Origin of the sequence: Erythrobacter sp. QSSC1-22B, assembly GCF_001678665.1 — a bacterium.
GTDB lineage: Bacteria > Pseudomonadota > Alphaproteobacteria > Sphingomonadales > Sphingomonadaceae > Qipengyuania.
Genome location: NZ_LZRP01000002.1, coordinates 57672 through 171343, shown reverse-complemented (window position 1 = coordinate 171343; position 113672 = coordinate 57672). Strand labels below are relative to the sequence as shown.

Annotated in this window: 105 protein-coding genes and 4 pseudogenes (2 of these 109 cut by a window edge); 63 read left to right on the top strand and 46 right to left on the bottom strand. The window is 63.5% G+C overall.

The window, feature by feature from the left end:
* Positions 1–173 carry the end of a YqaA family protein gene (locus A9995_RS04620; protein ID WP_067609828.1) on the top strand. Its footprint begins 472 nt before the window's first position, so the window shows 173 of its 645 coding nt (coding positions 473–645); its start codon lies off the left edge, out of view; it ends in the stop codon at positions 171–173.
* A gap of 175 nt (positions 174–348) precedes the next feature.
* Here A9995_RS04620 and A9995_RS04615 read toward each other — a convergent pair whose 3' ends face one another.
* The 6 genes from A9995_RS04615 to A9995_RS04590 all read right to left on the bottom strand — a co-directional run bounded on the left by A9995_RS04615 (position 349) and on the right by A9995_RS04590 (position 5158).
* Complete coding sequence (locus tag A9995_RS04615) at positions 349–780, bottom strand: OsmC family protein (RefSeq protein WP_067609826.1); 432 nt, start codon at positions 778–780, stop codon at positions 349–351.
* 41 nt (positions 781–821) lie between these two features.
* Positions 822–1316, bottom strand: a complete 495-nt coding sequence (locus tag A9995_RS16530) for a hypothetical protein (RefSeq protein WP_145916805.1) — start codon at positions 1314–1316, stop codon at positions 822–824.
* 133 nt (positions 1317–1449) lie between these two features.
* On the bottom strand, positions 1450–3126 hold the full coding sequence (locus A9995_RS04605) for an AIM24 family protein (protein ID WP_067609822.1): 1677 nt from the start codon (positions 3124–3126) through the stop codon (positions 1450–1452).
* A 4-nt stretch (positions 3127–3130) separates the two neighbouring features.
* Positions 3131–4387: an aminotransferase class I/II-fold pyridoxal phosphate-dependent enzyme gene (locus tag A9995_RS04600; protein ID WP_082992483.1), complete on the bottom strand. Its 1257-nt coding sequence runs from the start codon at positions 4385–4387 to the stop codon at positions 3131–3133.
* The gene (locus A9995_RS04595; protein ID WP_067609820.1) at positions 4384–4653 is read right to left on the bottom strand and encodes an acyl carrier protein; all 270 of its coding nucleotides are present in this window, start codon (positions 4651–4653) and stop codon (positions 4384–4386) included. Before A9995_RS04595 ends, A9995_RS04600 begins: the two co-directional genes overlap by 4 nt.
* A gap of 136 nt (positions 4654–4789) precedes the next feature.
* On the bottom strand, positions 4790–5158 hold the full coding sequence (locus A9995_RS04590) for a response regulator (protein ID WP_067609818.1): 369 nt from the start codon (positions 5156–5158) through the stop codon (positions 4790–4792).
* Between the two features lie 120 nt (positions 5159–5278).
* On the opposite strand from A9995_RS04590, the gene A9995_RS04585 reads away from it, so the two are divergent.
* Genes A9995_RS04585 through A9995_RS04565 form a run of 5 tightly spaced genes read left to right on the top strand, consistent with a single transcriptional unit; the run spans position 5279 to position 8492 of the window.
* Positions 5279–5512 (top strand): DUF3572 family protein, encoded by a 234-nt coding sequence (locus tag A9995_RS04585; RefSeq protein WP_067609816.1) that lies wholly within the window; start codon positions 5279–5281, stop codon positions 5510–5512.
* Positions 5509–6141 (top strand): hypothetical protein, encoded by a 633-nt coding sequence (locus tag A9995_RS04580; RefSeq protein WP_067609814.1) that lies wholly within the window; start codon positions 5509–5511, stop codon positions 6139–6141. Before A9995_RS04585 ends, A9995_RS04580 begins: the two co-directional genes overlap by 4 nt.
* Positions 6138–6596, top strand: coding sequence for a RidA family protein (locus tag A9995_RS04575; protein WP_067609812.1), 459 nt, complete (start codon positions 6138–6140; stop codon positions 6594–6596). The genes A9995_RS04580 and A9995_RS04575 overlap by 4 nt, the downstream gene beginning before the upstream one ends.
* Positions 6568–7341: a glycerophosphodiester phosphodiesterase family protein gene (locus A9995_RS04570; protein WP_067609809.1), complete on the top strand. Its 774-nt coding sequence runs from the start codon at positions 6568–6570 to the stop codon at positions 7339–7341. Before A9995_RS04575 ends, A9995_RS04570 begins: the two co-directional genes overlap by 29 nt.
* A complete protein-coding gene (locus tag A9995_RS04565) occupies positions 7338–8492 on the top strand; it encodes a GNAT family N-acetyltransferase (RefSeq protein ID WP_067609807.1) in 1155 nt (384 codons plus the stop codon). Before A9995_RS04570 ends, A9995_RS04565 begins: the two co-directional genes overlap by 4 nt.
* A 7-nt stretch (positions 8493–8499) precedes the next feature.
* Here A9995_RS04565 and A9995_RS04560 read toward each other — a convergent pair whose 3' ends face one another.
* The gene (locus A9995_RS04560) at positions 8500–8829 is read right to left on the bottom strand and encodes a sel1 repeat family protein (protein WP_067609804.1); all 330 of its coding nucleotides are present in this window, start codon (positions 8827–8829) and stop codon (positions 8500–8502) included.
* Between the two features lie 304 nt (positions 8830–9133).
* Here A9995_RS04560 and dksA point away from each other — a divergent pair, with 304 nt between their 5' ends.
* The 8 genes from dksA (at position 9134) to A9995_RS04520 (ending at position 15242) form a co-directional block, all read left to right on the top strand.
* Complete coding sequence (gene dksA / locus A9995_RS04555; protein WP_067609802.1) at positions 9134–9601, top strand: RNA polymerase-binding protein DksA; 468 nt, start codon at positions 9134–9136, stop codon at positions 9599–9601.
* A 172-nt stretch (positions 9602–9773) separates the two neighbouring features.
* The gene (locus A9995_RS04550) at positions 9774–10148 is read left to right on the top strand and encodes a PilZ domain-containing protein (protein WP_067610316.1); all 375 of its coding nucleotides are present in this window, start codon (positions 9774–9776) and stop codon (positions 10146–10148) included.
* Between the two features lie 106 nt (positions 10149–10254).
* Positions 10255–11700, top strand: a complete 1446-nt coding sequence (locus tag A9995_RS04545; RefSeq protein WP_067609800.1) for an ABC transporter substrate-binding protein — start codon at positions 10255–10257, stop codon at positions 11698–11700.
* A 5-nt stretch (positions 11701–11705) separates the two neighbouring features.
* Complete coding sequence (locus A9995_RS04540) at positions 11706–12128, top strand: DUF4112 domain-containing protein (RefSeq protein WP_067609798.1); 423 nt, start codon at positions 11706–11708, stop codon at positions 12126–12128.
* A gap of 36 nt (positions 12129–12164) precedes the next feature.
* On the top strand, positions 12165–12956 hold the full coding sequence (locus A9995_RS04535) for a tryptophan 2,3-dioxygenase (protein ID WP_067609796.1): 792 nt from the start codon (positions 12165–12167) through the stop codon (positions 12954–12956).
* Positions 12953–13594 carry an arylformamidase gene (gene kynB, locus A9995_RS04530; RefSeq protein WP_067609794.1) on the top strand — a complete coding sequence of 214 codons (642 nt, stop codon included), beginning with the start codon at positions 12953–12955 and terminating at the stop codon, positions 13592–13594. The genes A9995_RS04535 and kynB overlap by 4 nt, the downstream gene beginning before the upstream one ends.
* 11 nt (positions 13595–13605) lie before the next feature.
* On the top strand, positions 13606–14823 hold the full coding sequence (gene kynU, locus A9995_RS04525; protein WP_067609792.1) for a kynureninase: 1218 nt from the start codon (positions 13606–13608) through the stop codon (positions 14821–14823).
* 113 nt (positions 14824–14936) lie between these two features.
* Positions 14937–15242: a GIY-YIG nuclease family protein gene (locus A9995_RS04520; protein WP_067609790.1), complete on the top strand. Its 306-nt coding sequence runs from the start codon at positions 14937–14939 to the stop codon at positions 15240–15242.
* Positions 15243–15375: 133 nt separating this feature from the next.
* On the opposite strand, the gene A9995_RS04515 is transcribed toward A9995_RS04520, so the two are convergent.
* Positions 15376–15984 carry an HNH endonuclease gene (locus A9995_RS04515; protein WP_067609788.1) on the bottom strand — a complete coding sequence of 203 codons (609 nt, stop codon included), beginning with the start codon at positions 15982–15984 and terminating at the stop codon, positions 15376–15378.
* Positions 15985–16097: 113 nt separating this feature from the next.
* On the opposite strand from A9995_RS04515, the gene gluQRS reads away from it, so the two are divergent.
* The 5 genes from gluQRS to A9995_RS04490 all read left to right on the top strand — a co-directional run bounded on the left by gluQRS (position 16098) and on the right by A9995_RS04490 (position 19267).
* A complete protein-coding gene (gluQRS, locus tag A9995_RS04510) occupies positions 16098–16955 on the top strand; it encodes a tRNA glutamyl-Q(34) synthetase GluQRS (RefSeq protein WP_067609786.1) in 858 nt (285 codons plus the stop codon).
* Positions 16956–16967: 12 nt separating this feature from the next.
* Positions 16968–17198 (top strand): HIG1 domain-containing protein, encoded by a 231-nt coding sequence (locus tag A9995_RS04505; RefSeq protein ID WP_067609783.1) that lies wholly within the window; start codon positions 16968–16970, stop codon positions 17196–17198.
* Between the two features lie 110 nt (positions 17199–17308).
* Complete coding sequence (locus A9995_RS04500; RefSeq protein ID WP_067609781.1) at positions 17309–17887, top strand: cob(I)yrinic acid a,c-diamide adenosyltransferase; 579 nt, start codon at positions 17309–17311, stop codon at positions 17885–17887.
* A 59-nt stretch (positions 17888–17946) separates the two neighbouring features.
* Complete coding sequence (locus A9995_RS04495; protein WP_082992481.1) at positions 17947–18831, top strand: 3-hydroxyacyl-CoA dehydrogenase NAD-binding domain-containing protein; 885 nt, start codon at positions 17947–17949, stop codon at positions 18829–18831.
* A 61-nt stretch (positions 18832–18892) separates the two neighbouring features.
* Positions 18893–19267 carry a hypothetical protein gene (locus A9995_RS04490; RefSeq protein WP_067609779.1) on the top strand — a complete coding sequence of 125 codons (375 nt, stop codon included), beginning with the start codon at positions 18893–18895 and terminating at the stop codon, positions 19265–19267.
* Here the strand turns inward: A9995_RS04490 and mutS are convergent, their stop codons facing one another.
* A complete protein-coding gene (gene mutS, locus A9995_RS04485) occupies positions 19268–21874 on the bottom strand; it encodes a DNA mismatch repair protein MutS (protein ID WP_199797213.1) in 2607 nt (868 codons plus the stop codon).
* A 115-nt stretch (positions 21875–21989) separates the two neighbouring features.
* Here mutS and A9995_RS04480 point away from each other — a divergent pair, with 115 nt between their 5' ends.
* Positions 21990–24254 (top strand): NADP-dependent malic enzyme, encoded by a 2265-nt coding sequence (locus tag A9995_RS04480; protein WP_067609777.1) that lies wholly within the window; start codon positions 21990–21992, stop codon positions 24252–24254.
* An 831-nt stretch (positions 24255–25085) separates the two neighbouring features.
* On the opposite strand, the gene A9995_RS17305 is transcribed toward A9995_RS04480, so the two are convergent.
* The 3 genes and pseudogenes from A9995_RS17305 to A9995_RS04470 form a co-directional block, all read right to left on the bottom strand.
* Positions 25086–25310 carry a hypothetical protein gene (locus A9995_RS17305; RefSeq protein ID WP_233998083.1) on the bottom strand — a complete coding sequence of 75 codons (225 nt, stop codon included), beginning with the start codon at positions 25308–25310 and terminating at the stop codon, positions 25086–25088.
* A 55-nt stretch (positions 25311–25365) separates the two neighbouring features.
* A pseudogene (locus A9995_RS17610) lies at positions 25366–25530 on the bottom strand (transposase); the annotation flags it as partial.
* Between the two features lie 743 nt (positions 25531–26273).
* Positions 26274–27008, bottom strand: coding sequence for a hypothetical protein (locus tag A9995_RS04470; protein ID WP_145916803.1), 735 nt, complete (start codon positions 27006–27008; stop codon positions 26274–26276).
* Positions 27009–27250: 242 nt separating this feature from the next.
* On the opposite strand from A9995_RS04470, the gene A9995_RS04465 reads away from it, so the two are divergent.
* The 4 genes from A9995_RS04465 to A9995_RS04450 all read left to right on the top strand — a co-directional run bounded on the left by A9995_RS04465 (position 27251) and on the right by A9995_RS04450 (position 31267).
* Entirely contained in the window at positions 27251–28120 is an 870-nt protein-coding gene (locus A9995_RS04465) for an A24 family peptidase (RefSeq protein ID WP_233998082.1), read from the top strand.
* 512 nt (positions 28121–28632) lie between these two features.
* On the top strand, positions 28633–29724 hold the full coding sequence (locus A9995_RS04460; protein ID WP_145916802.1) for a hypothetical protein: 1092 nt from the start codon (positions 28633–28635) through the stop codon (positions 29722–29724).
* Complete coding sequence (locus A9995_RS04455; protein ID WP_067609771.1) at positions 29721–30815, top strand: hypothetical protein; 1095 nt, start codon at positions 29721–29723, stop codon at positions 30813–30815. The genes A9995_RS04460 and A9995_RS04455 overlap by 4 nt, the downstream gene beginning before the upstream one ends.
* A 233-nt stretch (positions 30816–31048) precedes the next feature.
* Positions 31049–31267: a hypothetical protein gene (locus A9995_RS04450; RefSeq protein ID WP_067609769.1), complete on the top strand. Its 219-nt coding sequence runs from the start codon at positions 31049–31051 to the stop codon at positions 31265–31267.
* 4 nt (positions 31268–31271) lie between these two features.
* Here the strand turns inward: A9995_RS04450 and A9995_RS04445 are convergent, their stop codons facing one another.
* Both A9995_RS04445 and A9995_RS04440 read right to left on the bottom strand, forming a co-directional pair.
* Positions 31272–31763, bottom strand: a complete 492-nt coding sequence (locus A9995_RS04445) for a hypothetical protein (protein ID WP_067609767.1) — start codon at positions 31761–31763, stop codon at positions 31272–31274.
* Between the two features lies 1 nt (position 31764).
* Positions 31765–32364 (bottom strand): HupE/UreJ family protein, encoded by a 600-nt coding sequence (locus tag A9995_RS04440; protein ID WP_067609765.1) that lies wholly within the window; start codon positions 32362–32364, stop codon positions 31765–31767.
* Between the two features lie 77 nt (positions 32365–32441).
* On the opposite strand from A9995_RS04440, the gene A9995_RS04435 reads away from it, so the two are divergent.
* Positions 32442–33251, top strand: a complete 810-nt coding sequence (locus A9995_RS04435; protein WP_067609763.1) for a DUF4198 domain-containing protein — start codon at positions 32442–32444, stop codon at positions 33249–33251.
* Positions 33252–33301: 50 nt separating this feature from the next.
* Here A9995_RS04435 and gspD read toward each other — a convergent pair whose 3' ends face one another.
* The 5 genes from gspD to gspG are packed head-to-tail and all read right to left on the bottom strand — an operon-like array spanning position 33302 to position 37749.
* Positions 33302–35377 (bottom strand): type II secretion system secretin GspD, encoded by a 2076-nt coding sequence (gene gspD, locus A9995_RS04430; RefSeq protein ID WP_067609761.1) that lies wholly within the window; start codon positions 35375–35377, stop codon positions 33302–33304.
* A gap of 11 nt (positions 35378–35388) precedes the next feature.
* Complete coding sequence (locus A9995_RS16525; protein WP_145916801.1) at positions 35389–36258, bottom strand: type II secretion system protein N; 870 nt, start codon at positions 36256–36258, stop codon at positions 35389–35391.
* A complete protein-coding gene (gene gspI, locus A9995_RS04420) occupies positions 36255–36632 on the bottom strand; it encodes a type II secretion system minor pseudopilin GspI (protein WP_067609758.1) in 378 nt (125 codons plus the stop codon). Before gspI ends, A9995_RS16525 begins: the two co-directional genes overlap by 4 nt.
* Positions 36629–37198, bottom strand: coding sequence for a prepilin-type N-terminal cleavage/methylation domain-containing protein (locus tag A9995_RS04415; RefSeq protein ID WP_082992479.1), 570 nt, complete (start codon positions 37196–37198; stop codon positions 36629–36631). Before A9995_RS04415 ends, gspI begins: the two co-directional genes overlap by 4 nt.
* Positions 37195–37749: a type II secretion system major pseudopilin GspG gene (gene gspG / locus A9995_RS04410; protein ID WP_304456019.1), complete on the bottom strand. Its 555-nt coding sequence runs from the start codon at positions 37747–37749 to the stop codon at positions 37195–37197. The genes A9995_RS04415 and gspG overlap by 4 nt, the downstream gene beginning before the upstream one ends.
* Positions 37750–37835: 86 nt before the next feature.
* Here gspG and gspL point away from each other — a divergent pair, with 86 nt between their 5' ends.
* From gspL to A9995_RS04385, 4 genes are read left to right on the top strand one after another with little or no spacing between them, the layout of a single operon-like run.
* Positions 37836–38891: a type II secretion system protein GspL gene (gene gspL / locus A9995_RS15915; RefSeq protein ID WP_233998081.1), complete on the top strand. Its 1056-nt coding sequence runs from the start codon at positions 37836–37838 to the stop codon at positions 38889–38891.
* Positions 38888–39385 carry a type II secretion system protein GspM gene (gene gspM / locus A9995_RS04395; protein ID WP_067609750.1) on the top strand — a complete coding sequence of 166 codons (498 nt, stop codon included), beginning with the start codon at positions 38888–38890 and terminating at the stop codon, positions 39383–39385. The genes gspL and gspM overlap by 4 nt, the downstream gene beginning before the upstream one ends.
* Positions 39385–40953, top strand: coding sequence for a GspE/PulE family protein (locus A9995_RS04390; protein ID WP_082992477.1), 1569 nt, complete (start codon positions 39385–39387; stop codon positions 40951–40953). Before gspM ends, A9995_RS04390 begins: the two co-directional genes overlap by 1 nt.
* A gap of 1 nt (position 40954) precedes the next feature.
* Positions 40955–42199 carry a type II secretion system F family protein gene (locus A9995_RS04385; RefSeq protein ID WP_067609748.1) on the top strand — a complete coding sequence of 415 codons (1245 nt, stop codon included), beginning with the start codon at positions 40955–40957 and terminating at the stop codon, positions 42197–42199.
* Between the two features lie 3 nt (positions 42200–42202).
* Here the strand turns inward: A9995_RS04385 and A9995_RS04380 are convergent, their stop codons facing one another.
* Positions 42203–42823 (bottom strand): hypothetical protein, encoded by a 621-nt coding sequence (locus A9995_RS04380; protein WP_067609746.1) that lies wholly within the window; start codon positions 42821–42823, stop codon positions 42203–42205.
* Between the two features lie 92 nt (positions 42824–42915).
* On the opposite strand from A9995_RS04380, the gene A9995_RS04375 reads away from it, so the two are divergent.
* The 3 genes from A9995_RS04375 to A9995_RS04365 are packed head-to-tail and all read left to right on the top strand — an operon-like array spanning position 42916 to position 45440.
* Complete coding sequence (locus tag A9995_RS04375) at positions 42916–43968, top strand: penicillin-binding protein activator (protein ID WP_067609744.1); 1053 nt, start codon at positions 42916–42918, stop codon at positions 43966–43968.
* A 30-nt stretch (positions 43969–43998) separates the two neighbouring features.
* Positions 43999–44529, top strand: a complete 531-nt coding sequence (locus A9995_RS04370) for a prepilin-type N-terminal cleavage/methylation domain-containing protein (RefSeq protein WP_067609742.1) — start codon at positions 43999–44001, stop codon at positions 44527–44529.
* Between the two features lie 56 nt (positions 44530–44585).
* Complete coding sequence (locus A9995_RS04365) at positions 44586–45440, top strand: general secretion pathway protein GspK (RefSeq protein ID WP_168157328.1); 855 nt, start codon at positions 44586–44588, stop codon at positions 45438–45440.
* 31 nt (positions 45441–45471) lie between these two features.
* On the opposite strand, the gene A9995_RS04360 is transcribed toward A9995_RS04365, so the two are convergent.
* Positions 45472–45732, bottom strand: coding sequence for a hypothetical protein (locus A9995_RS04360; protein ID WP_145916799.1), 261 nt, complete (start codon positions 45730–45732; stop codon positions 45472–45474).
* 15 nt (positions 45733–45747) lie between these two features.
* Positions 45748–47355, bottom strand: a complete 1608-nt coding sequence (locus A9995_RS04355) for a DUF4331 domain-containing protein (protein WP_067609736.1) — start codon at positions 47353–47355, stop codon at positions 45748–45750.
* Positions 47356–47847: 492 nt separating this feature from the next.
* Here A9995_RS04355 and A9995_RS04350 point away from each other — a divergent pair, with 492 nt between their 5' ends.
* From A9995_RS04350 to A9995_RS04335, 4 genes are all read left to right on the top strand, one after another.
* A complete protein-coding gene (locus A9995_RS04350; protein ID WP_168157327.1) occupies positions 47848–48378 on the top strand; it encodes an RNA polymerase sigma factor in 531 nt (176 codons plus the stop codon).
* Positions 48371–49153 (top strand): anti-sigma factor domain-containing protein, encoded by a 783-nt coding sequence (locus A9995_RS04345; protein WP_067609731.1) that lies wholly within the window; start codon positions 48371–48373, stop codon positions 49151–49153. Before A9995_RS04350 ends, A9995_RS04345 begins: the two co-directional genes overlap by 8 nt.
* 59 nt (positions 49154–49212) lie before the next feature.
* Positions 49213–49827, top strand: a complete 615-nt coding sequence (locus tag A9995_RS04340; protein ID WP_067609729.1) for a helix-turn-helix domain-containing protein — start codon at positions 49213–49215, stop codon at positions 49825–49827.
* A gap of 436 nt (positions 49828–50263) precedes the next feature.
* Positions 50264–52987, top strand: a complete 2724-nt coding sequence (locus A9995_RS04335; RefSeq protein ID WP_082992476.1) for a TonB-dependent receptor — start codon at positions 50264–50266, stop codon at positions 52985–52987.
* Between the two features lie 98 nt (positions 52988–53085).
* Here the strand turns inward: A9995_RS04335 and A9995_RS04330 are convergent.
* Positions 53086–53453: pseudogene (locus A9995_RS04330) on the bottom strand (alanine racemase); the annotation flags it as partial.
* Positions 53454–53669: 216 nt separating this feature from the next.
* On the opposite strand from A9995_RS04330, the gene A9995_RS04325 reads away from it, so the two are divergent.
* Positions 53670–55631, top strand: a complete 1962-nt coding sequence (locus A9995_RS04325) for a TonB-dependent receptor (RefSeq protein ID WP_067609723.1) — start codon at positions 53670–53672, stop codon at positions 55629–55631.
* A gap of 216 nt (positions 55632–55847) precedes the next feature.
* Here A9995_RS04325 and A9995_RS04320 read toward each other — a convergent pair whose 3' ends face one another.
* Positions 55848–56219 (bottom strand): helix-turn-helix transcriptional regulator, encoded by a 372-nt coding sequence (locus A9995_RS04320; RefSeq protein WP_067609721.1) that lies wholly within the window; start codon positions 56217–56219, stop codon positions 55848–55850.
* Between the two features lie 101 nt (positions 56220–56320).
* Here A9995_RS04320 and A9995_RS04315 point away from each other — a divergent pair, with 101 nt between their 5' ends.
* From A9995_RS04315 to A9995_RS04300, 4 genes are read left to right on the top strand one after another with little or no spacing between them, the layout of a single operon-like run.
* Complete coding sequence (locus A9995_RS04315) at positions 56321–56935, top strand: LuxR family transcriptional regulator (RefSeq protein WP_233998080.1); 615 nt, start codon at positions 56321–56323, stop codon at positions 56933–56935.
* On the top strand, positions 56922–57695 hold the full coding sequence (locus A9995_RS04310; protein ID WP_233998079.1) for an acyl-homoserine-lactone synthase: 774 nt from the start codon (positions 56922–56924) through the stop codon (positions 57693–57695). Before A9995_RS04315 ends, A9995_RS04310 begins: the two co-directional genes overlap by 14 nt.
* Positions 57692–58558, top strand: a complete 867-nt coding sequence (locus A9995_RS04305; RefSeq protein ID WP_067609715.1) for a phytanoyl-CoA dioxygenase family protein — start codon at positions 57692–57694, stop codon at positions 58556–58558. Before A9995_RS04310 ends, A9995_RS04305 begins: the two co-directional genes overlap by 4 nt.
* On the top strand, positions 58555–59148 hold the full coding sequence (locus A9995_RS04300) for a GntR family transcriptional regulator (protein ID WP_067609713.1): 594 nt from the start codon (positions 58555–58557) through the stop codon (positions 59146–59148). Before A9995_RS04305 ends, A9995_RS04300 begins: the two co-directional genes overlap by 4 nt.
* A gap of 132 nt (positions 59149–59280) precedes the next feature.
* Here the strand turns inward: A9995_RS04300 and A9995_RS16520 are convergent, their stop codons facing one another.
* A complete protein-coding gene (locus A9995_RS16520; RefSeq protein ID WP_199797212.1) occupies positions 59281–59436 on the bottom strand; it encodes a hypothetical protein in 156 nt (51 codons plus the stop codon).
* Positions 59437–59596: 160 nt separating this feature from the next.
* Here A9995_RS16520 and A9995_RS04295 point away from each other — a divergent pair, with 160 nt between their 5' ends.
* Both A9995_RS04295 and A9995_RS04290 read left to right on the top strand, forming a co-directional pair.
* Positions 59597–62134 (top strand): TonB-dependent receptor, encoded by a 2538-nt coding sequence (locus tag A9995_RS04295; protein WP_067609711.1) that lies wholly within the window; start codon positions 59597–59599, stop codon positions 62132–62134.
* Between the two features lie 78 nt (positions 62135–62212).
* Complete coding sequence (locus A9995_RS04290) at positions 62213–63721, top strand: MFS transporter (protein ID WP_082992474.1); 1509 nt, start codon at positions 62213–62215, stop codon at positions 63719–63721.
* Positions 63722–63757: 36 nt separating this feature from the next.
* Here the strand turns inward: A9995_RS04290 and A9995_RS04285 are convergent, their stop codons facing one another.
* Entirely contained in the window at positions 63758–64399 is a 642-nt protein-coding gene (locus tag A9995_RS04285) for a TetR/AcrR family transcriptional regulator (RefSeq protein WP_067609709.1), read from the bottom strand.
* 138 nt (positions 64400–64537) lie between these two features.
* Between A9995_RS04285 and A9995_RS04280 the strand changes: the two genes are divergently transcribed.
* The 4 genes and pseudogenes from A9995_RS04280 to A9995_RS04265 form a co-directional block, all read left to right on the top strand.
* Positions 64538–66358, top strand: coding sequence for an NAD(P)/FAD-dependent oxidoreductase (locus A9995_RS04280; RefSeq protein WP_067609706.1), 1821 nt, complete (start codon positions 64538–64540; stop codon positions 66356–66358).
* Entirely contained in the window at positions 66358–67170 is an 813-nt protein-coding gene (locus A9995_RS04275; protein WP_067609704.1) for an SDR family oxidoreductase, read from the top strand. Before A9995_RS04280 ends, A9995_RS04275 begins: the two co-directional genes overlap by 1 nt.
* An 11-nt stretch (positions 67171–67181) precedes the next feature.
* Positions 67182–68654: an aldehyde dehydrogenase family protein gene (locus tag A9995_RS04270; protein WP_067609702.1), complete on the top strand. Its 1473-nt coding sequence runs from the start codon at positions 67182–67184 to the stop codon at positions 68652–68654.
* Between the two features lie 307 nt (positions 68655–68961).
* Positions 68962–69447: pseudogene (locus tag A9995_RS04265) on the top strand (transposase); the annotation flags it as partial.
* A 450-nt stretch (positions 69448–69897) separates the two neighbouring features.
* On the opposite strand, the gene A9995_RS15910 reads toward A9995_RS04265, so the two are convergent.
* From A9995_RS15910 to lptB, 7 genes and pseudogenes are all read right to left on the bottom strand, one after another.
* Positions 69898–70658, bottom strand: a protein-coding gene (locus tag A9995_RS15910; RefSeq protein WP_145916798.1) for an IS5 family transposase whose coding sequence is annotated in 2 segments (ribosomal slippage) — positions 69898–70325 and positions 70325–70658 — 762 coding nt in all. Because the reading frame shifts where the segments join, the coding sequence is not laid out codon by codon here.
* Between the two features lie 74 nt (positions 70659–70732).
* Positions 70733–72024, bottom strand: a pseudogene (locus A9995_RS04250) (IS3 family transposase); the annotation flags it as partial.
* A 119-nt stretch (positions 72025–72143) separates the two neighbouring features.
* Entirely contained in the window at positions 72144–73358 is a 1215-nt protein-coding gene (locus A9995_RS04240) for an integrase family protein (RefSeq protein ID WP_067609692.1), read from the bottom strand.
* A 129-nt stretch (positions 73359–73487) separates the two neighbouring features.
* The gene (locus tag A9995_RS04235; RefSeq protein WP_067609689.1) at positions 73488–74189 is read right to left on the bottom strand and encodes a tRNA (guanosine(46)-N(7))-methyltransferase TrmB; all 702 of its coding nucleotides are present in this window, start codon (positions 74187–74189) and stop codon (positions 73488–73490) included.
* A gap of 96 nt (positions 74190–74285) precedes the next feature.
* Positions 74286–74981, bottom strand: coding sequence for a response regulator transcription factor CtrA (gene ctrA / locus A9995_RS04230; RefSeq protein ID WP_067609687.1), 696 nt, complete (start codon positions 74979–74981; stop codon positions 74286–74288).
* 206 nt (positions 74982–75187) lie between these two features.
* A complete protein-coding gene (gene rpoN, locus A9995_RS04225) occupies positions 75188–76648 on the bottom strand; it encodes an RNA polymerase factor sigma-54 (RefSeq protein ID WP_067609685.1) in 1461 nt (486 codons plus the stop codon).
* Between the two features lie 35 nt (positions 76649–76683).
* The gene (gene lptB, locus A9995_RS04220; protein WP_067609683.1) at positions 76684–77487 is read right to left on the bottom strand and encodes an LPS export ABC transporter ATP-binding protein; all 804 of its coding nucleotides are present in this window, start codon (positions 77485–77487) and stop codon (positions 76684–76686) included.
* 211 nt (positions 77488–77698) lie between these two features.
* On the opposite strand from lptB, the gene A9995_RS04215 reads away from it, so the two are divergent.
* From A9995_RS04215 to A9995_RS04205, 3 genes are all read left to right on the top strand, one after another.
* Complete coding sequence (locus A9995_RS04215; protein WP_082992473.1) at positions 77699–78118, top strand: hypothetical protein; 420 nt, start codon at positions 77699–77701, stop codon at positions 78116–78118.
* Between the two features lie 94 nt (positions 78119–78212).
* Complete coding sequence (locus A9995_RS04210) at positions 78213–79559, top strand: TldD/PmbA family protein (RefSeq protein ID WP_067609681.1); 1347 nt, start codon at positions 78213–78215, stop codon at positions 79557–79559.
* Positions 79556–80959: a mechanosensitive ion channel domain-containing protein gene (locus A9995_RS04205; RefSeq protein ID WP_067609679.1), complete on the top strand. Its 1404-nt coding sequence runs from the start codon at positions 79556–79558 to the stop codon at positions 80957–80959. The genes A9995_RS04210 and A9995_RS04205 overlap by 4 nt, the downstream gene beginning before the upstream one ends.
* A 12-nt stretch (positions 80960–80971) precedes the next feature.
* On the opposite strand, the gene ppa is transcribed toward A9995_RS04205, so the two are convergent.
* Positions 80972–81523, bottom strand: a complete 552-nt coding sequence (gene ppa / locus A9995_RS04200) for an inorganic diphosphatase (RefSeq protein WP_067609677.1) — start codon at positions 81521–81523, stop codon at positions 80972–80974.
* Between the two features lie 190 nt (positions 81524–81713).
* On the opposite strand from ppa, the gene hisS reads away from it, so the two are divergent.
* From hisS to metK, 6 genes are all read left to right on the top strand, one after another.
* A complete protein-coding gene (hisS, locus tag A9995_RS04195; RefSeq protein ID WP_067609675.1) occupies positions 81714–82985 on the top strand; it encodes a histidine--tRNA ligase in 1272 nt (423 codons plus the stop codon).
* A 347-nt stretch (positions 82986–83332) separates the two neighbouring features.
* The gene (gene prfA / locus A9995_RS04190; protein WP_067609673.1) at positions 83333–84400 is read left to right on the top strand and encodes a peptide chain release factor 1; all 1068 of its coding nucleotides are present in this window, start codon (positions 83333–83335) and stop codon (positions 84398–84400) included.
* Positions 84397–85254: a peptide chain release factor N(5)-glutamine methyltransferase gene (gene prmC / locus A9995_RS04185; RefSeq protein ID WP_067609671.1), complete on the top strand. Its 858-nt coding sequence runs from the start codon at positions 84397–84399 to the stop codon at positions 85252–85254. Before prfA ends, prmC begins: the two co-directional genes overlap by 4 nt.
* A 235-nt stretch (positions 85255–85489) precedes the next feature.
* Positions 85490–86395, top strand: a complete 906-nt coding sequence (locus tag A9995_RS04180; protein WP_067609669.1) for a DUF4167 domain-containing protein — start codon at positions 85490–85492, stop codon at positions 86393–86395.
* A 38-nt stretch (positions 86396–86433) separates the two neighbouring features.
* Positions 86434–88014 (top strand): apolipoprotein N-acyltransferase, encoded by a 1581-nt coding sequence (lnt, locus tag A9995_RS04175; RefSeq protein ID WP_199797211.1) that lies wholly within the window; start codon positions 86434–86436, stop codon positions 88012–88014.
* Between the two features lie 42 nt (positions 88015–88056).
* Entirely contained in the window at positions 88057–89268 is a 1212-nt protein-coding gene (gene metK, locus A9995_RS04170; RefSeq protein ID WP_067609667.1) for a methionine adenosyltransferase, read from the top strand.
* Positions 89269–89296: 28 nt separating this feature from the next.
* On the opposite strand, the gene A9995_RS04165 is transcribed toward metK, so the two are convergent.
* From A9995_RS04165 to A9995_RS04145, 5 genes are all read right to left on the bottom strand, one after another.
* Positions 89297–90439, bottom strand: coding sequence for a CaiB/BaiF CoA-transferase family protein (locus A9995_RS04165; protein WP_067609665.1), 1143 nt, complete (start codon positions 90437–90439; stop codon positions 89297–89299).
* A 38-nt stretch (positions 90440–90477) separates the two neighbouring features.
* Positions 90478–91617 carry a nitronate monooxygenase family protein gene (locus A9995_RS04160; protein ID WP_233998078.1) on the bottom strand — a complete coding sequence of 380 codons (1140 nt, stop codon included), beginning with the start codon at positions 91615–91617 and terminating at the stop codon, positions 90478–90480.
* Between the two features lie 127 nt (positions 91618–91744).
* Positions 91745–92395 (bottom strand): CoA transferase subunit B, encoded by a 651-nt coding sequence (locus A9995_RS04155; protein WP_067609662.1) that lies wholly within the window; start codon positions 92393–92395, stop codon positions 91745–91747.
* Positions 92395–93378, bottom strand: coding sequence for a hypothetical protein (locus tag A9995_RS04150; protein WP_067609659.1), 984 nt, complete (start codon positions 93376–93378; stop codon positions 92395–92397). The genes A9995_RS04155 and A9995_RS04150 overlap by 1 nt, the downstream gene beginning before the upstream one ends.
* The gene (locus tag A9995_RS04145; RefSeq protein WP_067609657.1) at positions 93375–94082 is read right to left on the bottom strand and encodes a CoA transferase subunit A; all 708 of its coding nucleotides are present in this window, start codon (positions 94080–94082) and stop codon (positions 93375–93377) included. The genes A9995_RS04150 and A9995_RS04145 overlap by 4 nt, the downstream gene beginning before the upstream one ends.
* Positions 94083–94435: 353 nt before the next feature.
* Here A9995_RS04145 and A9995_RS04140 point away from each other — a divergent pair, with 353 nt between their 5' ends.
* Positions 94436–96742, top strand: a complete 2307-nt coding sequence (locus A9995_RS04140; RefSeq protein ID WP_067609655.1) for a CDC48 family AAA ATPase — start codon at positions 94436–94438, stop codon at positions 96740–96742.
* Between the two features lie 55 nt (positions 96743–96797).
* Here A9995_RS04140 and A9995_RS04135 read toward each other — a convergent pair whose 3' ends face one another.
* Genes A9995_RS04135 through polA form a run of 3 tightly spaced genes read right to left on the bottom strand, consistent with a single transcriptional unit; the run spans position 96798 to position 102036 of the window.
* Positions 96798–97874 carry a mechanosensitive ion channel family protein gene (locus tag A9995_RS04135; protein WP_067609653.1) on the bottom strand — a complete coding sequence of 359 codons (1077 nt, stop codon included), beginning with the start codon at positions 97872–97874 and terminating at the stop codon, positions 96798–96800.
* A 50-nt stretch (positions 97875–97924) separates the two neighbouring features.
* On the bottom strand, positions 97925–99205 hold the full coding sequence (locus tag A9995_RS04130; protein WP_067609651.1) for a CHASE3 domain-containing protein: 1281 nt from the start codon (positions 99203–99205) through the stop codon (positions 97925–97927).
* Positions 99202–102036 (bottom strand): DNA polymerase I, encoded by a 2835-nt coding sequence (gene polA / locus A9995_RS04125; protein WP_067609649.1) that lies wholly within the window; start codon positions 102034–102036, stop codon positions 99202–99204. Before polA ends, A9995_RS04130 begins: the two co-directional genes overlap by 4 nt.
* A gap of 200 nt (positions 102037–102236) precedes the next feature.
* On the opposite strand from polA, the gene A9995_RS04120 reads away from it, so the two are divergent.
* Positions 102237–102488, top strand: a complete 252-nt coding sequence (locus A9995_RS04120; RefSeq protein WP_067609647.1) for a hypothetical protein — start codon at positions 102237–102239, stop codon at positions 102486–102488.
* A gap of 98 nt (positions 102489–102586) precedes the next feature.
* On the opposite strand, the gene A9995_RS04115 is transcribed toward A9995_RS04120, so the two are convergent.
* Together A9995_RS04115 and A9995_RS04110 are read right to left on the bottom strand one after the other, a co-directional pair.
* Positions 102587–103573, bottom strand: coding sequence for a serine hydrolase (locus tag A9995_RS04115; protein ID WP_233998077.1), 987 nt, complete (start codon positions 103571–103573; stop codon positions 102587–102589).
* A gap of 223 nt (positions 103574–103796) precedes the next feature.
* A complete protein-coding gene (locus A9995_RS04110; protein ID WP_067609643.1) occupies positions 103797–104207 on the bottom strand; it encodes a host attachment protein in 411 nt (136 codons plus the stop codon).
* A 118-nt stretch (positions 104208–104325) separates the two neighbouring features.
* On the opposite strand from A9995_RS04110, the gene A9995_RS04105 reads away from it, so the two are divergent.
* The 5 genes from A9995_RS04105 to A9995_RS04085 all read left to right on the top strand — a co-directional run bounded on the left by A9995_RS04105 (position 104326) and on the right by A9995_RS04085 (position 111525).
* Positions 104326–105675, top strand: coding sequence for a phosphotransferase (locus A9995_RS04105; protein ID WP_067609641.1), 1350 nt, complete (start codon positions 104326–104328; stop codon positions 105673–105675).
* A complete protein-coding gene (locus A9995_RS04100) occupies positions 105675–106961 on the top strand; it encodes an acyl-CoA dehydrogenase family protein (protein WP_067610296.1) in 1287 nt (428 codons plus the stop codon). The genes A9995_RS04105 and A9995_RS04100 overlap by 1 nt, the downstream gene beginning before the upstream one ends.
* Positions 106962–107080: 119 nt before the next feature.
* Positions 107081–108091 carry a L,D-transpeptidase gene (locus A9995_RS04095; protein WP_067609639.1) on the top strand — a complete coding sequence of 337 codons (1011 nt, stop codon included), beginning with the start codon at positions 107081–107083 and terminating at the stop codon, positions 108089–108091.
* A 96-nt stretch (positions 108092–108187) separates the two neighbouring features.
* Positions 108188–110458 (top strand): DUF305 domain-containing protein, encoded by a 2271-nt coding sequence (locus tag A9995_RS04090; protein ID WP_067609636.1) that lies wholly within the window; start codon positions 108188–108190, stop codon positions 110456–110458.
* Positions 110459–110484: 26 nt separating this feature from the next.
* Positions 110485–111525, top strand: coding sequence for an endonuclease/exonuclease/phosphatase family protein (locus A9995_RS04085; protein ID WP_168157326.1), 1041 nt, complete (start codon positions 110485–110487; stop codon positions 111523–111525).
* Positions 111526–111806: 281 nt separating this feature from the next.
* On the opposite strand, the gene A9995_RS04080 is transcribed toward A9995_RS04085, so the two are convergent.
* Together A9995_RS04080 and A9995_RS04075 are read right to left on the bottom strand one after the other, a co-directional pair.
* Positions 111807–112769, bottom strand: a complete 963-nt coding sequence (locus tag A9995_RS04080; protein ID WP_067609632.1) for a copper resistance protein B — start codon at positions 112767–112769, stop codon at positions 111807–111809.
* On the bottom strand, positions 112766–113672 hold the end of the coding sequence (locus A9995_RS04075) for a copper resistance system multicopper oxidase (protein WP_067609630.1). Its footprint extends 911 nt past the window's final position; 907 of the gene's 1818 nt are visible here — the last part of the coding sequence; the start codon falls outside the window, past its right edge; its stop codon occupies positions 112766–112768. Before A9995_RS04075 ends, A9995_RS04080 begins: the two co-directional genes overlap by 4 nt.

Here is a 113672-nt window from a genome sequence, read left to right as displayed (position 1 = left end):
TGTTCGGAGCGCCGATCAAGCTGTTCATCGACAAATATCTCGGGCTTCTGACCACGCTGTTCGTGGCGTTGGTGGTCGGCGGGATCCTCGCGCTGACGCTGATCGATACCGGCGGAGAAGGCGGAACGGCCGACGCCTGTTCACAGGCGACGACCGTCAATCCGCTGGTCTGAGCCAGGGGCGGGGCGGGCACCCGCCCCAACCATCGTCATTGCGAGCCGCCGCAGGCGGCGCGGCAATCCAGGGCCCAAACCGTCGGCTGCCAACGCCGGTTGCGGCAGTCAGCGGGCTCAGCCCATGGATTGCATCGTCGCTACACGCCTCGCAATGACGAGGGCGAGGGGCGTCTTAGCCCTCGAACTTGATATCCAGCGTGATCTCGGTGTCGAGCAGCTTCGAGATCGGGCAATTCTGCTTGGCGTCCTGCGCCAGCTCGTCGAATTTATCGCGTGCCAGACCGGAGACCTTGCCCTTGGTCGATAGTGCCGATTTGGTTACCTTGAACCCGGCATCGTCCTTTTCGAGCGTCACTTCCGCGCTGGTGGCGACCGAGCCGTCCTCGAAACCGGCCTCGGCCAGCTTGAACGACAGCGCCATGGTGAAGCACGCCGCATGCGCCGCGGCGATCAATTCCTCGGGATTGGTCCCGGCCTTGTCCTCGAATCGCGTCTGGAAGCCATAGGGCTGCGCCGAAAACGCGCCCGATCCGGTCGAGATATGGCCCTTGCCGTCCTTGCCGAGGCCCTCGTAGCTGGCGCTCGCTGTGTTGGTGGTCTTCATAAATGCGGTCTCCTTTCATCCTGTCAGACGAAAGGCGACGGTCAATGTTCCGAAGCCGTCACGGCGTCACCCCGATGCGGCGCGGCGCAGGCCAGCCGATCATCCGGGCCGGGGCGTGAGTAATCGCGTCCCCGGCGGCGGTCGCGGCGGTATTCGCGCCGGTCCCGACGGATCTCGCGGCGTTCGAAGTCGCGCCATTCGGCACGCGCTGCACGGCGATCCCGGCGGATCTCGCGGCGCGCCTCCCAATAGCGTTGCTGGGAATTGTTCCAGCGGTAGGCGCGCCGGTCGCGATCGTAGACATGGACCCCGGTGCCGGGATAATAATAATCGCCGTTCCAGCCATAATAGGGCTGCTGGTAGCGCCCGCCCGACTGGCCGTGGCCGCCCTTGTAATAGCCGCCGTCGTAATAGCCGCCGTCATAATAGTCCCCGGCGTAGCGGGGGCCGCCGCCATAGCCGCCGTAGGAACTACAGCCGGCCAGCGCGACGACCGCGGTCGCCAGTACTGCGGCGCGCAAGGGGGTCACAAACATGAAATCCGCTCCTGTGTTGTCGGAGTTTCATCATACACGCGCGCTTTGAACCCATACTGAACTCTGGTGGGCGTTGGGATTCAGGCAGGCTTGCCCGGGCTCTCCCTCTTGCCCGGCAGGACCCGGCGCAGGGTCAGATACCAAACGCCTTGAGCACGGTGTCGAAGCCGCCCTCGAGCCCGCCCCGGATCCCGCTGCGGCGACCGGCCATCGGCGCTTCCTCGATCACCAGCACGCCGTTGCTGTGGGCGTTACCGTCGCCGCTGCTGTGGGCGTGGCCATCCTCCACCCGGTCGCGGAACAGCGGCTCGCGGCCGAAGAAATAGGGCAGGAAGGTTTCGGACCTCGTGACCGTGTAGGCAGTCTGCGCGGAAAAACCGATCAGCTGGTCCTGCCCGAAGCGCCGGCCCCCTTGCGCCGGTTCGATCCGGACCCCGCGACCGCCTTTCACCACCAGCGATCCCGGCCCGTGGAAGACCAGATAGCGGAACTGGAAGGTCAGCCAGGCATGGAGACTGAACAACCGCCAGTGGCTGCGCACTTCCATAGGCCGGCCGGTCGGCTGGATGATGGCGGCGAGCGCGCGCGGCTGCATCACCATGGCGCCGCCCGCGGGCAGGTCGATCCGCGCGATCTCGGCAAAGGGATCGTCGCGCGCGGAAACGCCGAAGGCGAGGCCTGCTCCCCGGGCGCGGGTGAGGAAGGCCATCCCGCTCGCCAGGCTGGTGAGCGGGTTGCGCCAGCTCAGCAGCCATCGGGTGCGCATGTCGGCTTTGGCCGGGCTGGACTGGAGATAGCTCTGCCGCACCAGCAACTCGTCGCCGGTGCCGAGCGTGACCGACAGCGTCGGTCGCGAGCCGCCGCTGATAGCCAGCGGGGTGCCTATCCCGCTTGGCATGGCGAGACGTATCGGCGGGCCGCGTTCGACCAGCGGGGCGAGCAGGTAATAGAACAGCACCCGGATCGCGAGCGGCACCAGCAGGATCGCGAGGAGGGCGAGCAGCGCGGAAAGGGCGATGTCGCGCAGCGTGGTGCCGGAGACGTTTGCTACCGGATCTGGCAGCCGGGCGAGGGTGAAATCCTGCGCTGCGGCCAGTCGTTCGCGCGCCGTCGCAAGCGCCTCGGCTGCCGCGAGGCCGCGCGCTCTGCGCTGCGCGCGGCTTTCGGCCGCGGTGCAGATTTCGTCGCGCTGCGTCTGCAGAGTGGCGCGCTGCTGGAGTATGACGTTGCGCGCGGCCCGGTCGAGGTCGGGGCGCCGGTCGAAGGCCCCGAGCGCCTGGTCGGCACGGCTGCAGGCTTGCTGCGAGAGCGCGACGGCGCGCGCGGTCGGGATGCGGCGATAGGGGGCCAGCGCGGCTCCCGCGTCATCGAGGGCCGCGGCGCGCGCGTTCCTTTCCTGCATCGCCGCGTGCGCGGCCAGTTCCGCGTCGATCGCGGCACCGCGCAATTCGAGCCGCTTGCTTGCAAGAATCCGCGAAGGGCGGATCGTATCGAGCAGCCCGGCGCCCTGCGCCAACTCGGCATCCACCGCCTCGCGCTCGCGCTCGAGCGCCGCGCGCCGCTCGTCCAGCGCCTCGCTGCCGAGCGTGTCGGCCTGCTCGACACGAGCCGCCAGCGCTGCCTCGGCGCTGCGCCGGTCGTCGGCCAGCTGCCCGCGGACCGCCTCGACGCTCATCGCGTCCTGCCGCAGGTTCTCTCCCGACATTTGCCCGCCGAGCGATGGCCAGGCGAAAATGAAGAAGGCGATGGCCGCGCACAGCAGGAGGTAGAGCAGGCCCGTCCGCGCGAGCCATGCGAGAACGGGCTTCACTCGCTCACGCGGGGATGATTCCCACTGCCTTGCCCGCGCGTTCGAAGATCTGCAGGATCGTCGCGACTTCCTCTGCGCTGTGTTCGGCGCACAGCGAGCAGCGCAGCAGCGTCATGTTCGCCGGCGTCGCGGGCGGGCGCGCGAGATTGACGTAGAGGCCCTCCTTGAGCAGCGCCTCCCACATCATCGCGCCCTGCTGCAGATCGGGCATTATCACCGCGATGATCGCGCTCTGCGCCTCGGGGGTGCCGAGCTCGAAGCCCAGCCCGCGCAGGCCGGCGTGGAGGGTGCGCGAATTCTCCCACAGATGCGCGCGCTTGTTCGAGCCGTGCATCAGCTTGCGGATGCTGGTGGCGGCGGTCGCGACCACGCTGGGGGGCAGGCTGGCGGTGAAGACATAGGGGCGGCACACCAGCCGCATGATCTCGAACTTGGGGTGGTTGGAGACGCAGAAACCGCCGACCGTGCCGACGCTCTTGGAGAAGGTCCCGACGATGAAATCCACGTCGTCGATGACGCCCTGGTCCTCGCTGACCCCGCGGCCGTGCTCGCCGATGAAGCCCATCGAATGCGCCTCGTCGACCAGCACCATCGCGCCGTTTTCCTTGGCGACGCGGACCATCTCCTTGAGCGGGGCGACATCCCCGAGCATCGAATAGACGCCTTCGAGGATGACCAGCTTGCCAGCGCCCGCCGGGATCCGCTTGAGCCGCTTCTCCAGCGCCTCGACGTCATTGTGCTTGAACGGCACGACCTCGGCATTGCCCAGCGCGCAGCCGTCCCAGATCGAGGCGTGGCTGTCGAGATCGAGCACGATGTAATCGCCCTTGCCCGCAAGCGTCGAGATGATCCCGAGATTGGCCTGGTAGCCGGTCGAGAACACCATCGCGTGATCCATGGCGTAGAATTCGCGCAAGGCTTCCTCGCATTCGCGGTGGCCCTGGTAGGTTCCGTTGAGAACCCGGCTTCCGGTGGTGCCGGTGCCGAAATCCGCCAGCGCCTGCTTGCCGGCCGCGATCACGTCGGGATCGAAGGTCATTCCCATGTAATTGTAGGTACCGAGCAGGATGGTCTCGCGCCCGTTGCAAATGGCGCGGGTGGGCGACAGCACCTGTTCCATCACCAGGTTGTAGGGGTCTTCGATTCCGGTATCGAGCAGCCCCTGGCGCATCGCGATGAGCTCGTCGAACTTGCTGAGCAGATCGGGCGAATCGCCCGTGAGCGACTGCGGACGGTCGGCTTCCATGATGCCCTCGCTCATTCGCCCGTGCCCTTGCCCGCAGCCCTGGCAGCCTCGAGCTTGTGGACCGCATCGATCAGCTGGCTCCAGCGCTCGATTTCGGCCTGCTGGTTCATCGAGATGATGATATCGAAATCGTCCTCGATCGCGGCGACGAAATCCATCACGGTCAGGCTGTCGAACTCCAGATCGTTCTGGAACGAGGTATCCTCCGCGATCGCGATCCCTTTGGTGTTGAAGGGCGCGACCTGCGAACGGATGCGGCTGTCGACTTCGGCTCTGTCCATTATCGGCGGTCCAATTCTGTCTGTCGGCGGCGGGCGTTGCCCGCGCCGGGATGGGTTCGGCCAAAGCGGTTCGACCGGTCGTTTGTCAAGCGTCGCCCCGCTTCGGAGCGAGTGCGGGACGGGGCCTGCGAAACGCTCAATCGCCCAGCAACCCTCTGACCGCCGCCATGAATGGGCCGATCGAGACCGGCTTGGCGAGATAGTCGCTGGCGCCGGCATCGCGGATGCGATCCTCGTCGCCCTTGCCGGCATAGGCGGTGACCGCCAGCACCGGAGTGGCGGCGAAAGCATCGTCCTGTTTGAGCTGCGCGATCAGGTCGATCCCCGAGACATTGGGCAGCTGGATATCCATGATGACGAGCTGGGGCGCGTATTTCTTCGCGGTTTCCAGCACGTTCTGTCCGTCGGCCACCGGCACCACTTCATAGCCATTGGCCTTCAGGACGTCACAAAACAGCTTACGATTGAGGTCGTTGTCCTCGACAACCATGATTCTCTTTGCCACGGACCACGCTCCTGCTCGCTATCGTGCGGGCGTTAGGGCTTTCACGGGAGGCTGACAATTCTTCAGCGCAGACAGACCGGCCCGACGGGCACTGGAGCGGGCTCGGGCGACGCTGAAGCGTTGGCGCTGGCCGCGCTGGTGTGGGTGCTCGAGGACGAGCGCCGCGCCGAACGGCTGCTGACGCTTTCTGGCCTCACCCCCGACCAGTTGCGCGACGGGCTGACCGATACCGCGGTGCTCTCGGCGGTGCTCGATTTCCTCGCCGCGCACGAACCCGACCTGCTCGCCGCCGCCGCGGCGCTTGGCGTCCCACCCGAGCGGATCGTCGCCGCGCAACGGAGTCTTTCCGCATGAACCGCCCGCTGGTAATTTCCGATTGCGACGAGGTGCTGCTGCACATGGTGGCGCATTTCCGCGACTGGCTGGGCGAGGAAACCCCGGTCGATTTCAGGATGGATGGCGCCGACTTCGGCAACGCGATGCGCTGGCGCGACAGCGGCGAACCGCTCGAGCAAAAGGAAATCTGGCGCTATCTCGGCCAGTTCTTCGACACCCAGATGGATCGCCAATTGCCCATCACCGGGGCGATCGAGGGGATCAACACGCTGGCGGAAAAGGCCGATGTGGTGATTCTCACCAATCTCACCGACGAGCGCCAGATGCACCGCGTCGAACAGCTCGCAAAGCACGGCGTTAACGCCAAGGTCTACACCAATCAGGGCCCCAAGGGCCCGGCGCTGAAGCGCATCGTCGCCGAATACGAGCCCAGCCGGGCAATCTTCATCGACGATCTCCCGCAGCATCACCAGTCGGCGCGCGAGACGCTCGCCGCCGAGATCACCACGTTGCACCTGTGCGGCGAACCCGCGCTGGCACCGCATATCGCCTGCGCGCATCAGGCCGGCCACGCCGATGCCCGCATCGACGACTGGGCCAATGCGCTGCCCTGGCTGCTCGACCGTATCGAAGGAAAACCCGCATGAGCATCTCCGCCCGTCTCGAGGAACTTGGCCTCGTCCTGCCCAAACCGGCCGCACCCGTCGCCAGCTATCAACCGCTGGTGGTGCAGGGCGGCTGGTGCTTCGTCTCGGGGCAATTGCCCTTCGTCGATGGCGCGCTGGTGACCGGCAAGCTGGGCGCGGATGTGACGCTCGAACGCGGCCAGCAGGCGGCGCGCGCCTGCGGGTTGATGATCCTGGCGCAGCTCGATGCTGCGGGTCTGCTCGAGCGGGTGACGCAGGTCGTCAAGCTGGGCGGCTTCGTCGCCTCGACGCCTGATTTCACCGACCAGCCCAAGGTCGTCAACGGCGCCTCGGACCTGATGTTCGAAGTGTTCGGCGAGAGCGGCCGCCATGCGCGCAGCGCGGTTGGCGTGCCGGTGCTGCCGCTCGATGCGGCGGTCGAAGTGGATGCCATCCTTGCCGTTCGCGACGCTTGATCGCCTGCTGACCTCGGCCCCCGACCCGGCGCGGGTCGGCTGGCTACGCGACTGGACCTATGCGCATCGCGGGCTCCATTCGCCCGGCGTGCCCGAGAACTCGCTCGCTGCCTTCGCGGGCGCCATGGCGGCGGGCTACGGGATCGAATGCGACATCCAGCGCAGCCGCGACGGCGAGGCGATGCTGCTCCACGACTGGGAGCTCGAGCGGTTGACCGGGATCAGCGGGCCGCTGGCGACACGCAGCGCGCAGGAGCTGGGGCAGATCGCCTTTCTCGATTCCGAACACCGCATCGCACGGCTGGCCGATCTGCTCGATCTGGTGGCGGGGCAGGTGCCGGTGCTGATCGAGATCAAGTCGCGCAGCGGCTACGACGTCAAGCGCTCGTGCCGCGCGGTTGCGCGGGCGCTGGAAGGCTACCAGGGTGCGGTTGCAGTTATGAGTTTCGATCCACGTGTACCGAAATGGTTCGCCAAACACGCCCCTGCGGCGCTCCGAGGGCTGGTGATCAAGGAAACCGCTGACGGGCCGACCCCGCACCGCTGGCAGCGCCACCTGGCGCTGTGGCACGGGCAGCCCGAATTCGTCGCCTACGATATCCGCGCGCTGCCCAATCCGCTGGCGACCAGCCTGCGCGAGCGGGGCTTTCCGCTGCCGAGCTGGACCGTCGACACGCCCGACAAGGCGCGCCACGCTGCCCTGCACGCCGACGCGCCGATCGTCGAAGGCGAGGGCTTCGCATGAGCGACGGCGCACCCGACGCCCCGCTGGTGGCCAAGGTCGGCGGCTCGGTCGGCGCTTTCGCGGCCGCCGACTGGGATGCGCTCAACCCCTCGGGGAATCCCTTCGTCAGCCATGCCTTCCTCACCGCGCTCGAGGATTCGGGCAGCGTCGGTGAAGGCACCGGCTGGCAATCGGCACCGATCGTCATCGAGGACGAGGAGGGGCGCTTGCGCGCCGCATTGCCGTCCTATCTCAAGGGCCACAGCCAGGGCGAATATGTCTTCGACCACGCCTGGGGCGATGCCTATCAGCGCGCGGGCGGGCGGTATTATCCCAAGCTGCAGATCGCCGCGCCCTTCACCCCCGCCACCGGTCCGCGGCTGCTGCTCGCCGACGAGGCGCTCGCCCGCCCGCTGCTCGAAGCCGCACAGCAACTTTGCACGCAGAACGGCTTTTCCTCCGCCCACGCGACTTTCATCGAGACCGGCCAGCAGAAGCGGTTCGAGCAGGCAGGCTGGATGCTGCGCCACGACGTCCAGTTCCACTGGCACAACCGCGATTACGGCGGCTTCGACGATTTTCTCGCCGACCTCTCCTCGCGCAAGCGCAAGGATCTGCGCAAGGAGCGCGCCGCGGCGCAAGCGTCGGTCGCGATCCAGCGGCTGCGCGGCGACGACATTCGTCCCGAGCATTGGGATGCGTTCTGGATTTTCTATCAGGATACCGGCGCGCGCAAATGGGGGACGCCCTACCTCACCCGCGAAGCCTTCGACCTGTTCCAGCAACGGATGGGCGATGCGCTGCTGCTGGTGCTTGCTTTCGAGGATGGCGCGCCGGTGGCGGGCGCGCTCAATTTCATCGGTCGCGACGCGCTCTACGGGCGCTACTGGGGCTGCACGAAGGACATCCGCTTCCTGCATTTCGAACTGTGCTATTATCAGGCGATCGACGCGGCGATCGAGCTTGGCCTGAACCGCGTCGAGGCGGGCGCGCAGGGCGGGCACAAGCTGGCGCGGGGCTACGAACCGGTCACCACCGTCTCGGCGCACTGGATCGCCGATCGCGGCTTTGCCGCCGCGGTGGCGGATTTCCTCGAGCGCGAGCGCGAGGGCGTGGCGCAGGACAGGATGTTTCTGGGCGAGCGGACTCCGTTCCGCAAAAGCCCGGACTGACACGAAATCAGGCGGCGCGGCGGCCTTCCAGCCCCAGCCATTCGCGTGCCCGGCGCTGGGCTTCGGCGATTTCGCGCGCGGTCATCTCGTCCGAGATGTCGGCGCGGCACCAGGCCGCTTCGTCATGACCGCGCGAGGCGGCGATGTTGAACCATTTGTGCGCCTCGACCATGTCGCAGACCACCCCGTGGCTACCGGTCGAAAACGCGACCCCCAGATCGTAGAGCGCATCCACGCTGCCGCCGGTGAAGGCCGCGAGGCATTCCGCGATCAGCGCATCGGCCTGTCGGCCCTGGACGATTTCTCCGCCCCCTCCTTCGATTGCCTTGAATTGCATCGAACTTCCCCTGTTTGCGCCGGCACCCTCTTTAGCCGACGCTCCATGCTTCCCAATTTGTGGTCAAGAAAAGGTTAACGCCCGGCTGGAAAGCTGGCCTGGCCGGGTGGCGAGCCAGGCGAAACCGCACCCTGCGAGGTGCCGGGGCGGGGCGGTACCGGCATTGCTGCTTGTGCCGCACCGGGGCCGAGCCTATAGGCCGCGCCCAAGGGATGCCCATGGTGTTACCGGGAAAACCCGGGGCGAGCGGTTCGGTGGTCTTCTGGTACGATTAAAGGGTTTAAACAACGGGATAGAGGTGTCGATGGTCGGGGCGGCGTCCGCAGAAACAGCAGACAAGGAAGAGCTGGTCCGGATCAGGCAGGCGGTCGGTATCGACTACGTGCCCGGTGACGACGAGCCCTATATGTCCGAACGCCAACTCGACTATTTCCGCATGCTGTTGCTGGAATGGAAGCGATCGATCCGCAGTTCTGCAGAATCGACGCTGCAATCGCTTCAGGACGGTCCGATCCGCGAGCCCGATCTCGCCGATCGCGCATCGAGCGAAACCGACTGGGGCATCGAACTGCGCACCCGCGACCGGCAACGCAAGGTCACCGCCAAGATCGACTCGGCGCTGCGCCGGATCGACGAAGGCGAATATGGCTATTGCGAGGTGACCGGCGATCCGATCGGCCTGAAGCGCCTGATCGCGCGCCCGGTGGCGACGATGACGGTGGAAGCGCAGGAGGCGCACGAGCGCCGCGAGAAGATCTCCCGCGACGATTGAAGCCCGGCCCGCACGCCCGGCTCGGACAAGGCGCTCACACGGCTTGCACAACGGCCCGCAATCGCGCCACCGCTTACTCTTTGTTCAGCCTTTCTTGCTAGCTCGAACCCCGGTCGCACAAATGGCACGGGCATCACTCGCCGGCGCAAGTGCACAAGAGGAATTCACGATCATGTCCGCTGTCGATACGCGAAATCTGGATCGCGACAGCCTGTTCCTGATGGCGCAGATCACCTTCGACGGGAGAGCCGAATCCGCGCGCGGCAAGGTTCGCAATCTGTCGGCCGGGGGCATGATGGTCGAAGGCGAATTCGAGGTCGAACGCGGCACCCGCCTCACCGCCGAATTGCGCAATATCGGCAAGGTAAAGGGCAATGTCGCCTGGGTTCAGGGTTCGCGCATCGGGGTGGCCTTCGACAAGGAAATCGATCCCAAGCTCGCCCGGGCCCCGGTTGGCACCAAGGGCTCCGAGGTCCCCAGCTTCGCCCGCCCGGCGCTCGATGCACCAAAATTCGATGGCTCCGGACACAGCTTCCGACGGATTTGAGCGGCTGTTGGCAGCTTCCTGCTGACGCGTTGCTGCCCACCTGCTAGGCCTTGGCGCGACCATGCGCGCCCTTCCTGCACCACCTTTCCTGCTCGCGCCCCTCCTGATGGCGCCTCTCCTGATGTCGCTGGCTGCCTGCAGCGCGAGCCAGCAGGACGGCGTTACCGATGTCGCGATCATCGGCACCGAACAGGGCATGTTTACCGAGGGTCTGCGTCTCCCCTTCGAAGCCCAGCATCTGCGCGCCGCGACGCGGCAGGGGCTGGTCGCGCTCGACGAACAGGGGCAGGTCGTGCCCGCCATCGCCGAACGCTGGATCGTGACCGACGATGGTCAGAGCTACATCTTCCGGATCCGCGAATTCGATTTTGCCGATGGTACGAGGCTGACCGCGCAATCGGTGCGGGCCTCGCTGAGCCGCACCCTCGGGCTGCTCGAGGACACCACCATGGGGCTCGACCTTGCGAATATCCGCGACGTTCGGGCGATGACCGGGCGGGTCGTGGAAATCCGCCTTCACAGCCCGATGCCCGATCTGCTGCAGCTGCTCGCTCAGCCCGAGATGGGGCTGGCGCTGGGCGAGGCGGAGGTCGGTCCGATGCGCCTCACCCGCGACGGCGCTGCTGCCGAACTGACTCCGCTGCGGCCCGAGCAACGCGGCCTGCCCGAGCAACCCGACTGGGACGAGACGGTGCACCCGTTGCGGATTTACGCGGTCGATGCCCGCAATGCGACCGATGGCTTTTCCTCCGGCCGCTACGATCTGGTGCTCAACGGTCGGCTCGTTGACCTGCCGCTGGCGGATATCGGTGCGCTGGCTCGCGGGACCATCCGGCTCGATGCCACCAAGGGGCTGTTCGGCCTCGATGTTCTGCGCGCCAGCGGCTTTCTGAGCGTTCCGGCCAATCGCGAGGCACTGGCGATGGCGCTCGATCGCGCGGCGTTGATCGAGCCGTTCAACATCGGCGGCTGGATTCCGACCACGCGGGTGGTCGCGCCCGGCCTGGCAAACGATGATGGTTCGGTGCCCGAGCGCTGGATCGCGCTGACGATCGAGGAGCGGCGGGCCGAGGCAATGCAGCGGGTCGCGGCCTGGGAAGCGCAGAACGACGCCGAGGTGTCGCTACGCCTCGCGCTGCCCGAAGGGCCGGGGTCGGACATATTGTTCGATGCACTTGTGGAGCAGTATGGCGAGATCGGGGTCGCGCTCGAGCGGGTCGAGATGGGCGACAAGGCCGATCTGGCATTGCGCGACCGGGTCGCGCGCTATGCCGGTGCGCGCTGGTTCCTCAACCAGTTCAATTGCGCGGTCTCGCGTGCCCTGTGCTCGCCGGATGTCGATTTCGTGGTCGGACTGGCTGCCGAATCGCGCGATCCGGCGGAGCAGGCGAGCTATCTGGCCGAAGCGGAAACCGCGCTCGCCGCGGTCAATGGCTACATCCCCATCGGCGCACCGATCCGCTGGTCGCTGGCGCGCGCCGGGGTCGCCGGCTTTTCCGAAAATCCATGGAACTTCCACCCCTTGTTCCCGCTTTCGCGCGCGCCCATGTAGAACCGATGCAACCGCACGATCCCAAGCGCCCGATCCCGATGGGAATGGACCTGCCCACCGGCAACGACCCGGTCTCGATCCGTCGCCGGGTCGAGGCGCTCGAGCATGTTCTCGAACGCAGCTTCCGGATTCCGGGGGTGAACTATCCGGTCGGTCTCGATGCGATCGTCGGGCTGGTGCCCGTGGTCGGCGATCTGATCACCGCCGCGATGGGCGCCTATATCGTCTGGGAAGGCAAGAACCTCGGCATGCCGAAATGGAAGCTGTGGCGGATGGCGGGCAATGTCGCCTTCGACACCGCGGTGGGCGCGGTGCCGCTGGTGGGCGACGCTTTCGACCTGGTGTTCCGCTCCAACACCCGCAATTTGCGGATCATCCGCAAGCATCTCGACAAGCATCATCCCGCGACGCGGGTGATCGACGGGTAGTTTCGCACCCGCCAGCTTCGCGCTAGGGCAGTCGGCATGACCGCAGACATAACCTACGCCTCCTATCTCGATCTCGACCGCATCCTCGCGGCGCAGCATCCCGCTTCCGATGCGCATGACGAGATGCTGTTCATCATCGTCCACCAGGCGAGCGAGCTGTGGCTCAAGCTGTGCCTGCACGAGCTGCAGGCCGCGCGCGATTGCATCGCTGCGGACAATCTGCGCCCCGCCTTCAAGATGCTATCCCGCGTCGCGCGGGCGCAAGGCCAGCTGATCCAGAGCTGGGACGTGCTCTCGACCATGACCCCGCATGATTATTCGACCCTCCGGCCGCATCTGGGCGGCTCCTCGGGCTTCCAGTCGGCGCAATACCGGATGATGGAATTCCTGCTCGGCGGGCGCAATCCCGACATGATCACCATGCACGAGGCGGTGCCGCAGGTGGCGGAGGAATTGCGCGCCGAGCTCGAACGCCCGAGCATCTATGCCGCGGTGGTGCATCTGCTCGCACGGCGCGGCTTCGACCTTCCCCCCGAAGTGCTGGAGCGCAACCACGGCCTGACCTGGGAACATTCCGATGCACTTGAGGCGGTCTGGGCCGAAATCTACCGCAACCCGGAGGAGTGCTGGGACCTCTATGAACTGGCCGAAAAGCTGGTCGATCTGGAATATCATTTCCAGCGCTGGCGCTTCGGCCATTTGAAGACCGTCGAACGGATCATCGGCTTTAAGAAGGGCACCGGCGGGACTCCCGGTGTGCCCTATCTCGCGGGCGTGCTCAAACAGGCCTTCTTCCCCGAACTCTTGAGCGTCAGGACCGCGCTTTGACCAGCTGGAAATCCGAGCGCCGCCTGTGGGACATCAGCCAGGTGCTGCGCCCCGGGCTCCCGGTCTGGCCGGGGGATACATCGTTCGGCTTTGCCCGGACCTGGCAGATGGAAGAGGGCTCGCCGGTCAATGTCGGGCGGATAACGATGAGCACGCATTCGGGCACCCACGCCGACGCGCCGCTGCATTACGCAGCAGACGGGCTCGATGCCGCACAGATGGAGCTCGACCCCTATATCGGCACTTGCCTGGTGGTGGATGCGCGCGGGGTGCGCGGCGCGGTCGATGTCGCCGACCTGCCCTCGATCGACAGCGTCGATCGCGTGCTGTTCCGGACCTGGGATGCCTTCCCGCACGACCACTGGCGCAGCGACTGGCTGCCGATTTCGCCCGAGGCGGTGGAATGGCTGGCGCTTCAGGGGGTCAAGCTGATCGGCACCGACGCGCCCTCGGTCGACCCGCAGGAGAGCAAGACCATGGCGGCGCACAGAGCGGTGCTGGAGCATGATATGCGCATACTCGAAGGGCTGGTGCTCGATGACGTGTCCGAGGGCCGCTACGAGCTGATCGCGCTGCCGCTCAAGGTTGGCGGTGGCGACGCCGGCCTGTGCCGTGCAGTGCTGAGGGAGCTCGCATGATGCCGACAGACATGCAGGAGCGCGCCCGCGAATTCGATGCCGCCGATCCGCTCGCAGCCTATCGCGACCGCTTCGTCCTGCCCGAGGGGGTGGTCTATCTCGATGGCAATTCACTGGGGTGTCTGCCCAAGGCGACGCCGGCGCGACTGGCCGAAGTGGTGGGCCGCGAATGGGGCGAGGACCTGATCCGCAGCTGGAATACCGCCGACTGGATTTCGATGCCGCAACGCGTCGGCGGCAAGATCGCGCCACTGATCGGCGCGCAGCCACATGAAGTGATCGCCTGCGACAGCGTCTCGGTAAACCTGTTCAAGCTGATCTCCGCCGCGCTGGCGATGCGACCGGAGCGAAAGGTGATCCTCTCCGAACCGGGCAATTTTCCCACCGATCTCTACATGATCGAAGGGCTGGAACAGCAGGGGCTCGCCGAGCGGCGGCTGGCGCCGCGCGAGCGCATCGCCGAAGCGCTGGATGACAATGTCGCGCTGCTCATGCTCACCCACGCGCATTACAAGACCGGCGAATTGTTCGACATCGCCGCGCTGACCCGCGCCGCGCACGAAGCGGGCGCGCTGGTGCTTTGGGACCTGTCGCATTCGGGCGGTGCGCTGCCGCTGGGCCTCGATGCCTGCCAGGCGGATTTCGCGGTCGGCTGCGGTTACAAATATTTCAACGGTGGCCCCGGTGCGCCCGCCTATGCCTATGTGGCAGAGCGCCATCTGGATGCGACCCGGCAGCCTTTGACCGGCTGGTTCGGCCACCGGGCCCCGTTCGCCTTCAGCGACGATTACGAGCCTGCGCCCGGCATCGAGAGGCTGCTGTGCGGCACTCCGCCGATCCTCGGGCTGGCGGCGCTCGAAGTGGGTGTCGATCTCATCGCCGAAATCGGGGTCGAGCGGCTTTACGAAAAGTCCAAGGCGCTCTCCGAATTCTTCCGTGAGTGCCTGTTGGAACGCGGGATCGAACTGGACCTCGTCAGCCCGACCGATCCGGCCAAGCGCGGCAGTCAGCTCTCCTTCCGCCACACGGAGGCCTATGCGCTCAGCCAGGCAATGATCGCCCGCGGCGTGATCGGCGATTTCCGCGACCCCGATATCCTCCGCTTCGGCTTTGCGCCTGCCTATCTGCGCTTCGCCGACATGGCTGAAGCGGCGCGGCATCTGGCCGAGGTGTTTGCGACGGGCGAATGGCAGCGGCCGGAGTTTTCGCAGCGGGCGGCGGTAACCTAGCGGCTCTCGACCCGCCATGGATGGCGTCGTCGCTGCGCTCCTCGCCATGACGAAAGGGTGGTAAGGGACTGCCCAACCCACCTTCGTCATTGCGAGCGAAAGCGAAGCAATCCATGGCCCAACACCGCCATTTCCACCCCGCGGTCTACCTCATGGCCAGCCACCGCAACGGCACGCTCTACTGCGGGGTAACCTCGGACCTGCCCAAGCGTGCCTGGCAGCACCGCGAAGGTCAGGTCGAGGGGTTCTCGAAACGCTACGGCTGCAAACATCTGGTGTGGTTCGAGCTCCACGCGACGATGGATTATGCGATTCTCCGCGAGAAGCAGCTCAAGGCCGGTTCGCGGAAGCGGAAAATCGCGCTGATCGAGGCGGCGAACCCCGAATGGCGCGATCTGTTCTTCGATCTGCAGCGGTAGTCCGTGGATGGCGTCGTCGCTACGCTCCTCGCCATGACGAAGGGGAGGGTGCGTGCAAATGAGCCCCCTCGTCATTGCGAGCGTAGCGAAGCAATCCATCGCCCTGCCTCGCCAAACGTACGAACCTAAGCGGTCAAGCCTCCAGCTCGATGTCCCAGTAGAGCCAGTCGCGCCACGTCTCGTGCAGATAGTTGGGCGGGAACTGCTTGCCGTACTGCTGCAATTGCCAATGCGTCGGGCGGATCGGTTCGGCGTAGAGGTGCATCCCCGCCTGTTTGGGGGTGCGGCCGCCCTTTTTCATGTTGCACGGTGCGCAGGCGGTGGCGATGTTTTCCCAGGTCGTCTTGCCGCCGAGCCTGCGGGGCAGGACGTGGTCGAAGGTCAGATGGCTCTGGCTGCCGCAGAACTGGCAGGAAAACCGGTCGCGCAGGAACAGGTTGAACCGCGTGAAGGCGGGAAACTCGCTCGGCCGGACATATTGCTTGAGCGCGATCACGCTGGGGATCTTCATGTCGAGCGAGGGCGAATGGACGTGGCGCTCGTAGCTCTCGATGACATCGACCCGGTCGAGGAAGATCGCCTTGATCGCGGTCTGCCACGGCCACAGGCTGAGCGGGTAATAGGACAGCGGGGTGTAATCCGCGTTGAGCACCAGCGAGGGGCAGGACTGCAGGTCCCGCGAAGGGTCCTCGTCGCTGGTGCGGAACCTTGCGGCCCGTTCGATCAGTTCGGCTCTCAACACCTCGAGCGTTCCTCCGATGAAAGCCAGAATGCACTTGCAAGAAAAAGCGTCAAGCCTGTTACAGACAGCCTATCCACAAACTTCTCCCCAAAGCCGAACCCCGGACGCCCCGCTTGCCCATCACCCGCTTCGCTCCCAGCCCCAATGGTCCGCTGCATCTCGGGCATGCCTATTCGGCGCTGGTCGCGCATGATCTGGCACATGATCTGGCGCGAGACGCCGGGGGGCGTTTCCTGCTGCGGATCGAGGATATCGATGGCGCTCGCTCGCGGGCCGGGCTGGCGGATATGTTCCGGCGCGATCTGGCTTGGCTGGGGCTGGAATGGGACGAGGTCCCGGCGCAGTCGACGCGGCTGGCGGAGTATGCGCGCGCGGCGGATTGGTTGCGCGACGAGGGCCTGCTCTATCGATGTAGCTGCACCCGCGCGGAAATCGCCGAGGATGCGGCCAGCATTGGATCGGCCAGCACCGCACCCGAAGGGCCGGTCTATGGCGGGCGCTGCCGACGCGATGGGCCGGTGGCGGGGCGCGCTGTGGCCTGGCGGCTGGATACCGCCAGGGCGATCGCGCGCACCGGACCGCTGACCTGGACCGATGCGCTCGCGGGCGAACAACCGGCGCGGCCCGAACTGCTCGGCGATGTCGTGCTGGTCCGCAAGGACGAGCCCGCGAGCTATCACCTCGCCGCCACGCTCGACGATGCTGCCGATGGCGTCACGCTGGTCACCCGCGGGCAGGATCTGTTCACCGCCAGCCATGTCCACCGGCTGCTGCAGGCACTGCTCGGCCTGCCCGAACCGCGCTGGCACCACCACCCGCTGCTGCTCGACGCGGCTGGCAAAAAGCTCGCCAAGCGGCGCAATTCGCCCTCGCTGGAAGACCGGCGCGCAGGCGGCGAAGATGGTCTCTTGCTTGCCGCGCAACTGCGCTTGCAGCGATTTCCTGATGGTATTTCGCTCGGCACCCCCTAGATTGTTTGGGCTATGAACACCTTTCTCATCATCCTCCTCGCCCTCCTGTGTCTTTTCGTCGTGATCTCGCTGGTACGCGGGATTGTGGCCTTCATGAAGACCACCAAAATCGATCTGGAGACGGGCGAGGGAGAAACCGTCACCGAAATGCAGACGATGCAGAACAAGATGATGTTCGCGCGCATCAAGTATCAGGCGCTGGCGGTGTTCGTGGTCGCGGTTATGCTGAGCGTCGCCCGCTAGTTTCCCCGCAGGCGTTCGCGCCCGGTTGCTTTCACGCATCACATGATCGAGGGACGTCCCTGTATTCGCCGATAGGCCGGTAATCCGGTATTCGCAGACAGGGATGGACGATGGTCAAGCTCAACAAGATCTACACGCGCACCGGCGACGATGGTACCACCGGGCTGGTCGACGGCTCGCGGCTGGAAAAACACGCCCTGCGCATGGAAGCGATCGGCGCGGTGGACGAGGCCAATTCCATGCTCGGCTTTGCCGCGCTGGCGCTCGACAAGGGCGAACACGCCGATGCGCTGTTCCGGATCCAGAACGATCTCTTCGATCTCGGCGCCGATATCGCCACCCCGGCCGAGCAAGGCGACGATTTCGCGCCCTCGCAGATGGTGCTGCGGATCGTCGCGGCGCAGGTCGACTGGCTCGAGGCGCGGATCGACGAGGCCAACGCCAGGCTCCAACCGCTGACCAGCTTCGTCCTGCCCGGCGGCAGCGAGGCAGCGGCGCGGCTGCATCTGGCGCGCGCCTCGTCCCGTCGTGCGGAACGGTCGATGACCGCGCTCGCCGGCACCGCGCCGACCAACCCGCAGGCGCTCGCCTATATCAACCGATTGTCGGACTATCTCTTCGTGCTGGCACGCGTCGCCAACGCCGATGGCGCTGATGATGTGAAGTGGGTACCGGGCGCGAACCGCTAGCCAAGACCTTCGAACGTCGATAACAGCCGCTTTTTGCTGCAAGTGCGAAGGAAATTTCGATGACCAAGCCGATGACCGATACCGTGGCCGTGATCGGCGCGGGCCAGATGGGTTCGGGCATCGCCCAGACCGTTGCGATGCATGGCACGCAGGTGCTGCTCGCCGATGTCGACCTCGCCACCGCGCAGGCCTCGGTCGCGGGCATCGATGCCGCGCTGGGCAAGCTCGTGGGCAGGGGCAAGCTGGAAATCGCCGATGCCGAGGCGACGCTCGCGCGGATTACCCCGGTCGGCGATTACGCGCCCATGGCCGAAGCGAAGCTGATCATCGAGGCTGCCACCGAGCGTGAGCAGATCAAGCAGGCGATCTTCGAGAAGGCGGGCAAGGTGCTCGGCGCCGAGGCGATCCTGGCATCCAACACCAGTTCCATCCCGATCACAAGGATGGCCAATTTCTCGCCCGATCCCGAGCGCTTCATCGGGCTGCACTTCTTCAATCCGGTGCCGGTGATGAAGCTGATCGAGGTGATTCCCGGGCTCGCCACCAGCGAGGCGACCACCCAGGCCACGGTGGCTTTCGCCGAGGGGTTGGGCAAGGAAGTGGTGCTGAGCCAGGACGAGCCGGGCTTCGTGGTCAACCGCATCTTGCTTCCGATGATCAACGAGGCGGTGTTCCTGCTCGGCCAGGCGACCGCGGGGATCGCCGATATCGACAAGGGTTGCCGGCTCGGGCTCAACCATCCGATGGGGCCGCTGCAGCTCGCCGATTTCGTCGGGCTCGACACCTGTCTCGATATCCTGATGGTGCTCTACAAGACCACCCGCGATTCCAAATATCGCCCCGCGCCGCTGCTGGTGAAATATGTCGAGGCGGGCTGGCTGGGGCGCAAGACCGGGCGTGGCTTCTACGATTACACCGGCGAGGAGCCGGTGCCGACACGCTAGCCCACGCTAGGCGGAACCGCCCGCCCGCGCCGCTCGTTCACACTCCAAAGGAGTTTATGAAATGAGCGATGCGAAAAACACGAAGCCCGACAGCAAAACCGACGGCGGCGAGAGCAAGGAGGTGCGGATGGCCGATCAGGCCCCCGAGCTGCACAATGACGAGCAGGACGATCACCGCAACCAGGCGCAGCAGGTCGCCACCGAGGCGCAGCAGCTGACGCCCAAGACCGGTTCGCCCACCGAAAGCGTCAAAAGCGACAACAAGTCTGGTCTGATGAACGATTCGACCCAGGATCTGGTCGATCACATGCGCGACATGGAAAGTTCGGGCCGGGTCGATATGGATGCCTTCAAGGGCGAACCCAATCACGACGACAATGTCGACAAGTACGGCAAGGGCCACAAGCCCGATGGCTTGCGCGGCGACGGAACTTGATCAGCCGGGCTCGCCCGCGTCCCGCTTGAGCTCGTAGAGCAATTCGAGCGCTTCTCGCGGGCTGAGCCGGTCGATATCGAGCGCGTCGAGCTGATCGCGTAAGGGGTCGCTTTGTCGTTCCTCGGCCGCCGCGACGCTGGCCGCGAATAACGGTAGTTCGCCGAGGCCTGCGGCCAGTCCGCCGGTTGCGGCGCGGCCCTTTTCGAGTTTGTCGAGGACTGCCTTGGCGCGCTTGAGCACGGGTGGCGGGACCCCCGCCAGCCGCGCTACCGCGAGCCCATAGCTGCGATCCGCAGCGCCCTCGGCAAGCTCGTGGAGCAGCACCAGATCGCCTTTCCATTCGCGCGCGCGGACATGGTGGAGGCTGAGCGAATCGCAGGTCTCCGCCAGCCGCGACAGCTCGTGGTAATGCGTCGCGAACAGGCAGCGACAGCGCAGCGTCTCGTGGACCGCCTCGACCACCGCCCAGGCCAGCGCCATCCCGTCATAGGTCGAGGTCCCGCGCCCGACCTCGTCGAGGATCACAAAGCTGCGCTCGGTTGCCTGCGCGAGGATCGCGGCGGTCTCGACCATCTCGACCATGAAGGTCGAACGCCCGCGCGCCAGATTGTCCGAGGCGCCGACCCGGCTGAACAACCGGTCGGCGATGCCCACCCTCGCGCTGGTGGCGGGGACGAAGCTGCCCGCCTGCGCCAGCAGCAGGATCAGCGCGTTCTGGCGCAGAAACGTCGATTTGCCGCCCATATTGGGCCCGCCGATTAGCCACAGCCGGTCGTCGGGCGAAAGCATGCAGTCGTTGGCGACGAACCGCTCGTTACCGCGCGACAATGCCTGCTCGACCACCGGATGGCGCCCCGCCTCGATCGCGAGACAGGGTTCGTCGACCAGGTCTGGCTTGCACCAGCCACCCTCGACCGCGCGTTCGGCCAGCCCGGCTGCGACATCGATCCGAGCCAGCGCCTCGGCGGTGGCGGCGATCGCTTCGCGCCGCGCGACCACCTCGTCCACCAGCGCCTCGAAATGCGCGTCTTCGGCGGCGAGCGCGTGTCCGCCCGCTTCGGCGATACGGGTCGCCTCTTCGTGGAGCCCCAGCGAATTGAACCGCACCGCGCCCGCCATGGTCTGGCGATGGCTGAACCCGCTGTCAGCCGCCATCAGCCGGTCGGCATGCTTGGCGGGAACCTCGATGAAATAGCCCAGCACCTTGTTGTGCTTGATCTTGAGCGAGGGCGTGCCGGTCTCGTCGCGATATTTCGCCTCGAGCGCGGCGATGGCGCGGCGGGCATTGCCGCTGGTTTCGCGCAGCGCGTCGAGCGCGTGGTCGTAGCCCGCGGCGATGAAACCGCCCTGGCCGCGCTCGGTCGGGGGCGAGGGTACCAACGCGAGATCGAGATGATCGACCAGCTCGGCATGCCCGCCCAGCGCCGCACTGGTCCGCCCGAGCAGTTCGGGGAGGTCCGTGCCGCCCTGCAGCAGGTCGCGGATCCGCCGCGCTTCGGACAATCCGTCGCGCACCTGCCCGAGATCGCGCGGGCTGCCGCGCCCCGCAACCACGCGGCCCAGCGCGCGGCCGATATCGGGCGCCCCGCGCAGCAGGCCGCGCAGATCGGCGCGCAGCAGCGGATCGGACTGGAAATGGCGCACCGCCGCCAGCCGCGCCTCGATCGCGGTACGCTCGGCCAGCGGTGCGGCGAGATCCTCGGCGAGCAGCCGCGCGCCCGCGCCGGTGACGCAGCGATCCAACGTCGCCAGCAGGCTGCCTTCGCGCCCGCCGGCTTGCGCGGCGAGGATCTCGAGGCTCGACCTTGTCGCCGCATCCATCGCCAGATGCGCCGTGGCCCCGCGCGCCCGCGGCGGTAGCAGGAATGGCATCTCGCCGCGCCCGGCATGGTCGAGATAGGCCAGCAACCCGCCCGCCGCCGCCAGCATGGGGCGGGTAAAATCGCCCAGGCCATCGAGCGTGGCGAGCCCGTGAAGCTCTTTCAGCCGCGCCTCGCCCGCCTCGCTGCGGAACTCGCCGCGCGGGCGGGGGGTCGCGTTGTCGGGGGCGGGTTCGAAATCGTCGGGCACCACCAGCTCGCTCGCGCCCAGCCGTGCCAGCGCCGCCTCGAGCGCCTCGGGGGCGCATTCTTCCAGCTCCATCCGCCCGGTCGAGATATCGCAGGCGGCGATCCCGACCGCGTCGCGCAAGGGCGCGATCGCGACCAGCAGATTGGCACGGCGCGGATCGAGCAGCGCATCCTCGGTCAGCGTGCCCGCGGTGACGAAGCGGACGATGTCGCGCGCCACCAGCGCCTTCGAGCCGCCGCGCTGTTTGGCCTCTTCCGGCGTCTCGACCTGTTCGGCGATCGCCACCCGGCAACCGCCGCGGATCAACCGCGCGAGATAGCCTTCCGCGGCATGCACCGGCACCCCGCACATCGGCACCGGCTCGCCATCATGCGCGCCCCGGCTGGTCAGCGCGATGTCGAGAATGCCAGCGGCCACCCTCGCGTCCTCGAAGAACAGCTCGAAAAAATCGCCCATCCGGTAGAACAGCAGCGCATCCCCCGCCTGCTCCTTGAGCGCGTGGTATTGCTGCATCATCGGGGTGTCGCCGCCGGCCATTGCGCCCGAGTGCCAAGTGCCAGCCGATTCGGGAAGCGCGCAGACCCGGCCTTTCCCCTATCGCTTGGCCGGACGGAGGGTTAGGGCGGCCCAGCAAGCGAATGGAGATGCGACGATGGCCGAAGAGAAGCAGACCGGTTTTACCGAGCGCGAGGCCCTGTTCTACCACGAGACGATCCGTCCGGGTAAGATCGAGATCGTCGCTTCCAAGCCGATGGCGACCCAGCGCGACCTCAGCCTCGCCTATTCGCCCGGCGTCGCGCACCCCGTCCAGGCGATCGCCGACGATCCCGCCAACGCCGCGCGCTACACCGCGCGCTCCAACCTCGTTGCGGTCATCACCAACGGCACCGCGATCCTCGGCATGGGCAATCTCGGCGCGCTGGCGGCAAAGCCGGTGATGGAAGGCAAGGCGGTGCTGTTCAAGCGCTTCGCCGATGTCGATGCGATCGATATCGAGCTCGATACCGAGGATCCCGAGGCCTTCATCAACGCAGTCGCGCTGATGGAGCCGACCTTCGGCGGGATCAATCTGGAAGACATCAAGGCGCCCGAATGCTTCATCATCGAGGCCGCGCTGCGCGACAAGATGAACATCCCGGTGATGCATGACGACCAGCACGGCACCGCGATCATCGCGGTCGCGGGGCTGATCAATGCATGCGAGCTGACCGGACGCCCGCTCAAGGACTGCAAGATGGTGGTCGCCGGTGCCGGTGCCGCCGCACTCGCCTGCACCGCGCTGGTCAAGGCGATGGGGATGCCGCACGAAAACGTGATCGTCTGCGACCGCGACGGCCCGATCTATCGCGGCCGCGAGGAAAGCATGGACCAGTGGAAGAGCGCGCATGCGGTCGACACCGACGCGCGCAGCCTCGAAGAGGCGCTGGTCGGCGCGAACATCTTTCTCGGCCTTTCGGCCGCCGGTGCGCTCAAGCCCGAATGGATCGCGCATATGGGCGATCAGCCGATCATCTTCGCGATGGCCAACCCGATCCCCGAGATCATGCCGGAAGAGGCCAAGGCCGTGCGCCCCGATGCGATCATTGCCACCGGGCGCAGCGACTATCCCAACCAGGTCAACAACGTGCTTGGCTTCCCCTTCATTTTCCGCGGCGCGCTGGATGTCCAGGCGACCACGATCAACGAGGAAATGAAGATCGCCGCCGCCGAAGCGATCGCCCGGCTGGCGCGCGAGCGGGTGCCCGAGGAGGTCGCCGCGGCTTACGGCGTCAACCACCAGTTCGGGCGCGACTACATCATCCCCGCGCCGTTCGACCCGCGGCTGATCGAGGTCGTCTCGAGCGCGGTCGCGAAGGCGGCGATGGATTCGGGCGTGGCGCTCAAGCACATCGAGGATTTCGAGGAATACGCGCATCGCCTCAAATCCCGGCTCAACCCGACCACCGCCGCGCTGACCAACATCTACAGCCTCGCCAAGGCCAACCCCAGCCGGATGGTTTTCGCCGAGGCGGAAGAGGAAGTGGCGTTGCGCGCCGCGATCCAGTTCCGCGATTTCGGCTATGGCGAACCGATCCTGGTCGGCCGCACCGAGAAGGTGCGCGAGAAGCTGGTCGAGCTCGCGGTCGACGATCCGGACAGCTACATCATCGAGAATTCGGCGCTGTCGGACAAGGTCCCGGCGATGAACGAATATCTCTACAAGCGGTTGCAGCGGCGCGGCTATACCGAGCGCGATGTCGCCCGGATGGTCAATCAGGAACGCAACGTCTTTGCCGCGCTGCTGGTGGCGCTGGGACATGGCGACGGCATGATCACCGGGCTCACCCGGACCTTCAGCCAGAGCGCGCGCGAAGTGGGCCGGGTGCTCGATCCCAAGCCGGGTGCAACCCCGTTCGGCATCCACATGATGATCGGCAAGAACCACACCACCTTCCTTGCCGACACCACCATCAACGAACGCCCCACCGCCGAAGAGCTGGCGCATATCGCCACCGAGACCGCTTCGGTGGCGCGCCGGATGGGTCACGAACCGCGGGTCGCGTTCCTCTCGTATTCGACCTTCGGCAACCCTTCCGGCCAGTGGCTGGACAATATCCGCGCGGCGGTGGCGCTGCTCGACAAGCAGGAGCCGGGCTTCGAATACGAGGGCGAGATGGCGCCCGACGCCGCGCTCAACCCCAAGGTGATGAAGCTCTATCCCTTCAGCCGCCTCTCGGGCCCAGCCAATGTGCTGATCATGCCCGGGCTGCAGTCGGCCAACCTCTCGGCCAAGCTGCTGCGCGAGCTGGGCGGCGAGGCGACCATCGGCCCGATGATGATCGGGATGGAAAAGCCGGTCCAGATCGCGCCGATGACCGCGATCGCCCCCGACATGCTCACGCTGGCGGTGCTGGCGAGCGCCGGAGTGGTGGGGTAGCGGTCGGCGCGACGCGATTTGCGCGCCGGCGCCTATTTGCGGCGGAAGCGGAAGTACCAGATGTCGTGGATCTTTAGTTCTAAAGAACTGTATTTTATATCGAATTTTGTAATTCGAGGGTGATGGCACTGAATCTGGCAATCACCCGGTAATCACCGAATCTGGTGCTTGAGTTCGCCTGGTTCAGCGAAAGACAGAGCATCCTACTCAGGTAGCATGTGACAAAGTCTCCCATAACAGAGCGGCCTATGAAGCTTGGAGAGATGCAATTACTCAGACGAATGGCCAATAGGAGACGAAGCAATTGCTCCTTGAGCGGCTTGCGCTCGCGGCACAAGCGGCCGTACTAATCGGTCCGCACAACCCTTTGCCTCAAGTCTTCTGCCACTTGCGACTTCTTTCGCGCGGTCACGCCTATCGCGCATTCGATGCCGTTTGTTGACTGGCGGGTTCCGGGCATGGAACTGCGGAATCCGGACCCAGTCAGCCAATCCATTGAATGTCCGCAGTGGCGTTTGGAACGACAAAAGGTGCCAGACAGGTCACGGCCCAGTTTGCGACGTTCGCGACAAAAAGTCCGTTTCCCGAAAGCTGTCATTCAATCAACAACAGCTTAGGAGCGGGAATTGGTCCGTGTGTGGACGGCCCTCCGTTGGCAAGGAATTATTAGAGTTCCGCTCTGCGCTGGTCGAGGCGGCCATGTGTCCGGCCTTTCGATGCGGCATTGTCATACGCCGCTGGCCATGATGCCGTTTGCGCGAACCGGGTCCTGACTTAAAGCACGCGCTCGAAGCGCCACGGCCGAAAATGGGTTTTCTCGATCCGGCGGTTTCAACCGGCTTTGTGCATCAACTCTTCTTTGCCCTTTCCAACATCTTCAGCGCGGTAGCCCGCGCGAAGCTCTGACGCCGCCGTTGGCAGCGGTTCGCGATAGCGCTCGCCGCTGGTCATCAGCGCCCAGACCATCCGCGCGTTCTTGTTGGCCAGCGCCACCGCCAGGGCGACGCGCGAGCAGTTGAACCAGCCAAGGTCGCCTCGTTCCGTTCCGCTGAGCATATCGGATCACCGCCATCGCGCCGACAACGAGCATCTGTCTGAGATATCGGTTCTCTTCGCGCGTTATGCTGCCGATCCGGTCCTTCCCGCCGGACGAGTTCTGCTTGGGTACCCGGCCGATCCGGGCGGCTAGATCGCGCCCGGTCCTGAACACGGTCGGATCGGCGACCGAGGCGACGAAGGCGCTCGCCAGGAGCGGACAGACGCCGGGAATCTCCATGAGCCTGCGCCCGAGTTCCTTTCGCCGCGCGCTGGCGAGCACGCGTCGGTCGTTCTCGAGAATCTGGCGCTTTACGACATCGAGTTGCGCCGCAAGCACCTGCAGGCAGAGGCGTGCACCTTTCGGGATGCGACCGTCACCGGTAGCGGGCCGCATCGGCCGGAGGACATTCAATAAACAAGTGCCTCGCCATTCGTGTTATCGGCTTAATCCTGCAGGCCACAGCCGCGGGAAATGACTGACTGTTTTTGGGCCGGAAGCAGAACGTCTCCTTGTGGGATCGAATGTGCCGGAGCGGTCGCTCGTCAATAGCCCCGGTCCGTGGGGGTTTTGGAGCGTACTGTCAGACTAACCGCACTTTGGTTCGTGGCCGTTCAAATCCTCTAAGTAGAGCTAACTCGAGCGCCTCTCTTTGCGAACCAACGGCAGCCCAGATCAGGAACAAATCGAGCTTCCAAGAGCGCAGGATATCTGTCTACCCTATATGGGAAACAGCGGTGCTTTAGCTCTGACAGTGCTGTTACTGAAGTTCGGCTCCGTCCATGCCGACGTCCAAAACCACTTCTGCTCCGACCGCCACCTGATTGATCGACAGACCTACAAGACCCGCCGCTCGGCCACACTGGCCGAGTGGCGAAACTTTATGACTTAAGCCAGGCTGGGGGAGGGGAGAATTTTTTCAATCGGAGATAAGTTGCGATAAGACTGACAGTACGACAGTACGACAGTACCGTTATTCGGTCTTAGTCGCACTGAAGCTGGCCCGAATTGCGAGGCTTTGGCCACGGCCAAGTAATGCAGGGACCATCGGGCTCCATGTTGGAGCTATCGACAACCTGTTGCCAGGTCCATTCGCCCGAACCCAAGGCCAGCACGGTCGTTCTGTTCCGAATAGGAAGATAGATGAGGCGCGGTCCGCGCTGGACTTGCAAGCGACATGCATCCGAGGCGGCGGCCACCGTCAGGCGAACCGTGTCTTTGATTGAGGCCAGAGCCGGTTCTGGAAATTGGCGGTCCGGTTCGATCCAGACACCGTTCCACAAGGCAAGAGCGTTAGCAACCGAGCGGCGGTCGGGGGCAACCGAGGGCAGTTCCAGATTGACGCGAACGTCCGTCTGCAAGGCGCGCTGGATCGGGTCGGTCAAATCGCATCCGCCTCCCGACGCCTCCGATGCGACCTGCTCCAGCGCAGAAACCGGCAACGGATTATCGGTAGGAAGCACGACTTCCGCTACCGGCACGATCACGGGTTCCGGTGGCAACGGAGGCGTTTCGACCTCTTTGGGTTTTGGCGGTTCCGGAGAAATCGGGCCTGGCTGATCAACGTCGAAGGTTGCCACAGTCGGTACCTCATCCACCGGCTCGCCAGGTGACGTAGCCAGAAGGAATAACACAATCACCAAACCGTGCCCTGCCACGGTTAGCGTTGCTACAAGGCCACGCCTTGCGAGACTTCGATCCTCGTAACGATAGCTCATACCCCTCCCCGATCATCCATCGCTCGACAAGTTGGCCGTTGGATCCGCCGATGGAGGATTGATCTGATCTGCAAAGGGTTAATGACTGCCACTTCAAACCGGCTGTTCAGGGTATCGCTACAATGCCAGTGCGAGAGTAATTGTTCCCACTCCTGCAGCCAACCTCGGCTCCCCGCACATTGGATCAGCGACAAGCTCGCATCATTTCAAACCTAGATTTGGGGAAATGAATTCTTCGATCTATGCAAAAACAGTTACTTAAGAGTCGAGGTGAAAATTTTCTGCAGTGGCAGGTTGGCCCAGCCAGCCATTTCAGCTTGAACCCGTTGATGGTTGATCGTCTCGTCTCTGATCTGTCGTCATTGCCTCCGGGCTTCAGCATGGGTCTGGGGCTTATCCTCGGATTGGTGATCGGGAGCTACTTCGCAACAATTCTGTGGCGCTGGCCGAGGGGGCAAAGCGCCAACCGCGGTCGTTCGCGCTGCGACGGATGTGGACGTCGCTTGAGCTTGTACGAACTGATACCTCTGCTCGGGCCGGTCCTTGCCCGCGGCAGGTGCCGTATTTGCGGCCACCGGATCGGCTGGCGGCACAGCCAGGTCGAACTCATTTGCGGGATATTGGGAGCTTATTGTTTCGGCACTGGGATGGCCTGGCTGGCACCGTTGGCATGGTTGCTGATCCTGCTGGCGTGGTTCGATGCCCGCCATCTTTGGCTTCCCAACCCGCTGCTAGCGGCATTGGCTTGTGTTGCAGTCCTGACCCCCTCGACCGAATTTTTGACGATGGCGCTGCGGTTGCTTGGCGGTGTGATAGGGTTCGCCATACTTTGGCTGGTCGCGGCGACATATCGCCGGGTGCGGAACAAAGATGGGCTTGGTGGTGGCGACCCCAAGTTGTTCGGCGCCATCGGTTTGTGGGTAGGTGCGCTAGATCTTCCTCTGGTCCTTTCAATCGCCTGCGCGATAGGTCTCGTCGATGCCGGTCTGCGCATGCGGGGAGGCGCTGACGCGAGAACTCTAGCGCTACCACTGGGCACGTATCTTTGTATAGCCACACTTGGACTGCTCGTATTCGTGTCGTTTCGCGGAGCAGAACCACCCTTGATCTGAACCGATGGCGAGGGGCGGGAACAGATTCTCCGAGGAAGATCGACAGCAGCGACGTGAGCAGCGCGAGCAAATATCTCTGCATGCTCGATGATTGTGACCGGTGAAATCTCATTACTGCGAGGGTTGAATTGACCTGCGCCGATATGGGGAGCCTTCCGAGCTGTCGCCTAGCCGCTGCGCACAGCGCCTGCACAAGAGCCGGCCCACTACCTTCAAGCGCATGGCGTGAGGCGCCGCGGCGTAGCGTGCCATCCCATGAAACAGCGCATCAATGAGCATTGGTTACGAAAATGGTTGGACGTCACTGCCCTTGAGGCCGAGGCTCCGCTCTGCAAACAAGACTAAACTTTTGCTTCGTGCGATATGTGAATTGGATTATGGCGTCGGATCATATGCTTCCCGTTTGACAAGAGAATGGACAATTGATGTCAGACCCGGGACTCACAGTCTGCGAAGCTGCTGTACGCGTCGGGAGATTGAGCCCGGCATTTCTCCATGCCCGCAGGATTGTGTTGCTAGACCAGACTAGCGATCGGCTTACAGTCGGTTGCACCAGTGTGCTGCCAGACGAACACCGTATTGCGCTGGAGTTCGCCACAGGCCTTCAAATTCAGACTCACCATATGCATGCCGAAGAGATCGACGCGTGTCTGGCGAAATTTGGAAGCCCGACGTTCAGTCTGCACGGTTCGCCAAGGAACTCTCATGGAAAGCCGGAAACTCGCCAGGAGCAGGTTCCACTCCCTCACGACCGGAAAAGCCAACACAGTCTGACCGACTTGGCAGGCGCATTCCTGCAAAGCCTTGCGGCGCCATCCCCTGCAGCTTGGGCGCCACTTTCCGAGTTGCTCGAGGCTGGCTACAGCCCAAAGGAAGCGGGTGATGTACTACTCCGACCCGATCATCTCGCCCCGGCCCTTGATCCTGTCTTGATCGAGCTTGCCGGGCGCCTGGCTGACGGTGTTTCGTTAGGTGAGGCGGTTACAGACAATGACCTGATCCCGCGATGGCTCCGCTTGTCCCTTGCCGCGATCCCCAACGAAGCCGGTCAAGCGGCGGCACTCATTTGCTTTAGCGCCTTTGAAAGGACGATCGTAGCTAGGTCAGGGGAAGCAAGGGCAGTACGCCTCGAAGCGGCGATGCTCTGGTTGCCAGTCGTGCTGGCTTGGTATTCAATAGAAAACGGCGCAGGAATGGCGTTCGCCGCGCTGGCTTCAGCGGGGTTTTTCTGGCTGCGCAGCCTGACTGCTTCAGACCGTCGTTCGGATACGATCCGTGGGCGCATTTTCGGAATGGTTCATTTGGCGTCGGAATTCGAACTGCCTCCATCCGCATCGGTTCGTATCGCCACGGCCAGCCTCGATGCTGCCTATCCAACATGGGGGATGCTGCCGGATACGCGCAAAGGACTGGCCGATGCTCTTGCGCTGCCGCCGGTGTCAAGGGCGGTCCTGATGAAGGGGGGGCTGGCTGCATCATCGGCGCGGCTGGAAACGCTTTACGAGGAGCGCAGAATTGCCCAACTCGACCGAGCCCGCTGGCTGGTGAGAACGACAGCAGCCGGTCTTTTTGGTACCGCATTGGTTCTTTTGGTCGCCCAATGATTGTGTCCGAAGCGCCGTTGTTGATCAGCGAACCCGCACCTGCGGTCGAACTCGATGGGGACGAGTTCGCCCATTTGCTTGGCATCGCGTTGATTCCGGCCTCTAGATGTCTGGAGATCCTATTGCCCCGCATGCCCGCCGGGCGGCGCGATCTGTCTCGCATGCTGGCAGATCACGCGCCTCTCTTACCACGGCATCTGGTCTGGACGAACCCTGTTGCACTCCCTTCGGGTACAGCACGGATTACGGTGGTCCGGCGAGACTGGCTTGATCGGTATGTCGGAGGGTTGGAGCGGGAGCGCGGGTGCATGCTGGAAGCGCGAACCCAGCACGACAGGCTATCGTTCCTGTATGCTTCGCCAGCAACGCGGCGAACGCGTCACGTCACTATGGGGGCGTGGCTTGTCAGCCTCGTCATCAGTGCCGGGATACTGGTCGCTCTGCCCTCGCGCGGCGGCCCGTCTGACAGGCTCACCACAACGCGAACCGATGAAGTCGTAGCGGACCCGGCGTTTTTCCGTGTTGGCGTATTGGAAACGATCGCCGGGCAACCCTTCGCTAACTTGCCGGCCGAGTGGCTCAAAGGCGTAGCGGTCGAACGCGACGGCAGTCTAAGGGTAGAACTGAATGCTCCCGACCCAGATATCTTGCGCGATACCGTCGTCGAACAGAGCCTTCTTTCCGGTTATCGTGAATTCGGCCAGCAACGCGACAGCGCCGGGAATTATCGCGTGACGTATGGTCTGGAACCAGGGAGTTCGCCGCTCGCAATAAATCGGGGCACCGCTCAAATCGCAGTGCTGAGCGCTCGAAATATCGGCGAGGCCATCGCGCAGGCGGAACAAGCGCTCATTGCTTATACCGCGCAACAGGGTCTGCAATTGGGATTGCTTTCCTCTGTTCCAGAGGGCGCGGGATCATTAGAGTTGACCATTGAACTGGTTGGCCCTCAGGACAACGTGTTGGCAGCTGTGCAGATGATCGAAAGCGGTCGCCCTCCCATGCGCTTTGTCGAATGGGAATTCACGCCCGATCCAGCGGGCACTCGGCTGGCGGCGATCTTGACAGTGCCGTGGGCGCAGCCGAAGTGATCCGCCAAGGACATCTTGTCTCGCGATCGCTCGCCGTCGTCCCGATCTTGGCGGCAACTTTTTTTATGTTGTCGCCAATGCCCCTTCTCGGATTTGCCGAGGAACCAAAGATTGCTTCAGAGGTGGCCACGAGTTCAATGCCAGGAAGGGCGACAAGGACGGTCCCGGGAATGTTGAGTGCTGTGGACGTAGAGGAATTGCCGGAGCTCTTCGCTCGAGAAATCCCCGGGACAATGCCGGGGTATGACGAAAGCCAGCCCGAACTCATTGGAATAGCGGGTCGCCTACCCGATGATGTCGAAGTGATGCTGCGAATGTCCGATGGCCAGACCCGCACGATTGGGTTGGGCGAGAATGCAGGCGAATGGCGGCTGGATTCCGCGCAGGCCGACCGGGCAGTGTTTTCGGCCGGTGGCAGGCAGATCATACTGACCTTGGGACCGCTGCCCTAGGCTGTCACATCCGGTGATCGGGAACGTAGCCGGGATGGTCGACCAGATAGGGGATCGCTCCCACCAGCATGGCCACCGACAGCAGCCAACTGGTGAGAATGCGCGGTGCGATGTCCCATCCTCGCCCGATACACAGCATCGCCGGAGCGAGCACCAGCGGAAGTATCGCCAAGACCGTCAATGGATGGCTACCAGCATCCGGTTGCCCCAGAACGAGGCCCGCGCATAGCCCCGCAAATGCGCTGAACAGCAACGATCCTGCCACCAAAAGCTGCGGATATCGTGGCCAAAAAACGCCGAGTGAGGCAATTGCCACGCTGATCCAGCACCCGGCCAAGGCAATATCCGCAGGGACGGGCCCGATGAACAGCGCTGCCGTCAGAGTGCCGGCGGCCGCAATTCCCGCGCCCGCAAACGCGGCGCGCCGACCCAGGAAGGCTAGCGCGCAGGCCAACACCGCCAGCAACAAGCCGGCGGCAATGTCAGTCCCGGCCAAGCTAACGCACGGCCCAATAAAAGAACCAAAAACCCGCCAGCGCTATCAAGCCGCCGGTCCCGCGGAGTAGCCGACTGCCGACGCTGCTACCGCGCAGCAACCCCAGGGCGATGCCACAAATGTGTAGCAAGCCGGTGGAAAGCACGAAGCCCAAGCTGAAACTGATCGGATTGGCCATCGATGGGAGCTCGAGGCCATGAGCATAGCCGTGGAAAAGGCCGAATATGGCCACGATAATAACCGCCAGCCACACCGGTGCGCGATAGGCAAACAGGATTGCCGCGCCAAGGACGAGCACCGACAGCGCGATTCCGATTTCGACCGGCGGCAAGGGAAGCCCGGCCATTGCCGCAACGCCGCCAAGGGCCATCATCACGGGGAACGCCATTGGCAGCAGATAGACCAACGGCCTGCCCAAGAAAGCGCCCCATATCCCCACGGCGACCATCGCCAGAAGATGATCGGCTCCGGCAAGTGGATGCAGGAATCCGCCCACAAACCCAAGCATAAGAGAATCGGATTCATGGGCCATCGCGGGGGAGTGCCAGGCCAGCAGCGCTGCTCCAAGCGCGACCGTTAGCCGGCAATTCGGTAAGCTCATCAAGCGTTCGCCCTTGTATTGTGGCGATGGTGTCCCGTATGGGCAGTGCAACGATCCCTTTAGAAAGGCAAGACAAAATGCGGAAAACCATTGCCGTACTCGCATTGGCGTTGCTGGCCGGCCCCGCCGTCGCGCATGACTTCTGGATCCAACCGGCGCGCTTCGTGATGGCGGAGCCTGGCACTATGCCAATCTCGCTGTTCGTGGGGCACGGCAAGGACCGCAGCAGATGGAACGTGCCGTCCGATTACGTCATGATGTTCAAGACCCGCGGACCTGATGGCTTGATCGACAGACGCCCACTTTTGCAGCTCGACAGCTCCGAATTTGATGCCCGGATCCCGTTGGAAAAGCCGGGCGCCTATGTGTTCGGCTTGCAATCCAAAGCATCGCAAAGCAGCCTGCCCGCTGTCCGGTTCAACGATTATGTGGCTGTCGAGGGAATTACCCCGATCGCCGAATATCGTAAGCGCAACGGGCTGGAGCGCGCGGAGGGGCGGGAGTCCTACAGCCGCCGGGCCAAGGCCATCGTCCAGGTCGGCCCCATCGACGCGGCATCCATCGAACGCGTAACCAGGCCGGTAAATCTCCATCTGGAAATCGTCCCGGCTCGCCATCCGCAGGCGCTGGGAAGCGGCCGGACCTTGCCGGTAAAGGTGTTGTTTCGCGGCCGTCCGCTTGCCGGCGCACTGGTAAAGCTAACCGATCTGGCCAATGACGCCGAGCCGGTGGCAAATCAGCGGACTGGCCGGGGCGGGGAAACGACATTCAAGATCCCCCGCGCTGGCGATTGGCAGTTGAATGTGGTCTGGGCCGAACCATTGCGGGGTAATCCCCTCGCGGATTATCGAACCACTTTTTCCAGCCTAAGTTTCGCTAGCAACTAGGCCGAAGGCACGGCTCGTGCTTGAGGCGCGGGCTATGCCCAGCCTTGCGGTCAGTAGATCCCATCGATCTCGGCCGGGAGGCGTGCCTGAGGCGGTTCCAGCAACAGGCTGCGGTCGATGACCAGCATGCCTTCCGCTTCGCGCACCCGGCCGTATTTTTCCGCCGAAGCCTCGGCGACCGCAGCGGGATCCCGCAGGATAGTGGGCCGTAGAAACACGAACAGCGTCCGCCGGGTTTTTGTGTTTCTGCGGCTTTTGAACAGCTCGCCGAGGATCGGGATGTCGCCCAGCACGGGAACCTGACTGCGGGTTTCGATTTGATCGTCGCTGATCAATCCGCCCAATACGATCGTCTGCCCATCATCAGCGAGCACCGTGGTCTGGATCGACCGGCGATTGGTAATGATATCGGCCGCACCAGCCACGCTTCCGACCAGCGAAGACACCTCTTGGCTCACTTCCAGCCGCACCGTATCGCCATCGTGGATGCGGGGAACCACGCGCAGGGTTATGCCCACATCGGCCCGTTCTATGGTGGTGAAAGGGGTTGTTGTGACACCCTGCGAAACGAAACTACCGGTACGAAAGGGGACATTCTGGCCAACCACGATTTCTGCGGGGCGATTGTCCAGCGTCGTGATGCTGGGGGTGGAAAGAAGATTGGCCTCCGTCGATTGGCTTAGCGCCTGGATCAGGATGGCAAAATCGCCGCGGCTGCCGACAGCACCGCTCAGTCCTTCACCCACAATCGCAGCGGCCGGTGCGCCGATCAAGCCGAGCACTTGGCGTAGGGATACTCCCAGATTGCTGAACGAGCTGCCCCCGCCGTTGACCGGAAAATCTGCCGCGCCGCCAAGTCCCAGTTGGATCCCGAGTTGTTCCGACTGGTCGCCGGTGATTTCGACGATTGCTGCCTCTATCATGACCTGCGGACGGCGGACGTCGAGATCGTTGATCAGCGTTTCGATGGTTGCGACCTCGGACTTGGTGCCGCGAATGACGATCGCGTTAAGTTCCGGCGCAGCCTGGATCGACATCGTTTCGCTGGAGTAACCCGGGGCTTGTTCGTTCGCCGATGCCAAACCCGCTTGCCTGCCGGCTTGTCGGCGCAGGTCATCGACGAATGCGGCACTGTTTCCGAGGGTTGGAAGTCCCCCCGCAGCAGCGGTCGTTTCCAGAACCGGATTGGCCCCGGACACAAGGCGGTTGTCACCGATGGTGCCCCCGGTGCCGCCGCCCAATGTCCGGGCCACGGGATTATTGGCCTGCGCTTCCCCGCCGATCAATCCACCGACGATATCCGTGATCGTTTCCGCATCATTGTAGCGCAGGCGGATAACGCGCACGACTGTCGGTTCCCCGTTGGGTTTGTCGAGCGTGCGGGCAATGCGTCGGGCCTCGGCGATTTCCGCCTTGGTGCCGCGTACCAGCACGATATTGCTCCGTTCGTCTGCGACTGCTCGGGGCCCACCCTCCTCGCCGCCCATGATTGCCTCGATCGCCGCGGCAACATCGGCTGCCGCCCCCTCGCCAAGGGAAATCGATGCGAATCCTGCCACTTCGGTCGCTGCACCGCCACGGTCGAGACTTCTGGCAAGCTCGGCAATGCGGGTGACGTTATCGGCATAATCCGTGATCACTATGGCGTTGGGATTGGTGACCGGTTCCAGGCTGCCGAAAGTCGCCACCAGCGGTCTGAATATGCGCGCTGCGGCTTCAGGAGAAAGGCTGCGAAGCGGGATCAGGCGCGTAACGATGCGTCCTTCTGCCGAACCGTTGGCCGGTTCGCGCGCTGCGGTTGCCTGCGGGACGACGCGCCATGCGCGCCCGTTGCGCACCACGGCGTAGCCCTGGCCCCGCAGCACGGTAACGAATAACTGCCATACCCCGGACGGGCTGAGCGGTGTGGCGGACGTGACGTTGATCGTTCCCTGAACCGCCGGATCAAGGATGATGGTGCGGCCAGTAATACGGGATATCTGTTGCGCGACATCCGCGATGTCCACGTCGCGCATGTTCACCACCACATCCGCGCTTTGCGAACTCGAAGCCTGTTGCGCAGAAAGGGGTTGGGCCAGAGCTACCGCCATGGCGATGGCCAGTATCCAGCGCGATAGGACGTTCATAGACAAGCGCACTAGCGCATGGGTACAGTGAGGGAAACCCGCTTTCCGTCGCGAACCAACTCAATCCGTGCAGAAATTCCAACCATCGCCCGGCCAAGCAGTGCCTGCTGGCTTTCATTCCCGCTAACCGGCGAACCATTGACCGCTCGTATCACATCGCCCGGCCGAATGCCCGCAGCCTGAAGCTGCTCCGGAAGCTGGCTACCGACCCGATATCCTGCTGCCGGCGCGGTACTAAGTGGCGGCGTGCCACTCGCCGGTGGGGGTGGGGCAGGGGGTGGCGCAGCCGTTGCCTGGCCTGTTGGAACGTCCGATTGCGGGATGAGCGACCGGATCGCGTCCACTCCGCGCAGTGGTGTTGGTCGGGTGGCGCTAGCGCCAGCGGCATTGCCCGTTCCTGGATCCATGGTCGGGACGACCGGCGCAAAGCCCGAGCTCGCGACACTGCCCCCCGCTGCGGGATCGAAGCCCAGAATGCGCAACCCAGTGCTGGTGCGCAAGGTCACTTTCTCTGGTTCGATAGCCTCCACGATACCCCCGGGAGTCGCATCGCCGATGCTGACGGGGATCACCTGTCCGTCCGGACCGGCGATCAAGGCGACTGATTCGCTGGCCGGAATTGCGGCGAAGATCGCCCGTAGCGTCAACGCGCTATCGCTCCCCTCGACCGCCATTTCGCTGGCGGTCCCGAATGGCGACAGGGCGATGAGCGGAGCGATATTGCCGGCGCCGGATAACCCCGGCGGCAAGGGTGAGACAACCGGTGCGTCGCTCGCATAACCCATCAGCCGCCAGCTCAGGCTGGCCAGCGCCAGCGCGACCGAAGCGACAACGAGTCCGGTGAAGACGTCGACCCCGAGCCGCGCGTGTCTGGGCGTCATGGCGTAATTCTCCCGCTATCCACGAACCCGCGCAGCGTAATCATCGGGCTGGCTGTTCCTTGCGGAGCAACCTCCACGGTCGCAAGGTTTAGATCAGGATCTTCGCTACCCGACATGCGCGTGGTTACGGTCCACCGATACTGGAGCATCTGCACGTTGCCAACGCCGACAAGCGAGGCGCCCAGCCGCGCCTCGGCCAGGGCGTTCTCGGCAACCCAGAGCGCCGCGGTGCGCTGGTCGAGCTGGCGCAGGCGGTCCACGTGCGCCTCGACCGCCTGGACGATGCCGACCGCCGCTACGCCCAGAATCACCAGCGCGATCATCGATTCGATCAGCGTGAAACCCGCATCAGCCGTTTTCGTGCGCCTGTTCATGTAGCCGGCACAGGCAATGCATTTTCGGATGGGAACCCTTCGGCTCCGGGCACCGATTGGGCCATGCGGGCGGTTATACCATCGAAGGAGATGGTCCAGCTCCAGTCTTTCCAGTCGAGATGGAGCAGGAAGGGCTGACCTGCCCCGTCGGCGCCGAGCGGAAAGACGGTTTCGGCGCCGTCGGTCCGCAGCTGCATGTCGCTCGGCAATTCGAATTCTTCCTCCAACACGCTATCCACCATCGGATCCCATTGCCCTTCTTTAGCATCCCACTGGAGGAAACTGTATGCGCTTTGGGTAACCGAAATGGCGAGCGGCGTGCTCTCGATCATCGTCTGATCTGCGGCAAGTTGGAGCCGCGCCTCGATTCGTTTGGCTTCTGTAATACCACGCAGATTGCTCTCGCCGCCCAGCGCCAGCACAGCAGCCGAGGCCGTCACTGCAATGATCGCGAGCACTACCAAAATCTCCACCAGCGTCATGCCGAGTTCGCGTGTCGGTACCGGCGCGAGTATGCGTGGTGGGTACAACAATGGGGTGCCGATTTCAGCCGCGCGACCGGTCATCGCCCGGCAAGGGCGATGTCGGCATCAACTCCTTCACCGCCTACCGAGCCATCCTTGCCCAGAGTCATCAATGCGAACCGACTCGCTTCAGACGTGTAAGCGTAATCGGCTCCCCAAGGATCCTTCGGGAGCTGACCGAGATAGCCGCTCGGAGACCAGTTGACCGGCGTCGGGCCCGAGGTCGGTCGCTCGACCAGTGCCGCCAATCCCTGACCGGTCGTCGGATAGTCGCCATTGTCGAGCCGGTACATTTTGAGAGCCGCCGAGATCGTCCGCAAATCGGTTTGCGCCACGGTAACGCGCGCCTGATCCGGTCGACCGATGACATTGGGCACGATCAGGTAAGCCATCACCGCAATGATCGCGAGGACAACCAGAATTTCGATCAGGGTCAGTCCGGCCTCTCGCATCGCAATCGGCCGCATCGAGACGGGATGCACGGGAACGAACGCGGCGGAGGCCGCACTTTCCGCTGGTGCGTGCGAATATGGCTTTCGGGTGGGATGCATAATGCCTACTATATCGGCAAGAAATGGAAAACCCACAATCACAAACGACAATTCCGGGCGAGGATCATTGGAAAATCGACCGTAATTCGAGCGGAATATGGAGTCTCGAGGGAGACCGGCTGGCCAGTGTGGTCGATTTCGACGAGGGGCCCGCGGTCGTCCTTGTCCATAGCGAGCATGTGTTGGTCCTGGCGGTGGAACTGCCACCGATCGCCAGCCTTGCAAAACGGCGCGCCGCGCTCCCATTCGCGATCGAGGAGCGGGTCGCCGAACCGCTTGAGCAAGTCCATGTCGCCTTGGGTGAGGAAATCGCACCCAACATATATCTTGCAGGAGTCGTCCGGCACGATTTGATACGGCAATGGGTCGCCCGACTTGAGTCCACCGGCCTCGAGTACGCCTCGTTGGTGCCCGATGCCCTTGCCCTGCCTCGTCCCCGGCTCGGGAGCTGGGCAGTCGATTTGGCAGCTGACCGAGTCAGCGTGCGGACCGCCGACGGTACCGGCTTTGCGATTCCGGTCCACCTCCTTGAACAGGCATGGATTGCAGCGGGCCACCCGGACTGCATCGCATATGGCGACCCGCTGCCGCTACAGATGCATGCTCCGACGCTGGAACTGCCAGATCAACCGCTGGCCGAGCGCCTCATCGTGCCCGCACTCAATTTGCGGCAAGGCCTTTATGCCGCGCCCCGCCGCCCGGTCAGTGCACTTTGGAAACGCGTTGCCATTGTCGCTGCGACCGGCGCGCTTGCCCATGCGGCTATCGCAGGCGCTGAAACGCTGGCGCTGCGCGATATCGCTGACGAGCGCGAGGCCGAGGTGCGATTTCTGGCTGAGAACATGCAACCGCCTTTCCCCCTCGGTCCCGACCTGGCGGTGACGGTTGCCGATATGACACCGGACGGACCGGTAAACCTGCCAGGCCAGTTCGTGCCGCTGTTGGCTCGGGCAGGGACCGCATTGGCCGGCTTGCAGAGCCCGATAACATGGCGCTCCGTCGGTTTCGACCGCGCCGCGCAGACTTTATCGATCGAAGTCGCGGCAGCGGATTTGAACGCGCTGCGGGACGCTTCCACGGCACTTAAGGCGAGTGGGCTTGCGGTAACGCCGGGTCCGGCGAGCAATGGCCAGGGCGCCGGAGCGGGTGAGACAATCGGCAGTTTCGCGGTACGTGCCCAATGATCCGTGACCGCCTCGATCTGGACTACCTTGCCCCTTACTGGCAACGCACCCGCGGGTGGTGGAGCGAGCGCAGTGTCCGCGAACAGATATTGCTCGGCTCGCTGGCAGCGATTGGAATACTGGGGCTGCTGCTGATCGTCCTTGCTCCCATTCGCGAGGCCAGACAGGACTCGTTGGCAGACATTCGGAACGCTGCGATGCTCGATGCCCGTTTGCGCAGCGGCGGCGAATCGATGGCCCGGTTGGGCACGTTTCGCCGCGGCACCCCTTCCGCCATCGTGACCAACAGCTTGGCAGCGGCCCAGTTGGAGGTGGGTCAGATCGACGATCAAGGCGATGCCGTGCGGGTAGTCCTTCAGGATGCGCCGTTCGACACCGTCATCACCTGGATTGCGGATGTCGAAGGCACCAGCAATCTGCGCGTGCGCAGCGCCGATATCGATCGGCAGGGCGCGCCCGGATTCGTCTCGGCGACCTTCGTATTGGGTGAATGATGGACGATTATCGCGCCGATCACGAACCGGGCATTCCCGATCCGCCAGAAGCTTCGGCCTTGGCACTTGTCGAAGTCGATCGGCAACCAGACCGGGCCGATGCGACACCGCCAGCGGAACTTACCTACAGCTTCGCGCGCGAACGCGGCGCTCTGGTCCGCAATGACGAAGACAAGCTCGTTTGCCTCCATCGCGCGACTGCCAGCCTTTCGACGCTCCTAGAAGTGCAGCGGCTCTACGGATCGATCCTGTGGCGGCCCGTTAACGATGACGAATTCTCCGCTGCCCTGCAAGCGGTGTATCGCGAAAGCGCCAGCCTCGTCGCAGATGTGACGGCGGGCGACGAGATCGACCTCGCGACGCTAGCCGACAGCGCTGCCGAAGTGGATGACCTGTTGGACAATCGCGATGATTCGCCGGTGATCCGCCTGATCAATGCATTGCTGCTGCAGGCGATCAAGGAAGGCGCTTCGGACATTCATATCGAAACGCAGGAACGGCGATTGATCGTGCGCTTCCGCATCGATGGAGTGCTGCGCGACATGATCGAGCCCAAGCGGGCGCTCGCCCCGCTGCTGGTCAGCCGGATCAAGGTTATGGCACGGCTCGACATCGCCGAAAAGCGTACGCCGCAGGATGGCCGAGTGACTTTGCGAATCGGCGGGCACGATGTGGATGTGCGCGTATCGACCATTCCAACCCAGCATGGCGAGCGCGTCGTGATGCGGCTGCTTGATCGCGGTTCGGTAGAACTCGATCTGACCACCCTTGGGATGAATGCGCGCAATTCGGAACTGCTCGATCGATTGCTCAAGCGGCCCAACGGCATCATCTTCGTCAGCGGACCGACCGGTTCGGGCAAGACCACAACCCTCTATGCCGCGCTGACCCGCCTCAACGATCGCAACTGCAACATCATGACCGTCGAGGACCCGATCGAATACGAGCTGGAGGGGATTGCCCAGACTCAGGTCAACCACCGCACGGAAATGAGCTTCGCTCGGGGACTGCGCGCGATCCTGCGGCAGGATCCGGACGTGATCATGGTGGGCGAAATCCGCGACGGCGAAACCGCCCAAGTTGCCGTACGCGCCAGCATGACCGGACATTTGGTCATCTCTACCCTGCACACCAATTCGGCCATCGGCAGCATTACCCGACTGATCGATATCGGCGTCGAACGCTATCTGCTCGCGCCGATGGTAATTGGCCTGCTGGCCCAGCGCCTCGTGCGCAAACTGTGCCAACATTGCCGAGACAGGCGCCCGGCCGGTGAAGCCGACGTGGCCCTCTTGGAAGGTGCGATCGAAGCCGGGGAGACGATCTGGTTCCCGGTTGGCTGCGAGCATTGCCACGGCGACGGCTATCGCGGTCGCACCGGTATACACGAGGTTATCCCGGTCGACCGGACACTGGAGGCATTAATTCACGACGGCGCTTCCGAAGCCGTGCTGACTGAACAGGCTCGTCGGCTGAGCCCCTCGCTGCTCGACGACGGTGTGTTGAAAATTCGCGAGGGATTGACCAGCGTTGCCGAAGTGGCGCGGGTAGTGCGCGAAGAGGTCTGACATGCCGGCCTTTTCCTATCAGGCCATCGACCCGGCGGGGCGCACGAAAAGGGGCGTGATCGAGGCGGGTAATCTGACCGCTGCGCGCCATGCCTTGCGAGAACAGGCGTTGCTGCCCGTGTCGGTTTCTCCTAGCCACAAGGCGGAGCGCAATACCGACGAACCCTCGGGCGGTCCGCAACCCTTGCGCGAACGGTTCCGTCGTCGGTCGGTCTCATCCCGCAGTTTGGCCACCTCGACGCGGCAGCTTTCCACTCTCATCGGCAGCGATGTCCGGATCGAGGAAGCCTTGCGGCTGGTCTCGGGACAGGGTGACGCGCCAAACGTGGCCGGAGTGCTGCTCGACGTCCGCAGCAAGGTGATGGAGGGTTCGAGCTTCGCCCAGGCCTTGGCGCGTCACCCCAAGGTATTTCCCAACTACTACGTTGCCTCGATCCATGCGGGGGAGCAGTCGGGACGTTTGCCCGACGTGCTCGCCTATCTGGCTGACTTCGTCGACTCGCGCCATGCGGCCAATCGCAAGCTTAAGCTCGCGCTGCTTTATCCCGCGCTGTTGGCGACAATCTCGGCGCTGATGATGGCCTTGATGATGATCTACGTCGTACCCGACATCGTGCAGGTGTTTGTCTCGCGCGGTGCGGACCTGCCGTTGCTGACTCGCATATTGATCGCAGTGAGTTCGTTGCTCACGAATTACGGTTTGGTCATATTGGTTGCGCTTGTCGGCGGGGCGCTGCTCGCTCGGCGTGAATTTGCCCGGCCCGAACGGCGACTGGCCTTCGACCGGCTGGTCGCGACGCGTGAGCCGCTCGCCCGCTTCAGTCGGCAATTGAACGCTGCGCGTTTCTCAGCAACGCTTGCCACCTTGGTGCAAAGCGCGGTGCCGCTGCTCGATGCGCTCAATGCGGCCGCTGCGGTGATCCCCAATGGCCACATCCGCAAACGCATGGAGGAAGTCGCGCTGCGAGTACGCGAGGGCGACAGCGTTAGCAGATCGATGCGCGAGGCCGATATCCTGCCGGGTATGCTGGTCGCCATCGTGGCCAGCGGCGAGGCGAGCGGGAAGCTGGGCCCCGCGCTGGAACGCGCTGCCGGCGAGCTGGATCGCGAGGTGGATGCCCAACTTCAGGTCATCGTCTCGCTGGTCGAGCCGATGGTGCTATTGGCTATGGGCGGGATGGTGCTGTTGATGGTGATGGCGATTCTGATGCCGATCATCGGTCTCAATGATCTGGCGATTTCCTGACCGCTATTCGATCTTGGTATCGTATCGCTTGCCAGCCAGCATCGGCGTCAATGCAACGGCCATCTGGGTCGGCCACACGCTCAGCATGCCGTCGGAAGAAAGCCGCAGTTCGATCAGATGGGCGCCATTCTCGACGGTCTTCAGCGCTCCCGCGGTTGCGTCACCTGCCGGTGCAAGGTCAGCCTCCATCTGGGGTAAATCCACGGGAAAGGCGGCAAGGTCTTTTGCATTGCAGTTGACGGGCCCGGTGCGCAGGCTCCCGGCGCCGCCCTGACCGCTGCCGCCAAGATGCAGATAGGCCAGCCGGACATCGGCATTGAACCTGCAACTCAGGGGCAGATTTGGAAACAATGCGTCCAACAGCACCCCGTCGACCTGTCCGGATGCGTCGTCCAGATGGAGCTGATCGCCGCGCAGTGATACGCTGCCCGCCAGATCGTTTGCGCTGCCCGTCAAATGCCAGCGGGCGGTAAACGCCAGCTTGGTCAGGCTCGAGATCGGGGAAAAGTCCCAGACGACGCGAACGGTTGAATCAACCACCGCCTCACCGTCCCAGATCGTTCCGCCGACGCTCAGCCGGTCATTTTCGTCCACCACGGCCGCGGCCGGAATCATGGCGATCATGCCGATCAGATATGCTATCGCCGCGGTGAAACCGAAAATCAGTGTGCGGCGCCGGACTTTGTGTGCCGCAACAGGAGTATTCTGTTGTGCCCATGGATCGACGTCAGCTGCTGCAATATTCGCCGTCAATCCTGCTTGCATCGTCTTTTCCCCTGTTGGTCGCGCCGGTCTTCGCCGCCAAGGCTGGCCCAGTGGCTGCATTGCTGGTTCCACAAACTGGACCCCATGCAGAACTTGGCCGCAGCATGGAGCGCGCAGCCATGCTTGCGCAAGCGACAAATGCCAAATTGTCTCTGGCAGTGTACGATACAGGTGGCACACCGGAAGGTGCGGCCGCCGCAGCGCGCCTGGCGCTCAAGAAGCGCGCCGGCGTGATCCTTGGCCCGCTTATGGCTGTGGAGGTGCCAGGAGTGGTCGCTGCCGCCGGCGGAACGGTGCCGGTTATCTCCTTTAGCAACGATGCGAATTTGCGCGAAAGCGGGGCCTTTCTGCTGGGCATTACCGCCCGTCAGAGCGTCAGTGCGATCCTGCAATATGCTTCGGACCGAGGCATCCGCCGCGTGGCTGTGGGCGGGGAGGATCGCGGCTGGGGCGCGCAGGTTCGCGCGGCCGCCGAGGTCGAAGGTGCGGCGCTGGGGCTAACGGTCAACCCGCTTCCCGCGGGCGATCTCTTCACTCTTCCCGGCAATGTTGCAGGCTCTGCGGACGGTCTGCCCGACGCGGTGCTTATGCCCGACATCGCCGGGCTGGCACAATTGGCGCCGCAACTTGCCGCCAAAGGTATCCAACCGCTCGCCGCACTTCCGGAGCTCGACCTGCCCGGTGAAATGTTCCAGCAGTTGGAAGGCACCTGGCTGGCCGCTCCCGATCCGGCCGGCTTTGCGAATTTCGCCAGGCAGTTCGAACAGCGCATGGGCACTCGTCCCGGGATCATCGCGGCGCTTGCCTTCGACGCATCTAGCATCCTCAACCAGATGCGGCAGAGTGGCGGTCTGGACCGGTCTGCCGTGTTGGCGACGAATGGTTTCAGCGGCGTGTGCGGTCATGTGCGGTTTCGTGAGGACGGGAGCGCGGCGCGCAACCTGACGATCCTGGAACTGGCAGCGGGCGGTATTCGCAAGATCGCCGCGCCGCAGCCGGCATGAGCGGGCTGCACCGATAAGCAAGGTACGAGGATGAGCGTTTCGGTCCCTAACCCGACAGACGAGAGCGGCGGGTTCACGCTGGTCGAACTGCTCGTTTCCTTGTTGTTGTTCGCGCTGATTTCGCTCGCTGGAGTCGGCCTCGTGGAAACGGTTATCGGCGTGCAGCAGCGCACCGAAGGACGCAGCGAACGCCTGTCGGAGCTTCAGCGCGTGCTTTATCTCGTGACCGCAGACATCGAACAACTGTCGTCCGGACCGCTAATCGAAGGAGGGACGATGGTGTTCACCCGCAGCAGCGCGGTGGGCGACTACCCGGTGGTCTATCGCTTCGCGGATGGCGCGCTCTACCGGCAGACGGGCGATACAGAGTTGCCGATACTTATGGGAGTGGCCGGGATGGGGTTGCGGTTCTACAAAAATGGCGCCTGGACTGTTACGCCGGTCACGCAAGAGGATCCAGTCCGTCCCGAGGCGGTTGAGCTGATACTGGAGTTGGCACCGCAACCGAGTCAAACCGCAGGTCCGGTACGTCGGTTGATCGAATTGCCGGATGAAATTTGATGGTGGTTCCAAGTCCCGATCGAACGACCAAAAATGCTTCGGACGGGGAGCAGGGAATGGTTTTGATCAACGTGCTCGTCATTGTGATGCTGGCCACGGCGATCTTGGTGATGATGATTGCCAGCGACGACACCGATATCGAACTCAGCTTGCGCCTGCGCAATGCAACCCAAGCCAGCGCGGTTGCCCGCGGTGCGGAGCTTTCTGCTGTTGCCGCGTTGCGGCGTGACCTGGCACGCGGAGCCGACAGCGATTCGCGCAAGGATGAATGGGCAGCGATCGCAGACGATGATGCAGCGATTGATGGCGGACGTTTCAGTTTTGATGTGTCTGACGCCCAAGCCATGTTCAATATCAACAATCTGGTGCGCGGCGATGCCGTCACCAATGACTATTTCGCGGCGCTTGCGGCGGCTGTCGATTTGTCTCCCGAGAAGGCCGGGCAGATCGCGGATCTGGTTCAGACGAGCCGCGGTATTGTGGGGCTCGGCGATCTCCAGGGGGCGGGCCTGACCTTGGCCGAAATACGACGCCTCGCCGTGCTTGCAACGGTGCTGCCTGAACCGACCGATGTGAACCTCAACACGGCACCCGAAATGCTTGCCGCCATTTTGCTGAACAATCCCGGCCAGGCCCGCAAGCTGATGGCTGCCCGGACTGCCGGCGGTGGCAAGGGCGGCGGGCTGACACGCGAGGACCTCGCGCTTAGCGGGATTTTCCCGCCACCGGGCAGCGGCGTCACCTCCAGCTACTATTGGGCTCGCAGCACGGTCGATATTGGGGGCACCAGTCAGCAACTGACCAGTTTGCTATATCGCCGGACAATGGGCGGCGGTCCCCAGGTGCTGGTCCTGAAACGATGGAGAGGGGCGGCTCCAATGCAGGTGCCGCCCCTCCCTAACGCGATATAGTCCCAATCAAACTAGGGACCGAAGCGACGACCTAAAGGTTGTCCTTGGGGTCGTCTGACGGAGCCAGCGGCGGTACGTCGGCCGGCTGCGGATCGACAGGATCTTCAGTCCATGAACGGTCGAAAATCGCCGCGAAGGCAGATCCGAACCGCGATTGGAAGGTTCCACCTGATGGGGGCGGCGGTGCGGGGACTTCAGCGATCGGATCGACCGAATCGTTATCCCCGCAGGCCGCGACCGATCCCAGCATTAGGATCGACGCGCTTGCCCTTAGTATTTGCTTATAGGCCATGTTTCTAATCTCCCCTTATGGCTGCGCAGGTCGCACGGCGCGGGCATCACGGGCGGAGTTGGGCGATCCGGGTATCGGCGAGTTCAGATAGGGGAACTGGCCTTGCAGATCGCGTGCCGAAATCGGCGCACCGTCGGTGAACGCGACTTGTCCGACCGGTGCATCGGCAGGTTTGCAAAGCCCCAAATCGGTTGCTTGGCCATTGATCGGCACCGGATGGCAAAGCCGGCCCATAGCCACGCGCAACACGATGTCGACCACATCGTCACCTGGTCGACGCCCGTTCGGGAAGCCGGCGAGGTCGTCGCCCACTACGCCAAAGCGGCTTTGCGTTGCCCGCGGGGTCGGGGCGATGGCTGTGTTAAGCCGGGTCATTTCCGAAGGTGTGACCGTCGTCTGCTGGTTGAGCGTCTTGATCCCGGTGAGGAACGTCGCCACCAAATCCTGGCGGGGAAAATTGCTCGGCGCCAGATCGGCAATATCTGTCCCGAGCGTGGCGTTTACCGGAGCACGGAAAAGCGCGTTGAGGAGCGCCGGGAAGGTTGGATTTGTCACGAAATCCGCCAATGCGCCATCTTGCGTAGGCTCGGCGTGATTGAAAACGTCCTTCTTGTCGAGCCCGATGACCAATTCATTCACCAGGGGCATACCGAGACGCGACATCTGAACGAAAGCACCGCCGTCGAACGTCGGCTTCTGATACGTCGGGGACGGATCATTGATGCGTGCCTGCGGCAGGCTTGACGTAGCCCACCCGCCAATCACTCCGTTGCCGCCTGCGGTAAGGCATGCAATCGGCACTTCCATCGCGATACTGGTGACGTTGTATTCTCCTACCAGAGAATCGTTCGCACGGCTCTGAGTGATGCCACCGGGAAAGCCGCCGCCGTCACCGGCAAAAGCCGCGCTGTCACCTTCGATTGGGACATAGTTCACCAGATCGAAGGTTTCGCCCAAATTGACCGCGAAAGCCTCTTCACGCTGACCGACGAACACGCGGCCACCGGCTGCACATCCCGGGATGTTCACAGGGTAAATCAGGGAATTGGCGTAGCCATCGTAATTCGGCAGAGTTTTATTGCCGACATTGTCGAGAGGTTTAACGAAGGTCGCTCCCCCATTGTGTGTAATGCTTGACCGGCTGCCACTGCGGCGGTCACCTTTGACGGCCGTGACCTGATAGGTTTCGGTCTCGTTGAGATCCGCATCGTCCGCCCCGGTCACGGGCCCGACGTAGCGCAGGGGAACCGTTACGTTCTTGCCGCCAATGTTCAGTGCGATGCCGCCGTTCCTCAGGGAATTGGTGAACTGGAACGAGAACGTCAGGTCTTCTTTCGCATCACCATTGCTGTCGATGTGAATTTCGTATTTGGCATCCGGGTCCATGGTGAAATAATTGGGTCCACCCCCAGGAAACTGAATCGGCTGGTAGTTGGCGATGATTGTAACAAAGCCTTCGCGACCGGTTTCGTAGCTGCGAAACATGTAAAAGTCGGTGTTATCGATCTTGGGAGTCTCGGTGATATCCGGAGCCTCCCGGTGGCTCGAAGCCGAAGCGGTACCGGACACGACGCAAAGGGCCAACGCAGCCGCGCCTAGCGCAAGTTTGTTCTTGGAAATCATAGATAGCTCTCCTGTTATTCACCAAGTTATTCAAAAAAGGTGTCTGTTATTGACCAAGGTACAAATCTTGCGCTGAGCCTTCGTGTAGCCCGATCCTTGACGCTGTATGAACATGTAGGCGGAACTTATCGTTCCAATCCAGGAAAAAATATCCAGATTGCCGGAATTTGGGCTCTGGACGGCTCTGTCTGAGCAATTCACCTGCTGATAAGGAGTAGCAGGTCAGGGCGGTGGGATGCCTCGCTCGAGTGCTGACGGGGAACAGTATCTTAATTCTAGATTTCACAACGTAATCTCCCCGTGCATTTCATCACAGGCCGAGGGCAAAAAAATCGGTCCTTGTTACATTACGAGTTTGGCTGCGCAGCGGATTTAGAAACGCGAAAATTTTTTTGGTACCTTGCCGCGAAGCACCTTTTGCCTTTAGGCAGAGGCTCCACTTGAAGGGTCGAACCAACCACCAGCATGGCACGCGCGTCTAGCAAATGTAATATGGTGGCAGCGCTCACCGGCATCGCTAATGGGGATGGCGAGGCTATGCGCCAGCTCTATAAAGCTACGGCGAGCGAGCTCTATGCGATCTGCTTTGCGGTGGTTCGAAACCGCGAAGCGACGGAAGACGTATTACAGGAAGTGTATACAAAAGTCTGGAACCGCGCCGCCGGATACGACCCCGAGAAGGGTTCGCCCATCGTCTGGTTGAGCTTTATCGCCCGCAACAGCGCGATCGATCGAGTGCGCGCTCGCGGCAGAAGGCCGACGGTCAACGATTACCCTCTAGTGCTGGTAGCTGATGATGCGGATCTCAGCGACGAGCGGCTTATAAGGGATGAAGAAGCTGAAAATCTTCGGCGCGAAATCGACGGACTGTCTGATCCCGAACAAACCTATATTCGCAGCGCCTATCTGCGCGGACTTAGCTATTCACAGGTTGCCGAAGAAGCCGGTGTTCCCCTCGGAACCGTCAAGACCCGTATCCGCCGGGGCCTGTTGGCATTGCGTGCGCAGGTGACGCGTGACTGAGCGCCTTGAGATCACGGAAGAGACCGATTTGCTCGCTGCCGAGCTCGCGCTCGGCTTTCTCGAGGGTGAGGCACTTGCGGCCGCGCGCCTTCGCCAAGAACAGGACCCTCAGTTTGCTCTTGCAGTCTCGCAGTGGCAGGAAGTGGGCGAAAGCTGGTCCAGAACCGAGTCCGACGCCGAAGCGGATGCCGGTGACTGGCAGCCCCAGGCTTTGTGGGGCCGCGTCGAAGCATCGATTGGTGCATCTGGCGCCTTGATCGAACGTTCCGCAGCAAACGACCGCGGCAGCCCACTGCGTGGGTGGCGGACCGGAACCATCGCCGCCTCGATAGCCGCAATTGCCCTTACTGGTCTGTGGCTGCAGGAACGGCAGGATAACGCCGTGCTTGGTTCGCAAATCGCAGCGCTTTCGGGGGACAGGCCGCTGAACCCAGAAATGCTGCGCGTCGCGCAGGTCAATCGCCCGGATGACGGACCATTGTTGACCGCTGTCTACGATGATACTGTCGGAAAGCTCACGGTTCGCATCAACACTGTGCCGCAGAGCGAACTCGTCCCGGAATTGTGGGTTATCGGACCCGATGATCGACCCAGATCCTTGGGGCAGAGCTCGGCCAACTCCACAATCGTGCTCGAGCTATCCCCCGAGATGCGTGTCGACATTGCCGCGGGTAGCGCGATCGCGCTGTCGCTTGAACCGCAGGCAGATGCACCGCACGAACAGCCGACAGCTACGACAATCCTGGGCGCAGCCTCCTTGGCGCCGTTGAGTTAGGCCGAAGATCGAGGCTTCTCAGTCGTCAGCAATAGAAGCTTTACCATCTACGATCCCCTGTGATCGCGCTCTGGCAAATGGTCGCTCTGCTGCGGACGCCTCTTGCTCGGTTCGACGATTGCTTTTGCTCCACCAGCCACGCGAAAAAGAAGACTGAAAGCTTCACCCCGCAGTCGCAAAGGTCACGAGACTTCTATCGAATTCGTCAGATCCTGCCTGGCTACGCCATGGCCTATCGCCGCCGGATATTTTTCACAGACCAGCAGAAGTCAAAGATCTGGGGTCGTTGGCAGCGCGGAGAGTCGACGAGTTCGATCGGGCGGAGTTTCAATCGGGACTCCTCGTCGATCCATCCGCTGATTGCGCGTACTGGCGGTTTCCGTTCGGCCGAGCGCAAGCGTTCGGGGTTGGCGTTGACCCTGGCCGAGCGTGAAGGGATCTCGCGAGGTCTTGAAATGGGGGTCTCGCTCAGACAGATTTCGCTCGGTCTGAGGCGTGCGCCCTCGACGATCAGCCGGGAAGTTCATCGCAATGGCGGCCGAGATAAGTACTGGGCCGAGATCCGTGACGTTCGTCTGGGAACGTGCCTTGCGGCCCAAGCGATGCAAACTGGCTTGCTATCGAGACCTGTGCCGGACAGTCTCCGGCCTGCTACGTCGTCATTGGTCACCTGAACAGATTGTGGGCTGCCTGAAGAAGCAATTCCCCGGAGATGAGGCGAACCGCGTGGCCCACGAGACCCATCCATCGCTGTCATAGATCACCGGCCCCCGGCTTTCGTCACCGGGTCTTGGCGCGGGCTTGCGATCTGTTGGCTTAAGATTGGTAAGGCAACGCACCTTCAAATGGCCGGGTATCGCATTCGCCCGGCGAGCCGCGACAGCCGGCTTTCAGACCACGCCATCCGGGCGGACCCGTTTCGACGATTCCTACTGGTTTGCCGAGGTCCGGCTAACGCGGCTCAAGGATACCTTGCTCGAAGCGGTCAGTGATGCACTACAGGCACGTTTGGAAGAAGCGTTACGCCAATTTGTCGGGTGACTCTTGTAACTTCCATACGCGTGGTTAGGGATGTGCGTCATAAAAGTTAAACTTGGAGAGAGATGCCCTATGAAGACCCGTTTTGCATCGCTGCGCGTCCTTGCTCTACTCGGGGCTGGCGCCGCACTCGCCCCAGCCACCGCCATGGCGCAGGACCAGACAGGAAACGATCTGGTCGAGAACGCCGATGTCGTGGATCGCAACATCATCATCGTGACCGCGCAAGGGCGTTCGCAGGTGCTTTCCGATGTGCCGGTCGCGGTCTCCGCAATTTCCGCCGATACCCTGGAAAATTCGGGCACCACCGATATCCGCGAACTGACCCAGGTCGCACCCTCGCTGCTAGTGTCCTCGACGGGTAACGAAGCCAATGGTTCGGCGCGTATTCGCGGCATCGGCACGGTTGGCGACAACCCCGGTCTCGAAAGTTCGGTCGCGGTGTTTGTCGACGGCGTCTATCGCTCGCGTTCGGGCAATGCCCTTTCCGAACTGGGCCCGCTCGACCGGGTGGAAATCCTGCGTGGCCCGCAAGGTACGCTGGGCGGTCGCAACGCGTCTGCGGGCGTCATCAGCATCTACACCGCGCCACCCGAATTCACCTTCAGCGGCTATGGTGCCTTGACCTATGGCAATTACGACGCGATCCGCGTCGAAGCAGGCCTTAACGCGCCGCTGACCGATATAATCGCGGCCCGCGTCGATGGCGTCTATTTCAAGCGTGACGGCTTCTATAACGATGTGGTCAACAACACCAACATCAACAATCGCGACCGCTATCTGGTTCGCGCGCAGGTGCTGTTCGAACCGACGGAGGACATCAGCTTCCGCCTGATCGGCGATTATTCGAAGAAGGACGAGGCTTGTTGCGCCGCCACCTTCGTCCAGCCCGACTTCGCGCCGCTGGCGCGCGTCTCGCCCGGCCTCAATCCCTTCGCGCGTCCGGTCGGCAACGCTCCGGCGCTGACCAGCACCGGCAACCCGATCGTCCCGGTCCTGATCGGGCTCGGCCAGAATCGCGGTGCGCTCAACCAGAGCACTTTCAACCGCAATATCTACAATACCGCGGGCCGCAGCTTTGAGGGCGAGACCGAGGATTACGGTGTTTCAGGCGAGTTCAACTGGGATTTCGGCAATGTCTCACTGACCTCGATCACCGGCTACCGCGAATATGACAACTTCCAGGGGTCGGACACCGACTACACCCAAGTCGATATCCTCTATCGCGAAGCCGGGCCCAGTGCCGCCGCCCGCAATTTCAGGACCTTCACCCAGGAACTGCGCCTTGCCGGCACGTTGTTCAGCGACAAGCTCGATTGGCTGGTCGGTGGCTACTACGCCAATGAAAAACTTCGGACGCGCGACAATCTGCGGTTCGGGACGCAGTACGGCACCTTCGTCAGTTGCCGCATCGCCATCGCCATCAACCCGGCGCTGGTGAACCCTAGTGCGCAGAATTGTCTAGGCCCCAACGTCGCTGCGCTCGAGGCAGCAAATCGTGGTACCGGCGCCTTTGGTCCGGCCACGCCGCTGATTGTCGCCGGCATCAACAATCTCTCGCGGGTCAGCGATGTCGGCGGGACGGGCGATGTCTACAACCAGACCAGCGAGAACTTCGCGTTTTTCACGCATAATATTGTACATCTGACCGATACTCTCGATCTCACTTTAGGGCTGCGCTACACTAACGAAACCAAGGATTTTGATGCTACCTTCGGCAATGACAACACGATCTGTCCGCAGAACCGAGCGCTGTTGGGCGGCCTGCTGGGGACTCCGCTGGCCGGTTTAGCGGGCGGAATTATCTCGCTGTCCTGTCAGGGTAATTCGACCTCCGAAATTAACGGCGTGTCGATTTCCGACACCCGCGACGAGGACGAATTCACCGGCACCGCGATCCTGAGCTGGAAACCCAACCCAGACCTTCTGACCTACGTCTCGTATTCGCGCGGCTACAAGGCTGGTGGCTTCAACCTTGACCGTTCGGCGCTGGGCAATCCGGTAACCTTCAGGGTCGCCGCAATCGACCCCTCCTTGCTCCAGTTCGCCGAGGAAACAGTCACCGCCTACGAAATCGGTGCCAAATATGCGACGCGCGAATTCGGCATCAGCCTCGCCGGGTTCCGGCAGGAGTTCAGCAATTTCCAGCTGAACACCTTCAACGGTTCGGTCTTCCTGGTGCAGAACGTCAACGCCTGCAGCGCTTCGCTGGGCGGCGCCGATATGGATGGAAGCGCCACCACCGGTTCCTGCGCTGCCGACAATGTCGTCCCGGGCGTCGTCTCGCAGGGTGTGGAAATGGAAGCCTATATCCAGCCGATCCAGGATCTGAACTTCTCGCTCGGGCTAACCTATACCGACAGCAGCTACGAAAACGATTTGGTCGGCAATGACACCGGAGTCCCGCTCGATCCGGCGCTGCGGCTGCTGCCGGGCGACAATTTGTCCAACGCGCCGGAATTGGTAGCGACCTCCTCCGTCACGTGGACGCCGCCGATGGGCAACAGCGGAATGGAGGGCTTGTTCTTCCTCAACGCGCGCATGACCGGCGACTACAACACCGGATCGGACCTGCTGTTCGGCAAGGAGCAGGACGGCTATGTGATCGTCAACGGCCGCATCGGCCTGACCAACATCGCCGACCGTTTCGCGATCGAGGGCTGGGTGTCGAACCTGTTCGACAAGGATTACACGCAGGTGGCGTTTAACACCCCTTTCGTGGCGCCGCAGCAGACCTATTCGGCATTCCTCGCCGAACCGCGGACCTACGGTATCACGGTGCGCGGCAAGTTCTGAGCCCAGCCAGACAAACACAAATGGAAAGGGGCGCTCTCGGGCGCCCCTTTTGGTGGTATTTGTTGGTGGTTTGGGCGGTTGCGGCTTTTGAACGCCGCTCAGGTGCCGCGCGCGCCAAACAGCGCAATGCCGACCCGGACATGCGTGGCGCCGAGCGGGATCGCGGTCTCGAAATCGCCGCTCATCCCCTACTAGGGCCTCAGGGCTGTTCCTGCGCCAGCCCGTGATCGCGCGCCAGCTTGTCGAACAGCGCGAAGAAGGGCGCGGGCTCGATATCCAGCGGCGGCAGGCACATCAGTCCGGCGAGCGGGATATCCGCCGCGCGCGCCTGAGCCAGCACCGCGGGCAGCTTGCCGATCGGGCAGCCGCCCTTTTGCTCCTCGTCGCCGACATCGGTCTGGACGAAGCAGGGCGCCCGCCGCCCGGTCGTGTCGAACGCCTTGGCCAGCGCCTTCACTAGGAACGGCGTGACCGAACGGTTATGAAGGAAGACGCAGGTCATGCTGCCGTCTCGCAAGGCGAATTGCCACCATCGGCCATTGAGCTCATGTGTGTTTCTGAAGGACTGCCAATGAGCCGTTTACGTCGATTGAACGCAGCTATGTTATTGTTATCTGGCACTTGCGTTTTCCCATCGGCTTTGCTGGCCCAAAGCGGCCGATCAGATGATTCCACCCCCAGTTTGGACGAAGCGCCCCATGCCGATGTCAACGACAACGAAATTGTCATCTATGGCCGCGGTATTAAACAGATCGGCATTGCCACCTCCGGTTCACAAGGCACGGTCGGCTATGCGGATTTTGATAATGTCCCGATCAGCCGCACGGGTGAACTGGTAGAAAATGTCCCGGGCGTGGTCGCCACTCAACATTCGGGATCTGGCAAGGCTAATCAGTACTTCCTGCGCGGGTTCAATCTTGATCACGGCACCGATTTTGCAGGGTTCGTCGATGGCGTGCCGATCAACATGCGCAGCCACGGCCACGGGCAGGGCTATCTGGACTTCAATTTCCTGATTCCTGAAACGCTGGAACGGATCGATTATCGCAAGGGGCCATATTTCGCCGATGTCGGCGATTTTTCGGCAGCTGGCACGGTCCAGTTTATCACTCGCGATGAGATCGCGCCGTTCGTGCAGGTCGACGGCGGCGCATTCGGCTATCTGCGAGGGGTCGCCGGGGGAAGCCAGAAGCTCGGTAGCGGAACCTTGCTTATCGCCGCCGAAGCGCAGACCTATGATGGACCATGGGTGCTAGACGAGAATGTCGAGCGCTTGGCGGGTCTTGTTAAATACAGTCAACCACTGGCCGATGGCGGCTTCGATATCCAGATCAACGGATACGATAACGCATGGACCTCGACCGACCAGATCCCCGAACGCGCAGTTCGAAATGGCCTGATTGAGCGTTTCGGATTTATCGACGACGATCTAGGCGGCAAAACCACACGCATCGGCGGGGTCGCCAATGCCGTGCTGGGCAATACGGCGCTCAACGCTTTCGCCACCTATTACGACTTCGAACTTATCTCCAACTTCACCTATTTTCTCAACGATCAGGTCAATGGCGATGAATTCGTCCAGCGTGACCGCCGTTTGATCTATGGCGGTGCGGCGAGCCAGAGCTTCGATCTCGGCTTTGCAAGGGCCGTTATCGGCGGCGATGTGCGTTACGATGCGATCGAACGGGTCGGCCTGTATAACAGCGTCGACGGGGTTGCGATCAACACCGTGCGGGAAGACCAGGTCGATGAGTTCGGCTTCGGGCTATACGGGCAGGCCGAAGTTGAGCTGGCACCCGGATTGCGTGCGATCGGCGGGCTGCGATATGACCTCATCCGCTACGATGTGTCGTCCGATCTCGCGGTCAATTCGGGCAGCGGCCATGATGATCTGTTCGGACCGAAGATCGCGCTGGCGTGGCAGCCGGTGGACGCTCTGGAGTTCTACGCCAATTACGGGCGCAGCTTCCACTCCAACGATGTGCGCGGCGCGGCGATCAGCGTCGATCCGATCAGTGGCGATCCGACCGATCCGGTCCGCGTGCTTTCTCCGGCGGATGGCGCCGAGCTTGGTGCGCGGCTTGAAACCGGCACGCTCACCGCATCGGTAGTAGGGTATTATCTCAAACTAGAGAGCGAGTTGGTGTTCGTGGGCGATGCTGGCAACACCGAACCCAATGCCGCATCGCGCCGCTATGGCATGGAAGCGACGTTGTTCTGGCGACCGGCGGCATGGATCATGATCGATGCCGATTACGCTTATACCGATGCCCGGTTCGTGGATGTCGGGACGGATGATCGCATCCCTGGCGCGGTGCCCGAAGTGTTTTCCGGTGGGATCACGCTTAGCCCGACACCTGCAATCGACCTAACGGCAAAGCTGCGTCATTTCGGCGCGGCTCCGCTGATCGAGGATGACAGTGCGCGCAGCGATGCCACCACACTGGTCAATCTGGGCGGCTATTACAATTTCGGCCAGCTGCGCATCGGGGCAGAATTGTTCAATGTGTTCGATGCCGAGCATGCGGACATCACCTATTTCTACGAATCGCAGTTGGCAGGTGAGCCTGCCCCGGTAGAAGGACGCCATTTCCACCCGGTCGAACCGCGCCAGTTTCGAGCAAGCCTGCGCTATCGTTTCTGATTCAAGCTATCGAACCATCAACCCGCAATCCGCTAGACCGATTTTGGCGCAGGAGCTGCCGTCTGGCGGGCCATGGCCGAACGACTGTTAACCACCCCAGTTGCAGCCGTTCCCTCCGCAACCTGCCTTCGCCACAGGCGGACCCGCGGCTTGCTGCAACCCTTTGCCAAAAGCTCCTGTCAGCTATCGACCCAGCTGCTGCCTTTGCCAAGCCGACTAGGTTCGAACGATAATCTCCACTTTGTCAGGACCTACATCGAACAACGCCGCTATCTGTCGCTTGAACTGTTCAAGCCGCTCACCTCTGCTGACCTCAGGCGATGACAATGGAGCGTCATAGCCCGTAGAAGTGGGGTCTGTTGAGACAGGCTTCATCTCGGCGCCATGATTCCTCAACTGGATCCAGCTGACCTCTAGCGCTCGTTCGAGGTCGAACATAACCTCCATTCTGGGCATGACACCGTTCTCTTCCCAATTGTGGACCGCCGTTGGACTGACCTTCACTCGACGAGCCAGTTCCGACTTGTTGAGCCCAGCAAGTTCTCGAAAGTGCTTGATATTGGCCCCAACACGCTGCGCTTTGTCCATGACAAATCTCCTTTCCTGCTCTGCTAATGTTGCCGTTTAAACTAAACCGACCATTTAAACAATAGTGGAATCATTCAGCTCGGGCAGGTGTGGTGCGCTCGGTGTCGCAGGAGAAACCGGGCCTGCTTGTGCACGACTATCCGGAGGAATGGGCAAAGGTCTATGATGGCTTCGGGCTTGCGGGAAAGGATCCAGTTCGAAGGGCTTGCGACAAGAGCTTTATCGGGTTTGCGTGGGAAACGCTGGAGCAACTGACACCGCTCACCCGGGGAGACCGGCAGATGCTCGCTATCGGCAGGGAATGCGGGATCGGCGATGGCTTCACCATTCCAAGGCATCTTCCTGGATTGGCGCGGGGCACGTGCACTTTCGCGGTGTGTCCGGACAGGGACCTGCCGAGGCCGCAGCTTGCAATTGCCGAAATGGCCGGAACGCTCGCGCTTAATTGTGCTCTCGCCCTGGGCCCTGCTCACCAGGATGAAGCGGCACCGGTGCTGACCGACCGCCAGCGCGAATGCCTTGTTTGGGTGGCGCGGGGCAAGACGTCCGCCGAAATCGCGATAATTTTGGGAATCGGCACCGAGACCGTTGTCCAGCATCTCAAAATGGCCCGCGAGCGCTACCAGGTCCACTGCAAGCAATCCCTTGTCGTCGCCGCTCTGTTCGATGGCCTGATTGGCTTTGCCGATATCATGCATTGGCGTGATTGGGACTGAGGCGGAAGCCAGAGACAGAGCCAGCGCTGCGGTCCGGCAGGTTCCGGCTCTGGCCTATCCCCAGTTCTTGGTATTTCGGCACCGCCGCAAATCGGTCAGTTGCTGCCTGTTCCATCAGTCACAGGCAGCAACAATGCAGAACTCTTCAGAAAACCACCGGATCGCGATCTGCGATCCGGTGCTGCGCGCTATGTTCGACGCCAGGAAACGTGTCTTCGTCGATCTACTCAAATGGGAGGTTCCCATTCTGGACGATGCCTATGAGATCGATCAGTTCGATACCCCTGAGGCGGTCTATATAGTTCTGACTGGTGAGTGCGGCGCTCACCGGGCGTCCGCGCGCTTGCTGCGGACCGACAGATCTCATATCCTTGGAGGCCTGTTCCCCGTTCTATGCTATGGGCCTGTCCCGGTGGGCGATGACCTGCGAGAGATCACGCGCTTCTGCATTGAACCGACTCTCACGCGCATCGAACGGCGCCTGGCGCGCAATCAACTCGTAACTGCCCTCGTCGATCATGCCCGAGCCTACGGGATTTCAGGGTATACTGCGGTCGCAACAAGGGGGTGGTTCGACCAGATTTCGAATTTCGGGTGGCGATGCCGTGCACTTGGGCCGGGCAGCAGGATCGGCAGTGAAAATCTTGTCGCGCTGGAAATCGGGATTGACCGCGATACGGCCGAAGACCTTTCGCGTGGCGGTGTTTACCTGCAGGCATCCTACCGTGTTGCCGGACCGAAACTGGAACTCGCGGCATGACCGGGGCGGCGGGTGGCCCGTGGCTGGCTGAGCTCCTAGATGAGGGCTATTGTATCATTCCCGACGCGCTGCCGCGGGCCAGCATTGAAGCGCTCGACGCGGATCTGGAAGAGGCCTACGCGGCCGCCCCCTTCGGCAGCGGCGAATTCTATGGTTACCGAACAAAACGCTTCGGCAGTCTCCTGCGCCGCTCCCACTGGGCCGGAGACCTTGTCCTTCAACCTCTCATCCTTGCACTGGCGCGGGAAATCCTGAGCACTGCCTGCGAGCGCATTCAGCTCAATGTCGCCCAGGCCATTGCCATTCACCCGGGCGAGATCGAACAGTTCCCCCACTGCGACCATGACATGTGGGCCGGCGAAAAGGGTAAGCATGAGTATTTGCTCAATGTCATTTGGCCCCTGACGCCTTTCACCGCCTTGAACGGTGCCACGAAGATCTATCCGGGTACCCACCGACAAACGATCGAGGCCCTAGATCAGCTTGGTGCGCCGATCATCTCCGAATGCCAGCCCGGCGATGCAATCTGCTTTCTAGGCTCGACTGTCCATGGAGCGGGACCAAATGAGACGCAGGATGTACGCCGGGCAGTTGTGATCGGCTACAGCCTTGGCTGGCTCAAACCCTACGAGAACCACTGGCTCGCCTATCCGCCTGAAGTGGCGCGCGGATTTCCGCCCGAGCTTGCAGAGCTTGCAGGCTATAGCCTGCACCGACCCAATCTGGGAAACTTCGAGGGGCAGTGTCCCTCGATCCTGCTGCGCGACGGTGTGCCCGATTTCCCCCAAGCCACCGACGCGTTACGACCTGACCAGCGCGCAGCCGTCCGCGAATTTGCTGAGGCCAGGCGCGCAAGACCATGAGTCCGGCCCATGTTCTCGAGCCGACCTATCGTCGTTTGAAACAGGCCCTGCTGGATGGAGCCTGGCCGGCAGGTTCCAAGCTTGAGGCCATGCGGCTGGCCGAGGATTTCGGTGTTAGCATGACGCCAGTGAGGGACTGTCTCAATCAATTGGTGGGAGAGGGCCTTGTCGACCTGACTCCCGGTGAAGGATTTCGGGTGCCGCGCATGACCGAGCAGGAATTGCGGGATATTCTCAACGTCAATGCTGCCCTGCTTGAGATGGCAATAAACTTGGACTGCCGCTCGTTGATTCCAACCAGCGCCTTTCCTACCGGGAACGAGTATTCCGATCGTGTCGCAATGGCATTTTCGTCCCTCGCGGCTGGCACTGGAAACGGGTTTCTTGTGAAATTGGTCCAGCGAATTAGCGAGCGAGTTCATCGGGTTAGATCGCATGAGCCAGAGGTTCTTGGCGAGGCAGAACAGGTACTTGCACAAATTGAGACTAGTTTGAGAGGATCGCGCGGCAATCGTCATGAGGCATTCCGGCATTATCATTTGCAATGCCTGGAAAAGGTCTCGCAGTTGATCAGATGCCTATCAGAATAGCTGGAGAGGCCGTGTCCGCTCGGCGGTGCCACTCCGCACGAGCGACCATTTTCAGATAGCGGCGCACCTTCGATTCCATTGCTGCTTGCCAAGTCCCAGCATGACTTTGTTGAGAACTTCATGCTTTGAGGCTTAGGCCCGATCGAGCACCGTCCCGATCCGCTGCCCAACGCGCCGGGTGGTCTCGGGCCTCGCCAGCCAGATCTTAGCAAGCACGCCCCGAGTCATCGGGCCGAGGATCTCATGCACCTGCACGTTCCCGATATGCGGGAAAGCATATGCTTCCAACGTCCGGATCCATTGCTGCAACGGGGCTTTCAAAAAGCTAGTGTGGCAGCAATAATTTCAAATTCATGCTTGATTTTCTAACTTGCGCTAGAAAACCTGTTGTGCCATTTGGCCCCCTGCGTGAGCGTCGAAGAGCGCCGCGGTTTGGAGAGGAAATGGCATGAAGAAGTCAGCGTTGCTGAGCGCGGTAGCGATTGTGGCATTGAGCGTTCCCTGCGGGGCATACGCGCAGAGCACCGAAGATCAGATCTCTGGTGACGACCAAGGCGTTTTTGACGACAACCCCAACGAACGGTCGAACGTAATTATCGTCACGGCCTCTAAGCGGGAAACCACCCTCGCCGAGACGCCGATCGCTGTCTCGGTGACGGATGCAGACACCATCGAACAAGCTCAGATCCGCGATTTGACCGACCTTCAATCTCTTGTTCCCTCTCTCCGTGTGAGCACGGGCCAAAACGCTGCCGCCACCACGTTCACGATCCGCGGTTTTGGCAACGGAGCGAACAATCCCGGGATCGAACCTTCGGTCGGCGTCTTCATCGACGGAGTTTACCGATCACGTTCTGCGGCTCAGATCGCCGACTTGCCCAACGTCCAGCGCATCGAAGTGCTTCGGGGTCCACAATCCACGTTGTTCGGCAAGAACGCTTCTGCGGGTGTCATCAGCATCATAACGCAAGAGCCTCAGTTCGAGTTCGGTGGCTCGGCTTCGATTACCTATGGCAATTACGATACCATCGTCGCCAAGGCGGACATCACGGGCCCGATTACCGAAACGATTGCTTTCAGCCTGTCAGGAAGCATCAATCAGCGTGACGGATATGTTGATGTCGAGAACCTTGACCAGCGCATAAACGACAAGGATCGCTGGAGCGCTCGAGGTCAGATCCTGTTCGAACCCACCGACGGCTTCCGGGTCAGGCTGATCGGGGACTACAGCAAGATTGACGATCTTTGCTGCGCTGGCTTCAACGTGCGGACTGGCCCCACTACTCCGGCATTGAACGCGATCGCCGGTGGTCAGTCCCTTATCCCGACAGCGCCCTTCGATGACCGCATTCTGCTGACCCGTGCACCGCAGAACGAAATCGAAAATTACGGCGGATCGGCTCAGATTGATTACGACATCGGCGCTTTCACGCTGACGTCTATAACGGCGTATCGCGAACTCCGCGCGAACAGCTTCGATGATGGCGATTTTACGTCGGTCGATCTGATCAGCAACAATATTGCGACCGAAATCGATACGTTCACTCAGGAGCTGCGGATCGCATCCGACTTGGACGGCCCCCTCAATTTTCTCGTCGGCGGGTTCTACTTCGACGAGAGCATCAACGCTCAGAACGACGTCGTTTTCGGCCCCGGGGCGCGGCCTTACTTCAACATTTTGAGCGGCGGAGCGTTGAACACGGTGGAAGCCATCCTTGGGCTTCCGGTCGGGGCGACCTTCAGTCAGGCTGGCCTCGGCACATTCGATGAATTCGATTATTCGAATGAATCCTATTCGATCTTCGGTAGCGCAGATCTCGAGTTGACCGATCGCCTGACATTCACTGTGGGTCTCAACTACACCCATGACGAGAAGGAAGTGGTGTCCAACGTTGTCACCACTGATTCGTTCTCAGCCATCGATCTGGTTGCGCTCGGCAGAGCGATCGGCGTGCCGGCTCAAGTAGCAGCCAATCCGCAGTTCAATCCATTGCTTGGTCTGCGAGCCCTTCAGTTCCTGCCACCTTTCCTGCAATTTCCGAATGCGGTGGAAGATGGTCGAACCGACGATGACGATCTCGCATATACCCTGCGTGCTGCCTATAAGGCTACGGACAGCATCAACTTCTATGCGACGTATGCGACCGGCTTTAAGGCCAGTTCGTTCAACCTCAGCCGCGACTCCAGACCTTTTGCGGCGGATTTCATACCTGGTTCTTCGGCAGCCTTTCCGGCTCCAGCGTCGTCTCCGATCCGCGACGCGGGGCTGGCGGTGGCCAACCTGACCACTGGCACCCGGTTTGCAGGACCTGAGCAATCCGAAGTCTACGAAATTGGCGTGAAGGGCAATTTCCCGCTGGTCACTTTTAACCTGGCGCTTTTCGATCAGACGATCGAAGGGTTTCAAGGGAACGTGTTCACCGGCACGGGCTTCGTTCTGAGCAATGCGGGCAGTCAGTCGACCAAGGGTTTCGAGTTCGACGGCACCGTAACTCCAGTCGAGCCTATAACGTTGTTCGCGGCGATCACGTATCTCGATGCCAAATTCGATTCCTTCCTGAATTCGGCTGTCGGGGACATCTCGGGTCAGGAAGTCGCCGGAGTATCGCCCATATCGGTTTCCGCCGGCGCTACTTTCACGCAAGACATCGGCACTGCGCAGCTGGTTTTGCGTGGAGACTTCCAATACGAGAGCCGCACCCAGGTTTCGCAAGGCTTGCCGGGGTTCATTACGAGCGTCGGCGGTGTGCCGAATTTCGATGCAGCCATCGCGGTGGGCAGGCAGTTCACCCGTGAAGTGAACGAGGTGAACCTTTCGGCCAATCTGCGGCTCGACAACGGCATCGAGCTCGGTGCGTATGTCCGCAATCTAACCAATGATCGTTACCTGACGGCTATCTTCGATGGCGTCGGTCAAGCCGGCAGCGTGTTCGGGTATACAAACACTCCCCGCACATATGGCGGAACCGTGCGCTTCAAATTCTGACTTCTGGAGCCTGGCGGGCGCGCCCCAAGCGCGCCCGCCATTTTTAGGCTCGGCAAAGATTACGGGGAAGCGCGTTTGATGACCCAATTTGTCCCGCCCCTGAGCGAAGCCTCCGAAGTCACCCTCACATCTGGGGTCCCTTCGTCAGCGGCGTTGGATAAGCCGTCCGGTGCGATGAAGGCGGCTTACGGTTTCGGATCCGTCGCTTCCGGCGTGACGGAGACGGGGTTCAATTACTTCCTGCTAATCTTCTATTCGCAAGTGATCGGCCTGGACGCCCGTCTTGTCGGGCTGGCCGTAACGATCGCTTTGCTGTTCGATGCGGTCAGTGATCCCATCGTAGGATACTGGTCCGACAATCTGCGTTCGCGTTGGGGCAGGCGTCATCCGTTCATGTATGCCGCGGCAGTCCCGGTATCGGTAACCTATCTCCTCATATGGAACCCCCCGTTGGCATGGAACCAGGAACAACTGTTCTGGTATCTGCTCGCGCTTTCCATTCTAATTCGCACCTTCATAACCTTCTTCGAAACCCCGGCTGCAGCAATCACTCCGGAGTTGAGTGTGGATTACGACGAGCGGTCGTCCATCGCCAGCCTGCGGCTCTTTTTCGGATGGGCAGGCGGCAACGTGATGACGGTCCTGATGTTCTTCGTCATCTTTCCCGCGTCGGTAACCGCTACGATCTCCACCGGTCAGTTCAACCGCGATGCCTACGCTCTCTACGGCGTCCTCGCGGCGGTCTTGATATTCGCGGCCATCGCGGTGTGTTCGATCGGCACGCATTCGCGGATCGCCAAACCCACGCCGCCAACGCCGAATAAGACCAAGATGTCCGTTGTCGGGATATTCAGGGAAATGCGTCAAACGCTAGCGAGCCGGTCCTTCTTCGCCTTGTTCGCCGGAGCGATGCTCGGCGCCGTGGCGACCGGGCTTTCAGCGTCGCTCGCGTTCTACTTCACGACCTATTTCTGGGGGTTCAGCCCAATCCAGATCGGCGTCATTGTTACAGGTGTCTTCGTCTCTGCGGCCATCGGATCCGTGATCGCCCCGATCGTATCGCGGCGTATGGGTAAGAAGCGCGGTGCCATGATCATCGGTCTTGTCGCTTTCATAGGGTCCCCATTGCCCATCTTCCTGCGGCTCATCGATGTGCTTCCGGGGAACGACGACCCCTTCATTTTCTGGTTCGTCCTGATCGCCAACACGGTCGATACGGCTCTGGTGATCTGTTTCCAGATTTTGATTGTCTCGATGATCGCTGACCTGGTGGAGCATGCTGAGCTTCGCACTGGACGCCGTTCAGAAGGCGTCTTCTTCGCGGCCGTCACCTTCGTGAAAAAGAGCGTGTTGGGCCTCGGGCTGCTCGCGGGTTCCTTCGTGCTGTCCCTATCGGCATTTCCCGCTGACGCTCAGCAAGGCGAGGTGGCGGCGGATACCCTATGGCGCCTTGGGGCTTACTATGTCCCCACCATTCTCGTGATCTGGTTGTGCATGATCGCCGTGATCTCGATCTACAAGATTGACCGTGCCGAACACGAAGCCAATCTGCGGGAACTGGATAGGCGGCGTTTAAGCGGGAACTGAGGGCGCCGCCCCAAGCCTTCGCTCTACTCGGTTGGCCTATTTCTTCTCAAGCCCATCGAGGCTCGCCACACCGATCGCCTGCATCAGGCCGTCCACAGTTATGTTCTCCACGCTCCAGGTCCATCGTGCCAGCCAGATCAGCATCCCAATGATCAGTTGCGAAACGAGGCGAGCATCGCAGGGCACGATGGATCCATCGCAAACGCCGCTTTGCAGGATCTGCTCGATCCGGCTTTCCAGTTTGCTTGCTCGGGTCGCGATCTCGTCACGTTCGCTATCCTCAAGGTAGGAGTAATCCCCGACGTATAGCTGCGATCCGTTCTTGGCGCCGTCCTCCAACAAGCTGTGGATGTATAGGCGCAGTTGTTGAAGGCCTGAGCCGTCGCTTGTTTCGGCTTCGTCGAGCAGTCGTTCGATGCGTTGGAGCGATGCCAGATGGCAGGCGTATGCCAGAGACTGCTTGCTGGAGTAATAATAGTAGAGCGTGGCGTCGCGAAGACCCAGCTTCGCGGCGATCTCTGTCATTGTCGCCAGCGCATACCCCTTGCGGTTTATAATCTCGGTTGCAGCACGCACGATCTGCAGCCGTTTGCGCACGGATTTCGCGCTGCTGGCGACTGGTTTGGCGGCAGTCGCATCGGCTGGAATCTTGTCAGTATCGCTTGCGATTGGTTTCATTCGTCTGTCACTAACCGGTCTGCCTATCCATACAAGGCAGGACGCTGGATTGATAATTCTAACTTGCACTAGAAAAATAAACGTGGCAGTCCAAAGGGCGAAGGATCGTAGAATCCAGCCCGCCGGAGAGGAATGGTAATGACTGACCAAGTGACTGCGACTGCGCAGGCCATAGATATTGAGGCGCTGAAGGAGCGATACAGTCTGGAACGCGGTCGTCGTGATCCCAGCAAGTCGCCTCGTTCGTATCGCGATATGCGCGCCGATTTCACGCAGATGCTCGACGATCCTTACGCCGATGCCATTTCCCGCGACCCAGTGGACGATGAGGTCGACGTCCTCATTGTCGGCGGAGGCTTCGGCGGTCTGATGACGGCGGCCCGGCTGCGCGAAGCAGGCGTCGAGCGCATACGCATCATCGAGGTCGGCGGGGATGTCGGCGGAACTTGGTATTGGAACCGTTATCCCGGCGCGGCATGCGATGTGGAGTCGTATGTCTATTTCCCGTTGTTGGAAGAGACCGACTACATGCCCAAGGAACGGTATTCCAAGGCTGCCGAGATACGCGAACATTCGCAGCGCATCGCCAAGCATTTCGGGCTCTACGATCTCGCCCTTTTTTCTACCCAGGTGACATCGGTCATATGGCACGAAGAAACCTGCATGTGGCGGATTGAGACCAACCGCAACGACAACATCGGCGCCCGCTTCGTGGTATTGACCACCGGGCCGCTGAATAAGCCCAAACTGCCGGCAATTCAGGGTATCGAAGACTTCAAAGGGCACTCGTTTCATACCAGTCGTTGGGACTATAATTACACCGGCGGTAGTGCGACGGAACCGATGACGAATCTTTCAGACAAACGGGTGGCCATCATCGGGACGGGGGCGACGGCCATTCAATGCGTTCCGCCCACCGCCAGGGACGCCGAGCATCTTTACGTCTTCCAGCGCACACCATCCTCGGTCGATGCCCGGAACAACGCTCCGACTGACCCTGAGTGGGCGTCCAACCTGACGCCAGGCTGGCAGAAGCGCAGGATCGAAAGTTTCACAGCTCAGTTCACCGATCGTCTCGACATCGAAAACGAGGTGGATGACGGCTGGACGGTTCTTGCTAACGCCGTGCGCGGAAAGCTCGCTGCTGGACGACCGGTTTCCGAAGCAGCAAAACTGCTGGAGGAGGCCGATTACGAAAAGATGGTCCAGATACGCGAGCGCATCGAGACGATCGTCGACGACAAAGAGACCGCAGAGGCTTTGAAGCCATGGTTCAGCCTATACTGCAAGCGCCCTTGCTTCCATGACGAGTATCTACCGACTTTTAATCGTGAAAACGTGACCTTGGTCGACACCCAGGGGTTGGGCGTTGAAAAAGTAACCATTAAGGGTCTCGTCGTCGACGGGGAGGAACACGAGGTCGATTGCATCATCTATGCGACCGGATTCGAAGTCGCATCCGATTTCGCCAAACGTGCAGGTTTCGATCTTCGCGGAGTCGATGGACTAACTCTCCCGGAGAAATGGAGCGAGGGAATGTCGACCTTCCATGGGTTGCATGCCCGCGGGTTTCCGAACATCTTTTTTATCAGCCAAGCACAGTCAGGGATGTCGGTGAATTTTCCGCACATGCTGTCGGTCCAATCTGAGCACTTGGCACATATCGTTCAGGAATGCTTGGAGCGCGGCATCAAGCGTGTCGAAGCCTCTGCATCAGCCGAAGAGGAATGGACGGACAAGATCGTCGAACTCAGCGGCGATCGGATCGAGTTCCTCGAAGCCTGCACTCCGGGATATTACAACAATGAGGGCGGGAGGCTCGATCTCGCAGCAAGGAGCATGCCCTTCGGTGGAGGGCCATTGGCCTTTATTGAAATCCTGAAGGATTGGCGTGCGAACGGCGAATTCGAAGGTCTGGAACTTGACGGAGGCTCAACGCCGAAAAAGGAGAATACGTGATGGCTTCGTCAGATGCGTGCAAATCGATCTTCATCACCGGGGCGGGATCCGGCATGGGCCGGGCGACTGCTATGAAGTTCGCCCGCGAAGGGTGGTTTGTGGGGGCTTTCGATATTGCCCAAGATGGACTGGATACACTCAAGGTCGAGATCGGTGCTGAAAAAGGGATCTTCCGGACGCTTGACGTAACGGATGCCGCGGCGTTCCAGGAAGCGGTGGAAGCGTTCGGGTTTGCCTCTGGTGGCAACCTCGACCTGATGTTCTCCAATGCCGGAATAACGGGAACCGGCGGAATGTTCGACGAGATGGCATGGGACGAGATCATGCAAGTCGTGAACGTTAATTTCCTGGGTGTGATGATCGGCATCAGGGCAGCGATGCCGTTGCTGAAGGAGACGCCCAATTCCCTGTGTCTCGTGAACGCATCCTCGTCGGCGATCTGGGGGACCGCCGGCATCGGGATCTATTCCGCGACGAAGCATGCGGTGCGTGGGCTAGTCGAAGCGTTGTCCATTGAACTCAAACGTCATGACATCCGGGCTGCCGACCTTCTGCCCGGTCTCATCGACACGCCGATCCTTTCGGATGGAATGCGTGCGATGGCGCCCGAGGAAGGGATGTGGCGGCTGGTCCAACCTGCTGAAGTGGCTGATACCGTCTGGCAGGCTTATGCGAGTGATCGCCTGCACTGGTATGTTCCAGAAGACCTGCGAGAATTTCATCGCCAGGTCGTCGACGACCCCGAGACTGTGCGTGAAGAGCGCACCGAACTCGCGAAACAGATGGCCGCCATGGCCGATCAGACCAGCTAGGAGAGCGATCGATGTCCATACTGACACAAACCGAACAGGTCGCAACGGTATCCTCGGTAAATGACGATGGGTCGGCTCTGAAGGGATTGCGAACCGCGTTTGCCGACCAGCGCAAGGCGTTCGCTGCCGAACGATATCCCACGCTGGCCGTTCGCTCAGAGCGCATCCAGGCGCTGATGGGAATGCTGGTGGGCAATAGGGCCCGTATCCGCGAGGCCCTATCCAGTGACTTTGGGCACCATCCCGCAGGCGCGTCGGATCTCATCGAGATGCTCGGCATCGTGGGTCGCGCCCAATTCGTGCTCGAGAACCTCGAGAGGTGGATGGCACCCATATCGCGCGAAATCGACCCCGCCGCACTATCGGATTCCAAGGCCTTCATTCGGCATGAGCCGAAAGGCGTGGTAGGCAACATCGTGCCTTGGAACTTCCCGATCGACATCGCACTCGGACCGCTTGCCGAAATGCTGGGGGCCGGCAATCGGGTCATCATCAAACCTTCGGAATTCGCCCCTGCGTGTGCGGAACTGGTCGCCGAGATGGTCAAGGCGACCTACGACCCTAATCTGGTCCATGTGACAACGGGTGGTCTTGAACTTTCGCGCGCATTCGCTGCGACACCTTTCGACCATCTCCTCTACACCGGGAGCCCGGACGTCGGCCGACAGGTCATGGCTGCGGCAGCCCAGAACCTCACGCCGGTCACCTTGGAACTCGGCGGCAAGTGTCCTGCCGTCCTGACGCCAGGGTCGATCAACGCAAAGAACATCGAGTCCATAATCGGCACCAAGCTGATCAAAAACGGGCAAATGTGCATCAGCGTTGACTACGCGCTTGTTCCGCGAGACGATGTTGACGGGTTCGTTCAGGAGGCGCGCAAGTTCATGGATCGGGCAGCGCCCGACTATTCCAAGAGTGATGATTGCACAGGCATTATCAGCGATCGCCACCTGAGTCGCATTGAGGGAATGCTCTCGGAGGCTGAAGAGCGCCAAGTCGAGATCATCCAACTCGAAGATGATGGAACCATTGATCGCGAAACGCGCCGGATGCCGATTTCGCTCATCATAAACCCGCCGGCAGATCTGCAGATGATGCGTGAGGAGATCTTCGGGCCGCTCTTGCCTGTCGTGCCCTACGATGATCTGGAGGACGCCATTGCCCACATAAATTCCGGCGAACGGCCTTTGGGGCTTTATGTGTTCGGTAGCGACCCCGAGCAGACGGATCGCGTCCTCTCCGGGACGAGTTCCGGCGGCGCCGCGGTCAACACATGCGCACTTCAGGGGGGCCTGCCTTCGCTCGCTTTCGGCGGCAGCGGCAACAGCGGCATGGGCAGGCATCACGGGATCGAAGGCTTTAGGGAATTCTCCAATCCACGAGGCATCGTGGTCAGAGGGGACGAGCCCGATCACATTGACGCGTTCTACGCGCCCTACAGCAAGGCCGAAGCGATGGTCGCTGCTGCGTTAGGCCAGCAATAGGCTACCGCTGTTCAACATGAGCTCGGTGGATGCGGCCCGGGGCGCGACATCGCTGCGGGATCGGCATCCCGTCCAAGCCCCGTGACAAACCGGCTGGCTAGATGAGACCCACGATGCAACTGGAAGAGCCACGCATTACCGAGCCGACGTTGCCGGCGCGCGAACCGGCCATGTCCATAAAAAATGCCAACGACGTCCTTCTAAGACGCCGTTCCCCACATCCGACACCGCTGATATTCGTGTGCGCTGCGGCTAGCATTTTGTTTGCTGTAGGTAAGTTCAATTTGCGCCTGGGGCGTCCGACTGCAGCCATTATCTGGTGATGGAGGACCGCGAGCGAGTGGGGCGCGAGGCGAGCCCGAGCGCCGCTATTATCGACAGCCAGAGCGTCAAGACGACCGAAAGCGCCGGGCCAAGAGGCTATGACGCGGGTAAGAAGATCAAGGACAGGAAGCGCCACGCGCTGGTCGACACGGACGGTCGCGGTCTCATGCTCGAACCGCACGAGGCCGGGATCCAAGATCGCGACGGAGCGGTCCCTTTGCTCAAGCAATCGCGGTCATCCTTCCCGTTCGTCGAAAAGCTGTTCGCAGACAGCGGCTATGCCGGAGATACAGTCGCGAACGCCAAATCGATCGCCGTCGAGATCGTTAGCCGTAAACCTGATCAGGTCGGCTTTGCGGTTCAGCCGAGGCGCTGGGTCGTCGAGCGTTTCCTCGCCTGGATCAACCGAAACCGACGCATCGGCAAAGAATTCGAGGCCTCGGAGCCAGCTCAAACGGCTCGGGGTTGAGGTGTAGACACACATCTCCATTGGACTGGGGCACAGCGTTGATCCGGTGGGGCTAAGGCTGGGGCGAGATTTTGTGGTAGGAGGCTTGCGCCGCGTAGCATGAAGACGGATCACAGCGACCCTTCAGCAGGTTCATGTCGGCTCTGCGCCCCAATCTCGGTCATTCGAGAGGTCGCGAGCCGATCCCGAAAGTTGACGTTCGTTCAGGCTGGGACGGCGTTCGGAGGGACTGGCATGGCTTCAGGTGGTTTCTGTGCTCAGAGCTTGAGGTCAGATATCGCGTCGAGCATCTGTCCGTCGTCAGAACATTTGGCACAACTCGTGGCGTAAATTAGCGGAGCGTGGGCCTCGTCTGGGGTTTGATGTTTAGGCGGCGATCCTGCGGTGCTGCGAGCGCCGATATTCGATGGTCTGTCGTTTGATCCTTTCTCGCTGTTTTAGGCTCAGGACTCATTGATCGAGCCAGAAGATGACGGTTGCAGCGATACAGATTGCGGACATGAAGGTGTGGGCGCAGCGGTCGTATCGGGTGTGGATGCGGCGCCAGTCCTTCAGTTTGCCGAACATGTTCTCGACCCTGTGGCGCTGGCGATAGAGTGTGCGATCGTGCGGGATATGCACCCTCCGATTGGCTTTTGACGGGATGCAAGCGGTGATCCCACGGTCGGCAAGAGCAGCGCGGAACCAGTCAGCATCATAGCCTTTATCGCCGAGCAGGGCCTTGGCCCTGGGGAAGGCATCGAGCATCAGCGCAGCCCCCTTGAAGTCGCTCATCTGACCTTCGCTCAGGAGCATGATCAGAGGTCGCCCCTGACCATCGCAGACCGCATGAAGCTTTGAGTTCAGACCGCCCTTGGTGCGTCCGATACGTCTGGGAAGAGCCCCTTTTTTAAGAGGCTGGCAGCTGTTCGGTGAGCCTTGAGATGCGTGGCATCGATCATCAGCTGATCCGGCTTGCCGCCCCTCGCAGCCAATGCGGCAAAGATCTTGTTGAACACGCCCATCCGGCTCCAGCGGATGAACCGGTTGTAGATCGTTTTGTGCGGACCATACTCGCGCGGCGCATCACGCCAGCGCAACCCGTTCCTGATCACAAAGATGATCCCGCTAATGATCCGACGATCATCGACCCGCGGCACTCCATGCGACAGCGGGAAATACGGCTCGATTCGGCGCATCTGCGCCGCCGACAACCAGATCAGATCACTCATGACAACGCCACCTTAGCGCTGCCATTGAATCAGATTATCGAGCCGCTGGGAATCCCTTTAATGGGTCCTGATCCTAGGAGGGCTGCGGCGCGGCCGAAGTATGCGTCGGCGGGCGTCACATTGTCCAGGCTCTCGTGATAACGCTGGTGGTTGTAGTGCTCGACGAACGCCTCGATCTGGGTTTCCAGATCGCCTGGCAGGAAGTAATTTTCTAGCAGGATGCGGTTCTTCAGGGTCTGGTGCCAGCGCTCGATCTTGCCTTGCGTCTGCGGGTGGAACGGAGCGCCGCGCACATGGCTCATGGCGTTCGCCTTGATGTAGTCCGCCAGTTCGTCGGCGATGTAGCTGGGGCCGTTGTCCGAGAGCAGGCGTGGGCGATGCCGAACGTGCGCCCGGTCGCAGCCCGACGCAGCCAAGGCCATACCCAGCGTGTCGGTGACGTCTTCGGCCCGCATCGTGCTGCACAGCTTCCAGGCGATAATGTAGCGCGAGTAATCATCCAGCACCGTCGATAGATACATCCAACCCCATCCGATGATCTTGAAGTAGGTAAAGTCCGTCTGCCACATCTCGTTCACCCGGGTCGTCTGGGTGTGGAAGCGATCCGCCGCCTTGATCACCACGTAGGCGGGGCTGGTGATCAGGTCGTGAGCCTTGAGCAGGCGGTAAACCGTGGCCTCCGATACGAAGTAGCGCTTCTCGTCGGTGAACCGCACGGTCAACTCCCGTGGGCTCAGCTCGGACTGCTCCAGCGCCAGCTCGATGATCTGGTCCTGGATCCCGGACGGGATACGGTTCCACACCCGGCCCGGCACCGATGGCCGATCGGCAAGCCCCTCCGGCCCGCCATCTCGGTATCGGTCATACCAGCGGTAAAAGGTCCGTCGCGGGATGCCGAGCTGATCCAGCGTCCGCTTCGCTGGCAGGTGCGATTGCTCGACCAGCCTGATGATCTCCAGCTTCTCGGTGGCGGGATACCTCATGCGTGGTCGCCCCCATCCGCCAGCATGCTTTTTTTAAGCAACCGGTTCTCCAGCGTCAGATCAGCCACGCATTCCTTGAGATCGCGGGACTCACGCCGCAGATCCTTCACCTCGTCGGTCGTCGCCGCACGGGCAGTATCACCCGCCAGGCGGCGCTTGCCAGCTTCCATGAACTCCTTCGACCATACGTAATACAGGCTCTGGGCGATGCCCTCTTTGCGGCACAGCTCAGCGATACTGTCATCGCCGCGCAAGCCATCCAGCACGATCCTGATCTTGTCCTCTGCCGAGAAATGCCGCCGGGTGGCCCGCCGGATATCCTTCACCACCGCTTCCGCAGGAGCCTTGGCGCGCGATTTTGTATTGGAGGATTTGGGTTTCATCTTCGTTCCTTCGTCACTACGACGAGACCCAAACCCTCCTTAAATCACAACCCCAAATCTGTGCCATGGGTGCTGACGGCGGACACAGAGTTGGTCTGGAAGCGACCTTGGGCATCCCATTATAAATAGAGATGTCCTCGTGGCAATAATTTCTTCAGATGATTATTCCAATCGTTAAGGGCTTGTATTTTCTCTTCTTTCCAGTCATGCCGTTGGTATACACCCGCTACTCCCGCGCGCGAACCACTCACATGGTTAAGCACAGCTTCGGTTACTTCGAATCTCACTCCCAGCCTCTGGAAGTTCGTCGCTACAGTCCTCCTGAGGTCATGAAGTCGCCATGGCGGGAGCGGTTCGCCCTCAGCGCCTCTGACCAGACCATCAAGCTTCAGTTTGCCCTTCGCATAGCCTGAAAATCCGGCCCCACTCCGGGTCGCAAAAATCCGGCCCTTTCGCGGCCAGGTCGTGGCCCCGGCCTGTTTGTCGAGTTCGGCGATCGCGAGTTCATTTAGCGGGATGCTGTTCGGCTCACCATTTTTTGTTCGTGAACCGGGAAGCGTCCAGAACCTCTCGGTCCTGTCGAGTTCCAGCCAATCCATCCCCGAGACTTCTTCTCGGCGCTGACCCGTGGTGATCAGGAGACGCACAATCGGTCCAAAACAGGGGCGGCATTGTGGTGTAGCCTTCCAGATGAGCCGCAGTTCCTCATCGGTCAGCCAACGATCCCTCGGTCTGACCGGCGGCGGTGTTTCCATCCCTTCCATCGGACTGCGATCCAGGTCTCCGCGGCTGACTGCCCATCGGAACAGGCGGCGCATGACTGCGAACACATTGCGGCGATTGGCGATTTGATCGACTGGCATCTGATCGAGAACCGCAACGATGTCGGCTCTGACGATGGAGGGTAGCGGCTTGCCGCGCAGGACCGGTTTGAGGTGAAGCCGGATCACCCTTTCGACGATGCGGCTCCAGCCCTCTCCCTTGCACGAGCGTGCGAAATGCGACGCGTAGTTGTCGAAGGCGAGATCGACTGCTTCGCGCCGCCTCTTCCTGTCCGCATCAACCGGATCCACGCCTTGGGCGATCAGGATCAGGAGCCGTTCCGCCTCCAGTCGAGCCGTGGTCGGTGTCCACGGTGAGCCATGCGGGCCAATGGTGTAGCGGCGCGTGCTTGCCTCGCGGCCGCCCATTCGGAACTGAAGCACATAGGAAATTGCGCCAGCTGGCGTGATCTTTGCTCCAAACCCTTTCAGGCCGGCATCCCAGAGAAACTGGTTCGTCTTCGAAGGATGCAAAGCATCGACCGTGCGCTTGCTGATTTTTCCCGTCGCCATCTCGGTACCTCGTGTCCCACACTGGCAATCACCTGGCAATCACGCAAGCGGAATTCGTGGCGAAAGATCGAAAATGGTGGAGTAAGCAACGCACGGAAAAACGATGGTTTTGTGCGAAAAACAGATAGATCAGCGTCGCCGGAATCGGAAGTACCAGACCTCGTGTTCGAACACGTCGCGGGCCTTCTTCTCGTAGCGGGTTTCGGGCCAGCCAGCGGGCCGCTGCTGCCAGCTTGTCGGTCCGTCGGTCACCCATTCGAAAACGTGGGTAAACCGCCGCATCACCATCAGCGCGTGGCGCAGATAGATCGCGTGATCGGTGCCGAAGCGGAATTCGCCGCCGGGTTTGAGCTTGTCGGCGATCATCTGCACCGGGCCGTCGTTCATCATCCGCCGCTTGGCGTGCTTGTTCTTGGGCCAGGGGTCGGGGTGGAGCAGGTAGAGCATCGTCAGCGCGCCATCGGGGACCCGTTCTAGCACTTCGAGCGCATTGCCGTCGTGCAGCCGGATATTGCCCAGCTTCTGCTCCTCGATCTGCGCCAGCGCCTGCGCCACCCCGTTCATATAGGGCTCAGCGCCGATGAAGCCGTGGTCGGGCAGCAGGTCGGCGCGGTAGGCGAGATGCTCGCCGCCGCCGAAGCCGATCTCGAAATGCAGCGGGCGATCCGTCCCGAACAAACGCTCGGCGGTGACCGGGCCGTCGTCGGGCACCGCGATCCGCGGCAGCAGATTGTCCACCAGGCCCTGTTGGTGCGTGCGCAGCGGCTTGCCGATCGAACGGCCGTAAAGCCGCTTCAGCGTGGTCGGGTCGCCTTCCTTGAATGCCGTCATGCGCGCGCCGTTAACGGGAAACGCCCGAGACCGAAAGGCCCCGGGCGTCTGTTGTCGTCCAGGAGACGAAAATAACGGTGCGGAGCCAGCGGCGGATCAGGCCGCTTCGACAGCTTCCTCGGGATCGCGCAGCACATAGCCGCGGCCCCAGACGGTCTCGATGTAGTTCTCGCCGGCGCAGGCATGGCTCAGCTTCTTGCGCAGCTTGCAGATGAAGACATCGATAATCTTGAGTTCGGGTTCGTCCATCCCGCCATAGAGGTGGTTGAGGAACATTTCCTTGGTCAGCGTGGTGCCCTTGCGGAGTGAAAGCAGCTCGAGCATCGCGTATTCCTTGCCGGTCAGATGGACCCGCGCGCCATCGACCTCGACGGTCTTGGCATCGAGGTTCACTGCCAGCTTGCCGGTGCGGATGACCGACTGGCTGTGGCCCTTGGAGCGGCGCACCACGGCGTGGATCCGGGCGACCAGTTCCTCGCGGTGGAACGGCTTGGTGACGTAGTCGTCGGCGCCGAAGCCGAAGCTGCGGATCTTGGAATCCATCTCGGCGACGCCGGAAAGAATCAGCACCGGGGTCTGCACCTTGGCGACGCGCAGTTTCTTGAGCACGTCGTAACCATGCATGTCGGGCAGGTTGAGATCGAGCAGGATGATGTCGTAATCATACAGCTTGCCCAGATCGAGGCCTTCTTCGCCCAGATCGGTCTGGTAGACGTTGAAGCCCTCGGTGGTGAGCATCAGTTCGATCGCCTTGGCGGTCGTGGGCTCGTCTTCGATCAGCAATACACGCATGGGTGGTCCCCCGGCTTGACCCCAAAGATTTCGCAACCTGTCGGTAAGGTGTGTTGCGCCTTATTAACCACACAAGCTCTGAACGGAAAAGGTTAACGAGGGGTAAAGCGCGTTAACTTTTTCGCAGCGTTCAGCTTGCTCTAGTTGTAAAAACAGGCGGTTTGATGGCTGTGCAAACCCCCGGAGGCGCCGGGGGGCAGGCTCGACTAGTAGTTTGCCAGCTTCTTCGCGCGGCGCCGCTGCGCGCTCGAGCCGATGCCGATCGCCTCGCGATATTTGGCCACGGTGCGGCGGGCGAGGTCGAAGCCTTCGCCCTTGAGCAGATCGACCAGCTTCTGGTCGGACAGCACCGATTTGGTATCCTCGCCGTCGCACAGCGTCCGGATGCGGGCCTTGATCGCTTCGGAGGAGGCGCCTTCGCCATCGGCCGCCGCGACTCCGCTGGAGAAGAAATATTTCAGCTCGAAGGTGCCGCGCGGGCAGGAGAGGTATTTGTTGCTGGTCACCCGGCTGACCGTGCTTTCGTGCATTTCGATCACCTCGGCCACTTCGCGCAAGGTCAGCGGCTTCATCGCCGCCACCCCGCGCCGGAAAAAGCCTTCCTGGCGCTTCACGATCTCGGCGGCGGTCTTGAGGATGGTCTTCTGCCGCTGGTCGAGCGCGCGGATCAGCCAGTCGGCTTCCGACAATTGTTCGTTGAGCCAGGACTGCGACTGCTTGTCGCGCGCACCGCCCTTCAATTCGAGGAAATACTCGCGATTGACCACCAGCCGCGGCAGGCTCGCCTCGTTGATCCGGATCGTCCAGCCGTCCGCGCCATCCGGGGCGATCAGCACATCGGGCACCACCGAGGACTGCGCGGCCCCGCCGAAGCGGCAGCCGGGCTTGGGGTCGTAGCTACGCAATTCGGCGAGCATGTCGGCGAAATCCTCGTCGTCGACCTCGCACATCCGCTTGAGCCGCGCGAATTCGCCGCCTGCGACCAGATCGAGATTGTCGATCAGCCGCGCCATGCACGGATCGTAGCGGTCGGCCTCACGAGCCTGCAGCGCCAGGCATTCGCTTAAGGTTCGCGCGCCCACCCCGGTGGGATCGAGCGCCTGGATCAGTTCGAGCGCGCGCTCGACCTCGGCCAGCGCGATCCCCAGTTCGCCCGCGAGCGCATGCAGATCCCCGGTGAAATAGCCCGCCTCGTCGAGCTCGCCGATCAGCCGCGCCGCGACGAAGGCTTCGCGCTCGTCATGCGCGACCGCGCCGATCTGGTCGGCGAGATATTCGGCCAGCGTCGGCTCGCCATTGGCGCGGTTTTCCAGATCGGGGATGCCTTCGTCGGACATCCCCCCCGAACTCGCCGCGCGGCCCCAATCGCCCAGATCGCCCGGCGCGGCGTCGGGATCGAGCGTGCCGGGCGCGATATCGAGCGCCTCGGTGCCGTCGAAACCGCCATCGCTGTCGTGTTCGCTCGGTTCGGTCGCGACTTCTTCATTGTCGCCGCGCTCGTGGCTGGTCTCGCCCATCTCGAGCAGCGGATTGCTCTCCAGCGCCTCGCCGACGAAGGTTTCGATCTCGAGATTGGACAGTGCCAGCAGCTTGATCGCCTGCTGCAATTGCGGCGTCATCACCAGCGACTGCGTCTGGCGCAGATCGAGACGCGGGCTCAGGGCCAATTGTGCATCCTAAGGCTCAAGGGGCGATGATGCGCTCACAGGGTGAAGCCCTCGCCGAGATAAAGCCGGCGCACGTTCTCGTCCGCGACCAGCGCTTCGGGGGTGCCCGCGAACAGCACCTGGCCGCCGTAGATGATGCAGGCGCGATCGACGATTTCGAGCGTCTCGCGCACGTTGTGATCGGTGATCAGCACCCCGATCCCGCGAGTCTTGAGATCCTTGATCAGATCGCGAATGTCGTTGATCGAGAGCGGATCGATCCCGGCAAAGGGCTCGTCGAGCAGCATGATCGAGGGCTTGGCCGCGAGCGCGCGGGCGATCTCGCAGCGGCGCCGTTCGCCGCCCGACAGCGCCATCGCGGGGCTGGCCCGGAGCCGGGTGAGCCCGAATTCGTCGAGCAGCCGGTCGAGCTCCGAGGCGCGGACCTCGCGATCGGGCTCGACCATCTCGAGCACGCAGGCGATGTTCTGTTCAACCGTCATCCCGCGAAAGATGCTGGTTTCCTGCGGCAGATAGCCCAGGCCCAGGATCGCGCGGCGGTACATCGGCAGCCGGGTGACATCCTCGCCATCCATCAGGATGCGCCCGGTATCGGGGCGCACCAGACCCATGATCGAATAAAAGCAGGTGGTCTTGCCCGCGCCGTTTGGGCCGAGCAGGCCCAGCACCTCGCCCTTGGCCACGGTCAGCGAGATATCCGACAGCACCACGGTCTTGTCGTAGCTCTTGGCGATCGACACGACCTCGAGCCCGCCGTTTGGCAGCGGCGGCGCGGCCTCGACCGCGGCTTCCTCGGCGAGGTGGTCGGGTTCTAGGGCAGGGGGGGCGGTGTCGGCCATGGGGCGGCTTTAGCATGCGGGGCGACAGTGAAAACCCCGCTGGTCGTGCGCGGCATGCGTTTGGCAGGATACCGACCACGCTCCACCGGGGTGAGGGCCTGACCGCGCAATTTCGTGTCGGCACCGGCCCGCCTCCGGCGCCATAACTTGCGCCCCTTGCGGAAATCTGGAATAAATCGCGGCGGGACAGGAAAAAAAGGGAGTCGCACCGATGAACAGGGCGATCGAGAGCCGCGCGCACGACCACAAGGTCAGCACGCAGATCACAAGCCACGATCCGGCGCACGGACGGCCGGCGCACGAATGGGCGCAGGCACGCGACTGGCGCAAGGCGATGAGCGACAATGTCGCGCTGGCGCTGATCGTCTACACCGGCCTGCAGATCTTCATGACGGTCAACGCGCTCAAAGCGGGTTTTTCTTCGATCCTGCCCTATGTCGCGCTGGTCTTCCTCGTCGGCGCGGTCATCCCCGGCTGCCGCTGGTTCGAGCGCCGCTGGCTCAATCTGGCCGATGGCGACGCGCACGACCCGCAGCTCAGCGGTGCTTACCGCCGCGACCAGATCGCGCTGTGGGTGCTGGCGATCGGCCTGCCGGTGCTGCTGACGGCATTGTTCAAGACGATGTTCTGACCGCGCCTGCCGGGGCCACTACCCGGCGGGAATTGCCAAGCGCGGCGCGCCGACCTACCCGGACGGGCATGACAGCTTCCGGAACCCGCAATCCATGATCGACGCCGAAACAGCGATCGCGCGCTGCGCCGATCTGGTCGAGACCGCCCGCCGGCTGGGCGCCGACGCCGCCGATGCGGTCACCCGCGCCGAGGCTTCCGAAAGCGTCGCGATCCGGCTGGGCAAGCTGGAGGAGGTCGAGCGTTCGGAGGGCGAATCGATCGGCCTGCGGGTCATGGTCGGGCAGCGCTCAGCCTCGATCCAGACCAGCGATTTCTCCCGCGCCAGCTTCGAGGAGCTGGCCGAGCGGGCGCTGACCATGGCGCGGCTCGCTCCCGAAGATTCGTATTCGGGCCTCGCGCCGCAGGACCGCCTGTTCACCGGCGAGATCCCCGATTTCGACATGCGCGACTCCCACGAACCATCCCCCGAAACCTTGCGCGAAGCCGCGCTCGAGGCCGAGGATGCGGCGCGCGCGGTCACCGGCGTGACCAATTCCAACGGCGGCAGCGCCAGCTTCTCGCAATCGGTTGCTGCGCTGGTCACTTCGCATGGCTTCGCGCGCGGCTACGAGGCGACCGGGCACAGTCTGTCGGCCAGCGTCGTCGCGGGCGAGGGCAACCGGATGCAGACCGATTACGATTATCGCACCGCGCGCCATCGCGCCGATCTGCCCACTCCGGCCAGCATCGGCGCCGAGGCGGGGCGGCGCACCGTCGCCAAGCTCGACCCGGTCTCGATGCCCAGCGGGCCGCTCCCGGTGGTGTTCGACCCGCGCGTCGGCGGCGGGCTGATCGGCCATCTGCTGGGCGCGATGAGCGGGCCTGCGGTGGCGCGCAAATCCAGCTTCCTGCTAGGCAAGGAAGACGACGAGCTGTTCGATCCGGCGATCCGCATCCTCGAGGATCCGCACCGCCTGCGCGGGCTGCGCTCGCGCCCCTTCGACGGCGAGGGCCTGCCCACCGTGCCGCGCGCGCTGGTCGAGAACGGGCGCATCTTCGGCTGGCTGACCAATTCCGCCTCGGCGCGCCAGCTCGATGCGCCGCTCAGCGGCCATGCCGCGCGCGGCGGGGGAGGCTCGCCGGGGGTCTCGGCCAGCAACATCCATCTCGCGCCCGGCACAATGTCGCGTGACGAACTGATCGCCGATATCGAGGATGGCGTGCTGATCACCAGCGTCTTCGGCCAGGGTGTGAACATGATCACAGGCGACTACAGTCGCGGCGCCAACGGCTTCCGCATTATCGATGGCCGGATCGTAGGCCCCGTGGCCGAGATCACCATCGCGGGCAATCTGCTTGCCATGTTCCGCGCGCTGGTGCCCGCAAACGACCTCGAGATGCTCCATGCGGTCAACGTGCCGACCCTGCGCGTGGACGGGATGACGGTGGCGGGCGAATGATCTCGCGCCTGCCGACGCTGCTCTTCGCGCTACTGCTTCTGCTCCCGGCGAGCGCGGCCAGCGCGGCCAGCGCTGTGATTCCGGGGCTGGAGGCGCCCGAAGCGCCCGCGGCCGAAGCACCGGCGCAGACCATCGACGATACGCAGGACAGCGGTTCGGACGCGCGCATCGCGGCGCGGATTCGCGGTATCTTCCGCGAGCTGCCCGCCTTTGCTGCCGTCGATGTCGCCGCCAATCAGGGCGTGGTCGCGCTTTCGGGTACGGTCCCGGACGAGGGCGACATCGCCCGCGCCCAAGCGATTGCCGGGCGCGTCTCGGGGGTGGTGACGGTGGAGAATGCGATCGAGCGCGATGTCTCGGTCGATGCCTCGCTGGGTGGCCTGACGAGCATCGGCGATCGGATCGACGGTCTGGCGAGAATGCTGCCGCTGCTCGCCATTGCCTTCACCGTGGCGCTGGTGATCATCCTGCTGGGCTATCTGCTCGCCGGGCTCACCGGTCTGTGGCGCCGCATCGCGCCCAATCCCTTCCTTGCCGAGCTGATCGCCAGCGCGATCCGCTTCGTCGCGGTGGTGGTGGGCGTGGTGATCGCGCTCGACATGATCGGCGCGGGCGCGCTGATGGGCGCGGTGCTGGGTGGCGCGGGGCTGGTCGGGGTCGCGCTGGGTTTCGCGATGCGCGAGACGATCGAGAATTACGTGGCCTCGCTGATGCTCAGCCTGCGCCAGCCGTTCCGCGCCAACGAACTGGTGCAAATTGGCGATCTGCAGGGCCGTGTGATCCGCCTGACCAGCCGTGCGACCGTGCTGATGACGCTGGACGGCAACCATCTGCGCATCCCCAACTCGCAGGTGTTCAAGGCGGTGATCATCAATTTCACCCGCAATCCGCAGCGTCGATTCGAGTTCGATCTGGGTGTCGATGCCGATGACGATGCCGGCGCCGCGCGGATGCTGGGCCGCGATACGCTGGCCACGCTGCCCTTCGTGTTGAAAGACCCCCCTCCCGAGGCGCGGATTGTCGAAGTGGGCGATTCCAATGTCGTGATCCGCTTCCTGGGCTGGGTCGACCAGAACGAGAGCGACTGGTTCAAGGCGCAGAGCCTGATGATCCTTGCGGTCAAGCAGGCGCTCGAAGCGGGCGGCTTCGCCATGCCCGAGCCGATCTACCGCCTGCGCCTCGATCCGCGCTCGGCGACGGTGCCGTTCGAGAACATCAACGATACCCGGCGCGACCGGGATGCACCCCGTGCTGCCCCGCCTACCGACGCGCCCGCGAACCCTGCGCCTCCGCACGAAGATCTGCGCCCCACCGACGAAGTCGCGCAGATGGTCGATGCCGAACGCGCGGCGGGAGCGGGCGAGCAGGACCTGCTCGATTCGTCCCGCCCGGTCGAATAGCCGCAGGTTTACCTAGTCGGCGCTGTCCTGCTTGGCCGCTGCGGTGGCGCGCTCGACCGATTCCAGCACGATCCGCTTGGCTTCGGCGGCATCGCCCCACTTGCCGACCCGCACCCACTTCTCCTTCTCGAGATCCTTGTAGTGGGTGAAGAAGTGCTCGATCTGCTCGAAGATGATCGAGGGCAGATCCTTGGTTTCGGCGACATCCGAATAATAGGGGAAGGTGGTGTCGACCGGCACGCAGATCAGCTTCTCGTCGCCGCCGTGCTCGTCTTCCAGATTGAGCACGCCGATCGGCCGGGCGCGCACCACGCAGCCCGGGATGAAGGGGCTGCGCGCGATCACCAGCGCGTCGAGCGGATCGCCATCGGGCGAGAGCGTGTGCGGGATGAAGCCGTAATTGGCCGGATAGCGCATCGGGGTGTGGAGGATGCGGTCGACGAACAGCGCGCCCGAGGCCTTGTCGAATTCGTATTTCACCGGCTCGCCGCCGGTCGGCACCTCGATGATGACATTGAGGTTGTCGGGCACGTTCTCGCCGGTGGCAATCTTGTCGATACGCATGGTTCTACTCGCTTCGGTACCGGCCCACTCGCAGCTTGAGCCACCCGGTCGCGCGACCGGCACCTTCGCGGGTGGCTGGGAGGGGGAGTGGGCCGGAGCCGCCGCCCAGCCGACATGGCTGCTGAAACGCCGCGCCTCTAGCGGGCGCAGCGGGATTGCGAAAGAACCAATCGCCGCCTAATCGCGCGCCATGGCGAAAACATCCTCAAACACTCCCCCCAAGACTCCCGGCGCGATCCGCGGCACGCAGGACATCTTCGGGCCCGATGCCGAAGCCTTCGCCTTCGTGGTCGAGACCTTCGAGCGGGTCCGCAAGCTCTACCGCTTCCGCCGCGCCGAAATGCCGGTGTTCGAAAAAACCGAGGTGTTCGCCCGCTCGATCGGCGAAACCACCGACATCGTCTCCAAGGAGATGTATTCCTTCGAGGATCGCGGCGGCGATTCGCTCACACTGCGGCCCGAATTCACCGCCGGGATCGCGCGCGCCTACCTCACCAACGGCTGGCAGCAGCACGCCCCGCTCAAGCTCGCCACCCACGGCCCGCTGTTCCGCTACGAGCGCCCGCAGAAGGGCCGCTATCGCCAGTTCCACCAGATCGACGCCGAGATCATTGGCGCAGGCGAACCGCAGGCCGATGTCGAGCTGCTGGCGATGGCCGACCAGCTGCTGAGAGAGCTGGGGATCAGCGGTGTGACGCTGCAGCTCAACACGCTGGGCGATGCCGACAGCCGCGACGCCTGGCGCGCCGCGCTGGTGACGCATTTCCGCGCCGTGAAGGGCGAACTGAGCGAGGATTCGCAGGAGCGGTTGGAGAAGAACCCGCTGCGCATCCTCGACTCCAAGGATTCGCGCGACCGCGCCTTCGTCGCCGATGCGCCGAAGATCGACGCCTTTCTGTCCGACGAGGCGCTGGCGTTCTTCGCGCAGGTCACCAGCGGTCTGGATGCGGCAGGAGTGAAATGGGTGCGCGCCGAAAGCCTGGTGCGCGGGCTCGACTATTACCGCCACACCGCCTTCGAATTCGTGCCCGACGAGGGCAGCGCAGCCGCCGCCGCGCTTGGCAGCCAGAGCACGGTGCTGGGCGGCGGTCGCTACGACGGGTTGATGGAATCGCTGGGTGGTCCGCCGACGCCCGCGGTCGGCTGGGCCGCCGGGATCGAGCGGCTGGCGATGCTGGTGGGGGAACGGGCTCCGGACCCTCTCGAAGCCATGGTTCTGGTCGAGAACGATGCCGGCATGGCGGATGCGATCGAGCTGTTGGCCAGTCTTCGCAACGGCGGGGTCATCGCCGATATCATGGCGACGGGTTCTCCGAAGAAGCGCTACGACAAGGCGGTGAAGCAGAATCCGCAGCATATCCTGCGGGTGGATGAGCGCGGCTATCACGGTATTTCGGGTGAGGGAGATGCCGACAAGATCGTGGCGGTGCTGGAAAAGAGAACATCGTCGCCCCGGACTTGATCCGGGGTCCGGCGTCCTTTCTTGCGGCAGTTCAGAAACAAGCAAGATCCCGGCTCGGGGGCCGGGATGACGGGAAGGGGGCAAAAGCGAATCTGCGGCCTCGCCCTCCGGCGGCGCCACGGCGAAAGACCTTTCCTACACGCGGCGGGTTTGGCATGCCGGGCCCGCAGCCACTCCGGTCCCTCGCTCGTTGGCAAAGGCCCCCTTCAGCCCCAACCCCTTACCCCCGATATGTCACCCTCACCCATGAAAATCCCGCTTATGTTACTGTTTTACAAGAGTTCACCACTGTTGGACGCGGGTGACACCGCCGTCACCCTGTGTCACCCTGATCGGGCCGCTCGCGCATGAGCATCCCCGCCGAACGGCTCGACCAGATCGGTCGCCGCCTCGCCGAGATCGAGGCGCGGCTGTCGTCGGGAACGCTTGACGGCGAGGCCTTCGTCCAGGCCAGCCGAGACTATGCCGAACTCGAGCCGGTCGCCCGGATCGCGGCGGAAGTGCGCGCCGCGCGCGACGAGATCGCCGGGCTGCAGGCCATGCTCGGCGATCCCGAGATGAAGGCCATGGCCGAGGAAGAACTCGAGGCGATCCGCACCCGCCTGCCCGAGGCCGAGCGCGAGCTGGCGCTGGCGATGCTTCCGCGCGATTCCGCCGATGCCAAACCCGCCATGCTCGAAATCCGCGCCGGCACCGGCGGCGACGAGGCGGCGCTGTTCGCGGGCGATCTGTTCCGGATGTACGAGCGCTATGCGGCCGAGAACGGCTGGAAGGTCGAACCGGTCAGCATGAGCGCAAGCGAGGTCGGCGGGTTCAAGGAAATCGTCGCCAATGTCGCGGGGACCGGGGTGTTCGCCAAGCTCAAGTTCGAAAGCGGGGTCCACCGCGTCCAGCGCGTCCCCGAGACCGAAAGCGGCGGGCGCATCCACACCTCGGCGGCCACGGTCGCGGTTCTGCCCCAGGCCGACGAGGTCGATGTCCAGATCGAGGACAAGGACCTCAAGATCGATACCTATCGCGCCAGCGGTGCAGGCGGGCAGCACGTCAACACCACCGACAGCGCGATCCGGATCACGCATCTTCCCACCGGCACCGTCGTCACCTGCCAGGACGGGCGCAGCCAGCACAAGAACAAGGAAAAGGCGCTCCAGGTCTTGCGCGCGCGGCTCTACGAGGCGCAGCGCGAGGCGACGCAGGGTGCCGAAGCCGAGGCGCGCAAGGCGATGGTCGGCAGCGGCGATCGCTCCGAACGCATCCGCACCTATAATTTCCCGCAAGGCCGCGTCACCGATCACCGCATCGGGCTGACGCTGCACAAGCTGCCCGAGATCCTGGCCGGGCCGGGGCTTGGCGAATTGATCGAGGCGCTGATCGGCGAGGACGAGGCCAAGCGGCTGGCGGCGATGAGCGAGTGAGCGCAGATGCGAGCCCCGCTGCAACCAGCGTCGGTGCGGCGATCCGCAGCGCGGCGGAGCGGCTGGCGGCAACCTCCGACACCGCCAGGCTCGATGCCGAACTGCTGATGGCGCAGGCGCTCGGTGCCACCCGTTCCGACCTGCTGGTGCGGCATATGCGCGATGCCGAACCGGCGGGTTTCGCGGCGTTGATCGAGCGCCGCGCGCGCCACGAGCCGGTGGCGCATATCCTCGGGCGGCAGGAATTCTACGGGCTCGATCTCAGTGTCACCCCCGATACGCTGATCCCGCGCGGCGACAGCGAGACGCTGATCGAGGCAGCGCGGGCATGGTTCGCCGCCCGCCCGCACCCTGCGCGGATCCTCGACCTGGGCACCGGGAGCGGCGCGCTGCTGCTCGCCGCACTGTCGCTGTGGCCCGAGGCCGAAGGCGTCGCGCTGGATGCGAGCGAACCGGCACTGGCCGTGGCGGGGGACAACGCCGCCCAACTGGGCATGGGCGACAGGGTGACCTTGCGCCACGTTGACTGGCGGCAGCCCGACTGGGCCGAGGGGTTGGGGCGGTTCGATCTGGTGTTGTGCAATCCGCCCTATGTCGAAACCGATGCCGAGCTTGCCCCATCGGTTCGCGACCACGAACCGGCACAGGCGCTGTTCGCAGGGGCTGAAGGGCTCGACGATTACCGCATCCTGATCCCCGCACTGCGCGGGCTCATGGCCGATGGCGCACTTGCAATTCTCGAAATCGGGGCGGGCCAGGCAGATGATGTCGGGAGCCTCGCTTCGGCCGCCGGTTTTGCCGCCGCGCTCCATCATGACCTCGCGGGTCGACCCCGCGCCCTGTTGTTGACATAAAAGGCTTGGCAAAGGCGCCCGTACCCCTTACCCCTCTAACCAGACCTCTGGAGCGCGGCATGTCCGTCCCGGTGGTTCAAGCTCCTAAATTGCAGTTCTGGTGCGAGGTTCAGGCCCCGCATACCATGCATGAGAAGGGAGCAAGCGGCTTGCTCGTAAGCAAGTGCGCAAGGGGGCATGCGGCCATAGGCGAACCCGGGGGTTCGCGCCGCGCCACAATTGAGGACGGATACCCTTGAACAACAATCACAATAACAACCGCAACAATAACAACAATCGGCGCCGCGGTCGCAACAACAACAGTCCCAACCGCGGCCAGGGCGGCGGCGGTGGCAACCAGGCCAATCGGATCGACAGTCGCGCGCGGGGCAACGCGCCGCAGATGCTCGACAAGTACAAGAAGCTGGCGCAGGACGCCCAGCACAATGACGATCGGGTGCAGGCGGAGTATTATCTCCAGTTCGCCGATCATTATTTCCGCGTCATCGCCGACAACAAGGCCCGCATGGACGAGGCGCGCGGCAAGCGCCCCGACGAGCGCAGCCAGTCGGACGACAGCGACAATGACAGCGATGATTCCGACGGCGAGAACGACAGCCGCCGCCGGAACACCGCCGGCAGCAACGCCGGCAACGCCAGCCCCCGTCGCCCACGCGGACGTCGCGACGAGGCGGGCCGCGACGAGCAAGATGGTTCGCCACGCTCAGGCCAGGATCGCAACGAACGCAACGAACGCAACGAACGCAACAACGACAATGATCGCGGCGACAGCGATCGCAATGACGACGCTCGTGATGAGGGCGACCGCTACGAAGCGGACGACAATCCCTTCACCCGCGACGACAACGACAAGGAAGAGCAGGCCGAGCGCTCCAAGAAGCGTGTCGCGCGTCGCCGCAAGCCCGAAGCTGCCAGCGCTGCTGCCGGCGACGGTGCGGCCAGAAAGGGCGCGTCCAGCAAGAGCGAGGCCAGCAAAGCTGAGGCCAGTAAAGTCGAGCAAGGCGGCGAGATCGACGCTGCGGCGCTTCCCCCGTCCTTTTCGGCGGATGACGATGCTGCGTCCGAAGCCAAGCCCGCGCCGCGTCGCCGCCGCAAAACGGCGACCGACGGCAGCAGCACCAAGCTGAGCGTGGCGGGCTAAGCCCGCCCGCTGCGGCCTCTCGCGCGACCGTCACGGCGATGGAGCGGATTGTCCGCATCACGAACGAGCACCCGCGCTGGGTGGCGCTGCTGTGCGGTGCCATCGCGGCTCTGGGCTATCCGCCGGTCGGGCTGTGGCCGGTCGGGATCGCCGGTGTTGCGGGATTGCTCTGGCTGTTGCTCGGAGCAAACGGCTGGCGCGAAGCTGCGATGCGCGGCTGGTTGTTCGGCGTTGCGCATTTCACGCTTACCAACAATTGGATCGCCACCGCCTTCACCCATCAGGCGGAAATGCCCGCGGCGATGGGCTGGGTGGCGGTACCGCTGCTCTCGCTCTATCTCGCGATCTATCCCGCGCTCGCTGCGGGTGTCGCTCGCGCGCTGATCCGCAAGCCTGCCACCCTTCCTGTCACGCTGTTGCTGGCCGCCACCTGGATCGTCGCGGAATGGCTGAGAAGCTGGGTTTTCTCGGGCTATGCCTGGGGCCCGCTGTCGCTGATGCTGGTCGGACCCTACGACCGGCCCGGCATCGCCCTGCTCCTGCCCTACACCGGAACCTATGCGCTGTCGGCGCTGGTCATCCTGCTCGCCGGGCTGGCGCTGTGGCTCGCGAAGGCGCGTAAATGGCTGCCGCTGGGCGGGGCCGCGCTGGCCGCCGCGCTCGCGATGTACCTCCCGCAGCCCGCCGCGCGCCCCGGTCCGCTGGCGCTCACCTTGGTCCAGCCCGATCTGCGGCAGGCCGAGATGAACGACGGCACCAAGTTCGAGGAGCAGTTTCAGCGGCTCGCCCGGTTGAGCCGCCCCGCGCGCGAATTCGAGCAGCGGCTGGTGCTGTGGCCCGAAAGCGCGGTGCCCGACTATCTCGAGCCCGGCTATCCGCAACGCTATTACGACCGCATGACCGCGGGTGGCGATCCGCTGTTGGCGCGCCTCCGGATCGCAGGAGCGATCGGACAGGATTCGCTGCTGCTGACCGGCGCGGTCGATCTCGAGATCGACGAGGACGAAAACGGCTATCTGCGAGCGCTGGGCGCCTACAATTCCATCACCGCGATCGGCGACGAAGGCGCGATCGTCGGCAGCTACGCCAAGGCGCATCTGGTGCCCGGCGGCGAATATCTGCCGTTGCGCGGGCTGCTCGAACCGCTGGGCCTCACGCGGCTGGTGGCCGGCGCGCTCGACTTCATTCCCGGGCCGGGTCCGCTGACCCTCGATCTGGGTCCATGGGGCGAGGCGGGGATGCAGATCTGCTACGAGATCGTGTTCTCGGGCGAGACCGTCGATCCCGCCAACCGGCCCGATTATATCTTCAACCCCTCGAACGACGGCTGGTTCGGCTTGTGGGGCCCGCCGCAGCATCTCGCGCAGGCGCGGATGCGTGCGATCGAGGAGGGCCTGCCGGTGCTGCGCTCCACCACCACCGGGGTCAGCGCGGTGATCGACGCCAATGGGGTGGTTCGCAGCCATATCGGCATGAACCGCGCCGACCGGATCGACGGGCAGGTCCCGCTGGCCAAATCACCGACCTTGTTCGCCCGCGCCGGTCACTGGCTGACCGGTTTGTGGGCGCTGGGCTTTTTCCTGATCTGGCTGGTTGCGACGCGGCGGCGGCGAGGCTAGGTAGAGGGCCAGACATAAAGCTTTCCTTATATCGAGAATTGCATGCGCAGCGAATATCTCTTTACCTCCGAGAGCGTCTCGGAAGGCCATCCCGATAAGGTTTCCGACCAGATTTCCGACGCCATCGTCGATCTGCTCCTGTCGAAAGATTCCGAAGCGCGGATCGCGTGCGAAACGCTGACCACGACCCAGCGGGTGGTGCTGGCGGGCGAAATTCGCTGCCGCGGCGTGTTCGAGAACGGTGAATGGGTCGAAGGCGCCAGGGAAGAGATCGAACAGGCGGTGCGCGCGACGGTGCGCGAGATCGGCTATGTCCAGGACGGGTTCCACTGGGAAACGCTGGTGCTGGAGAACCGCCTTCACGGGCAGTCGAGCGAGATCGCGCAGGGCGTCGATGCCAATGGCAACAAGGACGAGGGCGCGGGCGATCAGGGGATCATGTTCGGCTTCGCCTGCGACGAGACTCCGGACCTGATGCCGGCGCCGCTCGATTACAGCCACAAGATCCTCCACCGCCTCGCGCGCGATCGCAAGAGCGGGGAAGCCGCTTTTCTCGAGCCCGATTCCAAGAGCCAGCTGACGCTGCGCTATCGCGACGGCAAGCCGGTCGCCTGCACCGCGGTGGTGGTCTCGACCCAGCACGCCCCAGGCTATCACGAGGGCGACAAGGAAGCCGAGCTCAAGGCCTATGTGAAGCGCGTGGTGGGCGAGATCCTGCCCGCAGGCTGGCTGAGCGACGAGACCGTCTGGCACATCAACCCCACAGGTGCCTTCGAGATCGGCGGTCCCGATGGCGACGCCGGGCTGACGGGGCGCAAGATCATCGTCGACACCTACGGCGGCGCGGCGCCGCATGGCGGCGGCGCGTTCAGCGGCAAGGATCCGACCAAGGTCGATCGCTCCGCCGCCTATATCACCCGCTATCTGGCCAAGAACATCGTCGCCGCCGGGCTGGCGACGCGCTGCACGATCCAGCTCTCCTACGCCATCGGCGTGTCGCAGCCGCTGTCGCTCTATGTCGACACGCATGGGACGGGCACGGTGGACGAGACCGCGCTCGAGGACGCGATCCGCTCGCTCGAGACGCTGGGCGGGCTGACCCCGCGCGGGATCCGCACGCATCTCGGGCTCAACAAGCCGATCTATCGCCCGAGCGCCGCCTATGGCCATTTCGGGCGCACCCCCGAGGGCGATCTGTTCCCGTGGGAGCGGACCGATCTGGTCGATGCGCTGAAGGCTGCAGTTAAGGCCTGAGGCGGCTATCCCACCACGGCGGGGCCGGTCAGTCCGACTGGTGCTCGCCGTGGCGCGGGCTGGGGCGATCGAGCGCGAGTTCCGCAGCGGAGAAGTTGAACGGGCTGCGCACCCCGGGCATGCCGCCGAGCTCGATCTTCATTCCCCGCGCCTGAACCTGCGGGTCGGCGAACACTGCATCGAGATCGTTGATCGGCCCTGCCGGCACCCCCGCCTCGCGGCAGGCGGCGAGCAGACCGGCCATGCTCCAGCGGCGGGTCGCCTCGGCGATCGCAGCCTCGAGCGGGGCGCGGTGTTCGATCCGCCCGCCATTGGTGGCAAAGCGCGGGTCCTGCGCAAGCTCGCCGCAGTCGAGCAATGTCATCAATTTGTGGAACAGCCCGTCGTTCGCCGGGGCCAGGATCACATGCCCGTCGGCGACCGGATAGACGCCGTAAGGCCCGACCTGCGCGTGCGAATTGCCCATCCGTTCCGGGTTCTCGCCGGTGGCGAAATGGCTCAGCGCCTGGTTGGCGAGCAGCGCGACCGAACAATCCATCAGCGCCATGTCGATCCACTGGCCCTTGCCGGTGCGGTGGCGCATCAGCAGCGCCGCCTGCACCGCATTGGCCGCCCAGACCCCGCAAGACAGGTCGCTGACCGATATTCCCATCTTCATCGGTGCGCCCTCGGGCTCGCCGGTTAGCGCCATGAAGCCGCTCATCCCCTGGACCACGAAATCATAGCCCGGTTCGTCGCGGCGCGGGCCGTCCTGTCCGAAGCCGGTGATCGAGCAATAGACGAGCGCCGGGTTCGCCTCTGACAGCGCCTCGTAATCCAGCCCGAACTTGACCAGCGTACCGGGTTTGAAATTCTCGATCACGACATCGGCATCACCGGCCAAGGCCTTGAGCCGCGCGAGGTCGTTGGCATTACGGAAATCGGAGACGATCCCGCGCTTGCCGCGGTTGCAGGCGTGGTAATAGGCGGCGGTGCGCTCGCCGTCGTGTTCGACCCAGGGCGGGCCCCACTGGCGGGTCGAATCGCCCTCGGGACTTTCGACCTTGATCACATCCGCGCCCAGATCGGCGAGGATCTGCCCGGTCCACGGCCCGGCGAGCACGCGTGCCAGTTCGAGGACCTTGAGCCCGGCGAGAGGGGCGTTGGGATTGCGGGGTTCGTCGAGCCACATGGGTGGCGCTGCTGGGGCAGCGCCGCCGCCCGGTCAAGTCACTCGATCCCGACGCTTGCCGCCAGACCGGTGACCGCCTCGAGGAATTCCTCGCGGAAATCCTGCACCACCTGGCGGCTCGAGCGGACCTGTTCGACCAGCCCGACGCCCTGGCCGACGAAATAGCTCACCAGCTCGCGCGCCTCGCCATTGCCCGCAGCGGCGGCGCGCTCGATCCGCGCGAAGGCGGGTTCGGAGACCATCCCCATCAAGGGCATCGGCAGGGTGCCCGGTCCACCGGCATCGTCCCATGCCTCGTGCCACGGAGTGCGCAGCTGGCGCGCGGGCTTGCCGGTGCGGCTGCGCGAACGGATCGTGTCGCGGCTGCGCGCCGCCACCATCCGCGCGCGGAAGGTCTCGCTGGTTTCCGCCTCGGGCGTCGCCAGCCAGATCGAGCCGGTCCATGCCCCTTGCGCGCCTGCCGCCATCATTCCGGCCATCTGCCCGCCGGTCATGATCCCGCCTGCGGCCAGCACCGGGATTTCGTGGCCGGCCGCAGGCAGCGCGCGGACGACCTCGGGGATCAGCACCAGCGTGGTGACCTCGCCGCAATGCCCGCCGGCCTCGGTGCCCTGCGCGACGATGATATCGACCCCGGCCTCGGCCTGGCGGATCGCATGCTCCTTCGCGCCGACCAGCGCCGCTACCGGCACGCCCAGCTCCTTGCCGCGCGCGATCATCGCGGGCGGGGCGATCCCCAGTGCGTTGGCGATCAGCCGGATCGGATGGCGGAAGGCCACCTCCATCAGCGCCAGCCCGTTTTCGGGAGTGATCCCCATCCGCTCTTTCAGGATCGGCATCTCGGGCTCTGGCGCGATCCCGTAGCGGGCAAGGATTTCGTTGGTGAATCCCTGATAGGCAGGGTCGATCGCCGCCGCGCGCATCCGGTTGTCGGACAGCGCCGCTACGCTTGCATCAATCACCTCGGGGACCAGCACATCGACGCCATAGGGCGCACCATCGACATGGGCGTCGATCCAGGCGAGCTCCTCCTCCAGCTGTTCGGGGGTGAAGCGCGTCGCCCCCAGCACCCCGAAACCGCCCGCCCTGCTCACCGCCGCGACGACGTCGCGGCAATGCGAGAAGGCGAACAGCGGAAACTCCGCACCGGTCAGTTCGCAGACCCTGTTCATCGCCATATGTGTGATCCTCTCTCCAGAGGAGGCACAGTGATGGTGCGGGTCACGGGGCGCAAGCCCCCCGCGGGCCATGTGGCGCAAGCCCCCACTGGCAACGGGGCGCAAGCCCCGCTTCACAATCGCGCGGTCAGCTCTCGTATCGGGCGGTGGTCTTGGCGGCGACCTCTTCGGCGCTGACGCCGGGCGCCAGTTCGACCAGCTTGAACGCGCTGGAATGGTCCGGGCGGCGGAACACCGCGAGATTGGTGACCACCATGTCGACCACATTGGTCCCGGTCAGCGGCAGCGTGCATTCGGGGATGAACTTGGGGCTGCCATCCTTGGCAGTGTGATCCATCACCACGATGATCTTCTTGACGCCCGCGACCAGATCCATCGCGCCGCCCATGCCCTTGATCATCTTGCCGGGGATCATCCAGTTGGCGATGTCGCCGTTCTCGGCCACTTCCATCGCGCCCAGCACGGTCAGGTCGATATGCCCGCCGCGGATCATCGCGAAGCTGGCGGCGCTGTCGAAATAGGCCGAATGCGGCAGTTCGCTGATGGTCTGCTTGCCCGCGTTGATCAGATCGGCATCCTCCTCACCCTCATAGGGGAAGGGGCCGATGCCGAGCATGCCGTTCTCGCTCTGCAGCGTGACATGCATGCCCTCGGGGATATGGTTCGCCACCAGCGTCGGGATGCCGATGCCCAGATTGACGTAATAGCCGTCCTCAAGCTCCTGCGCCGCCCGTGCGGCCATCTGGTTGCGGTCCCAGCCCGCAGGTTCGTCTGCCATCATTCGTCTCCAATAATCTGCGCGGGCAGCGGATCGGCGAGGAACCAGCCGCTGCCCAGCATCGCGTCGAGCCGCAGCGCCGTGTCGGGCCGCCTTAGGTAGTGAAACAATTCGTCGAAATCGGCACGCTCGTCGCCCATCATGGCGACGACGCAATGCGTCTGCGCGATTTCTGTGCGCCTTGTGTGCTTGCGCTGGTCGAGCGAGCGCAGCAGCACCAGCCGGTCCAGTCCCTGCGGGTCGAGCCCGGTCTCGGCCAGCACGCCGCGCACGCTGTCTTCGAAGCCTTCGCCAAGATGCGAGGTCCAGAACACGGTCACTTCGCGCTCGCGGAGCTCAGCCAGCGCCTCGGCAAGACGCGGATTGCCGGCCACCGGGGCGAGGGGATCGAAGCTGTCCTTGCCGGGGTCGAGATCGACGATCACCGCGGGCGCCCGGTTGCCGCAATCCATCCGCTCGGGCCTCAGCTCGCCCGGTTCGGCGAGCAGCGCGCTCTGGCGCGGGGTGAGGGTGGGATTGCGCTGCGTCTGGTCGAGCGCGTGGGCGAGAAAGCCTTCGACCACCGAATCGCTGCCGGCGGAGGGTGCGGGAAGCGGACCGGGCCTGAAGGTCGCTCCCCCGGACATACGCGTCGCCGCGGCGTCGCGGATCGCCGACAATTGCGCACGGGCGCTCTCGCCCGGGTCGCCGGCGAGCGGTGCGCTGTCTGCGGGACCCGGCAGCGGTCCCGCGACGAATTCAGTTGCGGTCTCGGGTTCGAAGGCTTCGTCGAACGACGCTTGCCGCGGGTTTTCGGCGGTGGCCACCCGAGCGACGTCCCCGTTCCCGTCCCGGCCGACGTCCCGGCCCCCGTTCCCGTCGATCTTCGTCGATGTCGCCATCAGCGCACCTGCCGCCAGCGGGATCACCGCCGCCACGCAGCCCGATAGCGAAACGGCGGATCCCAGCGCGCCGAGCGCAAGCAGGCGCCGCCGTCGGGTCACGCCCCGGCGCGCTCCCGCACGGTGCGGAACTCGATTTTCTTGTCGTAGGGTGCGCCGACGATCATGCGGTTGATATAGACGCCGGGCAGGTGGATGCAGTCGGGATCGAGGCTGCCCGCCGGGACGATCTCCTCGACCTCGACCACGCAGACCTTGCCGCAGGTCGCCGCAGGCGAGTTGAAATTGCGCGCGGTCTTGCGGAACACGACATTGCCGGTCTCGTCGGCCTTCCACGCCTTGACGATCGCAAGATCGGCGAAGATGCCGTGCTCGAGGATGTAGTCCTCTCCCGAAAAGGATTTGACCTCCTTGCCCTCGGCGACCTGGGTGCCGACGCCGGTCTTGGTGTAGAAGCCGGGGATCCCCGCGCCGCCGGCGCGCATCCGCTCGGCCAGCGTGCCCTGCGGGCAGAATTCGACCTCGAGCTCGCCGGCGAGGAACTGGCGCTCGAACTCCTTGTTCTCGCCGACATAGGAAGAAATCATCTTCTTCACCTGCCGCGTCCGCAGCAGCTTGCCGATGCCCTCGTTGTCGATCCCGGCGTTGTTGCTGGCGAAGGTCAATTTCTGGACCCCGCTGTCCCGAATCGCGTCGAGCAGGCGTTCGGGAACGCCGCACAGGCCGAAGCCTCCGCTGGCAATCAGCATGTCGTCCTTGAGCAACCCGTCGAGGGCGGCGGCGGCATCGGGATAGAGCTTGTTCATGGCGCTGTCGCTTAGCGAGGGGCGCGGGCCCTGTCACGGGGGTCCATCAAAAGCGCCAGTGCAGCGCCATTTGCAATGCTTGATTGCGCTTCATGCAACTATCCATGTTCTTTTCGCACTTGCACAATAAATGCTGCAACCGCATATGTCTCCCTGCCTTTTAGGCATCCTCTCCCAAGACTTCCAAGCCCGGCCGGTTTATCCAGCCGGGCTTTTTTCTGTCCGCAATCCGGACGGCGCTCCCCCGGCGCAGCGCGTTTTTCGGACCCCAACGGCCTCGCCCTCGGTTGCATCTGTTGAAGCCGCACCCAATCTGCGCTTCCTCGATACACGACAAAGGAACGAGACCGGGCATGGCAGACGCGCAAGCAGCGATCGACGAGAAGACCGTCCGGCTCCAGGTCGCGGCGGCGCGGCAGGAGGAAAGCGGGCAGGGCATCGCCCGGCTCCCGCGGACCGCCTTCCAGGCGCTCGGCATCACCGAGGGCGATGTTGTCCAGATCACCGGCAAGCGGGTCACCGCCGCGCTCGCCATGCCTGCCTATGATGAGGACCAGGCGCTCGACGTCGTCCGGCTCGACGGGCTTCAGCGCGGCAATGCCGAGGTCGGCTCGGGCGAACACGTTCATATCGCGGTCGCTGAATCGCGCCCCGCCACCCGGGTGGTCTTCGCGCCCGCCAGCCGCGAAATGCGGCTGCAGGGACCGACCCAGGCGCTCAAGCGCAATTTCTTCCAGAAGCCGCTGGTCGCGGGCGATCTGGTCGCCACCACCGGGCAGCAGCCAGTCCAGAACATGCCGCCCGAAGTGCGCCGGATGTTCAACGCGCCCGCCTATGCGCTCACCCAGATTCGCCTCACCGTGGTCTCGACCGCGCCCAAGGGCATCGTCCATATCGACGAGAACACCGAGGTCGAGCTGCGCGCCGAGTTCGAGGAGCCCGCGGGAGGCCGCGCCACGGTCAATTACGACGATGTCGGCGGGATGGAGGACACCATCAAGCAATTGCGCGAGATGGTCGAACTGCCGCTGCGCTATCCCGAACTGTTCACCCGGCTGGGGGTCGACCCGCCCAAGGGCGTGTTGCTCCACGGCCCGCCCGGGACCGGCAAGACTAGGCTGGCTCAGGCCGTCGCCAACGAGAGCGACGCCTATTTCTCGATCATCAACGGCCCCGAAATCATGGGGTCGGGCTATGGCGAGAGCGAGAAGCGGCTGCGCGAGGTGTTCGAGGAGGCGAGCCGCAACGCCCCTGCCATCATCTTCATCGACGAGATCGATTCGATCGCCCCCAAGCGCGACCGCGTGCCCGGCGAGGCGGAGAAGCGCCTCGTTGCCCAATTGCTCACACTGATGGACGGGCTCGAGGCGCGGACCAATGTGGTGGTGATCGCCGCGACCAACCGTCCCGATGCGATCGACGAGGCGCTGCGGCGCCCGGGCCGCTTCGACCGCGAGATCGTGATCGGGGTCCCCGATGAGAACGGCCGCCGCGAGATCATCGGCATCCACACGCGCGGCATGCCGCTGGGCGACAAGGTCGATCTGATGGAGCTGGCGCGGACCACGCACGGCTTCGTCGGCGCCGATATCGCCGCGCTGGCGCGCGAAGCGGCGATCGATGCGGTGCGCCGAATCATGCCCCGGCTCGATCTCGACGAGCGCACGGTGCCGCCCGAAGTGCTCGACGATCTCTATGTCAGCCGCGAGGACTTCATCTCGGCGCTCAAACGCGTCCAGCCAAGCGCAATGCGCGAGGTGATGGTGCAGGTGCCCAATGTCGAATGGAGCGACATCGGCGGGGTCTCCGAAGCGGTCGACAAGCTCAAGGAAGGCATCGAGCTGCCGATGAAGAATCCCGCGGCGTTCCATCGTCTCGGAATCCGTCCGGCCAAGGGCTTCCTGCTCTACGGTCCGCCCGGAACCGGCAAGACGTTGCTCGCCAAGGCGGTCGCAAAGGAGGCCGAGGCCAATTTCATCTCGATGAAATCGAGCGACCTGCTGTCCAAATGGTATGGCGAGAGCGAACAGCAGATCGCGCGCATGTTCCGCCGCGCCCGCGCGGTCGCACCCTGCGTCATCTTCATCGACGAGATCGACAGCCTGGTGCCCGCGCGCGGCAGTGGCGGCAACGAACCGCAGGTCACCGGGCGGGTGGTCAACACCATCCTGTCGGAGATGGACGGGCTGGAGGAATTGCAGTCGGTGGTAGTGATCGGCGCGACCAATCGCCCGATGCTGGTCGATCCGGCGCTGCTGCGACCGGGCCGCTTCGACGAGCTGGTCTATGTCGGCACCCCCGACAAGGAAGGCCGCGAGCATATCCTCAAGATCCACACCCGCGACATGCCGATGGCGGACGATGTCGAGCTGGCGAAGATCGCGAGCAAGACCAACCGTTTCACCGGGGCGGATCTGGAGGATGTCGTGCGCCGCGCCGGGCTCAACGCGCTGCGCCGCGTTGGCAATGATGTGAGCGAGGTGTCGGCCATCGATTTCGAGGAAGCGCTTGGCGATTCGCGCGCCACGGTCACGCAGCAGATGGAGCAGGAATACGCGAAAATGCGCGGCGAGCTCAAGAAGCGCGCCGCCGAAGTGCTTCCAATCGGCTTCATCCACGAAGGCATGGTGGCCTCGACCCGCGACGCCAAGCACGAGTGACCGGGCGCCGCGCGGGGCCAGGGTCCCGCGGGCCCTCTAACCCGCGTGCCGTCGCCTAGCCTTGGGTACGCTCGTTCGCCGCCTGGACTTCGAGCCGGTGACGGATCAGCGCATCGGGCATATGCGTCTGCAACCACGAGACCATGTGCTCGCGGGTTGCGCAGCGCAGGTTCCACAGATCGCCGATGCTGGCAGCACTCACCGCCAGCCGCAGCTCCATGCTTTCGGGATGCGCCTCGGTCATCAGCAGCGCCATATTGCGACCGTCGAACAATTCGTGCGCCTTGACGAAGCGCTCGAACTCGGCGCGGATCGGCTGGACCTCGGCCGCAGGATCGAGGTGCAGATAGACCGGCCCGGTCAGCCGTTCGCTCACCCGCGACCAGTTCTCGAAACTCTCGTCGAGGAAGCGCGCGGTCGGGACCACCAGCACGCGTTCGTCCCAGCTGCGCACCGTGACGAAGCTCATCCGGATTTCCTCCACCCGTCCGACCTCGCCATCAACCTTGACCATGTCGCCCAGCCGCAGCGGCTGGGTCAGCGCCATCTGCAGCCCGGCGATCAGCGATTTCAATGCCGGCTGCGCGGCGGCACCGACGGCCAGTGCGGCGAGGCCGGCCGAGGCCATCAGCGTCACCCCGATGTCGCGCACCCCGGGGATGTTGAGCATGATCAGCGAGATGGTGATCAGGATGATCGCGAAACCGATCGTGCGACTGAGGATCGAGATGCGCGTGCGGCGCGCCCGCATCGCCACCGGATCCTCGGCATCCGCGGCCTCGCGCTCGAGCCCGGCGGCGACGCCCTTGATCAGCGCAAAGAGCACCCAACCCATCAGCGCGGGGGCGATATAGCTCATCGCCCGTTCCCACCCGTCGCCGATCTCTGGATCGTTGTGCACGGCGATCGATATGGCCCAGCCGACCATCGCCCAGCGCATCGGGCGACGCACGGTATCGAGGATGACATCGTCCAGCCAGGTGGCCGACAGGCGCGCGACGCGCCGCAGCATCTTGAACAGGATGGCATGGAGAACCAGCGCGATCAGGACCGGAACGCCGATCGCGATCGCGGTGTGGATCGCGGCCTCCCAGGAGAAGTCCCAATTGCGCGGATCGTAGCGTTCGAACATGGTGCCGCGCCTAACTGCCGGAGCCGGCGAAGACAACCGGCCACATCGCGCTAGTCCTTCAACGGGAGCAGGATAACGACCTCGAGCCCGTCCGCGTGGAAGTCGCGTTCGAGCGACCCGCCGAACTGGCGCGCGGCGCTGATCATCAGCATGCTGCCGAAGCCGCGCCGCTCGGGCTGCTTCTCCAGGGTTACGCCGCGCTCGCGCCAGATCATCTGAACGTCGCTGCCCTGGCGCTGCCAGCGCACCTCGATCGTGCCGCCCTGCGACCAGGCGCCGTATTTCACCGCATTGGTGGTCAGCTCGTGCAGCACCAGCCCCAGCGGGGTAATCTGCGCCGCGGGGAGCATGATCTCCTCACCCTCGATTACTGCCTGCAGCCGTTCGGAACGGTAGGGCGCGAGGCTGGTCTCGACCAGCGCGCGCAGCGAGGCGACCGGGCGGTCGAGCTCGCCCTGCGAAACCTCATGCGCGGTCAGCAGCGCGCGGATGCGCTGGCCGATGGCATCGGTCACCGGCTTGGCCTCGGGCTTGTCGCGCGCGCTCAGCTGGACGATCGCCAGCACCACCGCGAACAGGTTCTTGACCCGATGGTTGAGTTCGCGCGCCAGCAGGTCGGCGCGGTCTCGCGCCTCGCCAAGCGCCATTGCCTGCGCCGCTTCAGCCTCGGCGCGCGCGGTGCGGGCCACCAGCCGCGCGGTCGAGACCATGGCGAGGATCAGCAGCAGCACCAGCCCGCCCAACAGCGGCAGGACGCGGGCTTCGGCGCGGGCGGTCTCTGCGGTCGCGAGCGTGAGCAGTTCCAGCTCGATCCGCTCCATCTCGTTGATAGCGCGGCGCAACCGCGCCATCGTCTCATGCCCCTCATCCGAGAGTACCGCGCGGCGCGCATCGATCAGGCGGCCATTGTCGAGCAGCCTGACCGAGGAATCGAGCTCGGCGAACTTGGCTGCGGTCAGCGTCTCGATCCGGTCGAGCAATTCCTCCTGCCGCACGGTTGCTCCGTCCGCCAGCGAGGCCTCGAGGCGGCTGAGCGCCGGATCGATCTGATCGCGCCCGGCGAGATAGGATTCCAGATAGCGGCGATCGAGCGTGATCAGATAGCCGCGCTGCCCGGTCTCGGCGTTGAGCACCGCCTGGCTGACACTACGCAGGTCGGTGAGGACCTCGTTGGTCATGCGAACCTGCTCGCGTTCCTCGCGCTCGCTTTCGACGGTCTGGTAGACCGAAAAGATCAGCCCGAACATCGCGGCTGCGGTGATTCCGAGCAGCGCGACATTGGCCCAGCGGAAGGTGCGATCCTCCCGCGCGAAGGCAAAATAGCGCTTCAATGTGCGGCATCCCAGCTCATGCCGCTACCGATGTCGATCCCCAGCGGTACGGAGAGTTCCACTGCGGGCAGGGCTGCCTCCGCCATGACCCGCTCAATCACCGGGGAGGCCGCCTCGACATCGCCTTCGGGCACTTCGAACACGAGTTCGTCGTGAACCTGCAGCAGCATGCGGACCTTGCCCAATCCGGCCTCCTCCAGCGCGGGGTCCATGCGGACCATCGCGCGTTTGATGATATCGGCGCTGGTGCCCTGGATCGGCGCGTTGATCGCCGCGCGTTCGCTGCCCTGGCGTTCCGCCTGGTTCTTGGAATTGATCCGCGGGAACCAGGTCTTGCGTCCGAACAGCGTCTGCGAATAGCCGCAGCCGCGCACCTGTTCGAGAGTCTCCAGGATGTAGCGCTGGATGCCGGGGAAACGCTGGAAATAGGTGTCGATCATGGCCTGCGCCTCGTCGGGTTCGACCCCCAACCGCCCGGCAAGCCCCCAGCGCGAAATGCCGTAGAGGATGGCGAAATTGATCGTCTTGGCGCGCGCACGGGTCTCGCGATCGACGCTGCCGAACATTTCGAGCGCGGTGCGGTTGTGGATGTCCTCGCCCGCGGCGAAAGCCTCCTTGAGCGCGCCGACATCGGCCATATGCGCGGCGAGCCGCAGCTCGATCTGCGAATAGTCGGCAGCCAGCAGGACATGCCCCGCCTCGGGCACGAAGGCTTCGCGGATCTGGCGCCCGATGGCGGTGCGGATCGGAATGTTCTGAAGGTTCGGATCGGTCGAGGACAATCGCCCGGTCTGCGCCCCGACGAGGCTGTAGCTGGTGTGGACGCGGCCGGTATCGGGGTTGATCGCTTCCTGCAGCGCATCGGTGTAGGTCGATTTGAGCTTGGCGAGCTGGCGCCATTCGAGCACCTTGGCGGCGATTGGCGCGCCTTCGCCAGAGAGCCGCTCGAGCACCGCCTGATCGGTCGAATACTGGCCGCTCTTGCCCTTGCGCCCGCCGCGATGGCCCAGCTCCTCGAACAGCACGTCGCCCAGCTGCTTGGGGCTGCCGACCGCGAATTCGCGCCCCGCCATTGTGTGGATTTCGCCCTCCAGCCGTGCGGTCTCACCGGCGAATTCATCCGACAATCGCGCCAGTTGCGCGCGATCGACCTTAATCCCGCGGCGCTCCATGCGCGCGACCACCGGGATCAGCGGCCGGTCGACCCGCTCGTAAACCTTTGTCCCGCCTTCTTCGGCGAGCCGCGGCTTGAGCAGGCGATGCAGCCGCCAGGTGACATCGGCATCCTCGGCGGCGTATTGCGTCGCCTTGTCGAGCGGGACCTCGCCGAAGGGGATTGCCTTCTTGCCGGTGCCGCACAGCTCCTTGAAGGTCAGGCATTTGTGGCCGAGGTGGCGGTCCGCCAGTTCGTCCATGCCGTGGCCGCCGCCGATGCCCTGTTCCGAGCGCCCGGCATCTAGCGCGAAACTCACGATCATCGTGTCGTCGATCGGTGCCACGGCAATATCGTGCTTCGCCAGTATGTTGAGATCGTACTTGGCGTTCTGGAAGACTTTCAGCACCGCATCGCTCTCGAGCAGCGGCTTGAGCGCGGCGAGCGCTTCGGGGCGGTCGATCTGCTCGGGGCGTTCGGCGAACATATCGCTGCCGCCATGCCCAAGCGGGATGTAGCAGGCATCATTGGGGCCGAGCGCGAGGCTGACCCCGACCAGATCGGCCTGGATCGCGTCGAGGCTGCTGGTCTCGGTATCGACCGCGATTGTCCGTGCGGCGAAGGCACGCTCGATCCACGTGTCGAGCTCCGCGCGGGTGCTGACGGTCGCATAGCTCGAGCGGTCGATATCCGGCATCTCGGGTGGCGGCTGGCGGTTGCCTTCCACATCGCCTTGCGCGCCGAGGGTCTGAGCCTTTTCGCGATCGAGATTGTTGGGCCGGTCGGGGCTGCCGCTGCCCGCGCCGAGGCGGCGCAGCAGGCTGGTAAAGCCGTGCTTTTCGAGAAATGCCGCGAGCGGTTCCGAGGGGACGCCATCGAGCTTGAACTCGTCGAGCGGCTGGGGAAGCGTGCAATCCTCCTTGAGCGTAACCAGCACCCGGCTCATCTCCGCATCGCCGCGATGCTCGATCAACCGCTCCTTGAGCTTGGAGGTCTTCATGCCGTCAGCCGAATCGAGCGCGGCGGTCAGCGAGCCGTGCTCGGCAATCAGCTTGCTCGCGGTCTTGGGGCCAACCCCGAAGATGCCGGGAATATTGTCGACCGAATCGCCCATCAGCGCCAGCACGTCGCCGACCAGTTCGGGCGCGACGCCGAATTTGGCTTCGACCTCCTCGATATAGATCCGCTGGCTCTTCATCGTGTCGAGCATGTCGATTTTGCCGCCATCGCGCTCGCCGACCAGCTGCATCAGATCCTTGTCGGAGGAAACGATGGTGACATCCCAGCCCTGTGCCTGCGCCACGCGGGCATAGGAGGCGATGAGGTCGTCCGCTTCCAGCCCCTGTTCCTCGATGCAGGGCAGGCTGAACGCGCGGGTGGCATCGCGGATCAGCGGGAATTGCGGGCGCAGGTCCTCGGGCGGTTCGGGGCGGTTGGCCTTGTAGGCGGGATAGATGTCGTTGCGGAACGACTTGCTGTCCTTGTCGAGAATCACCGCCAGATGCGTCGGCCCGTCGGCGCGATCGAGATCCTCGGCCAGCTTCCACAGCATGGTGGTGTAGCCATAGACCGCGCCCACCGGGGTCCCCTGCGGGTCGGTGAGCGGCGGAAGGCGATGGTAGGCCCGGAAGATATAGGCCGACCCGTCGACCAGATAGAGATGCTGCTTTTCTGACATTTACCGGGTCTAGCAGCGGCTTGCGGGATTGGGGAGCGGTTTGAGTGGGGGGAAATAAGGCAGGAATGCGGCAGAATGAGTCGAATTCGCTTGCGCCGTCACATTCTCGCCATTATTTGGACATTGTGAGGCCACATTTGGGCCTCTCGCGATGCCCCAAAAAGGCTCGCTTCAGAACTCTCTGATCAAGGATTTCATCTATGCGTAAGATCGCTCTCGTCGCCGCCGCTTCGGCCGCCGCTCTGACCCTCGCCGCTTGCTCGGAAGCCACCGAAGACAGCGCCGAAGTCACCACGGAAAGCGCCATTGCCGACACCGAAACCAACATGGACGCCATGGGCACCGAAATGGAAGCCGGCACTGAAGAAGTGACCGCCGAAGCCGACGTCGCTGCTGCCGAAGCCGAAGCCGAACTTCAGGACGAGACCGTCACCGAAGCTCAGGTTGACTAATTCGATCCCCTTTGCGGATTGAAACGAAGGGCGGCACCGCGAGGTGCCGCCCTTTTCGTTTGTCGATTAGCAGGGCCCGCGAGAGGGCCGGGTCGGATCTATTGTCCGCCGTATCGCGCGTTGGTCCAGACCTGGGCGCGGGCATCGTAGCCATCGTGGATCGCCCGGGCGATCGCCGCGATTTTGGCCTCGCGCGCGGGCCGCGAACCCTGGCCGGTGACATAGATCGCCAGCGCCACGGTGCGCCCGTCGGGCATTTCGAGAAAGCCGACATCGCTCGAGGTGTTGTTGAGCGACCCGGTCTTGTGACTCACCCGCACGCTGGCGGGCATCATCGCCGGGATGCGGCGGGTACCGGTGCGGGTGCGGCTCATCGCCCCCAGGATGACCCGGCGGCTCTCGGACGAAAGGAACTTGCCCTGGTACAGTCCGGTCAGCAGTTCGAGCATTTCGCCCGGGGTTGCGCTGTCGCGCCGGTCGATATGGTGTGCCGGGTCGAATTCGCCGTCGTCGCGCACCAGCGTGGCGATGTCGCGATCGATGTTGAACTCGCTCATGCCATTGCGCCGCATCCAGGAATTGACCGCATTGGGGCCGCCGACGGCGCGCAGCAAGGCATCGGTCGCAGGGTTGCTCGAGCGGGTGATCATGATCTCGATCAGTTCGCTCGCCCGCATCCGCTCGCCTTCGGCCACCGGCGCGACGGGTGAGGAAAAGCGCGCCGATTTGCGCGCCCACAGCAGCGGAAACTCGCTTCTCAGGCTCCAGCGGCCCTGTTCGACGCCCTCGAGGAACGTGGCGGCGATTGCGATTTTGCTGGTGCTCGCGAGCGGGAAGCGCTGATCGCCGAGCACGGCGATTTCCTGCCCGGTGGTCAGGTCGATCGCGGCGACGCCGATACGACCGCTGCTGCCGTCCGCAAGTTCGGCGATTCGGCGCTCGAACCCGGTCTCATAGATCGCCTGATAGGTCGGGAGCGGGCGAACCTGCGTCCCCAGGGTCGCGTCGAAGGTCGCTTCGAGCGGCGATAAGTCCGATTCGGCCAGGGCGGGCAAGTCCGATTCGGCCAGGGCGGGCGCTGCCATTCCCAGCAGCGCGGCCCCAACGGTCGTAGCTAATGTTCTGATCCGCATGCGACCTGCCTATCATGTGTTTGGTTGGCAGATGCTTAACGGGCTTATCGATCGCACAACAAGCTGATTTGCGACGACAAGTTTCGCTGGAGCGACCGGGGATCAGACGAAGCCGGAACCCGCCGACGCTCACGCATCGACGGGCCCCGGTCGAAAGGCGTTCAAGGGCGCATGGTCACGCGGCGGCGATCGCCTTTTCGATCCGGTCGGTGGTCTCGCCGGTCAGCGTCTTGGCGATTTCCCCGACCAGCCGCTGTTTGAGCTCGACGTGATAATGGTGTCGCATTTCACCCAACGTTTTGGGATCGGCGATGATCAGCAGGTCGTCGAATTCGCCCGCGATCGCCTTGGCGTTGATCCATTCCGCTGCAGCTGCCGCGTGGGCCAGTTCGTCCAGTTGCGTGCTGGTGCCCTTGTCGCGTCCGGCATTGTCCTGATGCCGCACCCCGGCGCTGAAATTGGTGGCGGAGAGATCGGGCTTGGTCGCGCCTTCGAGCTTGGGCTCGAACGGGGTTCCGGTGTTGTGCATCACGGTGAAGGTTGTTCCGTCGACGAGGGCGACATGGGCCTTGTGCGGCAGTTTCATAGGCGTCTCCTTTTGGGGGCTTGGTGAGGGGGTCGATTGCTGTTGCCTTACCAATGCGCCGCGCCGCGCTTTGCTCCGGGGCTTGAGCGAAAGCCGGAGCGGTGCGAGAGTGCAGGCAATGGGAGAGACATCGGATAATGGGGAACTGCGCGCCGGCCTGGCGCGCGTGCTGGCGCGCATCGGCATGCCGCCGCCTGAAAGGCTGACCCGGCTGACCGGCGGTGCCACGATGGAAAGCTGGCGGTTCGAGTCGGGCGACAGCTGCTATGTGCTGCGCCGCGCGCCCAGCCTGGCTTTCATGGCCGACCGGCCGTTCGGCCACGACACCGAGGCGGCAATCATCCGCGCAGCCCATGGGGCAGGGGTGACCGCGCCCGAGGTGGTGGTGGAACTGCAACCGGACGACGCGATCGGCAGCGGCTTCGTGATGCGCGCGCTGCCGGGCACTCCCGATCCGGCTGCGATCCTCGCCATGGATCGCCCAGGCGAGCTGCTGGCACAATGCGCGCGCGATCTTGCGCGGATCCACTCGCTCGATGCCGCCGCACTGCCCGCGGGCATTCCCGAGATGGATTACGCCGAAGCGCTCGAGGGCCTGCGTGTCCAGTTCGAGGAGGCAGGCGGCGACCGGCCGATCATTGCGCTGGGGCTCAAATGGCTTGGCGATCACCTGCCCGAACGGGTCGAGCCGGTGTTGGCGCATGGCGATTACCGGCTGGGAAATATCCTTTCTGAGGACGGCGCGCTGACCGGCGTGCTCGACTGGGAGCTGGCGCATTGGGGCGACCGCCACGAGGATCTGGCCTTTGCCTGCATGACCGTCTGGCGTTTCGCCCGGATCGACCGCCCGGCGCTGGGGCTGGGTTCGCTCGATGAATGGTTCGCCGCCTATGAAGACGAGAGCGGGATGGCGGTCGATCGCGACCGGTTCCGCTACTGGCTGGTCTATCGCACGGTGTGGTGGGCGCTGGGCTGCCTGCGGATGGCCCGCGTTTGGCGCGAAGGCCACGACCGCATGCTCGAACGCGTGGTCATCTCGCGCCGGACCAGCGAGCAGGAACTCGACCTGCTGCTGCTGCTCGAGGACGATGCGCCTGAGGGCGAACGCGAGCGAGCGCTGCCCGCCGCCGCTGCGCCAGCGACCGGCGAGGGCGAGGCCTCCGCCGGAGAGATCGCCACCGCGATCGCCGAATGGCTGGCGACGGTGAAGCACCGCATGGAGGGCCACGACCGCTTCCAGCTGGCGGTGGCGCGCAACGCGCTCGGCATGATCGCGCGCGCGGAGGCTGCGGGCGTCGCGAGCGGCGATCGCCAACTGGCGCAGGCGCTGCTGGCGGGGAAACGCGACCTCGCCGAACCCGGCCTGCTGGCGCAGCTGCGAAGCCACGCGCTTGCCAAGCTTGCTGCCGATATTCCCAAATACCCCGCTCTCGCATCGGCGAAGGCGCAATGGACTGGAGCGCCTTGATGGACTTCGCGATACCGCAGGAACTGGAAGACTATTATTCCGAGCTCGAGCGTTTCATCGAGGCCGAGATCGAGCCGCTGGTGGCGCAAGGCGACAACATCCGCTTCTTCGACCACCGCCGCGAGGATGCGCGCACCGATTGGGAGCGGCAGGGCCTGCCCAACCGCGAATGGGAGCAATTGCTGGTCGAGGCCGCGACCCGTGCCGACGAGGCGGGACACTGGCGTTTTTCGGCGCCCAAGACATACGGCGGCAAGGACGGCTCCAATTTGTGGATGGCGGTGATCCGCGACCGCTTCGCCCAGCGCGGGCTGGGGCTGCACAATGATCTCCAGAACGAGCATTCGATCGTCGGCAATTTCCCCTTCGTCGCGATGTTCGAGACCTTCGGCACCGAGGCGCAGAAGGAGGAATTCATCCGCGGCGGTTTCGCGCGCGAGCGGCGGGTCGCCTTCGGGCTGACCGAACCCGAGCATGGCTCCGACGCTACCCATATGGACACCGTCGCGGTGCGCGAGGAGCGCGGCGGGCAGCCCGGCTGGCGGATCGACGGCGCCAAGATGTGGATCACCGGGATGCATCACGCGACCCATGTCGCGGTGTTCGCGCGGACTTCGGGCGGGGCGGGCGATGCGAAGGGCATCAGCTGTTTCCTCGTCCCCAACCCCGCCGAAGGGCTGGAAATCGACGAATATATCTGGACGTTCAATATGCCCACCGACCACGCGCGGTTCTTCCTCAAGGGGGTCTGGGTGCCCGACGAGGCGATCCTCGGCGAGGAAGGGCGCGGGCTTGCGCTGGCGCAGAGCTTCGTCCACCAGAACCGCATCCGCCAAGCGGCATCCAGCCTCGGCGCAGCGCAGTACTGCATCGAGGAGAGCGTGCGCTACGCCCGCGAACGCAAGCCCTTCGGCGAGGAACTTGCGCGCAATCAGGCGATCCAGTTCCCGCTGGTCGAGCTTGCCACCCAGTGCGAGATGCTCCGGCTGCTGATCTACAAGACCGCCTGGGATATGGACCGCCTGCCGCACGCCGAGATCGAGAGCACTCTCTCGGACAAGGTCTCAATGTGCAATTACTGGGCCAACCGGCTGGTATGCGAGGCCGCCGACCGTGCCATGCAAGTCCATGGCGGGATCGGCTACAGCCGCGAGAAACCCTTCGAGCACATCTATCGCCACCATCGCCGCTACCGCATCACCGAGGGTGCGGAGGAGATCCAGATGCGCAAGGTGGGTGCGTATCTGTTCGGCTATCTGGGACCGCGCAAGGGGATGTTCGCATAGGTCAGTTTTGGAACGGCAGCGCGTGGCAGGGGTTTCAATCGGGTAGCCGACCGGCGCGATGATCCGTTGGGGATACTCGCGGGACGATGTTCGGCCCTGCCAGTCCTCTCGGGAATTCCATGCTCTCTATCATCAGGCCCGCTCTGCTCGCTTGCAGCGTTTCGCTGCTGACCCTCACCGCGCCCGCCGCCGCGCAGGATCGGCCCGCCTCCTCGCAGGACCAGGAGGAATCATCCACGGGCGCGAGTTTCGAGGCAGGGGTGCCCGATGCTGCCTTCACCGGCGAGCGCAGCAGGAGGATGATGACCGCGCAGATTCTGCTCGACCGCGCGGGTCATTCGCCCGGCGTGATCGATGGCTATGGCGGCGGCAACACGTCGCGCGCGCTGCGCTCTTTCGAAAAAGCCGAAGGTCTCGATACCGATGGCGAACTCGACGACGAACTGCTCTCCGCGCTGCGCGAACAGGTCGGTTCGGACCCGCTGGTCAGGCGCTACACGGTGACGCAGGAGGATGTTTCCGGCAGCTTCCGTTCGGTACCGTCGGACATGGCGGCGATGGCGGACCGCGACAGCATCGGCTATTCCAGCGCCTCCGAATTGCTCGCCGAGAAATTCCATATGAGCGAAGGCTTGCTCGCCGCGCTCAATCCCGACGCGGATTTTGGCTCCGCGGGTAGCGAAATTCTTGTCGTTCAGGCCGGGTCGGCGCAGATCAAAGGCACCGTCGCGCGGATCGCAATCGACAAATCCGCCAGCGAAGTGCGCGCCTATGATGCCAGCGACACGCTGCTGGCGACTTTTCCCGCAACTGTGGGCAGCTCGGAATTTCCCTCGCCCTCGGGCACGATGGAGGTGAATGCCATCGCGATGGAGGCGAACTACACCTTCGCCCCCGGCAGTCAGGATTGGGGTGGCGACGAAGCTCTGGTCATTCCCCCCGGGCCCAACAACCCGATCGGCGGGGTGTGGATCGATCTGGGCAAGGACGGCTACGGCATTCACGGCACCAGCGACCCATCCTCGATCGCCAAGAACGCCAGCCATGGCTGTGTTCGGCTGACCAATTGGGATGCCCGCGCGCTCGCCCGCGCGGTGGAGAGCGGATCGACCAAGGTCGCTTTCAACTAGACCGGCGGCGCCGCTCCGCCCCGAATTGACTTGACCCCTGCGCCCGATTGAGGACGATGGCGGGGACTGGATTTCGGGATTTTCGGAGAGAAACGCATGACATCGACCCTCGCTCGCGCCATCGGCGCCACGCTGCTGCTCGGCACCTCGAGCGCCGCCTTGACGCAGGGGGCTTTCGCGCAGGAGGCGCAGATCGTGCTGCCCGGCGCGCCTGGGGAGCAGAGCCGGGTGATCGGCGCGGACGAGGCGCTGCAGCTTTCCGACACCAGCTATGCGCCGGGCGATGTCCGCTTCATGCAGGACATGATGGTTCACCACGCGCAGGCGGTCGAAATGGCTGCGCTGGTCGCCGACCGCACCAACAATGCCGATATCGTCGCCATCGCGGGGCGCATCGACGCCAGCCAGGCGGACGAGATCGAGTTCATGCGCGACTGGCTTACGACCCGTGGCCAAGCTGAAATGGCTGCCATGGCGATGACCATGGGCGACCACGCCGAACACGGCATGGCGCCGGGCGCCGACATGCATGCCGGCCATTCGATGATGAAGGGCATGGCGACGCGCGTGCAGTTGGAAGCGCTTGCGGCTGCCAACGGGACCGAATTCGACCGGCAGTTCCTGCAATTGATGATCGCCCACCACATGGGCGCGATCGACATGGTCGAGCAGCTCCACCGCCAGCCGGGCACTGCCTACGATCCGGTGATGTTCGAATTCTCCAACGATGTCGTCAGCGACCAGAAGACAGAGATCGAGCGGATGAACGAAGTCGCGGCGGGCCTGTCGACCGATCCGCGTGCGACGCTCGCGGCGGGGTTCCGCGATGCGGGCGAGGCGATCAGCAATTTGCGGCTGGTGCGCGCGATGCCCAAGCCCGCCGGATTCTTCGATCCGCAGAACCCGGCGCAGCTCCAGCCCGCGATCGTCGAGGATGAAGACGACGTCGACGAGGACGAAGAGGCCAGGGCGGACCCGCGCGACGGGGACGATGAAGAAGAACCCCGCTTCGGTCAGCGCGGCTCGCTGCTCTCCTTCGCCAACACCGACATGGCCTTCTCGGGCGATCTGCTGGTGGCGGGCAATTACCACGGCTTCAACGCCTATCGCCTTGGCGAGGACGGCGTGCCGCAGCTCGTCAGTTCGACCGTCTGCCCCGGCGGTCAGGGCGACGTTTCGATCGTCGGCGACCTGCTGGTGATGAGCGTGCAGGACAGCCGCGCGCGGATCGATTGCGGGTTGCAGGGCGTGGCCGACCGGGTCAGCGAGGAACGGTTCCGCGGTATCCGCATCTTCGACATCTCCGACGCAGCGCGGCCGCGTCAGGTGGGCCAGGTCCAGACCTGCCGTGGCAGCCACACCCATTCGATCGTCTCGGCCGATGCGGATCGCATCGTCCTCTACAATTCGGGCACCTCCTATGTCCGCGAGCAGGACGAGCTGGCGGGCTGCATCGATACGCCGGGCGACAACCGCACCGCGCTGTTCAGCATCGATGTGATCGAGATCCCGGTCGCCAATCCTTCCGCCTCGCGCGTGGTCGATCGCCCGCGCATCTTTGCCGCCGACGGCCAGATTTCGGGCCTGTGGCGCGGCGGCGACCATGGCGACGGGACGCAGGACACCCGCGAAACCGACCAGTGTCACGACATCACCGTCTTCCCCGCGATGCAGATCGCGGCGGGCGCCTGTTCGGGCAATGGCATCATCCTCGACATTTCCGACCCGCTCAAGCCGGTCCGGCTCGACGATGTCGTCGATACCGGCTTCGCCTACTGGCACTCGGCCACCTTCAACAACGACGGCACCAAGGTGCTGTTCACCGATGAATGGGGCGGCGGTGGGCGACCGCGCTGCCAAGCGGGCGACCCGATGAATTGGGGTGCCAATGCGATCTACGAGATCGATAACGGCAAGCTGGAATTCCGCAGCCTCTACAAGCTGCCCGCGCCGCAGAGCGACATGGAAAACTGCGTTGCGCACAATGGCTCGATCATCCCGGTCCCGGGGCGCGATATCTTCGTCCAGGCCTGGTATCAGGGCGGCATCAGCGTGATCGATTTCACCGATGCAGCCAACCCGTTCGAGATCGCCTATTTCGATCGCGGCCCGGTCGATGCGGACCAGCTGGTCACCGGCGGCTACTGGTCGGCCTATTGGTACCAGGGCCGGATCTACGCCACCGAGATCAGCCGCGGGCTCGACATCTTCGCGCTCGAGCCGAGCGAGTTCCTCACCCCTGCGGAAATCGCGGCTGCCGAGGCTGCGCAATATGAAGGCAATCTCTTCAACCCGCAGACGCAGACGCAGGTGACCTGGCCCGCCGAAGTGGTCGAAGCCGCCGTGGCCAGCCGTCAGGGCGGATGATGCGCGGAAAAAGAAACGGCCGCGCCTTGAGATCCCTCTCCTGGGCCGGGCGGATTCTGCTCGCTCTCGCAGCGTTGCTGTTGCTGGCCACGCTGGTTTCGCTCATCGGAACCAATCGCGGCGTCGTCCGCATGCTCGATTTCGTGCGCGAGCCGACTATCTATTTGGCGGCGCTGCTCGCGGTGCTGGCGCTGTTTTTGGCAAGACCGCGGCGGTTGCTGGTGATCGGCATGCTGGTGGTAACGATAGCAGTCAATCTGTGGCGTATCTGGCCCTACACCTTCCTCGCCGGCTCGAGCGTGCCGCTCCCCGATGATGTCGACGGGATGAGTTGCGCGCGCGTGCTTTCGCTCAATGTCCTGCAGAGCAACGACCGCTACGAAGAGACCGCGGCGCTGATCGAGCGGACCGACCCCGACATCCTGCTGCTGATGGAAACCAATCAGGCCTGGCTCGATGCGCTGGAGCCGCAACTGGCGCGCTATGGCTACCGGCTCGATCGCCCGCTCGACAACAGATATGGCATGGCCTTTGCCACCCGTCTGCGCGTGGACCGGGCGGCAATGGTGGACACGGTCGAGGCCGACACGCCGACGCTCTATGCTACATTGCGGACGGACGACGGGGCGCGGTTCGAACTGATCGGACTGCATCCCCGGCCACCCCTGCCGGGTCGGTCGACCGCCGAGCGCGACGCCAATATTGCCCGCGCCGGGGCGCAGACCCCTGATGGACTGGGCAACGTCCTCGCTATCGGCGATTTCAACGATGTGCCCTGGTCGAGCACGACGCGGCGGTTTGTCCGCGAGGGTGGCTATCTCGATCCGCGCGCCGGTCGCGGCAGCTTCGCCAGTTTCCCGGCGGACAAACTCGCGCTGGGCTGGCCACTCGACCAGATTTTCATCAGGGACGGGGTAAAGGTGGCAAGCCTCGAGATTGGCGAAAGCGTCGGCTCGGACCACCGCCCGCTGCTTGCGCGGGTCTGCGTCGATCCGATGGCCACAGATGGCGATCTTCCCGATAAGGTCAGCGTCGTCCCGAGACCGGCGCAAACCGAGGCACCGTGAACCGATGAGGGGTTACGCTCGCCTTGGCCCCGTTAATCGCCCCCTGTGCACAATCGGCATTGCCGGGTTGACGCTAGCGATTGAAATTACAATCTATTCCGATGACCAGACAAGAAATTCAGATGTCGAAAGAAGTTAAGCGCCGAAGCGCGGAAAAGCGTCGGCGCCGCAGATCTGCATCGATCCGGTTCGCAATCATTCTCATTGCGCTGGCCGTCCTGGTCACCTGGATATTGCTTTTTCCTCGTTGATCGTAGGCCGTAAGCGGCGATGTGGCAGCGTCAGAACCAGGCGCGCAGGCCGATCAGTAGTGCGAGCCCGTCGGGATCCTCGCCCGCGGCCCGCGCGAGGTCTGCGGTTTGGCCCAGCTTTGCTTCGTATCCCACCCCGACATAGGGCGCCAATTCGCGCCTGATTTCGTAGCGCAGGCGCAGCCCGGCCTCGAGCTTGGTAAGCCCGGCGCCGATGCCGCGTTCGGGGATGTCCTGCGCCGCCAGTTCGAATTCGGCGCGCGGCTGGAGGATCAGCCGCTGGGTCAGCTTCCAGTCGTGCTCGCCTTCGATCCGCGCGGTGAAATCGCCGCGGTCCGACACGAACACCGCGCCGTCGACATGCCACATATAGGGAGCCAGCCCCTGCACCCCGAGGACGAGGTGACTGCGCAGCTCGGGCTCGATATCGAGCCGCAGGCCGCCCTGCAGGTCGAAATAGGGACCGATCGCATGGCTCCACAGCGCCTGCACTTCGGCGTCGCCAAGCGGGCCACCGAACGCGCCTTCGCCTTCGGATTTCACCACCAGCCGGTCGATATCGCCGCCATACCAGCCCTGCAGGTCCCACAGATAGGCGTCATGACCCTCGGCGACGCGCGCCTCGAGCCGCTCGATGAGCACCATCCCGGTTTTCATCTCGCCATGGGTCGCGTGGTTCTGCGCGCGGGCCTCGGCCATCGCCCGCTCGCCAAAGATGGCGTCGGCGGCGTGGCGCGGTCCTTCGAAGGCCGCCGGAGGCGGAGGAGCCGATGGGGCCGGTTCCATGGCGTGCGCCGAATGGTCCATCGCGGGTTGCGCTGGTGCCGGGTCGGCGGGCGCCGTGGTGGGAGGCGCCTGGTGCTGCGAATGGTCGGTCGGTTCGGCCTGCGCTGGGGGGGTCTCGTGGCCGGAATGATCCGAGTGGTCCTGTGCCGCCAGCGGCTGACCACACAGGGCCAGACCCAGAGCGAGGGATGCCGCGCGCCGGATCATGCTCCGGTCTCCCGGTCGGGGAAGGGGCGCACGGTCACGGTTTGCATCATCCCGGCATGCATGTGGTAGAGCAGATGGCAGTGGAAGGCCCAGTCGCCCGGCTCGTTGGCGGTTAGGTCGAAGGTGGCGGTGCTGCCCGGCTGGACGATCACCGTATGCTTGAGCGGCTGATTCATCATCCCTGCGCCGTTGACCAGTTCGAAGAAATGGCCGTGCAGATGGATCGGATGGGCCATCATCGTGTCGTTGACCAGCTTCACCCGCACCCGCTCGTCGAAGGCGAAGCGGATCGGATCGTCGGTCACCGCGGAGAACTTCTTGCCGTCGAAGGACCACATATAGCGTTCCATATTACCGGTGAGATGGATCTCCATCTGCCGTTCGGGCATGCGGTGCGGATTGGCGGTCTTGGCCGCGAGATCGGTGTAGCGCAGCACGCGGTGGCCGACATTGTCGAGCCCGAGGCCGGGGAAATCCATCCGGTCGACCGGCATTGGGCTGACCATGTCGATACCGGGGCCGGTCTTCACATCGGGTGGCAATTTCGAGAGGTCGCGCATGGAATGATCCATCGCGCCGCCAGCTCCTGCATCGGCACCAGTACCGCCCATATCGTGCCCCATGGCGGCATGGTCGACGCCGTCATGGTTCATCGCGCCGTGGTCCATCGTGCCCCCTTCCTCAGGCCCGCCTGCCATCGAATGGCCCATGCCCATGTCGGCCATCGTCAGCGTGGGGGTCTCGCGCAGCGGCGGCGGGGTGGCGCGGTGGCCGGGGTGCGAGGTCAGGCTGGCGACGCCCATGCCCGAGCGATCCATCGCCTCGGCGACCAGTGCGTGGCTGCCGGCGCCGGGCGTCACGATCACGTCGTAGGTTTCGGCGGTGCCGATCTGAAACTCGTCC

Excerpts from the sequence above, each read along its gene's own strand:
- A9995_RS04615 (WP_067609826.1), bottom strand. The coding sequence starts at position 780 with ATGAAGACCACCAACACAGCGAGCGCCAGCTACGAGGGCCTCGGCAAG.
- A9995_RS16530 (WP_145916805.1), bottom strand. The coding sequence starts at position 1,316 with ATGTTTGTGACCCCCTTGCGCGCCGCAGTACTGGCGACCGCGGTCGTC.
- A9995_RS04600 (WP_082992483.1), bottom strand. The coding sequence starts at position 4,387 with ATGAGCGAGGGCATCATGGAAGCCGACCGTCCGCAGTCGCTCACGGGC.
- A9995_RS04595 (WP_067609820.1), bottom strand. The coding sequence starts at position 4,653 with ATGGACAGAGCCGAAGTCGACAGCCGCATCCGTTCGCAGGTCGCGCCC.
- A9995_RS04580 (WP_067609814.1), top strand. The coding sequence starts at position 5,509 with ATGAACCGCCCGCTGGTAATTTCCGATTGCGACGAGGTGCTGCTGCAC.
- A9995_RS04575 (WP_067609812.1), top strand. The coding sequence starts at position 6,138 with ATGAGCATCTCCGCCCGTCTCGAGGAACTTGGCCTCGTCCTGCCCAAA.
- A9995_RS04570 (WP_067609809.1), top strand. The coding sequence starts at position 6,568 with ATGCCATCCTTGCCGTTCGCGACGCTTGATCGCCTGCTGACCTCGGCC.
- A9995_RS04565 (WP_067609807.1), top strand. The coding sequence starts at position 7,338 with ATGAGCGACGGCGCACCCGACGCCCCGCTGGTGGCCAAGGTCGGCGGC.
- A9995_RS04560 (WP_067609804.1), bottom strand. The coding sequence starts at position 8,829 with ATGCAATTCAAGGCAATCGAAGGAGGGGGCGGAGAAATCGTCCAGGGC.
- dksA (WP_067609802.1), top strand. The coding sequence starts at position 9,134 with ATGGTCGGGGCGGCGTCCGCAGAAACAGCAGACAAGGAAGAGCTGGTC.
- A9995_RS04550 (WP_067610316.1), top strand. The coding sequence starts at position 9,774 with ATGTCCGCTGTCGATACGCGAAATCTGGATCGCGACAGCCTGTTCCTG.
- A9995_RS04545 (WP_067609800.1), top strand. The coding sequence starts at position 10,255 with ATGGCGCCTCTCCTGATGTCGCTGGCTGCCTGCAGCGCGAGCCAGCAG.
- A9995_RS04540 (WP_067609798.1), top strand. The coding sequence starts at position 11,706 with ATGCAACCGCACGATCCCAAGCGCCCGATCCCGATGGGAATGGACCTG.
- A9995_RS04535 (WP_067609796.1), top strand. The coding sequence starts at position 12,165 with ATGACCGCAGACATAACCTACGCCTCCTATCTCGATCTCGACCGCATC.
- kynU (WP_067609792.1), top strand. The coding sequence starts at position 13,606 with ATGCAGGAGCGCGCCCGCGAATTCGATGCCGCCGATCCGCTCGCAGCC.
- A9995_RS04520 (WP_067609790.1), top strand. The coding sequence starts at position 14,937 with ATGGCCCAACACCGCCATTTCCACCCCGCGGTCTACCTCATGGCCAGC.
- A9995_RS04505 (WP_067609783.1), top strand. The coding sequence starts at position 16,968 with ATGAACACCTTTCTCATCATCCTCCTCGCCCTCCTGTGTCTTTTCGTC.
- A9995_RS04500 (WP_067609781.1), top strand. The coding sequence starts at position 17,309 with ATGGTCAAGCTCAACAAGATCTACACGCGCACCGGCGACGATGGTACC.
- A9995_RS04495 (WP_082992481.1), top strand. The coding sequence starts at position 17,947 with ATGACCAAGCCGATGACCGATACCGTGGCCGTGATCGGCGCGGGCCAG.
- A9995_RS04490 (WP_067609779.1), top strand. The coding sequence starts at position 18,893 with ATGAGCGATGCGAAAAACACGAAGCCCGACAGCAAAACCGACGGCGGC.
- mutS (WP_199797213.1), bottom strand. The coding sequence starts at position 21,874 with ATGGCCGGCGGCGACACCCCGATGATGCAGCAATACCACGCGCTCAAG.
- A9995_RS04480 (WP_067609777.1), top strand. The coding sequence starts at position 21,990 with ATGGCCGAAGAGAAGCAGACCGGTTTTACCGAGCGCGAGGCCCTGTTC.
- A9995_RS17305 (WP_233998083.1), bottom strand. The coding sequence starts at position 25,310 with ATGCTCAGCGGAACGGAACGAGGCGACCTTGGCTGGTTCAACTGCTCG.
- A9995_RS04470 (WP_145916803.1), bottom strand. The coding sequence starts at position 27,008 with ATGAGCTATCGTTACGAGGATCGAAGTCTCGCAAGGCGTGGCCTTGTA.
- A9995_RS04465 (WP_233998082.1), top strand. The coding sequence starts at position 27,251 with ATGCAAAAACAGTTACTTAAGAGTCGAGGTGAAAATTTTCTGCAGTGG.
- A9995_RS04455 (WP_067609771.1), top strand. The coding sequence starts at position 29,721 with ATGATTGTGTCCGAAGCGCCGTTGTTGATCAGCGAACCCGCACCTGCG.
- A9995_RS04450 (WP_067609769.1), top strand. The coding sequence starts at position 31,049 with ATGCCGGGGTATGACGAAAGCCAGCCCGAACTCATTGGAATAGCGGGT.
- A9995_RS04440 (WP_067609765.1), bottom strand. The coding sequence starts at position 32,364 with ATGAGCTTACCGAATTGCCGGCTAACGGTCGCGCTTGGAGCAGCGCTG.
- A9995_RS04435 (WP_067609763.1), top strand. The coding sequence starts at position 32,442 with ATGCGGAAAACCATTGCCGTACTCGCATTGGCGTTGCTGGCCGGCCCC.
- gspD (WP_067609761.1), bottom strand. The coding sequence starts at position 35,377 with ATGAACGTCCTATCGCGCTGGATACTGGCCATCGCCATGGCGGTAGCT.
- A9995_RS16525 (WP_145916801.1), bottom strand. The coding sequence starts at position 36,258 with ATGACGCCCAGACACGCGCGGCTCGGGGTCGACGTCTTCACCGGACTC.
- gspI (WP_067609758.1), bottom strand. The coding sequence starts at position 36,632 with ATGAACAGGCGCACGAAAACGGCTGATGCGGGTTTCACGCTGATCGAA.
- A9995_RS04415 (WP_082992479.1), bottom strand. The coding sequence starts at position 37,198 with ATGACCGGTCGCGCGGCTGAAATCGGCACCCCATTGTTGTACCCACCA.
- gspM (WP_067609750.1), top strand. The coding sequence starts at position 38,888 with ATGATCCGTGACCGCCTCGATCTGGACTACCTTGCCCCTTACTGGCAA.
- A9995_RS04390 (WP_082992477.1), top strand. The coding sequence starts at position 39,385 with ATGGACGATTATCGCGCCGATCACGAACCGGGCATTCCCGATCCGCCA.
- A9995_RS04385 (WP_067609748.1), top strand. The coding sequence starts at position 40,955 with ATGCCGGCCTTTTCCTATCAGGCCATCGACCCGGCGGGGCGCACGAAA.
- A9995_RS04380 (WP_067609746.1), bottom strand. The coding sequence starts at position 42,823 with ATGATCGCCATGATTCCGGCCGCGGCCGTGGTGGACGAAAATGACCGG.
- A9995_RS04375 (WP_067609744.1), top strand. The coding sequence starts at position 42,916 with ATGGATCGACGTCAGCTGCTGCAATATTCGCCGTCAATCCTGCTTGCA.
- A9995_RS04370 (WP_067609742.1), top strand. The coding sequence starts at position 43,999 with ATGAGCGTTTCGGTCCCTAACCCGACAGACGAGAGCGGCGGGTTCACG.
- A9995_RS04365 (WP_168157328.1), top strand. The coding sequence starts at position 44,586 with ATGGTTTTGATCAACGTGCTCGTCATTGTGATGCTGGCCACGGCGATC.
- A9995_RS04360 (WP_145916799.1), bottom strand. The coding sequence starts at position 45,732 with ATGGCCTATAAGCAAATACTAAGGGCAAGCGCGTCGATCCTAATGCTG.
- A9995_RS04355 (WP_067609736.1), bottom strand. The coding sequence starts at position 47,355 with ATGATTTCCAAGAACAAACTTGCGCTAGGCGCGGCTGCGTTGGCCCTT.
- A9995_RS04350 (WP_168157327.1), top strand. The coding sequence starts at position 47,848 with ATGGTGGCAGCGCTCACCGGCATCGCTAATGGGGATGGCGAGGCTATG.
- A9995_RS04335 (WP_082992476.1), top strand. The coding sequence starts at position 50,264 with ATGAAGACCCGTTTTGCATCGCTGCGCGTCCTTGCTCTACTCGGGGCT.
- A9995_RS04320 (WP_067609721.1), bottom strand. The coding sequence starts at position 56,219 with ATGGACAAAGCGCAGCGTGTTGGGGCCAATATCAAGCACTTTCGAGAA.
- A9995_RS04305 (WP_067609715.1), top strand. The coding sequence starts at position 57,692 with ATGACCGGGGCGGCGGGTGGCCCGTGGCTGGCTGAGCTCCTAGATGAG.
- A9995_RS04300 (WP_067609713.1), top strand. The coding sequence starts at position 58,555 with ATGAGTCCGGCCCATGTTCTCGAGCCGACCTATCGTCGTTTGAAACAG.
- A9995_RS04295 (WP_067609711.1), top strand. The coding sequence starts at position 59,597 with ATGAAGAAGTCAGCGTTGCTGAGCGCGGTAGCGATTGTGGCATTGAGC.
- A9995_RS04290 (WP_082992474.1), top strand. The coding sequence starts at position 62,213 with ATGACCCAATTTGTCCCGCCCCTGAGCGAAGCCTCCGAAGTCACCCTC.
- A9995_RS04285 (WP_067609709.1), bottom strand. The coding sequence starts at position 64,399 with ATGAAACCAATCGCAAGCGATACTGACAAGATTCCAGCCGATGCGACT.
- A9995_RS04280 (WP_067609706.1), top strand. The coding sequence starts at position 64,538 with ATGACTGACCAAGTGACTGCGACTGCGCAGGCCATAGATATTGAGGCG.
- A9995_RS04275 (WP_067609704.1), top strand. The coding sequence starts at position 66,358 with ATGGCTTCGTCAGATGCGTGCAAATCGATCTTCATCACCGGGGCGGGA.
- A9995_RS04270 (WP_067609702.1), top strand. The coding sequence starts at position 67,182 with ATGTCCATACTGACACAAACCGAACAGGTCGCAACGGTATCCTCGGTA.
- A9995_RS04240 (WP_067609692.1), bottom strand. The coding sequence starts at position 73,358 with ATGGCGACGGGAAAAATCAGCAAGCGCACGGTCGATGCTTTGCATCCT.
- A9995_RS04235 (WP_067609689.1), bottom strand. The coding sequence starts at position 74,189 with ATGACGGCATTCAAGGAAGGCGACCCGACCACGCTGAAGCGGCTTTAC.
- ctrA (WP_067609687.1), bottom strand. The coding sequence starts at position 74,981 with ATGCGTGTATTGCTGATCGAAGACGAGCCCACGACCGCCAAGGCGATC.
- lptB (WP_067609683.1), bottom strand. The coding sequence starts at position 77,487 with ATGGCCGACACCGCCCCCCCTGCCCTAGAACCCGACCACCTCGCCGAG.
- A9995_RS04215 (WP_082992473.1), top strand. The coding sequence starts at position 77,699 with ATGAACAGGGCGATCGAGAGCCGCGCGCACGACCACAAGGTCAGCACG.
- A9995_RS04210 (WP_067609681.1), top strand. The coding sequence starts at position 78,213 with ATGATCGACGCCGAAACAGCGATCGCGCGCTGCGCCGATCTGGTCGAG.
- A9995_RS04205 (WP_067609679.1), top strand. The coding sequence starts at position 79,556 with ATGATCTCGCGCCTGCCGACGCTGCTCTTCGCGCTACTGCTTCTGCTC.
- ppa (WP_067609677.1), bottom strand. The coding sequence starts at position 81,523 with ATGCGTATCGACAAGATTGCCACCGGCGAGAACGTGCCCGACAACCTC.
- hisS (WP_067609675.1), top strand. The coding sequence starts at position 81,714 with ATGGCGAAAACATCCTCAAACACTCCCCCCAAGACTCCCGGCGCGATC.
- prfA (WP_067609673.1), top strand. The coding sequence starts at position 83,333 with ATGAGCATCCCCGCCGAACGGCTCGACCAGATCGGTCGCCGCCTCGCC.
- lnt (WP_199797211.1), top strand. The coding sequence starts at position 86,434 with ATGGAGCGGATTGTCCGCATCACGAACGAGCACCCGCGCTGGGTGGCG.
- metK (WP_067609667.1), top strand. The coding sequence starts at position 88,057 with ATGCGCAGCGAATATCTCTTTACCTCCGAGAGCGTCTCGGAAGGCCAT.
- A9995_RS04165 (WP_067609665.1), bottom strand. The coding sequence starts at position 90,439 with ATGTGGCTCGACGAACCCCGCAATCCCAACGCCCCTCTCGCCGGGCTC.
- A9995_RS04160 (WP_233998078.1), bottom strand. The coding sequence starts at position 91,617 with ATGGCGATGAACAGGGTCTGCGAACTGACCGGTGCGGAGTTTCCGCTG.
- A9995_RS04155 (WP_067609662.1), bottom strand. The coding sequence starts at position 92,395 with ATGGCAGACGAACCTGCGGGCTGGGACCGCAACCAGATGGCCGCACGG.
- A9995_RS04145 (WP_067609657.1), bottom strand. The coding sequence starts at position 94,082 with ATGAACAAGCTCTATCCCGATGCCGCCGCCGCCCTCGACGGGTTGCTC.
- A9995_RS04140 (WP_067609655.1), top strand. The coding sequence starts at position 94,436 with ATGGCAGACGCGCAAGCAGCGATCGACGAGAAGACCGTCCGGCTCCAG.
- A9995_RS04135 (WP_067609653.1), bottom strand. The coding sequence starts at position 97,874 with ATGTTCGAACGCTACGATCCGCGCAATTGGGACTTCTCCTGGGAGGCC.
- polA (WP_067609649.1), bottom strand. The coding sequence starts at position 102,036 with ATGTCAGAAAAGCAGCATCTCTATCTGGTCGACGGGTCGGCCTATATC.
- A9995_RS04120 (WP_067609647.1), top strand. The coding sequence starts at position 102,237 with ATGCGTAAGATCGCTCTCGTCGCCGCCGCTTCGGCCGCCGCTCTGACC.
- A9995_RS04115 (WP_233998077.1), bottom strand. The coding sequence starts at position 103,573 with ATGGCAGCGCCCGCCCTGGCCGAATCGGACTTGCCCGCCCTGGCCGAA.
- A9995_RS04110 (WP_067609643.1), bottom strand. The coding sequence starts at position 104,207 with ATGAAACTGCCGCACAAGGCCCATGTCGCCCTCGTCGACGGAACAACC.
- A9995_RS04105 (WP_067609641.1), top strand. The coding sequence starts at position 104,326 with ATGGGAGAGACATCGGATAATGGGGAACTGCGCGCCGGCCTGGCGCGC.
- A9995_RS04100 (WP_067610296.1), top strand. The coding sequence starts at position 105,675 with ATGGACTTCGCGATACCGCAGGAACTGGAAGACTATTATTCCGAGCTC.
- A9995_RS04095 (WP_067609639.1), top strand. The coding sequence starts at position 107,081 with ATGCTCTCTATCATCAGGCCCGCTCTGCTCGCTTGCAGCGTTTCGCTG.
- A9995_RS04090 (WP_067609636.1), top strand. The coding sequence starts at position 108,188 with ATGACATCGACCCTCGCTCGCGCCATCGGCGCCACGCTGCTGCTCGGC.
- A9995_RS04080 (WP_067609632.1), bottom strand. The coding sequence starts at position 112,769 with ATGATCCGGCGCGCGGCATCCCTCGCTCTGGGTCTGGCCCTGTGTGGT.